Here is a 115,343-nt window from a genome sequence, read left to right as displayed (position 1 = left end):
GCCAACCGCATCCAGTGGATCGCCGGCATCATCAACGGCACCACCAACTTCATCCTGTCGGAGATGCGCGACAAGGGCCTGGACTTCGACACCGTGCTGAAGGAAGCGCAGCGGCTGGGCTATGCCGAGGCCGACCCGACCTTCGACATCGAGGGCATCGACGCCGCGCACAAGGTCACGCTGATGAGCTCGATTGCCTTCGGCATGCCGGTGCAGTTCGACAAGGCGCACGTGGAAGGCATCACGCGCCTGTCGTCGGTCGACATCCGCTACGCCGAGGAACTGGGCTACCGCATCAAGCTGCTGGGCCTGACGCGCCGGCGCGAGGATGGCATCGAGCTGCGCGTGCATCCGACACTGGTGCCCGCCTCGCGGCTGATCGCCAATGTCGAGGGCGCGATGAATGCCGTGCTGGTGCAGGGCGATGCGGTGGGCGCGACGCTGTACTATGGCAAGGGCGCCGGCGCGGAGCCGACCGCCTCGGCGGTGATCGCCGATCTGGTCGATGTCACCCGGCTGCACACCGCCGATCCCGAGCATCGCGTGCCGCATCTGGCGTTCCAGCCGGACGAGCTGTCCAGCGTGCCGGTGCTTCCCATCGAGGACGTCACCAGCAGCTACTACCTGCGCATGCGCGTCTCCGACGAGACCGGCGTGCTGGCCGACATCACGCGTATCCTCGCCGATGCCGGCATCTCGATCGATGCGATGCTGCAGAAGGAGTCGCGCGACGACGAACCGCAGACCGACATCATCATGCTGACGCACCTGGCGCGCGAGCGGCAGGTCAACGCCGCCATCGCCCGCATCGAGGCGCTGCCGACCGTGCTGTCCGGCGTCACGCGCCTGCGCATGGAAGAACTGAACTGATCCGTCCGAGTTGAAGTCATTCCGATGAAATACCAGTCCACGCGCGGCCACGAGATGCCGCAGTCGTTTTCCGAGATCCTGCTGGGCGGGCTGGCACCGGACGGCGGCCTGTTCATGCCGGCGCGCTATCCGCAGGTGACCGCCGACGAGCTGGAGTCGTGGCGCGCGCTGTCGTATGCCGACCTGGCGTTCGAGGTGCTCAGCCGCTTCTGCGACGACATTCCCGCCGAGGACCTGCGCGCACTGACGCGCAAGACCTACACCCCGGCCGTATATTGCAACGCCCGCACCGGCGACAACACCGCCGACATCACGCCGCTGCGCAAGCTGGGCGAGGAGGGCGGCGCGCCGCTGTATCTGCTGGGGCTGTCCAATGGGCCGACGCTGGCCTTCAAGGACATGGCCATGCAGCTGCTGGGCAACCTGTTCGAGTACGCGCTGGCGCGGGAAGGGCAGGAGCTGAACATCCTCGGCGCGACCTCGGGCGATACCGGCAGCGCCGCCGAGTACGCGATGCGAGGCAAGCGCGGCATCCGCGTCTTCATGCTGAGCCCGCACCTGAAGATGAGCGCGTTCCAGACGGCGCAGATGTTCAGCCTGCAGGACCCGAACATCTTCAACCTGGCGGTTGAAGGGGTGTTCGACGACTGCCAGGACATCGTCAAGGCGGTGTCCAGCGACCTGGAGTTCAAGGCGCGGCAGAAGATCGGCACGGTCAATTCGATCAACTGGGCGCGCGTGGTCGCGCAGGTGGTGTACTACTTCAAGGGCTGGCTGCTGGCCACCGACCCGGCCAACGGTGGTGCAGGCCGCGGCGGCAGGGTCTCGTTCTGCGTGCCGTCGGGCAATTTCGGCAACGTCTGCGCCGGCCATATCGCGCGCATGATGGGCCTGCCGATCGACAAGCTGGTGGTCGCCACCAACGAGAACGACGTGCTGGACGAGTTCTTCCGCACTGGCGTCTACCGCGTGCGCAAGTCGGCGGAGACGTACCACACCTCCAGCCCCAGCATGGATATCTCGAAGGCCTCGAACTTCGAGCGCTTCATCTTCGATCTGCTGGCGCACGATGCGGGCAAGCTGGCGCAGCTGTTCCGCGATGTCGATGCGAAGGGCGGCTTCGATCTGCGCGGCACGCCGGAATTCGACCGCATTCGCGAGTTCGGCTTCGTCTCGGGCCGCAGCACCCATTCGGACCGCATCGCCACCATTCGCGACCTGTCCTCGCGCTATGGCGTGACCATCGACACCCACACCGCGGACGGTGTCAAGGTGGCCCGCGAGTACCTGGAACCGGGCACGCCGATGGTGGTGCTGGAAACCGCGCTGCCGGCCAAGTTCGCCGACACCATCCGTGAGGCGCTGGGCCACGAGCCGGAGCGTCCCGCCAGCTTCGAGGGCATCGAGTCGCTGCCGCAGCGTTTCGAGGTGGTGCACGCGGACGTGCAGCAGATCAAGGACTTCATCGTCCGCCATACCGGGCTGTAAGCGCGCCGGCGCCGCCCGCCGGCCGAGCGCCAGGACTGCGGCGCGGCTGGCGGCGGCTGACTACAATTCCGGTATGCCCTTCAATTCGCCGCCGCACTCGCCAGCGGCGGTGCCCATGGACACGATCGTACGATGGACACTCGCCCCCCGATGCTGACGCTGGCCCAGGCGCTGGAGCGCCTGCTGGCCGGCGCGCAGCCGCTTGCCCGCTCTCCGCTCGATTGCGAGCGCATCGACACGCTGCAGGCCAACGGCCGCGTGCTGGCGCAGCCGGTCAGCAGCAGCCTGGATGTGCCGCCGGCGGACAACACCTCGATGGACGGCTACGCGGTGCGGTGCGCCGACATCGGCCAGGCTGGCACCCGGCTGCGGGTCGCGCAGCGGATTCCGGCCGGCCATGTCGGCGTGCCGCTGCAGCCGGGCACGGCGGCGCGCATCTTCACCGGCGGGCTGATTCCGCCAGGCGCGGATGCGGTCGTCATGCAGGAGCAATGCGAGGCGGATGGCGACGACGTGGTGGTGCGCCATGTGCCGCAACCGGGCGAGTGGATTCGCCGCGCCGGCGAGGATATCGTCGCCGGCAGCGAGATCCTGCCGGCCGGCACGCGGCTGACGCCCCAGGCCCTCGGCCTGGCGGCCTCGGTGGGCCAGGCGACGCTGGAGGTGGTGCGTCGCGCCCGCGTGGCGGTCTTCTTCACCGGCGACGAGCTGGCGATGCCCGGCGAAGTACTCAAGCCCGGGGCGATCTACAACTCGAACCGCTTCACCCTGCGGGGGCTGCTGGAGGACCTGGGCTGCGAGGTCACCGATTTCGGCATCGTGCCGGACAGCCTGGGCGCCACCCGCGAAACGCTGCGGCTGGCCGCGCAGGAGCACGACCTGATCCTGACCTCGGGCGGCGTGTCGGTCGGCGAGGAGGACCATATCAAGCCGGCGGTGGAAGCCGAAGGGCGGCTGGACATGTGGCAGATCGCCATCAAGCCGGGCAAGCCGCTGGCCTTCGGCCATGTGGCGCGGGCACAGGGGGCGGGCGAAGCGGCCTTCCTCGGGCTGCCCGGCAATCCGGTTTCCAGCTTCGTCACCTTCCTGCTGCTGGTGCGGCCGTTCCTGCTGCGCCTGCAGGGCGTGCAGGCGGTACTGCCGCGGCGTGTGCCGATGCGCGCGGATTTCGCGTTGCCGCGCGGCGACCGCCGCAACGAGTTCCTGCGCGCCAGGATCAACGACGCGGGCGGCCTGGACCTGTTCCCCAACCAGAGTTCGGGGGTGCTGACCTCCACGGTGTGGGGCGACGGCCTGGTCGATAATCCGCCCAACCAGGCGATCCGCGCCGGCGATACCGTGCAGTTCCTGCCGTTCGCCGCGCTGATGCAGTAAGCGGGACAGAAAGGAGCATCATGCAGATCGAATTGCGCTTCTTCGCCAGCGTGCGCGAGCAGGTCGGCGTCGCCGAACAGTCGGTGCAGTTGCCGGCCGGGATCACCACCGTGGGCGGCGTGCGGCAATGGCTGCGCGAGCGTGGTGGGGCCTGGGAGCAGGCGCTGGCGCAGGGCAGGGCGCTGCGCATGGCGGTGGACCACGCCGTCGCCGCCGAGGACACGGCGTTGCGGGACGGCTGCGAGGTCGCCTTCTTCCCGCCGGTGACCGGGGGTTGAGATGAGCGTACGGGTGCAACGCGAGGACTTCGACCTCGGCGCCGAGGTCGCGGCGCTGCGCGCGGGCAAGGCGGCGATCGGCGCCGTGGCGGCCTTCGTCGGCACGGTTCGGGACGTCAACGATGGCTCGCCGGTCCGGGCGATGGAGCTGGAGCACTATCCGGGCATGACCGAGAAGGCGCTGGCCCGCATCGAGGAAGACGCACGGGCGCGCTGGGCGCTGCAGGGCGTCACCATCATCCATCGGGTCGGCCCGCTGCTGCCGCAGGACCAGATCGTGCTGGTGGCGGTCGCATCGGCGCATCGCGGCAATGCCTTCGCCGCCTGCGAATTCATCATGGACTACCTGAAATCCGAGGCGCCGTTCTGGAAGAAGGAATCGACGCCGGAAGGCGAGCGCTGGGTCGATGCGCGGGTCAGCGACGAGGCGGCGCTGGCGCGCTGGGGCCTGCGCTCGGGCAACTCGGCAGCGGGCGAGGGCAGCGAGCCTTGAGCGCGCTGGGGTTTGCCGCGGTCGGCATCGGCGCGGCCTGCGGCGCCTGGCTGCGCTGGCTGTTCTCGTTGCTGTGGAACGCCGCCAATCCGGCGCTTCCCTACGGCACCCTGGCCGCCAATCTGCTGGGCGGCCTGCTGATCGGCATCGCCATCGGCTTCTTCGATACCCATGCATCGCTGCCGCCGGCGTGGCGGCTGCTGGTGGTCACCGGCTTCCTGGGCGGGCTGACCACGTTCTCGACCTTCTCCGGTGAACTGGCCGCCAATCTGCTGGCGGGGGACTACGGTAGCGCGGCGTTGCATCTGCTATTGCACCTGGGCGGATCGCTGCTGCTGACCTTCGCGGGGCTCTGGGGTTACCGGGCGCTCGCCTGAACGCACGGCCCGAATCCGGCCGCTCCCCTTGCGATGTGAAGCGGGGGCCAGTTCTTGTCGCAAAGATCAGTTCCTTTCGCGATTGGCATCCTGGTGCCGGCTTTGTCGGCATCCGTCCTCTTGCGTCCCTTTCCCTTCCGTTCGTCTCTTCCTACCATGAAGTGCCGGCCACGGCAGCCATCGCGTCAAGAGGGCCGGCGGGAGGAGAGAACATGGGAGAGGCAAACCACAAGGCAATGTGGACGAGGCGGCGTCTTCTGTTGCCGCTGGCCGGGCTGCTCCTGGTCACGCCAGGTTGCGACTGGGAGGGCGAGGACGAGTTCTGGCACGGCGAGAACCATCGCAAGCCCGACTGGCTGACCAACGTGTCGGTACAGCGCTATGCGGGCGATGACGACCTGCTGACCGCGGGCCTGGGCAAGGACGGCCTGGCATCGAGCACGGCCCCGCTTCCGCGCGACCTGAACGCGCCGACCGCCCGGGAGCTGCGCCGGTACGCCATCTACAGCAACTACCGGGCGCTGGTGGATGTCAGCGCGGGAGGAGGGTATGGCACCCTCTATGGGCCGAATGTCGATGCCAATGGCAATGTGACCGACTCGCAGGGTCGCATCCCGGGCGTCGAGTATCTTGGCTATGCCGACGACGGCAGCGGGCGCGAGAACGTCACCATGATGGTGCAGATACCGGACAGCTTCAATCCGGACCGGCCTTGCCTGATTACCGCCACTTCCTCCGGATCGCGCGGCGTCTACGGCGGCATCCCGACCGCCGAATGGGGCCTGAAGCGGGGCTGCGCGGTGGCCTATACCGACAAGGGCACCGGCGCCGCGCCGCACGACCTGGACAACGACACCGTACCCCTGATCGATGGCACCCGGACGTCGCGCAGAAGTGCCGGCGATCGCGCCCAGTTCGCCGCGCCGCTGGACAATGCCGCGCGCGAGGCGTTCGTCGCTGCGGCGCCGCACCGCTACGCCTTCAAGCACGCGCATTCGCAGCGCAACCCGGAAAAGGACTGGGGCCGCTACACCTTGCAGGCCATCGAGTTCGGCATCTGGGCGATCAACGAGCAGGTGTGGGAGCAGCGCCAGAGGCGGCTGGGCCGCGACGACGTGCTGGTGATCGCCTCCAGCCTGTCCAACGGCGGCGGCGCGGCCATTGCCGCCGCGGAGGCGGACACCGAGGGGTGGATCGATGGCGTGGCCGTCGCCGAGCCAAACCTGAACCTGCCGCCCGACACCGGCATCACGGTCCGGCGCGGCGGTGCGGCGGTGCCGGCCAGCGGCCGCACGCTGTACGACTACACCACCGTGGCCAACCTGCTGCAGCTTTGCGCCGCGCTGGACCCCGACCAGGCGAACGCCCCGTTCGCCAGCTACTACGCCACCCTGGGCAGCATCCCGGCCAACCGCTGTGCCGCGCTGGCGGCCGCAGGCACGATCACTGGCGCCACCACCGCACAGCGCGCCGCCAGCGCGCAGGCCGCGCTGCGCGACTATGGCTGGGAGCCCGAAGCCGCAGCCCTGCACGCCTCGCTGGGCTTCTTCGAGGTCGCCAATGCCGTCGCCGTCACCTTTGCCAATTCCCTGGCGCGCGCCAGCGTCGCGGACCGGCTGTGCGGCTTCAGCTTCAGCGGCGTGGGCGCCGGACAGGCGCCGGCACCCGCGCCCGGCGTGCAGCTGGCCAATATGTTCGCCGTCGGCAACGGCATCCCGCCGTCGGCCGACGTGCAGCTGATCAACGACCGCGACCCGCGCGGGCCGCGCCGCGACCTGTTCTCGCGCTCGCCCGACAGCCTGGTGGACGACGCCAACGCGGCTGGGGCCTATTGCCTGCGTGGGCTGCTGACGGGGCAGGGCGCCGAGGCCGCGGCGCTGCAGGCCGGGCAGCGCGACACCCTGCGCACCGGCAACCTGCGCGGCAAGCCGACGCTGATCGTCCATGGTCGTGACGACGCGCTGCTGCCGGTCAACCACACCTCGCGGCCGTACCTGGCGCTCAATCGCCAGCGCGAGGGACAGGGCAGCCGGCTGTCCTATATCGAGGTCACCAATGCCCAGCACTTCGATGCCTTCAACCAGCTGGTGCCGGGCTACGACACCCGGTATGTGCCGCTGCATCTGTATCTGAACCGGGCGCTGGACGCGATGTACGCGCATTTGCGCGACGGCGCGCCCTTGCCGCCGTCGCAGGTGGTGCGCACCGTGCCCCGCGGGGGGCTGCCAGCGCAAGCGCCGGCGATCACGGCGGCCAACGTGCCGGCTTTCAGCAACAGCCCCGGCAGTGCCGACCGCATTACCGTGGAAGGCAATACCGTGCGGGTGCCAGATTGAGCGCCGCGCCTTGAAATGTCATTGGCGGGCCCTATCTTCCCGATAACCGAACGCGGCCGGTCGCCATGACCGGCCCGCCACCAGAATCCGAGAGAGGGCTTTCCGATGCGTCTAGACAAACTGACGACCCGATTCCAGGAAGCACTGGCCGACGCCCAGACCCTGGCGATCGGCAATGACAACCAGTACATCGAGCCGCAGCATGTGGTGCGCGCGCTGCTGTCGCAGGACGACGGCTCCGCACGCGGTCTGCTGTCGCGCGCCGGCGTCAACGTGAACGGGCTCGCCAATGCAATGGACGCGGCCATCAAGCGGCTGCCGCAAGTGCAGGGCTCCAGCCAGGTCCAGATCGGTCGCGATCTGGCCGGGCTGTTCAACGCCACCGAGAAGGAGGCGATCAAGCGCGGCGACCAGTTCATCGCCAGCGAGCTGTTCCTGCTCGCCGTGGCCGACGACAAGGGCGACACCGGCCGCATTGCCCGCGAGCATGGCCTGACCCGCAAGTCGCTGGAGTCCGCCATCGAGGCTGTCCGTGGCGGCGAGTCGGTCAACAGCGCCGACGCCGAGGCCCAGCGCGAGGCGCTGAAGAAGTACACCATCGACCTGACCGAGCGCGCCCGTATCGGCAAGCTGGACCCGGTGATCGGCCGCGACGATGAAATCCGCCGGGCCATCCAGATCCTGCAGCGCCGCACCAAGAACAATCCGGTGCTGATCGGCGAGCCGGGCGTGGGCAAGACCGCCATCGTCGAAGGGCTGGCGCAGCGTATCGTCAACGGCGAGGTGCCCGAGTCGCTGAAGAACAAGCGCGTGCTGGTGCTGGACATGGCGGGGCTGCTGGCCGGCGCCAAGTACCGCGGCGAGTTCGAGGAGCGGCTCAAGGCCGTGCTGTCCGACATCGCCAAGGACGAGGGCCAGACCATCGTCTTCATCGACGAGATCCACACCATGGTCGGCGCCGGCAAGGCGGAAGGCGCGATCGACGCGGGCAACATGCTCAAGCCCGCGCTGGCGCGCGGCGAGCTGCACTGCATCGGCGCCACCACGCTGGACGAGTACCGCAAGTACATCGAGAAGGACGCTGCCCTGGAGCGCCGCTTCCAGAAGGTGCTGGTCGACGAGCCCAGCGTCGAGGCCACCATCGCCATCCTGCGCGGTCTGCAGGAAAAGTACGAGCTGCACCACGGGGTCGAGATCACCGACCCGGCCATCGTCGCGGCGGCGGAGCTGTCGCACCGCTATATCACCGACCGCTTCCTGCCCGACAAGGCGATCGACCTGATCGACGAGGCGGCGGCGCGCATCAAGATGGAAATCGACTCCAAGCCGGAGGAGATGGACCGCCTGGAGCGCCGCACCATCCAGCTGAAGATCGAGCGCGAGGCGGTGCGCAAGGAAACCGACGAGGCGTCGCGCAAGCGGCTGGAACTGATCGAGCAGGAAATCGAGCGGCTGGAAAAGGAGTACGCCGACCTCGATGAAATCTGGAAGGCGGAGAAGGGCGCCGCGCAGGGTGCCGCCGCGCTGAAGGAAGAGATCGACAAGGTTCGCCTGGAGATCGCCCGCCTGCAGCGCGAAGGCAAGCTGGACAAGGTGGCCGAGCTGCAATACGGCCGCCTGCCGGAACTCGAAGGCAAGCTGCGCGCGGCGACGGATGCGGAAGCCAGCGAGCAGAAGCAGCCGAACCGGCTGCTGCGCACGCAAGTGGGCGCCGAGGAGATCGCCGAGGTGGTCAGCCGCGCGACAGGCATCCCCGTGTCGAAGATGATGCAGGGCGAGCGCGAGAAGTTGATCGCGATGGAGGACCATCTGCACAGGCGCGTGGTCGGCCAGGATGAGGCCGTGCGGCTGGTAGCCGATGCGATCCGGCGCTCCCGCGCCGGTCTGGCCGACGAGAACAAGCCTTACGGCTCGTTCCTGTTCCTGGGCCCTACTGGGGTAGGCAAGACCGAGCTGTGCAAGGCGCTGGCCGAGTTCCTGTTCGATTCGCAGGAGCACCTGATCCGCATCGACATGAGCGAATTCATGGAGAAGCACAGCGTCTCGCGGCTGATCGGCGCGCCGCCGGGCTATGTCGGCTACGAGGAAGGCGGCTACCTGACCGAGGCGGTGCGGCGCAAGCCGTATAGCGTGGTGCTGCTCGACGAAGTCGAGAAGGCGCACCCGGACGTCTTCAATGTGCTGCTGCAGGTGCTGGACGATGGCCGCCTGACCGATGGCCAGGGCCGTACCGTGGACTTCAAGAACACGGTGATCGTGATGACATCGAACCTTGGTTCGCAGATCATCCAGTCGATGGCCGGCGAGCCGCACGAAGCCGTCAAGGGCGCGGTGTGGCAGGAGGTCAAGACGCAGTTCCGTCCGGAGTTCCTGAACCGGATCGACGAGGTGGTGGTGTTCCACTCGCTGGACCAGCAGCATATCGAATCGATCGCCCGCATCCAGCTGGACCGGCTGCAGGCGCGGCTGGCACGGATGGACATGACGCTCGAAGTCACCGAGGCGGCGCTGGAGCGGATTGCCAGCGCCGGATACGATCCGGTGTTCGGCGCGCGGCCGCTGAAGCGTGCGATCCAGCAGCAGATCGAGAACCCGGTCGCGCGTCTGATCCTGGAGGGCAAGTTCGCCGCCAAGGACATCGTGCCGGTGGACTTCCGCGAAGGAGAGTTCACCTTCGGGCGGGTGGTGCACTGAGGGGTGCCTCAGCGGTATCAGCGGAAGCGACAACGCCGGGCGAATGCCCGGCGTTTTTTTTCCGGTGAAGCGGATCGGACCGCAGCAGTCAACACTGCGACTGCTGGCGGGCGCTACGGTGTGGCGCCCTGCGACGAATCCTCTGCGCTCGCCGTAGACCGCTGCGGTGGAGCGCCGGCCGCTGGCGGCCCTTCGCAGTGCAGGTGCAGCTTGCCGTCGACGCGGAAGACATAGCCCTCTGGCATGGCGTCGCAGCGATAGTGCTTGCCCTTGAAAAAGTCGCCTATGCCCGGGAACCGCATGCGGCGCACAGACTCGACCTCGGCCTGTAGCATCGCGGTCAACTGTTCGGTTTCCCACCTGCGCACAAGGTCGCGCATGGAGCCATATTGCGAGTTTGCCAGCCGCGCTCGCAGGACGTCGCCCTGGAGGCCGCTGCTGGCAGGCCCCTTGACCCTGTTCTGGTTCGACAGGCGAAGCGCCCCGCACTTGCCGGGACTCTGAAAGACCGCTTTGAACACCGAAGGGTCTTCGGCCTGGACTATCTCCTTGAAGTTGCCATGGCAGAAGAAGGGGTCATCCATCATCTTGCGCAAATCAGCCGGGTGTGTCGTCCCCGCCCCCATGCTCATGGAGGCGATTGCACTATGCAGGTAGAAAGGGTCGCCGTCGGTGCCCGTTGGCCTGGATTCGCGTTCCGCGAGAATGCTGTGGATTCGCTCTTCCAATATGATTGCGCGCGGTACGGGATGGCGGTTGGCGGCACGGGTTAGAATCGCGCCGTCGTCAAGCCGGAAGAGGCTCAGTACCGCCTGGAGCCAGGAACGGCTGGGCTCGCTAATCCGGACCTTGCCCCCGTCGCCGGGCATCTCCACGACAAACTGCCGCACGCCGGCGGTGAACCCTCCCGCCCCTACGAGGGCACCCACGCCGCCAGGCCTGCGCAGAAGCGTCTTCGCTTCACCAACCGAGGCGAATTCGGGTTTCCAGCCGGCTTTGCCGGACTCAGTGGTGTCTTCCGGCTGTGAGGCGGCGACAACCTTGGTCTCGCTGACCGCCGCATTGACCTTCGCCAGCCTTGCGTCGTCGTTGGCAGGGTTGGCCGCATCGATGTTCATCAGCGCGACGACCTGCACCGCACCGGGGTCCGGTGTCTTCTGTATCCAATAGCAGCCGCTGGGCAGGCGGATATTGGTGCCTCTGGCTAGCTGCCTGTTCCCCTCGTCGGACGACAAGAATTTTCGTAGCGGAGCGATATCGGCGAAGGAGGTCGTGGTTTGGGTAGGCATGACATCAGGTCGGAGCAGCGTGGGGTAACGACGGTACGGTCCAGAGAGCTGCACACTGTAATGTCAGGCTCAGTGGCTGGCTTTTCGATTTCAGAGGCGGCTATCGTTGGTGCATCCAAAGGGGCGGGTTTGATCTCGGTCAAGGCAATAACGCGCGTGCAGCCGTACCATCGACCCGGTCATGAAGATGCGGGGGCGCTCTTCATGACTTGTCTACCCGTTTCCGCCATGGAAACTTGTGCCCGTGCCATGCAAATGGCGCGGGCTTTTTCTTTTGCCCGCACAGGATCCCCGGGGGCAACGGGGGCTTATGCGAAAAACCTGCTTGCATCGGCGAAACGATTCGTTCCGTGTCGTGGCGGGCCTCGGTAGTCTCACTCCGTCCCGATGCGCCGCCTGACGGTGCCGCGTATCGGCGCTTTCTACCGACGGAGCCACCGATGATTCGCAAGCAGGCCATTGCGGCCGCCATCCTGCTGTTTGCCACCACGCTGGGCGCCGCCCAGGCCCAGACCACGCTGCTCAACGTGTCGTACGACCCAACCCGGGAGCTGTACGTGGACGTCAATGCCGCCTTCGCCAAGGCGTGGAAGGCCCGGGGTGGCGACAACGTGACCATCCGCCAGTCGCATGGCGGCTCGGGCAAGCAGGCCCGCTCGGTGATCGACGGTCTGGAGGCCGATGTGGTCACGCTCGCGCTGGGCTACGACATCGATGCGATCGCGGAAAGGGGGCTGATCAAGCCGGACTGGCAGAAGCGCCTGCCACACAACGCGGCGCCCTATACCTCGACCATCGTCTTCCTGGTCCGCAAGGGCAACCCCAAGGGCATCCGCGACTGGAACGATCTGGTGCGGCCGGGCGTGAAGGTGATCACCCCGAACCCGAAGACCTCTGGCGGCGCACGCTGGAATTACCTTGCGGCCTGGGGCTACGCGTTGCGCCAGCCGGGCGGCAGCGATGCCACTGCCCGCGATTTCGTCGGCAAGTTGCTGAAGAACGTGCCGGTGCTCGATTCCGGCGCGCGCGGCGCGACCACGACCTTCGTCGAGCGTGGCATCGGCGATGTGCTGATCGCCTGGGAAAACGAGGCGCTGCTGGCCATCAAGGAGCTCGGACCGGACAAGTTCGATATTGTCGCGCCGTCGCTGTCGATCCTGGCCGAGCCGCCCGTCGCCGTGGTCGACAAGGTGGTGGACAAGCGCGGCACCCGCAAGGCGGCGGAGGCCTATCTGCAGTTCCTCTATACCGACGAGGGCCAGGAACTGGCGGCGCGCAACTATTACCGTCCGGTGTCGGACAAGGTGGCGGCCAAGTACGCCGCCAGCTTCCCCAAGGTCAACCTGTTCACCATCGACGCGGTGTTCGGGGGCTGGCAAAAGGCGCAGAAGACGCACTTCGCCGACGGCGGTACCTTCGATCAGGTCTATCAACCTGGCCGGCATTGACGGTCACCTGCCGCCCGCGGCTGCCGCCGGGCAGGAGCGCAACATGACAAGAACCGATACCACGGCGGCGTCCTCCAGCCGAGGGCCGGGTCCGCTCGGCGCGCCGTTGCCCGCTTCCCAGGCCGAGCCTGCCTTGCACATTCCCCCGGGGCTTGCCGTGCTGACGGCGCCCGGTCTGCATGGCAGCGGTCCGGATCATTGGCAGACGCGCTGGGAACGCCGCTTTCCGGATTGGCAGCGTGTCGAGCAGCGCGACTGGGCATGCCCCAGCCTCCATACCTGGGCCGGCAAGCTGGGCGAGGCGGTGGCGCGGTGCCGGCAACATGCCCCCGCTGGGGTACTGGTGGTGGCGCACAGCTTCGGTTGCCTGGCGCTGCTGCGGCAGGCGGCCGAGGATGCCTCCGGCATTGCCGGCGCCTTGCTGGTGGCGCCGGCAGACCCGGACCGCTTCGGCGTGGCCCCGTTGCTGCCGGCATGCCGCTTGCCGTTCCCGACGCTGCTGGTGGCCAGCCGCAACGATCCCTGGATGGCGCAGCGCAGGGCGTTCAGCTGGGGGACCGTGTGGGGCAGCGAATTGCACGATGCGGGCTATGCCGGCCACATTAATGCCGACTCGTCGCTGGGGGACTGGCCCGAGGGTCTGGCATTGCTGGCCGGGCTGACGCAGCGCGTCGAGGGCGCCGGGCTCGCTGCCGCAGGCGGCGCGGACGGCGGGCCCGATGCCGGCGTCTGGACAGCCGGCATCGAGCCGCGCAGCGGCGCCTCATATATCTGAGGCGACTAAAGACATGCGGAAATATTCGTTCTGCATATAAGGACCGCTCTGCACAATGGGTGTTTGAGCCCGCCGGGGGGCAGCGAACGTCGCGCTGCCCGCCGCCGCATTCTGTTTTTCCGCCCGCCGCCACGGCGAGAGAGCCCGTCCGACCATGACATCCTCTGCTTCATTGAGGCCCGCCCCGGCAGCCGCGTCCGCCGCTGCCAGCGCGGCGGGCACCCTGGCCGCCGCGCATCCCGGCACTGCCGCGCGTGAAGGCCTGCAGTGGCCACGCCGCCCGGGCAGCGGCCGGCGCGCGACCGTGCTGCCGGGCTTCGGCCTGACCCTTGGCTTCACGCTGCTGTACCTGACCCTGATCGTGCTGCTGCCGTTGTCGGCGGCGTTCCTGAAGGCGTTCACGCTGAGCTGGGCCGATTTCTGGGCAGCCGTGACGCAACCGCGCGTGCTGGCCGCCTATCGGCTCAGCTTTGGCGCTTCGCTGATCGCCGCGCTGATCAATACAGGGTTCGGCCTGGTCGTGGCCTGGGTGCTGGTGCGCTACCGCTTTCCCGGCCGGCGCCTGCTGGACGCGCTGGTCGATCTGCCGTTCGCGTTGCCCACGGCGGTCGCCGGCATCGCGCTGACCGCGCTGTTCTCCGCCAACGGCTGGTTCGGCCAATGGCTGGAGCCGCTGGGATTGCGCGTCGCCTTCACGCCGTTGGGCGTGGTGGTGGCGCTGACCTTCATCGGCCTGCCGTTCGTGGTGCGCACGGTGCAGCCGGTGCTGGAGGAAGCCGAGCGCGAGCTGGAGGAGGCGGCTGCCACGCTGGGCGCCACCCCCTGGCAGACCGCGCGCCGGGTGATCCTGCCCGCGATCCTGCCGGCGCTGCTGACCGGGTTTGCGCTGGCCTTTGCCCGCGCCACGGGCGAGTACGGTTCGGTGGTCTTCATCAGCGGCAACATGCCGATGGTGTCCGAGATCGCGCCGCTGATGATCTATACCAAGCTCGAGCAGTACGACTATGCCGGCGCCACCGCCGTGGCGGTGGTGATGCTGACCGTCTCCTTCGCGCTGCTGCTGCTGATCAACGCGCTGCAGGGATGGTCGCGGCGGCGCCAGGGGGAGGGGGGCGGCACGCCCGCCGACCGGGCCGCCGACGGTCCCTCGCTCGATTCCCTGCCGGTGGAGCGTTGACATGGGCGCGACCGTTGCCATCTCCGCCGCTTCGCCGACATCGCGTGCGACCGCATCGCCCGCGCTGGCGGGTCCGCCCTGGGTCCGCTACCTGCTGATCGGCATCGCCACGCTGTTCCTCGGGGTATTCCTGCTGGTGCCGCTGGTGTCGGTGTTTCACCAGGCCCTGGCCAAGGGCGTCGACACATACTGGCAATCGCTGACCGACCCGGACGCGTTGGCGGCGATCCGGCTGACGCTGACCGTCGCCGCCATTGCCGTGCCGCTGAACCTGGTGTTCGGCGTGGCAGCGGCCTGGGCCATCGCGCGCTTCGAGTTTCCCGGCAAGAGCCTGCTGATCACGCTGATCGACCTGCCGTTCTCGGTGTCGCCGGTGATCTCCGGCCTGGTCTACGTGCTGCTGTTCGGCGCGCAGGGCTGGTTCGGCCCCTGGCTCGCGGAGCACGATATCCGCATCCTGTTCGCCGTGCCGGGCATCGTGCTGGCGACCATCTTCGTCACCTTTCCCTTCGTGGCCCGCGAGCTGATTCCGCTGATGCAGGCGCAGGGCAATGACGAGGAGGAAGCGGCGATCGTGCTCGGCGCATCCGGCTGGCAGACCTTCTGGCGGGTGACGCTGCCCAACATCCGCTGGGGCCTGCTGTACGGGGTGATCCTGTGCAACGCACGGGCGATGGGCGAGTTCGGCGCGGTATCGGTGGTGTCGGGGCATATCCGTGGCATGACCAACACCATGCCGCTGCATGTCGAGATTCTCTACAACGAATACAACTTCGCCGCCGCGTTTGCCGTGGCATCGCTGCTGGCGCTGCTGGCCCTCGTCACGCTTGCGTTGAAGACCTGGGTCGAGTACCGGCTGCATGCCGGCGCGACGCAGCAGATCGAGGCGGAGCCGCAGCATTCGCAGCCCGCATGGCAAGGAAGAACAGCATGAGCATTCAGGTCCATCAACTGCACAAGCGCTTCGGCAACTATGTGGCGCTCGACGACATCCATCTGGATTTTGGCCGCGGCGAGCTGACCGCATTGCTCGGGCCTTCCGGTTGCGGCAAGACGACGCTGTTGCGGATCATCGCCGGGCTGGAGCGGCCGGACAGCGGCAAGGTGCTGCTGGACGGCGAGGACGCCAGCGCGGTGCCGGTACGCGAGCGGGGCGTCGGCTTCGTCTTCCAGCACTACGCGTTGTTCCGCCACCTGACGGTGTTCGAGAACATCGCATTCGGCCTGCGGGTCCGGGACAAGGCGCAGCGCCCGGACGCCGCCAGTATCCGGGCGCGCGTGCAGGAGCTGCTGGCAATGGTGCAGCTCGACGGGCTGGGCCAGCGCTATCCGGGCCAACTGTCGGGCGGGCAGCGCCAGCGGGTCGCGCTGGCGCGGGCCCTGGCGGTGCAGCCGCGCGTGCTGTTGCTGGACGAACCGTTCGGCGCGCTCGATGCGCAGGTACGCAAGGAGCTGCGGCGCTGGTTGCGCAAGCTGCATGACGACCTGCACATCACCAGCGTGTTCGTCACCCATGACCAGGAGGAAGCGCTGGAGGTGGCCGACCGCATCGTGCTGATGCACCGCGGCCGGGTCCAGCAGGAGGGGTCCCCGGCGCAGGTCTACGGCCGGCCGGAGACGCCCTTCGTCTATGGTTTCCTTGGCAATGTCAATCGTCTGCACGGGGAGCTTGCCGGCGACGGTGCACTGCTGCGAACCGGTTCGGCGCTGCTGAACGTGCCGGGCGGCCCGGCTGACGCCGCGGTCCGCTCCGGCAAGGCGGTCGCCTTTGTCCGGCCGCACGAGTTCGAGGTGGAGCGGGCCGCGGCAGGCAGCGACGGCATCGCCGCCACGCTGCGCCGGGCGCTGGCGCTGGGGCCGGTCGCGCAACTGGAACTCGAGCGGGAGGACAACAGCGAGCTGATCGAGGTGGCGGTGCCGCTGGAGCGCTTCGAGCGCGAGAACTATCGCGAAGGGGAACGGCTGCGGGCCCGGCCGCGCGCGATGCGCGTGTTTCCTGCCGCCAGCGGAGCGACCTCATGAACTTCCAGCAATTGCGTTCCATTCGCGAGGCGGTGCGCCGCCAGTTCAACCTGACCGAGGTGGCCAACGCGCTGTACACCTCGCAGCCCGGCGTGTCGCGCCAGATCCGCGAGCTGGAGGAGGAACTGGGCGTGGAGATCTTCGAGCGCTATGGCAAGCGGCTGACCGGCTTGACCCCGCCGGGACGGGAGATCGTGCGGATCGTCGAGCGGCTGCTGCTCGAAGCCGAGAATCTGAAGCAGGCGGGCGACGAGTTCGCCGGCCGGCATACCGGCCGCCTGACCGTCGCGACCACCCATACCCAGGCCCGCTACGCCTTGCCGCGCGTGGTGACCGCCTTCCGCCGCAGCTACCCGCATGTCACGCTGGCGCTGCAGGAAGCGTCGCCCGCGCATATCGTCGAACTGCTGCTCAGCGGGCAGGCCGACATCGGCATCGCCACCGAGGCGCTGGCCAGCGAGCCGGCCCTGACCGCCTTCGATGCCTATAGCTGGCAGCACGTGCTGGTCGTCGCACCGCAGCATCCATTGACGCTGGTACCGCAGCCGACGCTGGAGGACGTGGCCGGCTTTCCGCTGATCACCTACGACGCCGGCTTTACCGGACGGCGACGGATCGACGCCGCCTTCGCCGACGCGGGCCTGCACCCCGAGATCGTGCTGACGGCGCTCGATGCCGACGTCATCAAGACCTATGCCGAACTGGACCTGGGCGTCGGCATCATCGCGTCGATGGCCTACGACGAACGCAAGGACAGCGGGCTCGTGCGCATCGATGCCGGGCATCTGTTCCAGTCCAACACCACCAGTGTTGCAGTGCGGCGCGGCGCCTATCTGCGCGGCTACGCGCAGTCCTTCATCCAGCTGTTCGCGCCGCACCTGTCGCCGCAGGCCGTCAGCAGCGTGCTGTCCGAAGCGAACGGGGCGGTGGCGCTGGCGGACTGACGCCCGCAGCGCCGCCCGCGGACGCGAGGGATCCGTCCGCGACCGCCAGGCGAAGCTGGCGGTATCCGGCGCACGGTTCGTCGCATGGCGCTGGTCCCGCCGCACCGGCGCCGCTACAGTGCCGGCAAGGGTACGACGCCTGTCCGTGCCTGCCACCGGAGGACGACCGATGCCATCCCCGTCTCTGCTGACCCGGCAGTGGCGCGACTATGCCGCCAGCCACCGCCATCCGCTCAACCTGCTGATCCACCTCGTTGCCGTGCCGCTGTTCCTGGCGGGCACCGTGCTGGCGCTCTACGGGCTGGTCCGTCTATCGCTGCCGGCGCTGGCGCTTGGCCTGGTCGCGGCGGGCATGTCGCTCGCCTTGCAGGCCCGCGGCCATCGGCTGGAGGCGCTGCGCCCCGTGCCGTTCGACGGTCCGCGCGATGCGGCCGTCCGGCTGCTGGCCGAACAGTGGATCACCTTCCCGCGCTATCTGCTCAGCGGCAACTGGTGGGCCGCGCTGCGGCGGCATCGCGATGCAGCAAGCCGCGAGGTTTGCCCGGTGGCCCGGCACGACTAGAATGGGCCGGAAGTCCCGCCTCGCGGCGCGCCCCGGCCAGTCCGGCCGGTTGCCAGCGGGCGGGTGGAGGCGAGATGAAATCCCCACACTGTCCCTTTACCCTGGCCATTCCGTCCCGGCAGACGCTCTGGGCGCGCGACCTGCTGTTCGTGCTGGTGATGAACACGGTCATCGCGCTGAGCCTGAAATACGGCTTCGACCATGGCGGCTCGCTGTGGCACAACTTCGTCTATAGCCAGCTGATCGGCCTGTCGATCTGGGCGCTGATCGACGTGCCGCGCGTGCTGATCTGGCGCGAGGAGAAGCCGGCCACCTGGCCCTTCGTGATGCTGGCCGTGGCAGCGGTTCCGCTTGGCGTGCTGTTCGGCAGCTGGGCGACGCGCGAGGTGCTCGCGCTGCCGCCGAAGTCGATGGAAGAGGCCAACAGCATGCTGCGCATGTGCCTGGTGGTCGGGATGCTGGGCGCCTCCAGCATGATCTACTTCTACTGGTCGCGCGAGCGGCTGACCTCCCTGCAGCGGCAGGCCGCGCTGGACGCGCTGCAGCGCGAGGAGGCCGAGAAGCAACTGGTGCGGGCGCAGCTGATGGCATTGCAGGCGCAGATCGAGCCGCACTTCCTGTTCAATTCGCTGGCCCATCTGGACGGCCTGATTGCCACCGACCCGCCAGCGGCGCGGCGGCTGCTGCAGGGGCTGATCGGCTTCCTGCGGCGCTCGCTGGCCCATACCCGGGCGGAGCAGTGCACCCTGGAGCAGGAATTCGCGCTGCTGCGCAGCTATCTCGATATCCAGGTGCTGCGCTTCGGCTCGCGGCTGTCCTACCGCTTCGAGCTGCCGCCCGGCCTGGCCAACGCCGAGATTCCGCCGATGCTGATCCAGCCGCTGGTCGAGAACGCGGTGCGGCACGGCATCGAGCCGGCGGTGCAGGGCGGGCACATCAGTGTCGTCGCACGCGAGCATGGGGCGTCCGCGGTGCAGGTGGTGATCGCCGACACCGGCGTCGGGTTCGGCCAGGATGCCGGCATGGGCGCAGACTCTGGCTCGGGACTCGGGCTGACCCATGTACGGGAACGCCTGGCGCGGCTGTTCGGCGCGGCAGCCGGGATGCAGATCGAAGAGAACAGCCCGCACGGGGTCGTGATCCGGCTGACGCTGCCGATCACGCATCGGGCCGCGCCCGGCGAGCCGGCCTGCCGCGGCCTGAATGAGCCGGTTCGCGCGCCGAGGGGGGATGCCATCCCCGTGCCGGCCGCGGTGCCCAACGCGGCCCGCGCCGCCACCGGCGCCACCGCCATGCCGGGTCCCACGGCGTCTTCCACCTTCCGCCAACGTCACCACCCATGACCGCTGCCAATACTGCCCCGACCGTGCTGATCGCCGACGACGAACCGCTGCTGGCGCGGGTGCTGCAGGCCGAGCTCGGCGCGTTGTGGCCAGAGGCGCAGACCATCGCGACCGTGCATGACGGCATGGCGGCGGTGGAGGCGGTACGGCAGCATCGGCCCGGCATCGCCTTCCTCGATATCCGCATGCCGGGGCTGAGCGGCATGGAGGTGGCGCGCGAGCTTCGCGCGATGCCGTCGCCGCCGCTGGTGGTGTTCGTCACCGCCTACGACCAGTTTGCCGTCGAGGCCTTCGAGCAGGCGGCGGTCGACTATGTTCTCAAGCCGATCCAGCGCGAACGCCTGGAAGGCACGGTGCAGCGGCTCAAGGCCAGGCTTGCCACCCAGGCCCCTTCCGCCGACAACGCGGCGGCCCGGCTCGAGCGCATCGCGCAGCTGCTGGAGCGGCTGGCGGGTCTGGAGGGCGTGGACGCCAACCCGCCCAGGGCGGGTAACGGGCAGTACCTGCGCTTCATCAAGGCGCTGGTCGGGCAGGAGGTGCGCATCATTCCGGTGGACGAGGTCATCTACCTGGAAGCGACCGACAAGTACGTCAATGTCGTCTCCGCCAACGGGGAGGCGCTGATCCGCACCAGCCTGCGGGAACTGACGCAGCGGCTGGATCCGGATCGCTTCTGGCAGATTCATCGCGGCACCGTGGTCAATATCGACTGCGTGGCAAGCGCGGTCAACCATTCCCTCGGCCGGCTCGCCTTGAAGCTGCGCAATCGCCCCGAAACGCTGCCGGTCGCGCGCCAGTACGCGCATCTGTTCAAGCAGATGTAGACCCCGCAGCCATCCTCTCCCTGTCTGCGCGTCTCGGCAGTCGGCCAGGGCGCGCCGGTTCCCTTGTTCTATGATCGTGGTCACGGCGGCTCGCCAGCAGCGCTGCGCCGTCGCGCCCGGGCGTTGCCCGAACCTGTACGAACATCAAGGAGACCGATGACCATGAACTTTGCCACCGCCGATCTGTGCGATGCCCACGAGGACCAACTGGCCGCCGGCACGCTGCGTGTCCTGACAACCACCGGCTGGCAGGCGCTGGGCAAGGCCACGCGCTTCGCGGGACCCGCCGCCACGCTGAAGGTGTTCGAGGACAACAGCCTGGTCCGCGCGACGCTGGAGACGGCCGGCGACGGCCGGGTGCTGGTGGTCGACGGCGGCGGCTCGATGCGCTGTGCGCTGGTGGGCGGCAACCTGGGCTTGCTGGCCGAGAAGAACGGCTGGGCGGGCATCGTCGTCAACGGTTGCGTGCGCGACACGCTCGAGCTGAATGACTGCGGCATCGGCGTGCGGGCGCTGGGCCTGCACCCGCGCAGGAGCCAGCGGCGCAATGCCGGCGAGCGTGACGTTGCGCTGCAGATGCCGGGCGCGCTGGTCCGTCCGGGCGACTGGATCTATGCCGACGAGGACGGCGTACTGGTGTCGGATACGGGCCTGGCTGCGGGCTGATTGCGACCTGATTGCGCCCTGATTGCGCCCTGATTCACCGGCGACGGACACGACGTGGCAGCGTCGTCGCCGCTTTTCCCTTGCCATGCCGCCAACCGCGCTTTTTTCATGATGCGGAATGGGGTTTTGATTTGCAAAAATCCAGCGGTGCGGAGCACAACCGGCATTTCTCATGATGGAAAAGTGCGTCCCGTATGGCGAAAACGAACCGACAAGCCGTTGAATACAAAGGATAAAAAATAGGAGGCCTTTCCCGCTTTCGCACTTGTTGCGACGCAGGGTCACTCTCTAGACTCTTATATAAGACATAGGACTGAAGCGTGTCCTGGCAGCGGCCGAAGCCGGAAATGCCCGGGTCCTGCTCAGCGCGCACAGTCCGGCGCAACCCGCGGTTTCGCCGTCGCCGATTCCGGTATCGACACCATCTAGAGAGAGGAGAGTGAAATGTCCCGTGAACTTCAAGCACAGCAACTCCAGCAGGACTGGGAAACCAACCCGCGCTGGAAGGGCATCCGCCGCGACTATCGTCCGGAGGACGTGGTCCGGCTGCGTGGCTCGGTGCAGATCGAACATACGCTCGCGCGCCGTGGTGCCGAGAAGCTGTGGAACCTGCTCAATACCGAACCCTTCGTCAACACGCTCGGCGCGCTGACCGGCAACCAGGCGATGCAGCAGGTCAAGGCCGGCCTGAAGGCCATCTACCTGTCCGGCTGGCAGGTCGCGGGCGACGCCAACCTGGCCGGCGAGATGTATCCGGACCAGTCGCTGTATCCGGTCAATTCGGTGCCGCAGGTGGTCAAGCGCATCAACAACACCTTCCAGCGCGCCGACCAGATCCAGTGGAGCGAAGGCAAGGGCGACATCGACTTCTTCGCGCCCATCGTGGCCGATGCGGAAGCGGGTTTCGGCGGCGTGCTCAATGCCTTCGAGCTGATGAAGGCGATGATCGAGGCGGGCGCCGCCGGCGTGCACTTCGAGGATCAGCTGGCCGCGGTGAAGAAGTGCGGCCATATGGGCGGCAAGGTGCTGGTGCCCACCCGCGAGGCGGTCGCCAAGCTGACTGCCGCGCGTCTTGCCGCGGACGTCTCGGGCGTGCCCACGCTGGTGATCGCGCGCACCGATGCCGAAGCGGCCGACCTGCTGACCTCGGACATCGACGATCGCGACAAGCCGTTCTGCACCGGTGAGCGCACCGTGGAAGGCTTCTTCCGCACCAGGCCCGGTATCGAGCAGGCGATCGCCCGCGCGCTGGCCTATGCCGAGGTCGCCGATCTGGTCTGGTGCGAAACCGGCAAGCCGGACCTCGAATTCGCCAAGCGCTTCGCCGAGGCCGTGCACGCGAAGTTCCCGGGCAAGCTGCTGGCCTACAACTGCTCGCCGTCGTTCAACTGGAAGAAGAACCTGGACGACGCCACCATCGCCAAGTTCCAGAAGGAGCTGGGCGCGATGGGCTACAAGTTCCAGTTCATCACGCTGGCCGGCTTCCACTCGCTGAACTACTCGATGTTCAACCTGGCCCACGGCTATGCCCGCAACCAGATGAGCGCATTCGTGGAACTGCAGGAAGCCGAGTTCAAGGCGGCGGAGAAGGGCTTCACCGCGGTCAAGCACCAGCGCGAGGTGGGCACCGGCTACTTCGATGCGGTGACGCAGACCATCGAGGGCGGCCTGTCGTCGACCACCGCGCTGAAGGGCTCGACCGAGGACGAGCAGTTCTTCGACAAGAAGGTCGCCTGAGCCGGAATGACTGCGGGTTTTCTCCCCTCGCCCGCGTGCGGGAGAGGGGCCGGGGGAGAGGGCAGGCGAGCGGTAGCATGCGCGCCGCAGGCAAGACCAACCCCTCTCCCCGGCCCTCTCCCCTTGAAACGGAGAGGGGGAACACCGGCTGCAATGGACACACCGTTGGTTTGCTCGCTCGCCGGCTTGCGAGAGAGGGGCAACACCAGGAGCAATGGAAACACCGCGGGTTTTCTCCCCTCGCCTGCGTGCGGGAGAGGGGCCGGGGGAGAGGGCACTCAGCGCCAGACGATCACCGGAATATCGGTGTGCGTCAGCACCTTCTGCGTCTCGCTGCCCAGCAGCAGCCCGGACAGCCCCCGCCGCCCGTGCGACGCCATGAAAATGACGTCGCAGCCGTGGCGCTCGGCGGCGTCGATGATGCCCAGGTAAGGCACCGAGAAGGTGGACATGTCGGCGTCGCACGGCACGCTCGCTGCTTCCGCGGCGGCCTGGACTTCCTTCAGATAGATGCGCGCCTGGCTCTCGATCCGTTCGCGGAACGCCTGCGGCGGTTCGACGACGATTTCGCTGAACGGCGTGTACGGATACTCCTCGAGGCAGACATAGGCCGTGATGCGCGCGCCAATGGCTTTCGCCAGTTCAATGCCGCCGTTGATCGCCTTGCGGGAGAGCTCCGAACCGTCGGTGGGAAGCAGGATATGTTGAAACATGGCCAATCTCCTTGCAGTGGTACAAAGGCAGGCATGCCGGACGCTGGTGCAGCGCCTGCGACAGTTTTCATTGTAGGCAGGGCGGTGCCAGCTGCATTGTCCTGGGTCAATCGGCGGCCGGTGCCAGCAGCGCCGGTGCATCGGCCGCTGCCCGGCGGCGGTCATCGCCAGACCGTGACAGACCTCCGCGCCGCCAGTAGGACGGGTTGCCGAAGGTGTTCTTCAGATGATCGATGAAGAGGCGCACGCGCAGCGGCAGATGCTTGCGCTGGGGGAACACGGCGTGAATGCCGATCGGCGGCGCTTCGAAGGCGTCCAGCACGGTCACCAGCGTGCCGTTGGCGATCTCCTGGCCGATCTCCCACCACGAGCGCCACGCCAGGCCATGTCCCTGCAGGCACCAGGCGTGCAATACCGCGCCATCGGTGCATTCCATATTGCCGCCGACCTTGACCGTCAGCGGCTTGCCGTCCTGCTGGAAGACCCAGCCCCGTTGCACGTTCGTGCTGGCGCCGAAGGCGAGGCAATTGTGCCGCGACAGCTCGTCAGGTGTAGCTGGCGTGCCATGGCGGGCGAGGTAGTCGGGCGAGGCCACCACCACCCGGCGGTTCTCCGCCAGCCGGATCGATACCAGGCTCGAATCGGGCAGATCGCCCAGCCGGATGGCGCAGTCGAAGCCTTCGTTGACCAGGTCGACCAGCCGGTCGGACAGGTCCAGCGTCAGGCTGACGTCGGGGTGCGATTCGATGAACAGCGGCACGAGCGGCGCAACGTGCCGGCGGCCGAAGCCGGCTGGCGCGGTGACACGCAGATGGCCGCTCGCCTTGACGCCGCCCGCCGATACGCTGGCTTCCGCGTTCTGCAGGTCGTTCAGGATGCGCTGACAGTCTTCGAGAAAGGCCGCGCCTTCGAAGGTCAGCGTCAGCTTGCGCGTGGTGCGCACCAGCAGCTTGACTCCCAGCCGCTCCTCGAGCGCGTCGATGCGCCGCCCGATGATGGCTGGCGCCACGCCTTCGGCACTCGCGGCCGCCGACAGGCTGCCGCGAGTGGCGACCGAGACGAAGGTGGAAAGCTGCTTGAAGTGATCCAGGGGAGAACCTCGCTGCCAGTCGCACGTCGACGTTCGACGAGTTTGGTTATGGATTCGGTTGTTTCGTGCATAGATTAGGGTGGGAAAAGTAAAAGATCAAGTGACCGGCACTCGCTTTGCCTTGCGGGGTGCGGTGCCTACAATGCGTGCAATACCGCAGCGGATGAGCACGCCGTCCGCCTTCCCGATCTCGCCCGGAAACCTGCATGCCGACCTTGCGCGCCGTCGTCTTCGATGCCTATGGCACCCTGTTCGACGTCTTTTCGGTAACCGCGCGCGCCGAGCAACTGTTTCCGGGCAGGGGCGAGGCACTGGCGCAGCTGTGGCGCGAACGGCAGATCGACTACAGCCGGCTGTGCACGCTGGCGGACCCCGCCGGCTCGCGCTACCGGCCGTTCTGGGAGATCACGGTGGACGCGCTGCGTTATGCGGCGGAGCGGCTGGGCCTGGCCCTGACCGAGGCGCGCGAGGCCCAGCTGCTGAAGGAGTACGCCTGCCTGTCGGCGTTTCCCGAGAACCTGCCCGCGCTGCGGCGGCTGCGCGCGGCCGGCATGCCGCTGGGCATCCTGTCCAACGGCAATCCGCAGATGCTGGATATCTCGGTCAAGAGCGCCGGCATGCAGGGGTTGTTCGACCATGTGCTGTCGGTCGACGCGGTGCGGCAGTACAAGACCGCGCCGGCGGCCTATGCGCTCGGACCGGCCGCGTTCGGCGTGCCGGCGGCGCAGATTCTGTTCGTGTCGTCGAACGGGTGGGACGCGTGCGGCGCGGCCTGGTTCGGCTACACGGCTTTCTGGATCAATCGTGCCGGACATCCGGCTGAACGGCTCGGCGTCGAGCCGGCTGGCACCGGGCACGATATGAACGACCTGCTGGACTTCATGCGCACGCACGGCGTGGCGGCATGAGCGACGGCAGGCATTCCCGATACCAGGCAACTGGAATTTCATCGACTACAGGAGAACATAGATGGCCATCACGCTGCCCGCGGGCATGAAGATTACCGGCGAGATCCTGCCGGCCTACGAAGACATCCTGACGCCCGAAGCGCTGGCCCTGGTCGACAAGCTGCATCGCGCGTTCGAACCGCGCCGCCAGCAGCTGCTCGCCGCCCGCGCCGAGCGGGCCAGGCGGCTGGACGCCGGCGAGCGGCCGGACTTCCTCGCCGAGACGCGCGAGATCCGCGAAGGCGACTGGAAGATCGCGCCGATCCCGAAGGCGCTGGAGTGCCGCCGGGTGGAGATCACCGGCCCGGTCGAGGCCAAGATGGTCATCAACGCGTTCAATTCGGGCGCGGACAGCTACATGACCGACTTCGAGGACTCGAACACGCCGAACTGGCACAACCAGATGCAGGGCCAGGTCAACCTGAAGGCCGCGGTGCGCCGCACGCTGACGCTGGAAGCCAAGGGCAAGACCTACAAGCTGAATGACAAGATCGCCACGCTGCAGGTACGCCCGCGCGGCTGGCATCTGGACGAGAAGCACGTGACCATCGATGGTCAGCGCGTGTCGGGCGGCATCTTCGACTTCGCGCTGTTCCTGTTCCACAACGCCAAGGAACAGGTCGCGCGCGGCGCCGGTCCGTTCTTCTATCTGCCGAAGATGGAGAGCCATCTCGAAGCGCGGCTGTGGAACGACATCTTCGTGATGGCACAGAACGAGATCGGCCTGCCGCAGGGCACCATCAAGGCCACCGTGCTGATCGAAACCATCCTCGCCGCGTTCGAGATGGAAGAGATCCTGTACGAGTTGCGCGAGCACAGCGCCGGCCTGAACGCCGGCCGCTGGGACTACATCTTCTCGTGCATCAAGAAGTTCAAGACCGACAAGAACTTCTGCCTGGCCGACCGCGCCAAGGTGACGATGACCGCGCCGTTCATGCGCGCGTATGCGCTGCTGCTGCTCAAGACCTGCCACAAGCGCGGCGCGCCCGCGATCGGCGGCATGAGCGCGCTGATTCCGATCAAGAACGATCCGGAGAAGAACGAGATCGCCATGCAGGGCATCATCGGCGACAAGCGCCGCGATGCCACCGATGGCTATGACGGCGGCTGGGTGGCGCACCCGGGCCTGGTCGAGCCGGCGATGAAGGAATTCGTCGCGGTGCTGGGCGACAAGCCGAATCAGTTCGACAAGCAGCGGCCGGACGTCAACGTCACCGCGGCCGATCTGCTGAACTTCCAGCCCGAGACGCCGATCACCGAAGGCGGCCTGCGCATGAACATCAACGTCGGCATCCACTACCTGGGTGCGTGGCTGGCCGGCAACGGCTGCGTGCCGATCCACAACCTGATGGAAGATGCGGCCACCGCGGAAATCTCGCGCTCGCAGGTCTGGCAGTGGATCCGCTCGCCCAAGGGCGTGCTGGAGGACGGCCGCAAGGTCACCGCCGAGATGGTGCGCGAGCTGATTCCGCAGGAGCTGGCCAAGGTCAAGGAAGTGGTCGGTGGCGACACCCGCAGCTACGACCGCGCGGCGCAGATCTTCGAGGAGATGTCGACGTCGGAGTCGTTCGCCGAATTCCTGACGCTGCCGCTGTACGAAGAAGTTTGAGGCAGGTTCGAGGGAGGCGGCGCCGCTCGCTGGCCCTCTCCCCCGGCCCCTCTCCCACGCGTGGGAGAGGGGGGGCAAACCGGCAGCATGTCATCTGCCCTCGGTCTGCTCCCCTCTCCCGCTTGCGGGAGAGGCGGGGGAGATGGCATTCGGGCGCCGGCCATCCCGTCCGCGCTTCATGCATGCAAAGCCCAGTGCCGCTCGCGGCCTGGGCTTTTTTTCGTCCCTTCGCCAGGCGGCCGGGTGCGACCGCTGTCAGTCGCGTTCATAATGGCAACTCGGCACCATGGAGAATGAAGTTGCGCTTCGAGCATCTAGTTGAAATCAACGATCCCTTCCGCAGCGACCTGGACACCCTGACGCCGGACCAGCTCTGGCAAGGGCTGGTGTTGCGCGGCCTGTCGCCCGAACTGTTCGTGCTCGGCCTGGACAAGTGCGAGATCACCGCGCGCGGCGAAGGCTGGGTCGAGCGGGTGCTGCAATTCGGTCAGGCGACGGTGCGCGACCGTGTCGTATTCGAGGCGCGCCGTTCGGTGCGCTACGAGACCGCGCCGACAGCCGAGCATGCCGGCGGCACCCTGACCATGACCATCGAGACACCGGGCGAGGGCGCCTTGCTGGTCCGCTTCACCTACGAGACCACCATGCCGGCGGTGGACGCCTCGGGCGACCAGCGCTACGCCGAGATCGTCAAGTCCGCCTATCACGAGTCCGATCTCGATACCGTGCGCAAGATCCGCGAACTGGCCAATATCGGGCGACTCGGGTGAACGCGCCGCAGGGGTCCGGCCCCGGCGAGCGCCGGGGCCCGCCTACCCGCGCCTGGCTGCGACAGCGCTACGGCGAGCGCGCCCGCTGGTTGGTGCTGTTCACGCTGATGATCGGCACGATGTCGTCGATCGTCTCCTCGACCATCGTCAACGTCGCGGTGCCCGATCTGAGCCGGCATTTCGCCCTCGGTCAGGAGCGCGCGCAATGGGTCGCGGCCAGCTTCATGATCGCGATGACGCTGTCGATGCTGCTGACGCCGTGGCTGCTCAACCGCTACGGGCTGCGGCGCACCTTCCTCGGCGCGGCGGTGCTGCTCGGTACCGGCGGGCTGATCGGCGGCTTCTCGCCGACCTATGGCGTGATGATCGCCATGCGCGTGGCCGAGGGCATCGCCGCGGGCATCATGCAGCCGCTGCCCAATATCCTGATCCTGCGCGTGTTCGAGGAACGCGAGCAGGGCAGGGCGATGGGCCTGTTCGGCTTCGGCGTGGTGCTGGCGCCCGCGCTGGGGCCCAGCCTTGGCGGCTTCCTCGTCGAAGCCTTTGGCTGGCGCTCGATCTTCTTCGTGGTGGTGCCGCTGACCATGCTGTCGTGGTTGATGGCGCGGCGTTTCATGGCGGTGGACTCGGCAATGATGGGCGAGCGCAAGCCGCTGGACTGGCAGGGACTGACGCTGGCCGGCGTCGCCACGGTGCTGCTGCTCAACGGCCTGGTACAGATGCGCAACGACGTGGCGGGCGGCCTGATGCTGGCGCTGGGCGGCGTCGTGCTGCTGCTCGGCTTTGTTCTCTGGCAACTGCGCGCGACCGATCCCCTGATGAACATGCGGCTGTACAGCTACCGGCAGTTTGCCGCCGGGGCGGTGGTGGCCTTCATCTACGGCGCGGGACTGTTCGGCTCGACCTACCTGCTGCCGGTCTATATGCAGATGGCGCTGCAGTACAGCCCGTCGCGCGCCGGCATGGTGCTGTTCCCCGCCGGCGTCGCGCTCGCCGTGACGATCGCGATGGCGGGCCGGCTGACCAATCGCATCGCGCCATACCGGATGGTCTCGACCGGACTCGCGCTGCTGGCCGCGTCGTTCCTGCTGATGGCGTTCGGCTCGATGGCGACGCCTTACCTGGTGCTGGTCGCCATCGCCGTGCTGGGCCGGATCGGCCTGGGCTGCATCCTGCCGTCGTTGTCGCTCGGCGCGATGCGCGGGGTCGATTTCTCGTTGATCGCGCAGGGCTCCAGCGTGATCAACTTCGTGCGCCAGCTGGGTGGCGCGATCGGCGTCAGTCTGGCGGGGGTCGGGCTGCAGTGGCGGATGGAGGCGCATGGCGTCACGCCTGCGGCCACCGTCGGCGAGCTTGCCAGCGAAGCGGCGGCGCGCATCCGCGCCTTCGACGAGACCTTCCTGGCGGTCGGGCTGGTCACCGCGACGGCGATCTTCGCCGCCTGGCGGATCCGCCCGCGGTCGGCGCCGGGAATCGCCAGCGGCCAGGCCGACGATGCAGATGCGGCACAGACGCCGGTGGAGCCGGCCCGGGCAGCGGGCCCCGAGCAGGACCGCGGAGGCGGAGCGGGGCGCTAGCGCGCCGCTTGTCGGTCGATTATTCCGCGCTGCCGGCCCGCAGCTCCTCCACCAGCGCGATGTACTTCTCCATCGCTTCCTGCTGGCTGACGCCGCGCAGCGTCTCCCACGCCTCGAACTTGAAGCGGCCGACCATATCGGCCATGCCCGGCTTGTCGCCATGCGCATCGCCCTCGGTGCCCTGCTTGTAGAGCGCGTACAGGCGCAGCAGCATCATGTTGCCGGGCCGCTCGGGCAGCTGCTTGACGTCGTTCTGGGCCTGCTCGAAGCGTTGCTGCAGATCGCTCATGATGTCTCCTGTAGGGTGTTCGGTGTCGGGCGGTCGATGATAGCGCCGGCGCCGCGCACGGGCGCCGAAAAAAACCGAGGACCGCTTCGGTCGCGCCGCTCCCGGCTACAATCGCGGAATGTCCTGGATTCTTGCCGTCGAAACATCGACCGAGTGGTGCTCGGTCGCCCTCGGCCGCGTCACGCCCGCGCCTGACGTGCCCGATCTGTTCCGCCACGAGCGCACCGGACCGCGCTCGTCCTCGCGCCTGCTGCCGGCCGCTGGCGAATTGCTGGCGCAAGCCGGCATCGCGCTGTCCGATTGCGCGGCGATCGCCTTCGGCGCCGGTCCCGGCTCCTTCACCGGACTGCGCACCGCCTGCGGCGTGGCGCAGGGGCTGGCCTTCGGCGCCGGCTTGCCGGTGATCCCGGTCAATTCGCTGCTCGCCTGCGCCGAGCGCGCGCGCAGCCTGCATCCCCAGGCGGCGGTGCGCCAACGTCCCGCGCAGGTGCTGGTCGCGCTCGATGCACGGATGGACGAGGTCTATACCGGCTTGTTCCAGTGGGACGACATCGGCGCCGAGTGGCAGGCGCAGGGGCCGATGGCGGTGATGCCTCCCGAAGCGGTATCCACGCCCGGGCAACCCTTCTGGCTGGCCGGCAACGGGGCCGACGTCCATGGCGAGCGCCTCGCGCCCGTGGCCAGTGCCGACCGTCTGGTGACGGACGCCATGCCGCATGCCGGCGCGGTTCTCGCACTGGCGCGGCGGGCACTGGCTCGCGGCGACACCGTCGATCCCGCGGATGCGGCACCGCTGTACCTGCGCGACAAGGTGGCGCAGACCGTCGCCGAGCGGCAGGCAGCGGCCGCCAGCCGTGCCTCGCTGGCTGCGGCCGGAGAGCACCGATGAGCACGGCATTGGACGGCAGCCAGGGCCAGGCGCCGGCCAATGGGGCCGCCGCAGCGCCCGCCGGTGAAAGGCCGGCGCTGCCGCCCGGCGGCCGGCTGGAGCGGATGAGCGCACGCGATCTGGACGAGGTGGTGCAGATCGAGCAGCGCGCCTATACCCATCCCTGGAGCCGCGGTAATTTCGAGAACTCGCTGAAGGCCGGCCATATCGGGCTGACGCTGCGCGATGCGGCCGGGCTGCTGAACAGCTACGCGATCCTGATGCCGGTGGTCGACGAGATGCACCTGCTGAATCTGACCGTTGCACCGCAATTGCAGCGCAAGGGGCTCGGCCGCCTGATGCTGGGCCTGGCGCTGGCGGTGTCGCGCGAGCACCGGCTTCCGGACATGCTGCTGGAGGTGCGGCCCTCCAACACCGCGGCACTCGCGCTGTACCACGCCGCCGGCTTCGTCGAGATCGGCCGGCGCCGCGGCTACTACCCGGCGGATGACGGCGGGCGGGAAGATGCGCTGGTGCTGCGCCGTGACGCAGGGACGCACGCCGCCCTGGCGGGAGAGACGGCATGAACCGCCGCGCACTGTTTCTCGAAGCGCTGGGAATCTCGACCGAATGGGCGCCGCGCCGTGCCGCTGCTGTCGTCCCCGCCGATCCTGCCGATGCCGGCTCCAGTCTCGCGGGCGTGCCGCAGGGGGAAGCGGCCGCCGACGCCGGCGCAGTGGCGCAGTCCCCGTCCGGACAGGGCGGCATGCCCACGGCGGAGGCCGGGGTGGCCACCGCGCCGGTCCCTGGGCCGGTGTCCCCCCCGGTCGCCGAAACCGCAGTCCTCGAGATGCCGTTCGAGCTGCTCGCCAACAGTGCCGGCAATGTGGCCGAGCTGGACTGGAACGCGCTGCGTGAACGGGTCGCCGGCTGCCCTGCCTGCCGCCTGTGCGAGACCCGCACCCAGACGGTGTTCGGCGTGGGCGACCCCCAGGCCGAGTGGATGCTGGTCGGCGAGGCGCCAGGCGAGAACGAGGATCTGCAGGGCGAGCCCTTCGTCGGGCAGGCGGGCAAGCTGCTCGACAACATGCTGCGCGCGCTCGACCTGTCGCGCGAGCGCAATGTCTTCATCGCCAACGTGCTGAAGTGCCGCCCGCCGGGCAACCGCAATCCCGAGCCGGACGAGGTCGGGCAGTGCGAGCCGTACCTGCGCCGCCAGATCGCGCTGATCCGTCCGCGGCTGATCGTCGTGCTGGGGCGCTTTGCCGCGCAAACCCTGCTGCGCACCGACACGCCGATCGGCAAGCTGCGCGGCACGGTGCACCGCTACGAAGGGATACCCGTCGTGGTGACCTACCATCCGGCCTATCTGTTGCGCGCGCCCGCCGACAAGGCGCGTGCCTGGGAAGACCTGTGCCTGGCGCGCGAGGTCCATCGCGATGCGGGAGCCGCCCACTGAGGCCGCTGCCGCCGGCGCAACCACGGCGCAGCCGCTGTGGCGCGCCGCCACGTCGGCGCGCGTCCGGGACCTGGCGTGGTGCACGATGTCGCCGCCCTTGCTGCGCCAGCTGCCCGCCGCGCTGAGCGAGGGCAACCCGGTCACCATGGGTTGCTGGCCCGCGGGGGCGCTGGGCGACTGGAGCCGATGGCTGGCACAGGCGGACCCGGAAGCGCTGCCGCCCACCATCGAGGAGCTGTCGGCAGCGCCCGACGCCGCCCCTTTCCACGGACTACCCGCCGCGCGCCGCAGCCTTCGGCTGGGCCGTCATGCCGAGCGCCTGCTGCAGTTCGCGCTGGAGCACGCTGGCGGGCTGGAACTGCTTGCCGTCAATCTGCCCATTCGCCGCCCGACGGCGCACGGGGTGCAGACCCTCGGCGAGCTGGATTTCGTCTGGCGCGAGCGGCCCCACGGTGCACCCCCGGGGCCGCTGGTCCACTGGGAGATGGCGACCAAGTTCTACCTGCTGGTGCCGCCCGACAACGGCGCAGCGGACCTGCAATCGTTCGTCGGCCCCAACCTGGTGGACCGGCTGGGCGACAAGCTCGCCCATATCGTGCAGCGCCAGCTGCCGCTGTCGGGCAGCCCGGAGGCGCAGGCGCTGCTCGGTGCACCGGTCGGGCGGTCGGAAATCTATTTGCTGGGCTGGCTGTTCTACCCGGACGGCGTCATGCCGCCGGGGCTGGATGCGCTCGGCTTGCACCCGGCGCATCTTCGCGGCTGGTGGTCGACGCTGGAGAACTGGGCGCGGCGGGCCGGAGCGGCAGGGGCGCAGGGTGGCGGCGCCCCGGTGCGCTGGCACCGGCTCTCGCGGGCGCGCTGGCTGTCGCAGGCGCTGGCGCCGGAAGCCGAAACGGAATCGTTCGCGTCGCTGCACGCCGCGTTGGCTGCGCGCTTCGCCGAGCCACAGCCGGAACTGGCATGGCGGCGCGAGTCGCCGGTGATGATCTGCGAGATGGAGCCGGCAGGGCCCGACGCTCCCGGATGGTGGTGCGAGCGCTCCCGTGGTTTCGTGGTGCCGCCGGGATGGGAGGAGAGGGCACGCGAGCGCGCCGCGCAACCGAACGCGGACCGCCCGCGGCGCTAACGAGCGCCGACCGTCCGTCCGGCGCCGGCGCGGGTGCGGACGGCGCGCATCGGCGCACCCACCGCGCCGTCAGTGATGCTTGTCCTCGCCGATCATTGCCAGCGAGTTGTGCACCCTTATGTTATAGCGGTTGCGCCGCATCACCAGCAGCATGGTGCCGCAGACGAACATGCCGAAGGCGACGATGACGATGCCGATCGGCACATTCAGCTTGATCAGCAGGGCGTACAGGCACAGCATCAGCAGCACCGAGACATTCTCGTTGAAGTTCTGCACGGCGATGGAGTGCCCCGCGGACAGCAGCACATGGCCGCGGTGTTGCAGCAGCGCGTTCATCGGCACGACGAAGTAGCCCGCCATGCCACCCACCAGCATCAGGAACAGATAGGCGATCGCCATGTACAGCGGCATCCGCAGGCCGGCGAACGTCAGCGTGACATCGGGCATCGCATCGCGCGTGTAGAAGGCCATCAGCATCACCAGCGCGCCCATGGCGACGCCGCACGGCAGCACCGACAGCGAGCGGCGCAGCGGAATGCGCATCGCCGCCAGCACCGCGCCGATCGCCACGCCGACGGCGACCACCGCCTGCAGCAAGGCACCCTGGGACAGATTCAGGCCGAGCGACTTCTCCGCCCACTTCAGCACGATGAACTGCAGCGTGGCGCCGGCGCCCCAGAACAGCGTCGTCACCGCCAGCGAGATCTGGCCGAGCTTGTCCTTCCACAGCGCGGTGAAGCAGTCGGCGAACTCGGCGATCAGCTTGATCGGGTTCTTTTCCTGCTGCGGATAGCGCGCCCCGGTGTCGGGGATGAACAGGTTGAACAACGCGGCGATCACGTAGAACACCATGATCACCACCATCGCCGCTTCGGCCGGCGTATCGATGCCGGTCTCGATCCATGGCAGGTCGACGCTGAGCATGAGCGACGAGATCTTTACCGAAATCAGCGCGCCGCCCACCACGGTGCCCAGGATGATCGAGCCGACCGTCAGCCCTTCGATCCAGCCGTTGGCGGCCACCAGCCGTTCGGCCGGCAACAGCTCGGTCAGGATGCCGTACTTGGCCGGCGAGTAGGCCGCCGCGCCGAAGCCGACGATGCCGTAGGCCAGCAGCGGGTGCAGCCCGAACATCATGATCGAGCAGCCGACGATCTTGATCGTGTTGGTGATGAACATCACCTTGCCCTTGGGCATGGAGTCGGCGAAGGCGCCGACGAAGGCGGCGAGCACCACATAGGACAGCACGAAGAACAGCTTGAGCAGCGGGGTCATCCACTGCGGGGAGTGCAGTTCGGCGAGAAGGGCGATGGCGGCGATGAGCAGAGCGTTGTCGGCCAGCGACGAGAAGAACTGCGCGGCCATGATGGTGTAGAAACCCTTCTTCATACCTTTGACTTCGACTCCATCGCGGTTTCCTTGCGCAAGTTGCGGGTTCGCCCCTGCCGGGGTCGGCAGGGTGCGAACCTGGGAAATGGGGTTGGCCATGACAGGCAGTTCGGGCGCGGACGTCCTGGCACGGAACACCCGCGGCCGGAATGGCCGCAGGTGCACGGTCCGGGGACGCAGCGCCTGCGGCCTCCGGCATTGTGTGTGCCGCATCGGAACGTACCGGACAGAACCCGTCATATTGCATCACTTTTGAAACATGGCCGGAACGTCCGGCTTTATATCACGAAAGTCTTGCAATTCCGAAGATGTGAAGACCCGGTTTTTGACTGCGATACGCCTCCCGGATTCCCATCTTCCTCGAACCAATATGGTCAAATAGCGGTCTATGCGTTGTTCCGCACGCGATCGTGCGCCGGCGCCGCCGTTCGTCGCCCCGCCACGGGGCTTCCTCCTCCCACCCGATAGCCATGCCACGCCCGATCCACGCCGTCATTCATCAACCCGCACTTGCGAACAATCTGGAGGTCGTGCGTCGACGAGCGCCCGCTTCGCGGGTGTGGGCGGTGGTCAAGGCCAATGCCTATGGCCATGGTCTGAAGCGGGCGTTCGGCGGGCTGCGCGGTACCGACGGCTTCGGACTGCTGGACCTGCAGGAGGCGGTGACGCTGCGCGAGCTGGGCTGGCAGGGCCCGATCCTGCTGCTCGAGGGCTTCTTCCAGCCGCAGGACGTGGCGCTGCTGGAAGAATACCGGCTGACCACGGCGATCCACTGCGAGGAGCAGCTGCGCATGCTCGAAGTGGCGCGGCCCAAGGGACCGATCGCGATCCAGCTCAAGCTCAATACCGGCATGAACCGGCTCGGTTTCCGTCCCGAGGAGTATCGCGCGGCCTGGGAGCGGGCCCGCACGCTGGCGTGTATTGGCAGCATCGTGCATATGACGCATTTTTCCGATGCCGACGGTCCGCGCGGCATCGACCACCAGCTGGACGCGTTCGAGCAGGCGACGGCCAATCTGCCGGGCGAGGCCAGCCTGTCCAACTCCGCGGCCACCCTGTGGCATCCGCGGGCGCACCGTGCCTGGGTACGCCCGGGCATCGCCCTGTACGGCGCTTCGCCCAGCGGCGTCCATGCCGATATCGCGGACCTGGGCCTGATGCCGGCGATGTCGCTGCACAGCGAACTGCTGGCGGTGCAGGACCTGCAGCCGGGCGACAGCGTTGGCTATGGCTCGCTGTTCACCGCGGAGCAGCCGATGCGGATCGGCATCGTCGCCTGCGGTTATGCGGACGGCTATCCCCGCCATGCACGGGGCTGGGGCGAGCATCGCGCGCCGGTGCTGGTGGACGGTGTGCGCACCCATCTGGTCGGGCGCGTGTCGATGGACATGCTGTGCGTCGACCTGACGCCGTGCCCGCGCGCCCGCGCCGGCACGCCGGTCACGTTGTGGGGGCATGACCTGCCCATCGACGACGTGGCGGCGGCCAGCGATACCGTCGGCTACGAGCTGATGTGCGCGCTGGCGCCCCGGGTGCCGGTCAGCGTGGCGACGTTGACCGCGGCCGAAGCCGAAGGCTAGGCCAGTTCCGCCTCTGCGCCGCCGAGGGACCGCCGCAGCGAGCCGGTCCTTTTCGTTTCCGTCTCTTTTCTGTCTCCTTTCTCTCTCCTTTCTCTATCCCCGCCGTGGCGGGGTCAGGAACGCCGTTGGCCAAGACCAAGACCATCCATACCTGCACCGAATGCGGCGGCACCACGCCCCGTTGGCAGGGACAGTGCCCGCATTGCCAGCAGTGGAACACGCTGGTCGAGACCGTACCGGAGGCGCCGTCGGCGCGCCGCTTCCAGCCGCTGGCCGCTTCGGCCACCGTGCGCCGCCTGTCGGAGATCGAGGCGGCCGACGTGCCGCGCTTCTCGAGCGGGATCGACGAGTTCGACCGCGTGCTGGGCGGCGGGCTGGTGGCCGGCGGGGTGGTGCTGATCGGCGGCGACCCGGGCATCGGCAAATCCACGCTGCTGCTGCAGGCGCTGGCCAATCTGGCCACCACGCGGCAGGTGCTCTATGTCAGCGGCGAGGAATCGGGCGCGCAGATCGCGCTGCGCGCGCAGCGGCTGGGCATCGAGAGCCCGAGCCTGGGTTTGCTGGCCGAGATCCAGCTGGAGAAGATCCAGGCGACGCTGGAGGCGGACAAGCCCGACGTCGCGGTGATCGACTCGATCCAGACCTTGTATTCGGAAGCGCTAAGTTCGGCCCCGGGCTCGGTGGCGCAGGTACGCGAATGCGCGGCGCAGCTGACCCGCATTGCCAAGAGCAGCGGCACCACCATCATCCTGGTCGGCCACGTGACCAAGGAGGGGAGCCTGGCCGGCCCGCGCGTGCTCGAGCATATCGTCGATACCGTGCTGTACTTCGAAGGCGATACCCACTCGTCGCATCGGCTGATCCGCGCCTTCAAGAACCGCTTCGGCGCGGTCAACGAGCTCGGCGTGTTCGCCATGACCGAGCGCGGCCTGCGCGGCATCAGCAACCCGTCGGCGTTGTTCCTGTCGCAGCACGAGGAGACCGTGGCGGGCTCCTGCGTGCTGGTGACGCAGGAGGGCTCGCGGCCGCTGCTGGTCGAGATCCAGGCGCTGGTCGATACCGCGCATGTGCCCAACCCGCGCCGGCTTGCCGTCGGGCTGGAGCAGAACCGGCTGGCGCTGCTGCTCGCCGTGCTGCACCGGCATGCCGGCGTCGCCTGCTTCGATCAGGACGTGTTCCTCAACGCGGTGGGCGGGGTCAAGATTACCGAGCCGGCCGCCGACCTGGCGGTGCTGCTGTCGATCCACTCGTCGATGCGCAACAAGCCATTGCCGCGCGGTCTGGTGGTGTTCGGCGAAGTGGGCCTGGCCGGCGAGATCCGGCCCAGCCCGCGCGGCCAGGACCGCTTGCGCGAAGCCGCCAAGCTCGGCTTTACGCAGGCGGTGATTCCGCGCGCCAACGCGCCCAAGCAGCCGATCGACGGGCTGGAGGTGATCGCCGTCGAACGGATCGAGCAGGCCATCGACCGGGTGCGCCAGCTCGACTAGCGGCCCGCGTCGGTTCGGCGTCCTTCAGTCGTACAGCAGGCCCTCGGCGAATGCGGCGAGCAGCCCGGCCAGCAACACCACCGCCGACACCAGCAGCCACTGCTGGGTGCGGCGGTATTCATGGACCAGATCGTCCTCGACGCGCAGCGAACGGAACAGCGCCACCGACTGCAAGGCGGCGGCGACCGCGACCGAGACTTCCACGGTCCATGCCAGCGCGTTCCACGGGCCCGGGCTTTCGAAGCTCCAGTAGCGCCAGAACGCCAGCGTGAAGGCCAGCAGCACCGAGATCGCGGTGATGCAGCCCTGGCGGTAGCCGACCGGCACGACGGCCGGCGGGGCAGGGGATGGGTCGGCTGAAGGCGGTGAGGCCGGCGTGCCCGCGGCCGCCGGGGAGGGCGTCGCATGGTGGATTGGCGCCGTCGGCGGCGAAGGCATGTCGGACTGCGCGCCGTGCCAGTTGGCGGCGGCTGGGCCAGCGGGGGCGGCCGCGGGCCGCATCGGGCTGGCAAGGCGGGCACGCTGTGGCGTGCGAAGAGCGCGCGGTCCGCGCAGGGTGGCGGACGATTTCATCGGGGGCATGTCGACAACGAGCGGCGCAGGCCAGCCGGGCATTGCGCCCGAGTTGGCCGCCATCGGAACGGCTGTACAGGAAGAGGATGCAGGCATTGTTGGCGAGCCGCGGCCCGGTCGCAATGCCGCCGACCGATTCTGCGTCAATTGGACGCAATGGGCCGCACTTGCAGTTGCAAGGCGCAGGCCTCCCAGGCCACTCGCAAGCCTCTGTCGAATGAAATACCCGGGACGCCAATCCGGGCTGGGCCGGCTCTGGGCAAAATCTGTAAGATTGCGGCTTGTTCTTGCGGCGTGCGGATTGCGCCGGTTGACTGACTCTTTTGCCCCAGCTAAAACCTCTCGCCTCACATGCAAGCGAACTCCCGAGCCTATTTCCTGCTGATTGCCGTCATCTCGTTCGGTCTGGTCGGCTATGCGCTGTACCTGCAGCATGCCGAGGGCTACCAGCCATGTCCGCTCTGCGTCATGCAGCGCTTCGCCTTCGTCGGTATCGGACTGTTCGCGCTGCTTGGCGCGCTGGGGCAGGGAACGCGCACCCTGTGGCAGGGGCTGGCGATGCTGTCGGGGATCGCCGGCATTGCGGTGGCGGGCTATCACGTGTCGCTGCTGCTGAACCCCAAGGCGAGCTGCGGCATCGATCCGCTGGAGAACTGGGTCAACGCGCTGCCGACTGCAAGGCTGCTGCCGCAACTGTTCTATTCGGATGGCCTGTGCACGGCGCCGCTGCCGCCCGTGCTGGGTATTTCCATTCCGGGCTGGTCCCTCATCTGGCTGGTGCTGCTGACTGGCGCGCTGGCGGTGGGACTGATTCGCCGCGAGCGCAACTATCGCTGAGACGGCCAGCCCCCGAACGCGGTCCGCCTGTGCGGACCGGCAGGAGAGTTCCGTGTTTGGCTGGTTTGAAAAACGGGTTCACAGCTACCCCGAGGGCGTTCCGGAGACGCCTCCGGTCGGGTGGTTGCGCTTCATCATCGCCTGCACCCGCGGGCTGCGCCGCTATCTGCTGGTGCTGGTGCTGTGCACCGCGGCCATCGGCATCTTCGAGGCGGTGCTGTTCAGCATGCTCGGCCGCCTGGTGGACTGGCTCGGCGCGATCGAGCCCGCGCAGCTGTGGACGGCCTATGGCGGCCGGCTGATGCTGCTGGGCGGCATCGTGCTGGCCAGCATCGCCGTGGTCACGGTCTGGTCGATGCTCAAGTTCCAGACGCTGCACGGCAACTTCCCGATGCGGCTGCGCTGGAATTTCCACCGGCTGATGCTCAGCCAGAGCATGAGCTTCTTCCAGGACGAGTTCGCCGGCCGCGTCACCACCAAGGTCATGCAGACCGCGCTCGCCGTGCGCGACTCGGTGATGATCGTGTCGGACATCCTGGTCTATATCGGCATCTACCTGATCTCGGCGGCGGTGGTGCTGGCCACCTTCGACCTCCTGCTGCTGGTGCCATTCCTGATCTGGCTGACGATGTACGTGGGCGCGTCCTGGTACTTCATCCCGCGGCTGGCCAGGGCAGCGGCGCATCAGGCCGATGCCCGCTCGGTGATGACCGGACGCATTACCGACGCCTACACCAATATCGCCACGGTCAAGCTGTTCTCGCATTCACGGCGCGAGGCCAGCTACGTGCGCGCCGCGATGCAGGAGTTCATGCGCCCAGTGTATGCGCAGGGGCGGCTGGTCAGCGGGTTCGAGATCACCAATCATGCGCTGATCATGATGCTGATCGTGGCGACTTCCGGCCTGGCGCTGTGGCTCTGGTCCCATGGGCATATCGGCATTGGCGCGGTCGCCGCCGCCACCGCGATGGCGATGCGCTTCAACGGCATTTCGCAATGGGCGATGTGGGAGATCGCCGAGCTGTTCGAGCATATCGGGACCGTGCGCGATGGCGTCTCGACGCTGGCTCGCCCGCACACCGTGGTGGACCGCCCGGGCGCGGTGCCGCTGCGGGTCGGGCGCGGCGAAATCCGGTTCGAGCGCGTTGGCTTTTCCTATGGCGCGGAGCGTGCGGTACTGCAGGACTTTTCGCTGACCATCCGTCCCGGCGAGAAGGTCGGGCTGGTGGGCCGCTCGGGCGCCGGCAAATCGACGCTGGTCAACCTGCTGCTGCGCTTCTACGACGTCGAATCGGGACGCATCCTGATCGACGGCCAGGACATCGCCGCGGTCACCCAGGACAGCCTGCGCGCGCAGATCGGCATGGTGACCCAGGACACCTCGCTGCTGCACCGCTCGGTGCGCGACAACCTGACCTACGGTCGTCCGGATGCCACCGACGCGGCAATGATGACGGCGGCCCAACGCGCCGAGGCGCACGACTTCATCCTGGCACTGAGCGACCGCGACGGCCGCCGGGGCTATGAGGCCCATGTCGGCGAGCGCGGCGTCAAGCTGTCGGGCGGGCAGCGCCAGCGGATCGCGATCGCGCGGGTGATGCTCAAGGATGCGCCGATCCTGTTGCTGGACGAGGCCACCAGCGCGCTGGACAGCGAGGTCGAAGTGGCGATCCAGCAAAGCCTGTACCGGCTGATGGAAGGCAAGACCGTGGTGGCAATCGCCCACCGGCTGTCGACGCTGGCGGCGATGGACCGCATCCTCGTGCTCGACCAGGGCCGCATCGTCGAGGAGGGGACGCACCGCGAGCTGCTCGCGCGTGGCGGCCTGTACAACCGGCTATGGCAGCACCAGAGCGGCGGTTTTCTCGCGCAGGAGGCGATCCAGGGATAAGCGGCAGGCGGCCTGCCGCCTCGGGGCGCCGCGGGCGCTACACCAGCTGCTCGATCTGCTCCTGCAAGCCCAGCCAGCGCTCCTCCAGCTCGCCCAGCTCGCCTTCCACCTCGCCCTGACGCTTGAGCGTCTCCAGCAGCGCCGCCTTGCTGGCTTCCGAATAGCTGGCCTCGTCGGCAAGGAACGCATCGATCTGCTGCTTGGCCTGCTGCAGCACGGCCATGCGCTTTTCCACCTGTTCCAGTTCCTTCGCCAGCGGCTTGCGCAGTTGCGCCAGCCGCTGACGCTCGTCCGCTTCGGCGCGGCGCTGGTCCCGTCGGTTCTGCGCGGACCCGGCGACATCGGGCGCCTGGCCCCCGTCGCCGGCGCCGCCGCCCTTGGCGGCCGTGGCCGAGGCACGCTTGGCGGCGGCCTGCTGCAGCAACCAGTCGCGGTAGTCGTCCAGATCGCCGTCGAAGGGCGATAGCGTGCCGCCCGCGACCAGCAGGAACTGGTCGGTGGTCGCGCGCAGCAAATGGCGGTCGTGCGACACCAGGATCAGCGTGCCGTCGAACTGGGCGAGCGCCATGGTCAGCGCCTCGCGCGTGTCCAGGTCCAGGTGGTTGGTCGGTTCGTCCAGCAGCAGCAGGTTCGGCTTCTGCCAGACGATCAGCGCCAGCGCCAGGCGCGCCTTTTCGCCGCCGGAGAACGGCTTGATCGGCGAGGTCGCCATGTCGCCGCGGAAGTTGAAGCTGCCAAGGAAATCGCGCAGCTCCTGCTCGCGGGTGTCGGGCGCCAGGCGCGCCAGGTGCTGCAGCGGCGAGTCGTGGTCGCGCAGCGTCTCCAGCTGGTGCTGGGCGAAGTAGCCGATCTGCAGGCCCTTGCCGTGCCGCATGGTCCCGGACAGCGGCGGCTGGGTGCCGGCCAGCGTCTTGACCAGCGTCGATTTGCCCTGGCCATTGGCGCCGAGCAGGCCGATGCGCTGGCCGTTCTGGATCGACATCGTCAGCCGGTGCAGGATCGTCACCGCAGGCTCGCCCTCATAGCCGCAATCGACGCCCTCGAGCACCATCATCGGATTGGGTGCCGAGTCCGGTTCGCGAAATTCGAAGGAGAAGCCCGCGGCCGCATGCACCGGCGCGAGCCGCTCCATCTTCTCCAGCGCCTTGACCCGGCTCTGCGCCTGGCGAGCCTTGGTCGCCTTGGCCTTGAAGCGGGTGATGAACGACTCGAGGTGGGCGATCTGCTTCTGCTGGCGCGCGTACGCGGCCTGCTGCTGCGCCATCTGCTGCAGCCGCAGCGTCTCGAACAGCGTGTAGTTGCCGCCGTAGCGGCGCAACTGCTGCTGCTCGATATGAACGGTCACGTTGCAGACGGCGTCGAGAAACTCGCGGTCGTGCGAGATCATCACCAGCGTGCCGGCATAGCGCGCCAGCCAGTCTTCCAGCCAGACGATGGCGTCCAGGTCCAGGTGATTGGTCGGCTCGTCCAGCAGCAGCAGGTCGGACGGGCACATCAGCGCTTGCGCCAGGTTCAGGCGCATGCGCCAGCCGCCGGAGAACGAGGCGACCGGCTGGCCGATCTGCGGCAGGGTGAAGCCCAGCCCCAGCAGTAGCGCTTCGGCGCGCGACGCCGCGGTGTAGCCGTCGGCATCGGCGTAGGCGGTGTGCGCCTCGGCCTCGGCATTGCCGTCGCCGCTGGCCTGCGCGCTGGCGATGCGCTGCTCGATGGCGCGCAGCTGCGTGTCGCCATCGATCACATAGTCCAGCGCGCTGCGCGTGACCGCCGGCGTCTCCTGGGCGACGTGGGCGACGCGCCACGAAGGCGGGATTGCCACCTCGCCGCCATCCGCGTGCAGTTCGCCGCGCAGCAGCGCGAACAGCGTCGATTTGCCGCTGCCGTTCGCCCCGACCAGCCCGACGCGCTCGCCGGGGTTCAGCGTCACGCTGGCATGGTCGAACAGCACCTTGGTGCCGCGCTGGAGAACAAGCTGGTCGATTCGGATCACGGGGGACCTGGAGGGATGCGAGAGGGGTTATTCGAGGGGCGGGGAACGGGGCCGCCGCAGGGCAACGCGCATTCTACCGCCGTCCGGTGGATTGCCGGGCGCGGCGATGGCGGACAGCGATAGCCAGTGCCGATGCTGGCGCAAGCGGCGCGAATGGCATTTAATGCCAGCATCGACCCCGGCAGCCGGAGATACCGATGCGCCTGCGTGATTGCTTTTCGCGAACCTATGCACAAGCCCGCGACCGCTTTTCCGAGGCGGCCCGCGCCGCCGGCCTCGCGACCGTGCCCTTCGCCCACCCCACCCATCGCGGCGTGCAGGACGAGGAGCTGGCGATGGACGTGGTCTGGGCCGGCCCGCGGGAGGCGAGCCAGATGGTGCTGCTGACCAGCGGCGTGCATGGCGCCGAGGGGTTCTGCGGCGCCGGCGCCCAGGTCGCCATCCTGGACGATGCGCTGCTGCTGCAGGACTGCGCCGATGCCGGGGTGGGGCTGCTGCTGGTTCACGCCGTCAACCCCTACGGCTTTTCCTGGCTGCGCCGGGTCAATGAAGACAATGTGGACCTGAACCGCAATTTCATGGATTTCACCGCGGCATTGCCTTACAACGCGGGCTACGCCGAACTGGCGCCGCTGCTGCTGCCCGACGCCTGGCCGCCCTCGGAGGAAGTGGAGACGGCGCTGTCCAATGCGGTGGCCGCGCGCGGCATGCGGTGGTATCAGGCGGCGATCAGCGCCGGGCAGTATCACGATCCCGCCGGCATGTTCTATGGCGGCCGGGTGGCCAGCTGGAGCAACTACACGCTGCGGCGCATCCTGGCGCGCTATGGCGCCGGCCGGGCCAGCCTGCGCTGGATCGACCTGCATACCGGCCTGGGCCCGTGGGGCTACGGCGAGCGCATCCATATGGGCCCCGGCGATGCCGACGCGCTGGCGCGCACGCGGGCGGTCTGGGGCGAGGAGGTGACGTCGATGGAGGATGGCACCTCGGTGTCCGCGCCGCTGCACGGACTGGTGTGGCATGCGGTGCCCGATACCCTTGCCGGCATCGATTACGCCGGCATCGCGCTCGAATTCGGCACGCTGCCGATGCCCGACGTGCTGCGCGCCCTGCGCGGCGATCACTGGCTGCACCGCCACCCGGATGCGGACAACACCCAGCGTGCGCTGATCCGCGACGCGATGTGGCAGGCGTTCTACGGCGATGCCGACGACTGGCGCGAAAACGTGGTCGAGCAGACCAAGGCCGCGGTGCGCGCGGCGATCGCCGGCGCCTTTCCTGCCGGCGGCGGGGCTCAGCCGGGCAGGGCGTCGTAGGTCAGCAGGAAGACCTGCGCGTCGCCGGCGCTGACCGGCAGCCAGACGATGGCCAGGTCGGGAAAGGCCGCTTCGACGTTGGCGAACTCGTTGCCAATCTCGACCACCAGGATGCCGCCGGGGTTGAGCCGGGCCTTGGCGCCGGCCACGATACGCCGCACCACGTCCATGCCATCGTCGCCACCGGCCAGCGCCATGCGCGGTTCGGCCAGGTATTCCGGCGGCAGCGCCTGCATCGCCTGTTCGTTGACGTAGGGCGGGTTGGTCAGGATCACGTCGTAGCGCGCATCGGCCGGCAACGGCGCGTAGAGATCGCCCTGCAGCAGCCGGATGCGGTCGTCCAGTCCATAGTCGGCGACGTTGCGGCGCGCCACCTCCAGCGCATCGGCCGAAAGTTCGACCGCATCGATCGTGGCCGACGGCCAGGCGTGCGCGGCGAGGATCGGCAGGCAGCCCGAACCGGTACACAGCTCCAGCACCGGACCGACTTGGTCCGGATCGCCGATCCACGGCTCCAGCCCTTCCTGCAGCAGCTCGCCGATGAAGCTGCGCGGCACGATCACGCGCTCGTCCACATAGAAGCGCATGCCATGCATGTACGCCTCCCGGGTGATATAGGCGGCCGGCACCCGGTCCTCCACGCGCCGGCGGATCACCTCCAGCACCGCGTCGATTTCCTCGGGCAGCAGGCGGGCATCGAGGAAGGGATCGAGCGTGTCCAGCGGCAGGTGCAGGGTATGCAGGACCAGGTAGACCGCCTCGTCATAGGCATTGTCGCTGCCATGGCCGAACGACAGCCCGGCCTGCTGGAAACGCGACACGGCAAGGCGCAGCAGGTCGCGCACGGTCTGAAGGGGAGTGGTGGTGGGCATGGCGGTCGCGTATCGAAGGTGGAAGCGGTGGTGGATGCAGCAGCCGCCTTCAGGCGATCAGCCGCTCCAGCACGCCGCGGTAGATGTCCTTCAGCGGATCGATGAAACGCACTTCCACGTGCTCGTCGATCTTGTGGATGGTCGCATTGGGCGGGCCAAACTCGATCACCTGCGGGCAGATGCGGGCGATGAAACGGCCGTCCGAGGTGCCGCCGGTGGTGGACAGCTCGGTCTGTACGCCGGTCCGCGCGGCAATCGACGCGGCCAGCGCTTCGGACAGCTCGCCGCGCGGCGTCAGGAACGGTTCCCCGCCGAGCGTCCACTCGATGCCGTAGTCCAGGCCATGGCGGTCGAGGATGGCATGGACGCGGGACTTGAGTTGCTCCGGCGTGCTGGCCGTGGAGAAGCGGAAGTTGAAGTCGATGGTGACGTGGCCCGGAATCACGTTGGTCGCGCCGGTGCCGGCATGGATGTTCGACATCTGCCAGCTGGTCGGCGGGAAGTATTCGTTGCCGTCATCCCAGCGCTCGGCCACCAGTTCCGCCGTCGCCGGCGATGCCAGGTGGATCGGGTTGCGGGCCAGGTGCGGGTAGGCGATATGGCCCTGCACGCCGCGCACGGTCAGCCGCCCGGACAGCGAGCCGCGCCGGCCGTTCTTGACCATGTCGCCCAGCGTGTCCACCGAGGTCGGCTCGCCGACGATGCAGTAGTCCAGGCGCTCGCCGCGCGCCTGCAGCGCCTCGACCACCTTGACGGTGCCGTCATGCGCCGGGCCTTCCTCGTCGCTGGTGATCAGCAGCGCGATCGAGCCGGCGTGATCCGGGTTGGCCTGCACGAATTCCTCGGCGGCCACCACGAAGGCGGCGATCGAGGTTTTCATGTCGGCGGCGCCCCGGCCGAACAGCTTGCCGTCCCGGTGGGTAGGCTCGAACGGATCGGATTGCCATTGCTCGCGCGGACCGGTCGGCACCACGTCGGTATGGCCGGCGAAGGTCAGCAGCTTGCCCGCGGCGCCGAGCTTGCCGCGCCGCACGGCCCACAGGTTGGTGACCTGGAACGATTCGGGCCCGCTGACCAGCGATTCGCAGACGAAACCCAGGCGCGTCAGGCGCTCCTGCAGCACGGCCTGGCAACCGGCATCCACGGGCGTGACCGACTGCCGCCGGATCAGGTCTTCGGTGAGCGCAAGGGTGGCCGAGTTGGCGGAGGGGGCCGGGGAGGGCTGGGTCATGGCTTCAGGTAGTACGGGTGAGCGGCCCTGCTGGCCGGGATTGCGGGAAGTGAGAAAGGGGTCAGGCCGCGGCGAAGCGCTCGGCGTACTGCTCGGCATGGAAGCCGACGGCAACCTTGCCCTCGTGCTCCAGCACCGGCCGCTTGATCAGCGACGGGCTTTGCTGCATCAGCGCGATGGCGCCGGCGACCTCGTCGGCACGCGCCTTGTCCGCATCGGACAGTGCGCGCCACGTCGTGCCCTTGCGGTTGAGCAGCACGGTCAGCGGCACCTGCTCCAGCCAGCCGCGCAGCAGCGCCTCGCTGACGCCCTGCTTCTTGAAATCGTGGAAATCGTAGCCGATGCCCTGGCCTTCGAGCCAGGTGCGGGCCTTCTTGACGGTATCGCAGTTGGGGATGCCGTAGAGTCGGACAGTCATGGTGTGTTGCAGGGTTCCGGGCGCAGGGGGTCAGCGCAGCAGCAGGTTGACGGCGATTACCAGCGCGGGCACGGCAATGCCGACACCGGCCATCGCCACCGCGGTCATCAGGCGCAGGCGGCGATCCAGCCGCGCGGCCTCCTTGCGCAGCGCCTCGATGGTAATGGCGTGCTGCTCGGCCAGCATCTTGACCGCCTCGGCCTGCTGCATCGCCGCCGCTTCCAGTTCCGCGACGCGGCGTGCCAGCTCCTCGGGGGGCGTGGCCGGCGCGGCAGAGTCGGCATCGGCCGGCTCGCCATCCTTGCGCTTGTTCTTCTTGAAGCGCTCGATGGTCTTGTTGGCCTGCTCGAGAATGGTGGGCAACAGGGAAAGCACGGTACTGACAGTGGCTGGGTCGAGGGCCATGAATCGCTTGCGTAGGGAAGGCACGGGGTTCCTCACAGGCCGCGCCCGCGGTGTTCCTTGACTGGAGCACCGCAGGCGAGCCGGGGCGGCGTCCGCAGGGCGCCGGACGCCCGTTGCATCAGTCGCCGCGCAGCAGGTCGTTCAGGCTGGTCTTGGCGCGGGTTTGCGCATCGACCTTCTTGACGATCACGGCGCAGTACAGGCTGTACTTGCCGTCCTTCGACGGCAGGTTGCCGGCGACCACCACCGAACCCGCCGGCACGCGGCCGTAGTGGATCTCGCCGGTCTCGCGATCGTAGATCTTGGTCGACTGGCCCAGGTACACCCCCATCGAGATCACCGAGTTCTCCTCGACGATCACGCCCTCGACGACTTCCGAGCGCGCGCCGATGAAGCAGTTGTCCTCGATGATCACCGGGTTGGCCTGCAGCGGCTCCAGCACGCCACCGATGCCGACACCGCCGGACAGGTGGACGTTCTTGCCGATCTGCGCGCACGAACCGACGGTGGCCCAGGTATCGACCATGGTGCCTTCGTCGACGTAGGCGCCGATATTGACGTACGAGGGCATCAGCACCGCGTTGCGGGCGATGAAGGAGCCGCGGCGTGCCACGGCGGGCGGCACTACGCGGAAGCCGGCCCTGGCGAAGTCGTCGGCGCTCCAGTCGGCGAACTTGGTCGGCACCTTGTCATAGAACTGCGCGAAGCCGCCGGCCGCCATCGGCGCATTGTCCTCCAGGCGGAACGACAGCAGCACGGCCTTCTTGACCCACTGGTTGACGACCCAGTCCGAACCCTGCTTCTCCGCCACGCGCAGCGTGCCGGCGTCGAGCTGGCCGATCACGTTGGCCACGGCTTCGCGGATATCGTTGGGCGCCGACTTCGGCGACAGGCTGGTGCGATCTTCCCAGGCTTGGTCGATCAGGGCTTGCAGAGCTTGCGTCATAACGGTTGGTGCGCGTGATTCGCGTCTCGGTTTGAGGTGGATTGGATGGGTGGATGCAGCGCTGGCGGCGCCGGGCTTGCTCAGGCGCCGCCGGGCAGCGACTGGCAGAACTGCACGATCCGCGCGGCGCCTTCCAGGCACTCCTCGGGCGTGGCGACCAGCGCCATGCGGATCCGGTTCGCGCCGGGGTTGATGCCGCCGGCCTCGCGGGCCAGATAGCTGCCGGGCAGCACCGTCAGGTGCTGCTGCGCATAGAGCCGCGCGGCGAACTCGGTATCGGACAGGCCGGTGCGCGACACGTCCGCCCACAGGTAGAACCCGGCGTCGGGCAGCGCGACATCCAGCACCTGCGCCAGCATCGGCGTGACCTGGGCGAACTTTGCCACATAGGCGGCGCGGTTCTCCCGCACATGTTGCTCGTCGCTCCAGGCGGCAATGCTGGCCGTCTGCACCGGCGGGCTCATGGCGCCGCCATGGTAGGTGCGATACAGCAGGAAACGGCGCAGCAGGGCGGCGTCGCCGGCGACGAAGCCGGAGCGCAGGCCCGGCACGTTGGAGCGCTTGGACAGGCTGGAAAACACCACCAGCCGGTCGAAGCCCCGGCCGAGGCGGTGCGCGGCTTCCAGCGCGCCCAGCGGCGGGCGGCTCTCGTCGAAGTAGATCTCCGAGTAGCACTCGTCGGAGGCGATCACGAAGCCGTGCCGGTCCGACAGATCGAACAGGTGCTTCCAGTCCTCCAGCGACAGTACGGCGCCGGTCGGGTTGCCCGGCGTGCAGACGTACAGCAGCTGCACGCGCGGCCACAGCGCCGGGTCGATGCGGTCGAAGGCCGGCGCGAAGTTGCGGGCCGGGTCGCTGTTGGCGAACAGCGGCCGGGCGCCGGCCAGCAGCGCCGCGCCTTCATAGATCTGGTAGAACGGGTTGGGGCAGACCACCAGGGCGTCGGGCCGGGCGCCGTCGATCACGGTCTGGGCGAAGGCGAACAGCGCCTCGCGCGAGCCGTTGACCGGCAGCACCTCGGTGGCCGGGTCGACTCGCGGCAGCCCGTAGCGCCGCTCCAGCCAGGCGGCGATGCAGCGCCGCAGCGCCTCGCTGCCGGCGGTGGCCGGGTAGGCCGCCAGACCGTCCAGCGAGCCGGCCAGCGCCTCCCGGATGAACGGGGGCGTCGGATGCTTGGGCTCGCCGATGCCGAAACTGATCTCGCGCAGACCGCTGCCCGGCCTGGCGTCGGCAGGAATCCCGGCGAACAGCGCCTTCAGTTTCTCGAAGGGGTAGGGCTGGAGCAGATCGAGGCGCGGATTCATTGGGAGATCGGCAGGTGGACGCAGGGGTGGACTGGCTGGCAGAAGAACGATAGCGGGCATGGAAGGCCGATGACGAGCCCGGTCGCATGGGACCCTGGCCGGTGTCACGGCAGCAACCCGCCATTATAGTGGATGCAGCCGGCAACACCTCCTTGCGGGCGCGATCACGGCCGGGCGTGGGCTGGCGCGCGTTTCGCGCGTGCCGCAAGGGGGCTGGCGGGGCTGGGCGGCGTCACACCGATGGTATGATTAGCGCGAACTTTGCAGGCGCGGCGTGGCGAGCCCGGCACCTCGAAACCGAGGCCGGCGCAGGGCCGCGGCGCGCCTGTTGCCTTGGGGCGCCGCGCGCGCCTCTGCTGACGGATTCCGACCATTCACGACCACCGTGCGACTGTCTTCGATCAAGCTGGCGGGCTTCAAGTCCTTCGTCGATCCCACCAATTTCCAAGTGCCCGGCCAACTGGTCGGCATCGTCGGTCCCAATGGCTGCGGCAAATCCAACATCATCGATGCGGTGCGCTGGGTACTGGGTGAGTCCCGGGCCTCGGAGCTGCGCGGCGAATCGATGCAGGACGTCATCTTCAATGGCTCGACCGCGCGCAAGGCAGCCGGGCGGGCCAGCGTCGAACTGGTGTTCGACAACGCCGAAGGGCGCGCCGCCGGCCAGTGGAGCCAGTACGCCGAGATCGCCGTCAAGCGCGTGCTGACGCGGGACGGCACCTCGTCCTACTACATCAACAACCAGCCGGTGCGCCGGCGCGACATCCAGGACATCTTCCTGGGCACGGGTCTCGGCCCGCGCGCGTACGCCATCATCGGCCAGGGCATGATTTCGCGCATCATCGAGGCCAAGCCCGACGACATGCGCATCTTCCTCGAGGAAGCGGCCGGCGTGTCGAAGTACAAGGAACGCCGGCGCGAAACCGAGAACCGGCTGTCGGACACGCGCGAGAACCTGACCCGCGTCGAAGACATCCTGCGCGAACTCGGCGCCAACCTGGAAAAGCTGGAAGGGCAGGCCGAAGTGGCGCAGCGCTTCAAGGCGCTGCAGGCCGAGGGCGAGGAGAAGCAGCATCTGCTGTGGCTGCTGCGCAAGCGCGAGGCGCTCGCCGAGCAGGAGCGCCACAAGCGCGCCATCGATCAGGCCCAGGTCGATCTCGAGGCGCAGACCGCGCAGCTGCGTCACGTCGAGGCGGAACTGGAAACGCTGCGCGCCGCCCACTACGCCGCCTCGGACGGCATGCACGCCGCGCAGGGCGCGCTGTACGAGGCCAACGCCGAGGTCAGCAAGCTCGAAGCCGAGATCCGCTTCGTGGTCGAGTCGCGCAATCGCGCGCAGGCGCAGATCGCCGCGCTGACTGCGCAGCGCGAGCAGTGGCAGGGCAAGGCCACCCAGGCCGAGGACGAACTGGCCGCCGCGGAGGAAGAACTGGCGCTGGCCGAGGGCCGCACGGTGCAGGCGCAGGAAGCGCTGGAGCAGCACAGCGACATGCTGCCCACGCTGGAAGCGCAGTGGCGCGAGGCGCAGGCGCTGCTGAACGACCAGCGCGCCAGCATCATGCAGGCCGAGCAGGCGCTGAAGCTGGAGGCGGCGCAACAGCGCAACGCCGACCAGATGCTGCAGCAACTGGAGCAGCGCCGTGAACGGCTGAAGGGCGAGGAGCAGGGGCTGGACCGGCCGGACGAAATCCGGCTCGAGGAACTGCGCGCCGAACTGGCCGAGCAGGAAGCCGTGCTGGAGGAAGCCCAGGCGGCGCTGGCCGACGCCGAGGAGCGGCTGCCGCGACTGGATGCCGAGCGGCGCGAGGCCCAGCAGCGCGTGCAGAGCGAAGCCGCGGCAATCGCCTCGCTCGAGGCGCGCCTGGCCGCGTTGCGCCAGCTGCAGGAAAACGTGCAGAGCGAAGGCAAGGTGCAGCCGTGGCTGGACAAGCATGGCCTGGCCGCGCTGCCGCGGCTCTGGAAAAAGCTGCATATCGAGCCGGGCTGGGAAAACGCGCTTGAAGCGGTGCTGCGCGAAAAACTGGCGGCGCTCGAAGTGTCCAACCTGGACTGGATCCAGGGCCTGCTCGCCGATGCGCCGCCGGCCAAGCTGGCCTTCTTCGCGCCACCGTCGGCCGGCCTGCCGCGCGACCCCGCGCCGGGGCTGCAGCCGCTGATGCGCCTGGTCCGGGTCACCGAGCCGGGCCTGCGCGCCGTGCTGAAGGACTGGCTGGCCGGCGTCTACACCGCCGCCGACATGGCGCAGGCGCTGGCGGGACGCGCCTCGCTGCCGGATGGCGCCACCTTCGTCGTGGCCGATGGCCATCTGATCGACCGCCATTCGATCCATCTCTACGCCGCCGACTCCGAACAGGCCGGCATGCTGGCGCGCGAGCAGGAAATCGAGAACCTGCAGAAGCAGTCGCGGGCCCAGCTGCTGCTGGCCGACGAGGCGCGCAGCCTGGCCAGCCGGGCCGATGCCGCCTACACGCAGGCCAGCCAGTCGCTGACGGAGGCACGCGGGCGCAGCGAGCAGGCCACGCGCCGGGTGCATGCGCTGCAGATGGACGTGCTGAAGCTGTCGCAGGCGATGGACCGGTATTCGGCACGCAGCGGCCAGATCCGCGAAGAACTGGAAGAGATCGCCGCGCAGATCGAGGAGCAGCGCGCGATCAAGGCCGAGTCCGAAGCGAGCTTCGAGCAGCACGACGCCGCGCTGGCGGAGCAGCAGGCCGCGCACGAGGACCAGCAGGTGGCCTTCGAGGCGCTGGATGCGAAGCTGACGTCGGCCCGCCAGCAGCTGCGCGAACTGGAGCGCGCCGCGCAGGAAGCGGTGTTTGCCGAGCGCAACCTCGCCAGCCGGATCGAGGAGCTGCGCCGCAATATCCAGGTCGCGGGCGATCAGGCCGAGCGCATCGCCGAATCGCTGGAGAACGCGCGCGCCGAACTGGAGACGATCAACGAGCAGACCGCGCACACCGGGCTGCAGGACGCGCTGGAAATCCGCGCGCAGAAGGAAGAGGCGCTGTCGGCCGCGCGCATCGAGCTTGACGCGCTGTCGGCGCAACTGCGCCAGCTGGACGAGCAGCGCCTCGGTGCAGAGCGCAGCCTGCAGCCGCTGCGCGACCGCATCACCGAATACCAGCTGAAGGAGCAGGCCGCGCGCCTTGCCCAGGAGCAGTTCGCCGAGCAGCTGAGCGCCGCACAGGTCGACGAGGAGGCGCTGGCGCCCAAGCTGAACGCGGATCTCAAGCCGTCGTACCTGCAAGGCGAGGTGACGCGCCTGAACAACGCGATCAACGCGCTGGGGCCGGTCAATATGGCCGCGCTGGAGGAACTGGCCTCGGCGCGCGAGCGCAAGACGTTCCTCGATGCACAGTCGGCGGACCTGAACGACGCCATCCAGACGCTGGAAGACGCGATCCACAAGATCGACCAGGAAACCCGCGCGCTGCTGCAGGGCACCTTCGACCAGGTCAACCATCATTTCGGCGAGCTGTTCCCCGCGCTGTTCGGCGGTGGCCAGGCGCGCCTGATCATGACCGGCGAGGAAATCCTCGATGCCGGCGTGCAGGTGATGGCGCAGCCGCCGGGCAAGAAGAATTCGACGATCCACTTGCTGTCGGGCGGCGAGAAGGCGCTGACGGCAATCGCGCTGGTGTTCGCCATGTTCCAGCTCAATCCGGCACCGTTCTGCCTGCTGGACGAGGTGGACGCGCCGCTGGACGACGCCAATACCGAACGCTACGCCAACATGGTCGCACGCATGTCCGACAAGACCCAGTTCGTCTTTATCTCGCACAACAAGATCGCCATGGAGATGGCGCACCAGCTGATCGGCGTGACGATGCAGGAGCAGGGCGTCTCGCGCATCGTGGCGGTCGATATGGACGCCGCGGTTTCGATGGCGGAGGCAGCCTGACGATGGACCTCCAGACCGCCCTCGTCATTGCCGGCATTGTTCTGCTGCTGCTGGTCGTGGCCTACAACCAGTGGCAGATCCGCAAGTCGCGCCGCCCGCGCGCGTTGCAGCCCGACGATGACATTCCGCCGATGCGCGAGCCGGTGGTCGGCGACACGGTGAAGCCGGAAGTCAGCGCCAGGCTGCACGACACGCCGCCGCCCCACAATATCGAGCGCAAGGAGCCGACCCTGCCGGTGCCGCCGCTGCCCAGCGGCGACGATCCGGTGCGCGCCGCCGCCGAGGCGGGCGCCGCCAGCTTCGCGCCTGACGAGGCGCTGGCCGGCGAGGCCGCCGACGGCGTCGTGCAGGCGCGTCATGGCGCCGCCACGCCGTCTGCCCAGGAAGCGGCAGGACATGCGCGTGGGAACCCGGACGCCACCCCCGATGCGGCCGATGCGGCCACGGCGGGGGGCGGCGCAACCGACCGGACCGGCGGCGCCCTGGAAACGGCCGCTGCCGACGTGACGCGTCAACCGACGAGCGCCGCCGCGGCGGCGCCGGCGAGCGTCCCTGCGGCGGCACCCACGGTCGCGGCTGCGCCGGCACCCCAGGCCCCCGACACCATTGCCGACGGCCAGCCGCGGCCGGCCACCATCGATCCGCTGATCGATTGCATCGTGCCGCTGCATCTGGAGCGCAAGGCGTCCGGCGACCGCATCCTGCCGCTGACCGGACGGCTGCGCCGCGCCGGTACCAAGCAGGTGCATCTGGAAGGGCTGCACGAAGCGTCGAACGCCTGGGAGCCGGTCACCGCCGGTCACCAGTACGAGGACCTGCAGGTCGCCGTGCAGCTGGCCAATCGCTCCGGCCCGCTCAACGCGCTCGAGTTCTCCGAATTCGTCAATGCCGTCGAGGCGCTGGCCGAGGCGCTGGACGCCTCGGTCGAACTGCCCGACATGACGGAGACCGTCGGCAATGCGCGCGAGCTCGACAACTTCGCGGCCGCCAGCGATGTGCAGCTCGGCGTCAACGTGATTTCCGACGGCGCGCCGTGGTCGGCGGCCTATGTGCAGAGCATTGCCACCCAGGACGGCCTGGTGCTGTCGCGCGATGGCACGCGGTTCACGCGCTACCACGCCGGCCCCGACGGCGTGCAGCGTCCGCTGTTCACCCTGCAGTTCGGCGACACCAACTTCCTGCGTGACGACCTGACGGTGAAGGCCGGGCAGCAGATCACGCTGCTGCTCGACGTCGCGGTGGCCGCGCAGTCGGTGCGGCCCTTCAAGACCATGTGCGAGTACGGCAACAGCCTGGCCGAGCGGATGGGCGCGCAACTGGTCGACGACAACCTGCGTCCGCTCACCGAGTCCTCGTTCGTCGCCATCTTCCAGCAACTGCAGGCGCTCTACGACAAGCTCGAGGCACGCGGCATGCCCGCCGGGTCGCCGGTGGCGCTGCGGCTGTTCAGCAACTGAAGGCGGTTTCGATGTCTGCCAAGAAGACCGTGGGGGCCGCCGGCGAGGCGGCCCGGCCCGACAATTCCGCCGAGAAACCGGACGATCCGGTGGCGCGCGTGGACTGGCTGCGCGAGCAGATCGAGCACCACAACTACCAGTATTACGTACTGGACGCGCCCAGCATTCCCGACGCCGATTACGACGCGCTGTTCCGGGAGCTGCAGGCGCTCGAGCGCGACCATCCGGAGCTGCTGACGCCCGAATCGCCGACCCAGCGGGTGGGCGGGCAGCCGTTGTCCGCCTTCGCCACGGTGCGTCACCGCATGCCGATGCTGTCGTTGAACAACGGCTTCGACGATGACGACGTGATCGGCTTCGACCGGCGCTGCCGGCAGGGCCTCGGGCGCGGCGCGGCCAGCGAGGGACCGGACGATCTGTTTTCCGCCGCCGACGCGGTCGAATACGCCTGCGAACTGAAGTTCGACGGTCTCGCGATGTCGCTGCGCTACGAAGGCGGCCGGCTGGTGCAGGCCGCCACGCGCGGCGACGGCGAGACCGGCGAGGATGTCACCGCCAATGTGCGCACCATCAAGGCGATTCCGCTGAAGCTGAAGGCGGGCGCGCCGGAGGTGATCGAGGTGCGCGGCGAGGTCTTCATGTTCCGCCGGGACTTCGACAGGCTCAATGCGCGGCAGGCCGAGGCCGGCGAAAAGACCTTCGTCAATCCGCGCAACGCGGCCGCGGGCAGCCTGCGGCAGCTCGATCCGCGCATCACCGCGCGCCGTCCGCTGTCGTTCTTCGCCTATGGCATCGGCGAACTGGTTGGTGCCGAGCGGCCCGCCACCCATGCCAGCGTGCTGGACTGGTTCGCGCGGCTGGGGCTGCCGGTCTGCAAGGAGCGCGACGTGGTACACGGCGCCCGGGGACTGCTGGACTTCTACCGTGCCGTCGGCGCGAGGCGCGACAGCCTGCCGTACGACATCGACGGCGTCGTCTACAAGGTCAACGCACTGGCCGAGCAGGAGCGGCTGGGATTCGTCTCGCGCGCGCCGCGCTTTGCGCTCGCGCACAAGTTTCCCGCGCAGGAGATGACTACCGTGGTGGAGGACATCGAGGTGCAGGTTGGGCGCACCGGTGCCATCACCCCGGTGGCGCGCCTGGCGCCGGTCTTCGTCGGCGGCGTGACTGTGACCAACGCGACCTTGCACAACGAGGACGAGGTCCGCCGCAAGGACGTGCATATTGGCGACACCGTGATCGTGCGCCGTGCGGGCGACGTGATTCCGGAAGTGGTCGCAGTGGTTCCCGAACGGCGCCCCGCGCACGCGCGCGCCTTCGTCATGCCAACCGCCTGCCCGGTCTGTGGCTCGCATATCGAACGGCTGGAGGGCGAAGCCGTGGCGCGCTGCACGGGTGGGCTGATCTGCGCCGCGCAGCGCAAGCAGGCGCTGCTGCATTTTGCCCAGCGCCGGGCGATGGACATCGAGGGCCTGGGCGAGAAGGTGGTCGACCAGCTGGTGGAGCAGGGCATCGTGCGCACGCCGGCCGATCTGTACAAGCTCGGCGTGGCCAAGCTTGCCGCGCTGGAGCGGATGGCGGACAAGTCGGCGGCCAACCTGGTCGCCGCGATCGATGCGTCGCGCCAGACCACGCTGGCCCGCTTCATCTACGCGCTTGGCATCCGCCACGTCGGCGAGGCCACCGCGCGCGATCTCGCCCGGCACTTCGGCTCGCTCGACGCGCTGCTGGCGGCGGACGAGGCCGCGCTGCTGCAGGTCAACGACGTCGGTCCGGTGGTGGCGCAATCGATCGCCAGTTTCCTCGCCGAGGCCCATAACGTCGAGAGCATCGAGCAGCTGCGCGCCGCCGGCGTGCACTGGCCCGAGAGCGAGCCGGCCGCCGATGCGCAGGCGGCCGACGACGCGCCGCTGGCCGGCAAGACCTTCGTGCTGACCGGCACCTTGCCGACCATGTCGCGCGAGGAGGCCAAGGAACGGCTGGAAGCGGCGGGCGCCAAGGTGGCCGGCTCGGTATCGAAGAAGACCGACTACGTGGTCGCCGGCGAGGAGGCGGGCAGCAAGCTGGACAAGGCCCTGGCACTGGGTGTGCCGGTGCTCGACGAGGCAGCCATGCGGGCGATGCTGCCGGGGGATTGACCAGGCGCAGCCGTGCGACGGGAATCGCAAGCCGCCCGCAAGGGCGGCTTTTCGTTTTTCAGCGCTTGCTTGCCAGGAAAGCCGCGGCGCAGCGGCGGCCCATGGGGAAGCGCCGCGTCGCCAAATATGCTCTGGCTTCCATCCTCAACCAGGAGATGACCATGGGTTATGACGTCGCTTCCTCTTCCTCCAACCCGCAGCTCCGCAAGGGGCGTTGGGATGCACTGGAGAAGGAGCTGCTGCCGTTCGCCAGCCGCATCACCAATCGCCCGGACGAAACCCACGATACGTTCCTGTCCTTCGGCGGGAGCGGGAAAGTGCACGTGGTCTGGCGCCGGGAGCGCATTCACCCGACGTGGGCGCAGCAGCTGTACAAGCGCATCGTCTGCCGGCTCAACCGCAACCGCTACGAGGGCTGCGTCCGCCAGGTCCCTTGCATTCGGGTCACCATGCCGAAGGAGACCTCGCGAAGCTGGCAGCAACGGCTCGTCCGCCGGCTATGGGACAGCTTCAAGCTGTCCAAGCGCCAGGCCATTGGCCGGCGCCTGTTCGAGTCCCGCGAAGCGGCCGTGGAGCGACGCTTGCGCGAGCATGTGGCGCAGGCGATGGCAGGGCAGCGGCGGCGCTACGTCGGTGTGCCGGGCGTGCTGTAGTCGCGGGACCGGCCATGATCGTGCTGAAGAACGGCATGCTGTTGCTGACGCCACGGCCCGGCAGCGGCCAGGCCGCGGCGCGCATCCGTGAACGCGAAATCGGGGAGCAAATCGACGACTGGCAGGCGGTTCAGGCGGGACTCGCTGCGCTCGATGAGCGCATCGCCCTCGCTGGCGATCGATGCCAGAGATGCCGATTCACGCTGCAGCGCATGCAGTTCCGGCTCGAGTGGACGCCATGCGGCCAGCTGAGCTGGGGCAGGCATCTGCTGGCCAGGCTGCGCTGCCTGCTGCTGCGTCATCATGGCCGGCTCGTCCTGCGCGTGGCGGGTGAGGAGGGCCGAGGCCCGCCGCCGAGAGACGCGGCCGCCCGTGCGTGCATCCGCAAGGTGATTCGGGCTGCGGCACGCGTGCGACGCCGGCGCCAGTTCCCGCGGACGGGCACGCCGGAGCCGCCTGGCCTGCATTGCCCGGACGTCGAAAGGGTGTTCGGTGAGCCCGCACGGCAACCGTACTGGCGGTGGCTGCGGTTGCACCGCGCGCGGGCCTGAACCGCCCGGGCGGCCGGCGTTGGGGGCACCAGCGGGAAGGGCGGACGCGTCGCTATAATGGCCGCCATGGCATGCCGGCAAGCCGTGCCGGCATGCCGCTCAAGGAAAGCCCATGATTCGCGACATTCTCAAGATGGGCGACCCGCGTCTGCTGCAGGTTGCCCGGCCCGTCGAACGCTTCAATACGCCGGAGCTGCGCACGCTGATCGAGGACATGTTCGACACGATGGAGCATGCCAATGGTGCCGGGCTGGCTGCACCGCAGATCGGCGTGGACCTCCAGGTGGTGATCTTCGGTTTCGAGCGCAACCCCCGCTACCCGCACGCACCCCAGGTGCCCAAGACGGTGCTGATCAACCCCGAATTGACTCCGCTGTCCGACGAGATGGAGGACGGCTGGGAGGGCTGCCTGTCGGTGCCGGGGCTGCGCGGCATGGTGCCGCGCCACACCAGCCTGCGCTACAGCGGCCATGACCTGATGGGCCAGCGTATCGAACGCGTCGCCGAGGGGTTCCACGCGCGCGTCGTGCAGCATGAGTGCGACCACTTGCGCGGCATCCTTTACCCGATGCGGGTCAAGGATTTCTCCCGCTTCGGCTTTACCGACGTGCTGTTTCCCGATCTGGACCCGCAGTCGGACGACTGATGGGCGGTAACGACCAGCCCGGGCATCGGCGCCCGGGCCGGATCGACTGCGTCAGAACTTCTCGAACGGACCGAGGAAGCGCCACTGGCCGACCGGGAGGTCGCCCAGCACGATGCGGCCCATGCGCACGCGCTTCAGGCCGACCACCTTCAGGCCCACCTGTTCGCACATCCGGCGGATCTGGCGCTTCTTGCCTTCGCGCAGCACGAAGCGCAACTGCTCTTCGTTCTGCCAGCTGACCTTGGCCGGCTTCAGCGCCTCGCCGTCCAGCGACAGGCCGTGGCGCAGCAGTTCGAGCCGCTCGGCGGGGAAGACCGCCGAGATGTTGCGCTCCACTGGGCCGCCCGGTGCATCCTCCCAGACCACCCGCACCAGGTACTCCTTCTCGACGCCCGAATCTTCGCCGATCAGATGGCGCGCGATACGGCCGTCCTGCGTCAGCACCAGCAGACCCGTCGAATCGATATCGAGACGCCCGGCGGGGGCCAGGCCCTTGTGCTGCCAAGGCGCGAAGCGCTTGCGGGTCGGGTCCTGCTCCCACTGGTTCTCGGCCTTGAACAACGCCGCGGCCGGCTGATAGCCTTCCTCGGCCTGGCCGGAGACATAGCCGACCGGCTTGTGCAGCAGCACCGTGACCCGCTCGCCCTGCTCGGAGCGGGCCGCCTGCAGGATCTCGATTGTGGCGTCGGGCCGCACGCGCGTGCCGAGTTCGGTGACGGGTTTGCCATCGACCAGCACCCAGCCGCGCGGAATCCACTCGTCCGCTTCTCGCCGCGAGCAAAGGCCGAGTTCGGACATCCGCTTGGACAGCCGGACCATGCCGTCATCGGCGCCACCGGCGCCATGTTCCTGCGTCATGCGCGCGCCTGCCGCATGCGTGCCGGAGGGGGGACGCGCCGGACTGCGAACGCCGCCTGCGTCGTGGCCGGAGCCACTCTTCGGCGAGCGACCCATGCCCTCGCCGAAGGTGGCGCGAGCCGGACGCACCTCGCCGCGCGCGCGTGGCGGACGTTGTTGCTGTCCGCTGCGCTGGGGGGCACCGTCGTCGAACCGGCGCGGCCGATCGCCGCCGCGCGGCGCATCGTCACCGAAGCGGCGGGGGCGGTCGCCGCCGCGGGGCGCATCCTCACCGAAGCGGCGTGGCCGGTCGCCGCCGCGGGGAGCGCCATCATTGAAGCGGCGTGGCCGGTCGCCACCCCGTGGTGCGTCGCCATCGAATCGACGCGGCCGGTCGCCGCCGCGGGGAGCGCCATCATTGAATCGGCGTGGCCGGTCGCCACCCCGTGGTGCGTCGCCATCGAATCGACGCGGCCGGTCGCCGCCACGCGGTGCGTCGCCATCGAATCGACGCGGGCGGTCGGCGCCACGCGGTGCGTCGCCATCGAATCGACGCGGCCGATCGCCGCCACGCGGTGCGTCGCCATCGAATCGACGCGGGCGGTCGGCGCCTCGTGGCGCGTCGTCACCGAATCGGCGAGGCCGGTCGCCGCCTCGTGGCGCGTCGCCGTCGAACCGGCGTGGGCGGTCGCCGCCCCGCGGCGCATCCTTGTCGAAGCGGCGGGGACGATCGCCACCGCGCATGTCATCTCCGGTCCGGCGTGGCCGATCCCCGCCGCGAGGCCCATCCTCGCCGAAGCGGCGCGGCCGATCGCCGCCGCGCGGCGCGTCGTCACCGAAGCGTCGCGGCCGATCTCCGCCGCGCGGGGAATCGTTGCCGGCCGCCGGCGCCGGGCGGCCGCCGCGCAGGGAAGGGCCGGCACCGGCGTTGCGTGCCGGCTTGCCGGCGACGTGGTCGCGCTGCAGTACCGCCTTGACCCGTTCGGCGACGGTCTGCACCTGCCTGCGATTGAGGTCCGACACGCGCAGCGGCCGGCCGGATTTGCGCGCGGGAGCGCCGCCGCCGGCGGGCTTGAGTCCGAGGGTCTTGCGCTTGGGGGAAGAGTCTTGCGTCATCTGTTTTGAGTCGGGGCGCCGATATCAGATATCGAGCACCGCGAGCAGGTCCTGTTCCAGCTGGATTTCGAGCCGATTGTCGGCCGCCAGGCGGCTGCCGTCGACCACGAACATGTCCTCGACACGTTCGCCCAGCGTATTGATGCGAGCGGTATGAACCGATACGCGATGCCGGCCCAGCACACGCGCGATGGCGTACAGCAGGCCGGTGCGGTCATTGGCCGACAGCGACAGCAGGAAATACTGGCCGCGCTCGTCGGGCCGCAGGTCCACGCGCGGCTTGATCGGGAAGCTGCGCGACTGGCGCGACAACCGGCCCGGGGAAGGTTCCGGCAGCGGCGCCTGCTGCAGCAGCCGCTCGCATAGCTCGTGTTCGACCAGCGCGATGATGTCGCGATAGTTGACGCGGGCGCCGGTCGGGTTGTTCGGATCGATCACCTGGAAGGTATCGAGTGCGTAGCCATGCCTGGTGGTGTGGATCTTGGCTTCCTGGATCGAGAAGCTCTTGCGTTCGAAGTACCCGCAGATGCGGGCAAACAGGTCCGGCTGATCCTTGGCGTAGACCGCCACCTGCAGCCCTTCGCCCGCCGGAGAGATCCGCGCCTTGACGACCGGCCGTGCACTGTCGACCTGGTCGGCCAGGTGCCGCGACAGCCAGGCGATATCGCGCGCGTCGTGGCGCAGGAAGAAGGCGACATCCAGCCGGTCCCACAGCGCCTGCGCCCGCGCGGGGTCGAAGGCCTGCAGCCGCAGCCCGGCGATGGTCTCCTCGCGCCGCTGCGCCCATAGCGAATGCGGATCGACGCGCGCGCCGCCGAGCACGCGCAGCGTGATGCGGTACAGGTCCTCGAGCAGCTTGCCCTTCCAGGCATTCCACACCTTGGGGCTGGTGCCGCGGATATCGGCCACCGTCAACAGATAGAGCGCGGTCAGGTAGCGCTCGCTGCCGACTACCTTCGCGAAGGCGTTGATCACGTCGGGATCGGTGATGTCCTGCTTCTGCGCGACCTGGCTCATGGTCAGGTGGTGCTCGACCAGCCAGGCGATCAGTTCGGTGTCCTCGCGCGCGATGCCATGCTGGCGGCAGAAGCGCCGCGCGTCGCCGGTGCCCAGCTTCGAGTGGTCGCCGCCTCGTCCCTTGGCGATGTCGTGGAACAGCGCCGCCAGCCACAGCACCCACGGCTTGTCGAAGTTCGCCATCAGCTGGCTGCAGAAGGGGAACTCGTGCGTGTGCTCGACGATGGCGAAGCGCCGCATGTTGCGCACCACCATCAGGATGTGCTGGTCCACCGTATAGACGTGGAACAGGTCGTGCTGCATCTGCCCGACGATGCGGCGGAAGTTGACCAGATAGCGGCCCAGCACGCTGGTCTGGTTCATCAGGCGCAGCGCGTGGGTAATGCCCTGCGGTTCCTGGATGATCGCGAGAAACTGCTGGCGGTTGACCGGATCGCTGCGCCAGCGGGCGTCCATCAGGTTGCGTGCGTTATACAGCCCCCGCAGCGTGCGCGGCGACAGTCCCTTGACGCCGGGAGTGCGTTCGTACACCAGGAAGGTTTCGAGAATCGCGTGCGGGCATTGCTCGTACAGATCGTCGCTGGTGATCTCCAGCATGCCCTGGCGCTCGACGAAGCGCGCATTGATCTGGCGCGTCACCTGCGACTCGCTCGGGAACAGCATCGCCTCGATGTTCAGCAGCAGCACGCTGTTCAACTGGGTCACCGCCTTGGCGGCCCAGTAATAGCGCCGCATCAGCTGTTCGCTGGCGCGCTTGTTGTTGTTCTGCCGGTAGCCGAAGGCCTCGGCCAGCGCCGTCTGCAGGTCGAACACCAGCACGTCCTGACGGCGCCCCGCCAGCAGGTGCAGCCGGGCGCGGATGGTCTTGAGCAGGCGCTCGTTGCGCGCCAGCTCCAGCGCCTCACGCTCGGTCAGCAGCCCTTTCTCGCGCAACTCCTTCCAGCTGGCGCCATAGCCTGCGGCGCGCGTCATCCACAGGATCACCTGCAGGTCGCGCAGCCCGCCCGGGCTCTCCTTGCAGTTCGGCTCCAGCGCGTACGGCGTGTCCTGATACTTGGCATGGCGCTGGCGCATCTCCAGCAGCTTGGCCTGGAAGAAGCCGCGCGGATCCAGTTCGGCGAGATAGCGCGCGCGCATGTCGTCGAACAGTGCCCGGTTGCCGGTCAGCAGGCGCGCTTCCAGCAATGCGGTGCGGATGGTGACGTCCTGCCGCGCCTCGCGCAGGCAGTCCTCGGTGGTGCGCACCGACGAGCCGATTTCGAGCCCGAGGTCCCAGCACAGGCCGATGAATCTCTCCAGCCGCTCGACAGTGTCCCGCTCCGGCGCGGCCGGCAGCAGCAACAGCACGTCCACATCCGAGTGCGGAAACAGTTCGCCGCGCCCGTAGCCGCCCACCGCCACCAGCGCGGAGTCGGCAGGCAGGCCGAGGCCATGCCAGCATTCGACCAGGGCGGTATCCACCGCCTGCCCGGTGCGGGCGAGCAGCGAGGCGACCGCGCCGCCGGCCGTGAAGGCTTCGCACAGCGATTGCTTGGTCGCCTTGAGCCGGTCGCGGACGCGGCTGGCCAGCAGCAGTTCCGGGGAGGTGTCGATGGCGGGGGAGGGCAGGGCGGGCATGGCGGTGCCTGGGTCTGGGCGAGGGTACGACCGAAGGTGGGTGCGGGCGTGGTTCCACGAGGGGACCGGGCCGCCTGCACAAACGACAGGGGCGCCGTCTGGCGCCCCGTCTCGTCAGGCCGGAACCGTGTCGGTGATGAACGCGGGCGGCGCCTGCGTGCCGGCCGATACCGTCAGCACTTCGTATCCGGTGTCGGTCACCAGCACCGTATGCTCCCACTGCGCCGACAGGCTGCGGTCGCGCGTCTTGACGGTCCAGTGGTCGGGCATGGTGCGGATGTCGCGCTTGCCGGCATTGATCATCGGCTCGATCGTGAAGATCATGCCCGCCTGCAGTTCCATGCCGGTGCCGGGCCTGCCGTAGTGCAGGATCTGCGGGTCCTCGTGAAAGTTCTTGCCGATGCCGTGGCCGCAGTATTCGCGCACCACGCTGTAGCCGGCCGCTTCCGCATGCTGCTGGATCACGTGGCCGATGTCCCCGAGCCGTGCGCCGGGGCGCACCTGGGCGATGCCCTTCCACATGCACTCGAAGGTCACTTGCGCCAGTCGCCTGGCGAGAATCGAACCTTCGCCGACGATGAACATCCGGCTGGTGTCGCCGTAATAGCCTTCCTTGGTAATGACGGTGATGTCCAGGTTTACCGCATCGCCGTTCTTCAGCACCCGGTCGCCCGGAATGCCGTGGCAGATCACGTCGTTGACCGAGGTGCAGATCGCGCCCGGGAAGGGCGGGTAGCCCGGAGGGGCATAATTCAGCGGCGCCGGCACCGTGCCTTGCACGTCGCGCATGTAGGCATGGCACAGCCGGTCCAGTTCGCCGGTGGTCACGCCCGGTTTGACGAAGGGCGTGATGTAGTCGAGGACTTCGGAAGCCAGGCGGCAGGCGACACGCATCTGCGCGATGTCTTCTGGGGTCTTGATATGGGTGCTCATGCTGTAATGCGGAGTGACGGGCGGCCGCAGCCGCGCGTGCAGATTGCAAAACGGGATTATCGCATTATCGGGCGGTGCTGGCATCCTGCGCTCCCTTCCAGAAGCGGTGTGTTGTTCACAAGTTGGGCGCAGACGCACCCGCTGGGCGGCTGGCAGGCGACTTGCGGGAGGTGACTTGAGTCTCCGATCGGATGTTGCTACAATCGCGGGCTCACCTGGAACCGTCGGCAATGGTGCCGGCGGCGCTGGTGGGGCGGTGCCGCGACTCGTTTGCCGCGGCACCGCTGAATCGCAAGTCCGTCCATCCGGGGTGTTCCCTTGCGGGAATGTCTGGGCGGGCTTAAGACCCAACCCTCGTGGAGAATTCAGATGTCCATCACCATGCGTGAAATGCTGGAAGCCGGTTGCCACTTTGGCCACCAGACCCGCTTCTGGAACCCGAAGATGGCACCGTACATTTTCGGCCATCGCAACAAGATTCACATCATCAACCTGGAAAAGACGCTGCCGATGTTCCAGGACGCACTGAAGTACGTGCGTCAGCTGGCAGCGAACCGCGGCACCATCCTGTTCGTCGGCACCAAGCGCCAGTCGCGCGAGATCCTGGCCGAGGAAGCAGGCCGTGCCGGCATGCCCTACGTCGACGCCCGCTGGCTCGGCGGCATGCTGACCAACTTCAAGACGGTCAAGATCTCGATCAAGCGCCTGAAGGACATGGAAGCCGCCAAGGAAGCCGGCGCGCTGGAAACCATGAGCAAGAAGGAAGCGCTGATGTTCGAGCGCGAGATGGAAAAGCTGGAAAAGTCCATCGGCGGCATCAAGGACATGGGCGGCATTCCGGACGCCATCTTCGTGGTCGACGTCGGCTATCACAAGATTGCCGTGACCGAAGCCAACAAGCTGGGCATCCCCGTGATCGGCGTGGTCGATACCAACCACACCCCGGACGGCATCGACTACGTGATCCCGGGTAACGACGACTCGAGCAAGGCCGTGGCGCTGTACGTGCGCGGCGTTGCCGACGCGATCCTGGAAGGCCGCGCCAACGCGGTGCAGGACGTGGTGGAAGCCGCTCGCGGCGACGACTTCGTCGAAGTCGAAGAGGCCTGAGGCCCCGCGGCCAGAGGACCCCGACGCCAGACGCAATCACATGGCACGAGCCGGCCGGTCTGACCGGCGCGGCACCAGGGCCGGGGTCCTGGCCAACAGAAGGGGGCGACATCGTGCGCCCCCTTTTTTTGAATCGTTGTCATCCGCGGCCGGCATCATGGCGGCGGGTGACGGTAGGCACCACTCGGACTGCCGTGGGCGCGCATCGGACCGCGATGTCGCGCTGACGGCGGCGTGAACCAACAAGGAGTGACAAATGGCGGCTATTACCGCAAGCATGGTTGCTGAACTGCGCGCAAAGACCGACGCGCCCATGATGGAGTGCAAGAAGGCCCTGACCGAAGCCGACGGCGACCTGGCCAAGGCCGAGGAACTGCTGCGCGTCAAGCTGGGCAGCAAGGCCAGCAAGGCGGCCTCGCGCGTGACCGCCGAAGGCGTGGTTGCCACCTTCATCGACGGCACCACCGGTGCGCTGGTCGAGCTGAACTGCGAAACCGACTTCGTGTCGAAGAACGACGACTTCCTGGCCTTCTCCGCCAAGGTCGCCGAGCTGGTCGCCAAGGAAAGCCCGGCTGACGTGGCTGCGCTGTCGGCGCTGCCGCTGGACGGCAAGACCGTGGACGAAGTGCGCTCGGCGCTGATCGGCAAGATCGGCGAGAACATGACGATCCGCCGTTTCGTCCGTTACGCCAACGGCGGCAAGCTGGCCTCGTACCTGCACGGCACGCGTATCGGCGTGATGGTCGAGTTCGACGGCGACGACGTTGCCGCCAAGGACGTCGCCATGCACATCGCCGCGATGAAGCCGGTGTCGCTGTCGGCCGCCGACGTGCCGGCCGAGCTGATTGCCAAGGAGCGCAGCATCGCCGAGCAGAAGGCCGCCGAGTCGGGCAAGCCGGCCGAGATCGTCGCGAAGATGGTCGAGGGTTCGGTGCAGAAGTACCTGAAGGAAGTCTCGCTGCTGAACCAGACGTTCGTGAAGAACGACAAGCAGACCGTCGAGCAGATGCTGAAGGCCGCCAACACCACCGTCAAGGGTTTCACCCTGTACGTGGTCGGCGAAGGCATCGAGAAGCGTCAGGACGACTTCGCTGCCGAAGTGGCGGCTCAGGTCGCCGCTGCGCAAAAGGGCTGATCGCCTGGCGGGAGGCTGGCGCACGAAAGTGCCGGATGGCCCGCCGTATAATCCCGAGGGGCACCGCAAGGTGCCCCTTGGCGCAAGTAGAGACAGGGATGCGTGTGGCGCTGCCGTTCGCATGCCTGCGAAAGCCCGCTTTCGCCGTCGTCCGCCAGCACCGGCACTCCCCGGCGGCTCCAGCGCGGGCGACGGGGAAAGCCGGCTTGGCCCCGGCAGCGCCGCTGCCCGGGGCGAGGCCGGGATTGAAATCTCGAACCAGCCCGAGGGTGAATATGCCAGCCTACAAGCGTGTCCTTCTGAAACTGTCCGGTGAAGCCCTGATGGGCGACGATGCCTTCGGCATCAACCGGTCCACCATCGAGGGCATGGTCAACGACATCGCCGAGATCGTCCGGCTCGGCGTGCAGGTGGCGGTAGTCATCGGCGGCGGCAATATCTTCCGCGGTGTCGCGGGCGGCGCCGCTGGCATGGACCGCGCCACCGCCGACTACATGGGCATGCTGGCCACCATGATGAACGCGCTGGCGTTGCAGGACGCCATGCGCCACGCCAATATCGAGGGCCGGGTCCAGTCGGCGCTGCGCATGGACCAGGTGGTGGAGCCCTACATCCGCCCCCGCGCCATCCGCCAGCTCGAAGAGGGCAAGGTCGTGATCTTCGCCGCCGGCACCGGCAACCCGTTCTTCACCACCGACACCGCCGCCGCACTGCGCGGCTCGGAAATCGGTGCCGAGGTGGTGCTCAAGGCCACCAAGGTCGACGGCGTCTATACCGCCGATCCCAAGAAGGATCCGAGCGCGACGCGCTACTCGACCATCAGCTTCGACGAGGCGATTTCGCGCAACCTGCAGGTGATGGACGCGACCGCCTTCGCGCTGTGCCGGGACCAGAAGCTGCCCATCCGCGTGTTCTCCATCGTCAAGCCTGGCGCGCTCAAGCGGGTGATCCTGGGCGAGGACGAAGGTACGCTGGTACACGTTTGAAGCGCCGGCCGCGGCTCGCGACGGTAGCGGGCCCGCTGGCACAAGGTAGAATGATCCGTTTTTCGGCCCCGCGTGACGGGGTCATCGCATTCAGCATTCCGGAGGTTATGATGAGCGTCGCCGACATCAAGAAGAGCGCCGAGCAGAAGATGCAGAAGACGATCGAAGCGTTCAAGGCCGATCTGGCCAAGATCCGCACCGGTCGCGCGCATACCGGCCTGCTCGACCACATTCAGGTCGATTACTATGGTTCGATGGTGCCGATCAGCCAGGTGGCCAACATTGGCCTGGGCGATGCCCGCACCATCACCGTGCAGCCGTGGGAAAAGAAGATGGTCGGCGCCGTCGAGAAGGCGATCCGCGATTCGGACCTGGGTCTGAACCCGGCGACGATGGGCGAAGTCATCCGCGTGCCGATGCCCCCGCTGACCGAGGAGCGCCGCAAGGAGCTGATCAAGGTGGTCAAGGGCGAGGCGGAAGGCGCCAAGGTTGCGGTGCGGAATCTGCGCCGCGACGCGAACGAGCAGTTCAAGAAACTGGTCAAGGACAAGAGCATTTCCGAGGACGACGAGCGCCGCGGCCAGGATGAGGTGCAGAAGCTGACCGACAAATATGTCGCCGAGATCGACAAGCTGGTCGCCGACAAGGACAAGGAGATCATGACGGTCTGAGGCCATTGCGGCCGCCCGCCTGATGGCGGCCGCGACGGCACTACCGTCTCCAACATCATGCACATCAGTTCCACACTCGCCATCCCCGAAACTGGCTACGTTCCCAACCACGTCGCAATCATCATGGACGGCAACGGGCGCTGGGCCACGCAACGGCATCTGCCCCGGGTCGCCGGCCATAGCCGCGGACTGGACGCCGTGCGCGCGGTGGTCGAGGCGTGCGCGGTGCGTGGTGTCCGCTACCTGACGCTGTTCGCCTTCAGTTCGGAGAACTGGCGGCGTCCGGCCGACGAGGTGTCTTTCCTGATGCGGCTGTTCATGATGTCGCTGCGCCGGGAAGTCGTGAAGATGCACGCCAACAATATCCGGCTGAAGGTGGTCGGCGACCTTGGCCGCTTCAGCCCTCGCATCCAGCAGCTGATCGCCGACGCCGAGCGGCGCACGGCGGCCAATACCGGCCTGACGGTGACCATCGCCGCCAACTATGGCGGCCGCTGGGATCTGCTGCAGGCGGTGCAGAAAATGCTGCTGCGCGCGCCGATGATCGATCCGTCGACCATCGACGAGGCCGCGCTGGCGCCGCATCTGGCGATGGCCTATGCGCCCGAGCCGGACCTCTTCATCCGTACCGGGGGCGAGCAGCGCATCAGCAATTTCCTGCTGTGGCAGCTCGCCTATACCGAACTGTATTTCACCGACGTGTTCTGGCCCGACTTCGATGCCGCCGAGCTGGACAAGGCGTTTTCGTCGTACCGTCAGCGCGAGCGCCGCTTCGGCCGGACCAGTGCCCAGGTGGTCGCGCCCAATGGGCTGTCGGGCACGGCCTGATCGGCTTGCCCGGATGTTGCTTCCCCCGCGTTCCTTCCAACCGCCAACTGACAGGACCCGTAGCGCATGCTTCTGACCCGAGTGATTACCGCACTGTGCCTGTTGCTGCTGATCCTGCCGATCCTGTTCCTGGCGCCACCGGTGGCGCTGGCCGGACTGATGGCGGTGATCGTCGCGCTGGCCGGTTGGGAATTCGGGCGGCTGCTTGGCCTGCGCGGCATTGCACCGTTGCTGTATGCGCTGGCCTGCGTGATCGCGCTGATCCTGTGGCATGACCTGCCGAGCCGCCACGCCATCCTGTGGCTGCTGCAGGCCTCGGTGGCGGCATGGATCGTCGCCGCCTTGCTGCTGGCGCGCGGCGTGCGCAAGACCACGCCGCTGTTCGCGCTGATTGCCGGCGTGCTCGGTCTGCTGGTGCTTCCCGCGTTTGCCCACGCCGCGATGGTGCTGCGCGGGCTCGGCGTCGGCGTGCTGCTGTCGGCCGCCGCACTGGTCTGGGCCGCCGACGTCGGCGCCTATTTCGTCGGCAAGGCAGTGGGGCGGCGCAAGCTGGCGCCGTCGATCAGCCCCGGCAAGTCCTGGGAGGGCGCCATCGGTGGCTGGGCGCTGGCGCTGGCCGTGGCGCTCGGGCTGGCGGTGACCACCGCGCTGTCGCCGACCTGGTTCAGCCGGATCGCCGACCACGCGGGGCTGCTGACCCTGGTGGCGCTGACCACGCTGATGGTGGTTGCCAGTGTGGTCGGCGACCTGTTCGAGTCGCTGCTCAAGCGCCAGGCCGGCAAGAAGGACAGCAGCCGCCTGCTGCCCGGACACGGCGGCGTGCTGGACCGTATCGACGCGCTGCTACCGGTGCTGCCGCTGGCGGCGCTGTTCGCGCTATATCTTTGAACTGACCTTGCCGTCCGCTGATTTCCAGACGCCGTCTTCCATGCGTCGCATCACCGTCCTCGGTGCCACCGGGTCCATCGGCGAAAGCACGCTGGACGTGGTTCGCCGCCATCCGGACCGCTATGCCATCCATGCGTTGACGGCGCATCGTCAGGTCGACAAGCTGGCTGCGCAGTGCATCGAGTTCCGGCCGGCGCGGACCGTGGTCGCCGATGCCGGCGCGGCAGCCGAACTGCGCGGGAAGCTGGCTGCCGCAGGCATCGCCACCGACGTGCTGCACGGCGAAGCCGCGCTCGAGGCAGTGGCAACCGACGCCGAAGCCGATACCGTGATGGCCGCCATCGTCGGCGCGGCGGGGCTGCGCCCGACCCTGGCCGCCGCGCGTGCGGGCAAGCGCGTGCTGCTGGCCAACAAGGAAGCGCTGGTGATGTCCGGGGCGATCTTCATGGATGCGGTGCGCGAGCACGGCGCCACGCTGCTGCCCATCGACAGCGAGCACAACGCGATCTTCCAGTGCCTGCCCAACGACGATCCGCGCTACGGCGCCGGCGTTTCCCGGGTGGTGCTGACCGCTTCCGGCGGGCCGTTTCGCACCCGCGACCCGGCCACCTTGCACGACATCACGCCCGACCAGGCATGCGCGCATCCCAACTGGGTGATGGGCCGCAAGATCTCCGTCGATTCGGCGACGATGATGAACAAGGGCCTCGAAGTCATCGAGGCGCACTGGCTGTTCGCGGCGCCGGCCGACCGCATCGAGGTCCTGATCCACCCGCAGAGCATCGTGCATTCGATGGTCGCCTACGCCGACGGCTCGGTGCTGGCGCAGCTGGGCAACCCGGACATGCGCACCCCCATCGCCTACGGCCTTGCGTGGCCGGAGCGGGTCGACGCCGGCGTCTCCGCGCTGGACCTTGCCCTGGCCGGCACGCTGACCTTCGAAACGCCCGATCTGACGCGTTTTCCCTGCCTGGCGCTGGCCTTCGATGCCTTGCGCGCCGGCGGCATCGCGCCGGCGGTGCTCAATGCCGCCAACGAAGTCGCAGTCGAGCGCTTCCTGCAGGGCGCCATTCGCTTCACCGATATCGCCGGCATCGTCGCGCGCGTGCTGGAGCGCAGCCCGGCGCAGCCCGCCGATTCGCTGGATACCGTACTGGAAGCCGACCGGCACGCGCGCCAGCTGGCCACGGCACTGGTCTCCGGTGGCGCCGGCCGTCCGGCCGCCTCGCAGGGATTGCCCCAGGGCGCGCACATACCAGGCTGAGCCCGTACCGATGCAAACCCTCCTCGCCTTCATCGTCGCCCTTGGCATCCTGATCTACGTGCACGAGATGGGCCATTACCTCGCCGCACGGGCGTGCGGCGTCAAGGTACTGCGTTTTTCCATCGGTTTCGGCCGTCCGCTGCTGCGCTGGGTGTCGCGGCATCCGGATCGTACCGAGTGGACCATCGCGGCGATCCCGCTGGGCGGCTACGTCAAGATGCTGGACGAGCGCGATCCCGAACGCGATCCGGCGGTCGACGCCCGCGATCTGCATCGTTCGTTCAATCGCCAGCCGGTCGGCAAGCGCTTTGTCATCGTCGCCGCCGGTCCGATCGCCAATTTCCTGCTGGCGGTGGTGCTGTATTTCGTACTGTTCGCCGGTGGCATGCAGGAGCCCGCGCCGGTGCTGGCCGCGCCGGCTGCCGGCAGCGTGGCGGCGACGGCCGGCGTGCGCGAGGGCGACCGCGTGCTGTCGCTGCAGGCCGAGGGCGAGACGGAAGCCGAACCCGTGCGCTCCTGGAACGACCTGCGCATGGCGGTGATCGAGCAGGGCTTCGGCGATGCCAGCGCGGTGCTCAACGTGCGGGGCGTCGATGGGCGCGAGCGCGCGCTGACGCTGCCGCGCCTGCCGGAAACCGGCGACGATCCGCGCGCCGATCCGCTCGCGACGCTCGGCCTTGCGCTCAAGGGCGGGCCGGTGTCGATCCGCGAGGTGCTGCCCGGGTCCGCGGCCGAGCAGGCCGGGCTGCGCGCGGGGGATCGCGTGCTGGCATGGCAGGGCGAGCCCGTATCGCAGGCATCGCAGCTGATCCGGCTGGTGCGCGCGAGCCCCGATGCACAGGTGACGATGGAGATCGAACGCGACGGCCAGCGGCTGTCGGTACCGGTCCGTGTCCAGGCCGATGCGGCGCAGGCCGGCGCCAGCGCGAGTGCGGCGGGTGGGGGCCTTGGGGCTGCAGTGGGCAACGGCAAGCTGGGCGCGGCCCTGACGCAGGCCGTGGAGATGGAAACCGTGCGCGACACGCCGGTGCGGGCGTTGTTGCGGGCGGGCGCGCAGGTATGGGATACCAGCGTGCTGTCGCTGCGCCTGCTGGGGCGGATGCTGATCGGCCAGGCCTCGCTCGAGAACCTGAGCGGACCGCTGACGGTGGCCGACTATGCCGGCAAGGCGGCGGGCCTCGGATGGCAGCCTTTCATCAGCTTTCTGGCGCTTGTCAGCGTGAGCCTGGGGGTGCTGAATTTGTTACCCGTTCCGGTATTGGACGGGGGGCATTTGCTGTATTATTGCGTTGAATTTTTGACCGGCCGGCCCGTTCCAGACCACTGGCAGGCCGTCCTGCAGAAGGTCGGCATCGCCTGCATCTTGCTCTTGACTTCGCTCGCCTTGTTCAATGACGTCAGCCGCCTCTTCCTGGCGCGCAGCTAGAATCCGGCGCGCGGGGCGAGGCGATCATGGTGCCGGCACCGCGGTGCCGCGACCCGTCGCCAGGTCCCGCCTTCGCGAAGCATCAGAGCCAAATCCTGCATGGAATCAACGAGGGGATCAAGATTGATCAGACATAAGCGCATCTCGCTTGGCGTGCTGGCGAGTGCCATCATCGCGGCCTGGACGCCTGCAGCCCAGGCCGCGGATCCATTTGTGGTCCGGGATATCCGGGTGGAAGGCCTGCAACGGGTCGAACCCGGTACGGTGTTCGGCTACCTCCCTGTAAAGGTAGGCGAGACCTTCACCGACGACAAGGGCGCCGACGCGATTCGCGCGCTCTATAACACCGGCTTCTTCAAGGACGTGCAGATCCGCGCCGAGGACGGTGTGCTGGTCGTGCAGGTGGAGGAGCGCCCGGGCATCTCGCAGCTCGAGTTCGTCGGCATCAAGGAGTTCGACAAGGACACCCTGCGCCGTTCGCTGCGAGCCGTCGGCGTGGCCGAAGCGCGTTACTACGACCGCGCGCTGATCGACAAGGCCGAGCAGGAACTGAAGCGGCAGTACGTCTCGCGCGGCTACTATGCCGCCGAGGTGCAGACCACGGTGACGCCGGTTGACCGCAACCGCGTCTCGGTCGTTTTCAACGTCGACGAAGGCCCGATCGCCAAGATCCGCCAGATCAATATCGTCGGCAACAAGGCGTTCAAGGAAAGCACGCTGCGTGACGAGATGCAATTGTCGACGCCCAACTGGCTTTCCTGGTACACCAAGAACGACCTGTATTCCAAGCAGAAGCTGACCGCCGACCTGGAGTCGCTGCGCTCCTTCTACCTGAACCGCGGTTACCTCGAGTTCGCCATCGAATCGACCCAGGTGTCGATCACGCCGGACAAGAAGGACATCTACCTGACGCTGAACATCAAGGAAGGCGAACAGTACAAGGTGTCCGACATCCGGCTGGCTGGCGAACTGCTGGGCAAGCAGGAGGAGATGGAGAAGCTGCTGACGCTGAAGAAGGGCGAGGTCTTCTCGTCCGAGAAGCTGACGCAGAGCACCAAGGCCATCACCGACCTGATGGGGACCTACGGCTACGCCTTCACCACCATCAATCCGCAGCCGCAGATCAACCGCGAGACGCGTGAAGTCGCGCTGACGCTGATGGTCGATCCGGGTCGCCGCGTCTACGTGCGCCGCGTCAATGTGGTCGGCAACAGCAAGACGCGCGACGAGGTGGTGCGCCGCGAGATGCGGCAGATGGAAAGCTCGTGGTTCGACAGCGAGAAGCTGCAGCAGTCGCAGGCGCGGATCAACCGGACCGGCTACTTCACCGATACCAATATCACCACCGAGGACGTGCCGGGCGCGCCCGACCAGGTGGACGTGAACGTCAACGTCACCGAGAAGCCGACCGGGCAGATCAGCCTGGGCATGGGCTTCTCGTCGACCGACAAGCTGGTGCTGCAGGCCGGCCTGCGGCAGGACAACGTGTTCGGCTCCGGCACCAGCCTGGGCCTGGACGTCAACACCGCCAAGTCGTTCCGTACCATCGCGCTGACGCAGTACGATCCGTACTTCACCGTGGACGGCATCAGCCGCTCGACCGATATCTACTATCGGACGTCGCGCCCGCTGTACTACATCGGCGATACCAACTACCGCATCGTCTCGACCGGCGGCAGCTTCAAGTTCGGCGTGCCGTTCTCGGAGAACGACACGGTGTTCTTCGGTATCGGCTACGAGCGTACCGAGCTGACCGTGACCGACCAGACGCCGATCCAGTACCAGAACTGGGTCCGCGAGAACGGCGACGTCACCAACAACTTCCCGTTCACGGTGGGTTGGGCGCGCGACCGCCGCGACAGCGCACTGATCCCGACCAAGGGCCCGTACACCCAGGCCAACCTGGAAGTGGGTCTGCCGGGCATCGGCGACACGTCGTACTACCGCGCCACCGTGCAGCAGCAGTACTACTACCCGATCTCCAAGGCATTCACGCTGGCGTTGAACGGCGAAATCGCCTATGGTCGCGGCTTCGGCGGCAAGGACTACCCGGTCTTCAAGTACTTCTACGCCGGCGGTATCGGCTCGGTCCGGGGCTACCAGACCAGCTCGCTGGGTCCGAAGGACCAGTATGGCCGTGCCCAGGGCGGCGCCTCGAAGATGATCGGTAACGTCGAGTTCATCTTCCCGCTGCCGGGCTCCGGCGTGGACCGTACGCTGCGCCTGTTTACGTTCTTTGACTTCGGTAACGTGTACCAGGAAGGCGAGACCCCGACCTTCAGCGACCTGAAGTACTCCACCGGTCTCGGCATGTCGTGGCTGTCGCCGATCGGCCCGCTGAAGGTCAGCGTGGGCTTCCCGCTGAAGCAGGAAGAGGGCGATCGTACCCAGCGCTTCCAGTTCCAGATCGGTACCGCGTTCTGATAAAGGATCGATTGATGAAAACCCCATCCCGCATCATCCAGACCCTGCTCGTCGCCGCGGGGACGGCCGGGGCCCTGGCCACCGCCACGCCCGCGCTCGCCCAGGAAGCGCGCATCGCGGCGGTGAATTCGGAGCGCATCCTGCGCGATTCCCAGCCGGCCAAGCAGGCGCAGGTCAAGCTGGAGCAGGAGTTCTCCCGCCGCGATCGCGAGCTGCAGGACATGGCCCAGAAGATCAAGGGCCTGGCCGACCGGCTCGACAAGGACACCGCCGTGCTGGCCGATGCCGACCGCCAGCGCCGCCAGCGCGAACTGGCCGACCTGGACCGCGAGTTCCAGCGCAAGCAGCGCGAGTTCCGCGAGGACCTGAACCAGCGCCGCAACGAGGAGCTGGCTCAGGTGCTGGAGCGCGCCAACCGCGTGATCCGGCAGCTGGCCGAGCAGCGCAAGTACGACCTGATCGTGCAGGAAGCGGTCTACGTCAACCCCCGCATCGACATTACCGACGATGTGATGAAGGCTCTGAACGCGGGCGGCAAGTAAGCCGCTGCGCGTCCCGTCTTTCAAGGAAGTACCGCGATGAACGCACCCACACTGGGTCAGCTCGCCACGGATACCGGCGCGCAGGTTGTGGGTGAGCCCACCCTGACCATCAGCGGTCTGGCACCGCTGGACCAAGCCGGGGAAGGGCAGCTGGCTTTCCTCTCCAATCCGCTGTACCTGGCGCAGGCGCTGGCATCCCGCGCGGCGGCGATCGTCGTGTCGCCCCGCGACCTGGAGCGCATTCGCGAGCAGGGGCATGCCGAGGGCCGCAACTGGCTGGTCGCGCGCGACCCCTATGTCTGCTTCGCCAGGATCGCGCAGCAGTTCGACCGTGCCGCCAACACGGACCACCGCACCGGCATCGATCCGCGCGCCAGCGTGTCGCCGGACGCGACAGTGCCCGCCTCCTGCTACATCGGCCCCAACGTGGTAATCGAGGCCGGCGCCCGCCTGGGCGAGCGCGTCCGCGTGCTGGCCAACGGCTATATCGGCGCGGGCGCGCAGGTTGGCGACGATACGCTGATCCATGCCAACGTCAGCATCTATCATGGTTGTGTGCTGGGCCAGCGCTGCATCGTCCATAGCGGCGCGGTGATCGGCGCCGACGGGTTCGGCTTCGCGCCGGACCGGCGTGCGGATGGCGTCGAGTACGTCAAGATCCCACAGACCGGCCGGGCCGTGCTGGGCAACGATGTCGAGATCGGCGCCAATACCGCGGTGGATCGCGGTGCCATGGGCGATACCGTGATCGAGGACGGCTGCAAGCTGGACAATCAGGTGCAGATCGCGCACAACGTCCGGGTCGGCGCCCATACCGTCATCGCTGGCTGTGCGGCCGTTGCGGGGAGCACGAAGATCGGCCGGTTCTGCATGATCGGCGGCTCGGCCAATTTCGCGGGCCACCTGACCATCGCCGACGGCACCATCGTGTCGGGCGGGACTTCGATCACCAAGTCGATTGCCCAGCCCGGCCGGCACTTCACCAGCGTATTTCCGTTCCTGCCGCATGCGGAATGGGAACGCAATGCCGCCATCGTGCGCGGCTTGTCCAAATTGCGCGAGCGCGTGCAGCAGCTGGAGAAGCGGCTGCGCGGCCAGGGCACGGACACAACGACACAGAATACCGAAGAGAAATCATCATGACCGCCGCAGATATCGACATCCGCAAGATCCTCCAGCTGTTGCCGCACCGCTACCCGATCCTGCTGGTGGACCGCGTGCTGGAGTTCGAGCCGCAGCAACGCATCAAGACCCTGAAGAACGTCACCATCAACGAGCCGTATTTCCAGGGCCATTTCCCTGGCTCGCCGGTGATGCCCGGCGTGATGATCCTGGAGGCGCTGGCCCAGTCCGCCGGCCTGCTGACCTTCGGCGCCGACATGGAACGCAAGGAAGGGGCGCTGTATTACTTCGTCGGCATCGACGGTGCACGCTTCAAGCAGGTCGTCTACCCGGGCGACCAGCTGCACATGAATGTGTCGGTCGAGCGCTATATTCGAGGTATCTGGAAATTCAAGGCCTTCGCCACGGTCGAAGACAAGGTGGCGTGCGAGGCCGAGCTGATGTGTACCGTCAAGCAGGCCGACGCCTGAACCCGAGGGGCGCGCGGCTTTCGCCCGCGCCATCGACACGCTTTCTAGGACAGCAGGCATGACGCTAATTCATCCCACCGCCCTGATCGACCCGAAGGCCGAACTGGCGGCCGACGTGCGCGTTGGCCCGTACTCCATCGTCGGACCCAATGTCCGCATCGGCAGCGGCACCGTGATCGGCTCGCACTGCACGCTGGAAGGGCATACCACCGTCGGCGCCGACAACCATATCGGCCCGTATGCGTCGGTGGGCGGTGCGCCGCAGGACATGAAGTACCGCGACGAGCCGACCCGGCTAGTGATCGGCGACCGCAACCGCATCCGCGAATTCACCACCATCCATACCGGCACCGTGCAGGACGAGGGCCTGACCAGCATCGGCAACGATAACTGGATCATGGCCTACGTGCATATCGCGCACGATTGCCGTGTCGGCAACCACACCGTGTTCTCCAGCAACGCGCAGATCGCCGGCCATGTGCAGGTGGGCGACTGGGCGATCCTTGGGGGCATGAGCGGGGTGCACCAGTTCGTCCGGATCGGCGACCATGCGATGCTGGGCGGCGCGTCGGCGCTGGTGCAGGACGTGCCGCCGTATGTGATCGCGGCCAGCGACAAGAACGGCAACAAGGCCACGCCGCACGGCATCAACGTGGAAGGGCTGCGCCGGCGCGGCTTCGATGCCGGGCAGATCGCCGCGCTGCGGCAGGCCTACAAGCTGCTCTACAAGTCGGACCTGAGCTTCGACGAGGCGCAGACCGAGATCGGGCACCTGCTGGCGCAGGCGGACGCCGGGACCGGCAAGCCGCTGCGGGCCTTCCTCGACTTCATCGCCGCCACCCAGCGCGGCATCGTCCGCTGAGGGTCGCGGGCGTGATGTCCGCCGTGCCGATTCCACCGCAACGGATCGCCGCCGCCGCGCAGGCCCGCCTGGAACTGCGCGGCGAGATTGCCATGGTCGCTGGCGAGGCCTCGGGCGACCTGCTCGCCTCGATGCTGCTTGGCGGGCTGCAGGCGCGTCTTGGCGGCGACGTTCGCTATGCCGGCATCGGTGGGCGCCGCATGATGGAGAAGGGCTTCGTCTCGCACTGGCCGATGGAAACGCTGTCGGTCAATGGCTATGTCGAAGTCATCGGTTCGCTGCGCGAAATCCTGGCCACGCGCCGGCAGATCCGCGACCGGCTGCTGGCCGAGCGACCGCTGTGCTTCATCGGCATCGATGCACCGGATTTCAACTTCGGGCTCGAGGTCCCGCTGCGGCGCGCCGGTATCCCGGTGGTCCATTTCGTCAGTCCGTCGATCTGGGCCTGGCGCGGCGGGCGCATCCGCACCATCGCCAAGGCGGTGGACCATATCCTGTGTCTGTTCCCGTTCGAGCCGGAGATCTACGCCAAGGCCGGCATTCCGGCGACGTATGTCGGCCATCCGCTGGCCGACGTGATCCCGATGGTGCCCGATGTGCAAGGTGCGCGGGCCCAACTCGGCCTGCCGGCAGGGCGGCGCGTGGTGGCGGTGCTGCCCGGCAGCCGACAGTCGGAGGTGCGCAACCTGGGCGCGACCTTCTTCGCGGCGATGGCGCGGATGCATGCCATGGACGCGACGCTGGCCTTCGTGCTGCCGGCCGCCAGTGCGCCGCTGCGCGCGATCGTGGAAGAGCATGCGCGGCAGTATCCGCAGCTGGACGTGACCATCGTCGATGGTCAGTCCCACCAGGCGATGGAAGCGGCCGACGTGGTGCTGCTGGCGAGCGGCACGGCCACGCTGGAGGCAGCGCTGTACAAGAAGCCGATGGTGATCTCGTACAAGGTGCCCTGGTTGACCGCGCAGATCATGAAGCGGCAGGGGTATTTGCCCTATGTCGGCCTGCCCAATATCCTGTCGGGCCGCTTCGTCGTGCCCGAGCTGCTGCAGGACGACGCCACGCCGGAGGCGCTGGCGCGCGAGACGCTGCTGCAACTGAACGACCAGACCAACGCGGCCTTCCTGTACGAGCATTTCACGCAGATGCACCACACCTTGCGCCGCAATACGGCCGACATTGCCGCGGACGTGGTGGTGAGTCTGTTGCGCGGGCGGAGTGCGGCATGACCGCGCGCAAGGGCCGCAAGCGCGCCGAAGCCATCGACGTGCAGCTCGGGCTGTCGCTCGCCCCGGATGCCGCGGCGGTACGCCGGCTGTGCGGCGTCGACGAAGCGGGGCGCGGACCGCTGGCTGGCCCGGTGTTCGCCGCTGCCGTGGTCCTCGATCCGGCCCGGCCCATCGAGGGCCTGGCCGACTCGAAGATCCTCACTGCGCGCCGGCGCGAGGCCCTGTTCGACGACATCCGCGAGCGGGCGCTGGGCTGGCATATCGCCTTCGCCAGCGTCGAGGAAATCGACACGCTGAATATCCTGCACGCCACCATGCTGGCGATGCAGCGCGCCGTGCGGGGGCTGGCCGCAACCGGCGTCACGCCCGACCTGGTGCAGATCGACGGCAACCGCTGCCCTGAGGTGCCGTTTCCCGTCGAGGCGGTGGTGAAGGGCGACGCAACGGTACAGGCCATCTCCGCCGCGTCGATCCTGGCCAAGGTCGCAAGGGATCGCGAGCTGTTGACCTTGCATGCGGCCTATCCCGAGTACGGCTTCGACGCCCATGTGGGCTACGGCACGCCGCAGCATCTGGAGGCGCTGAGCCGGTTCGGCGCCACGCCGCATCATCGCCGCTCCTTTGCCCCGGTTCGCGAGGCATTGATCCGCAGCGGCGCGCTGCCGCAGTCGCTTGCCGGCATGCTGCCGCAGCCCGAGGCCGCTGACGTCGAAGCCGCTGGCGTGGAAGCCGCGGCCGTCGACCACGCAATCGACGACATGGTGCGCGCCTTCGATGCCGCCGGTCCGGCGCTCACCTGAATTTCGCCAGGGGTCTCTCGTGAAACACGTCACCTCGCGCGACAACGCGCTGTTCAAGCATTTGAAGGCGCTGACCGGCTCCACCCACCAGCGCCGCAAGGCCGGCCAGTCGGTGCTGGACGGCGTGCATCTGGCCGAGGCCTATCTGTCCGCCATGGGCCAGCCGGCCAGTTGCGTGGTCTCCGAGCGGCATTACGACCATGCGGAAGTCGCCGCGCTGCTCGCCCGCGTCGATTCCGACCGGGTGGTGGTACTGGCCGACGCGCTGTTCACCCAGATCAGCGGCGTGGTCAACGGCATCGACCTGATGCTGGTGATCGACACGCCCGCGGGCCATCTGCCGTCCAGCATCGATAGCGACTGCGTCATTCTCGATGGCGTGCAGGATGCCGGCAATGTCGGCTCCATCCTGCGCAGCGCGGCGGCCGCCGGCATCCAGCATGCGTTCCTGGCCACCGGCTGCGCGTTCGCCTGGTCGACCAAGACCCTGCGCGCCGGCATGGGGGCGAATTTCCACCTGAACATCGTCGAGCATTGCACCGTGGACATGCTGGCACCGCGGCTGGCGGTGCCGCTGCTGGCCACCTCGTCGCACGCCGACGCCACGCTGTTCGATACCGACCTGCGCGGGCCGGTCGGCTGGGTGGTCGGAAATGAAGGCGCGGGCGTGGGGCCGGAATGGATGGCGCTGGTGTCGCGCACGGTCGGCATTCCGCAACCGGGCGGGCTGGAATCGCTCAACGTCGCCGCGGCGACGGCGGTCTGCCTGTTCGAGGCGGTGCGGCAGCGGCGGGGGTAGATTTGCGCCCCTCTCCCACTTGTGGGAGAGGGGCGGGGGAGAGGGCAGCGGGCGATGCGGACCGCCAAGGTGGGTCAAGTGCCTCTTACCCTCTCCCCCGGCCCCTCTCTCCCGCAGGGCGGGAGAGGGGCGCAAGCGGCGGCGTCCGAGGGGCGGGAGAGGGGAGCAGACCATCGGCGATCAGTAATTGTCCCGATCCACCTTGATTTCCTGCAGGATCGTCGTGGCGATCTCCTCGATTGACTTGTGCGTCGATGACAGCCACTTGATGCCCTCTCGCCGCATCATGATTTCCGCCTCGTTGACCTCGTAGCGGCAATTCTCCAGCGCCGCGTACTTGCTGCCCGGCCGCCGCTCGTTGCGGATTTCGGAGAGCCGCTGCGGGTCGATCGACAGGCCGAAGATCTTCGGCTTGTAGGCGTACAGTGCGGTCGGCAGCTTGCCGCGCTCGAAATCGTCGGGGATCAGCGGGTAATTGGCCGCCTTCAGCCCGTATTGCATCGCCAGGTACAGGCTGGTGGGGGTCTTGCCGCTGCGCGACACGCCGACCAGGATCACGTCCGCTTCTTCCAGGTTCTTGTGCGACTGGCCATCGTCATGCGCCAGCGAGAAGTTGATCGCCTCGATCCGGTTCTTGTACGCCTCGGTATCGGCGTTCTGGTGGAACCGGCCGATCGCATGGGTCGACTTCAGCCCCAGTTCCTTTTCGAGCGGCTCGATGAAGGTCTGGAACATGTCGAGGATCATGCCCTTGGCCCGGCGCAGCGCCTTGTTCGATTCGGCATTGACCAGGGTCGTGAAGACGATCGGCGGTACCCCCTCGGCCTGGAAAGCCTCGTTGATCTTGCTGACCGCCATGTGCGCCTTCTCTGGCGTGTCGATGAAGGGCATCCGCACCTTGCGAAAGCGCATCTCGAACTGGGCAAGAATGGAATGGCTGAAGGTCTCGGCCGTGATCCCGGTGCCGTCGGAGACGATGAAAACGGTGCGCACGGGGGGCTTGTCGGTTCGCGATGCGGCGGGGGAATCCATGCTGAAACGATTATTTGGTAGGCACCGCACGCGAAAGTGCGGTGCGGCACGGTAGAATAGCGGCGATCTTTTGGCTAAGCAATTGCGCTTCGCAGCAGGGCCGCCTTTCCCTGCGAGGCTGGATTGTCGACAATCCAGCGCCGCTTCGATTGCCAGATTCGGTCGGCAGGAAAGGCCTTCCCGATCTCCGTTCCCGGAGTGCTTAGCCAAGCGATCCCGTCGGTAGCAGAACTCCAATCATATTCCGGCGAGGGGCGACAGGTTTCCTACTTCGTTTTGAGGGTGTTATGACCAACCTGGCCAATGACGGCGCCTATGTGCTGCCGTTCGAGCAGCTGCGCATGTCCGATGTGGAAGTGGTGGGAGGCAAGAATTCGTCCCTGGGCGAAATGATCTCCCAGCTGGCCGAGGCGGGCGTCCGGGTTCCGGGCGGCTTTGCCACCACGGCGCTGGCCTTCCGCGACTTCCTCGCTCACAACAACCTGACCCAGCGCATCTCCGATCGCCTGAAGTCGCTTGACGTCGATGACGTCAAGGCGCTGGCCGAAGCCGGTGCCGAAATTCGCGGCTGGGTTGCCAGCGCGCCGTTCCAGCCCCGCCTGGAACAGGAGATTCGCGACCACTACGCCCGTGTGTCCGCGCGCGAAGGCGCCGAAGCGTCGTTCGCGGTGCGCTCGTCCGCCACGGCAGAGGATCTGCCCGACGCCTCGTTCGCCGGCCAGCAGGAGTCCTACCTGAACGTCAGCGGCATCGACGACGTGCTGGACAAGATCAAGCACGTGTTCGCCTCGCTGTACAACGACCGCGCCATCTCGTATCGCGTCCACAAGGGCTTCGCCCACGATGTGGTCGCGCTGTCGGCCGGCGTGCAGCGCATGGTCCGTTCCGACCTCGCCGCCTCCGGCGTGATGTTCACCATCGACACCGAGTCGGGCTTCCCCGACGTGGTCTTCATCACGTCCAGCTACGGCCTGGGCGAGACCGTGGTGCAGGGCGCGGTGAATCCCGACGAGTTCTATGTCTTCAAGCCGATGCTGGAAGCCGGCAACTATCCCATCATCCGCCGCTCGATCGGTTCGAAGCTGATCAAGATGGAGTTCACCGCCCCGGGCGAGCAGGGCCGCGTCAAGACGGTGGACGTGCCGACCGAGCTGCGCAACCGCTACTCGATCACCGATGACGACGTCAGCGAGCTGGCCCGCTACGCGATGATCATCGAGAAGCACTATGGCCGCCCGATGGATATCGAGTGGGGCAAGGACGGCAAGGACGGCAAGATCTACATCCTGCAGGCACGCCCGGAGACCGTGAAGAGCCAGGCTGCCGGCAAGGTCGAGCAGCGCTTCAAGCTCAAGGGGACCTCCGCCGTGCTGGCCACCGGCCGTGCCATCGGCCAGAAGATCGGCACCGGCCCGGTCCGCGTGATCAACGACCCGAGCGAGATGGAGCGGGTGCAGCCGGGCGACGTGCTGGTCGCCGACATGACCGACCCGAACTGGGAGCCGGTGATGAAGCGCGCCTCGGCCATCGTCACCAACCGTGGCGGCCGGACCTGCCATGCGGCGATCATCGCGCGCGAGCTTGGCGTGCCGGCCGTGGTCGGCTGCGGCGACGCCACCGACGTGCTCAAGGACGGCACGCTGGTCACGGTGTCCTGCGCCGAAGGCGACGAGGGCCGGATCTACGACGGCCTGCTGGAGACCGAGGTCACCGAGGTGCAGCGCGGCGAGATGCCGCAGATCGACGTCAAGATCATGATGAACGTCGGCAATCCGCAGCTGGCCTTCGATTTCGCGCAGATTCCGAACGGCGGCGTGGGCCTGGCGCGTCTGGAATTCATCATCAACAACAACATCGGCGTTCACCCGAAGGCCATCCTCGACTACCCGCAGGTCGATGCCGACCTGAAGAAGGCGGTCGAGAGCGTGGCCCGCGGCCATGCCAGCCCGCGCGCGTTTTATGTCGACAAGCTGGCCGAAGGCGTGGCGACGATCGCCGCCGCGTTCTATCCGAAGCCCGTGATCGTGCGCCTGTCGGACTTCAAGTCGAACGAGTACAAGAAGCTGATCGGCGGTTCGCGCTACGAGCCGGACGAGGAAAACCCGATGCTCGGTTTCCGCGGCGCATCGCGCTACATCGCCGAGGACTTCGCCGAAGCCTTCGAGATGGAGTGCAAGGCGATGAAGCGGGTCCGCGACGAGATGGGGCTGACCAACGTCGAGATCATGGTGCCGTTCGTGCGCACGCTGGGCCAGGCCGAGAAGGTGGTCGATCTGCTCGGCAAGCACGGACTGAAGCGCGGCGAGAACGGCCTGCGCCTGATCATGATGTGCGAGGTGCCGTCCAACGCGATCCTGGCAGAGGAGTTCCTGCAGTACTTCGACGGCTTCTCGATCGGCTCGAACGACCTGACGCAGCTGACCCTGGGCCTGGACCGCGACTCCGGCATGGAGCTGCTGGCCAAGGACTTCGACGAGCGCGATCCGGCGGTGCGCTTCATGCTCTCGCGCGCGATCTCGACGGCGCTGCGGCTGAACAAGTATGTCGGTATCTGTGGACAGGGCCCGTCCGATCATCCGGACTTCGCTGCCTGGCTGGCCAAGGAGGGGATCTCGTCGATCTCGCTGAACCCGGATTCGGTGGTGGATACCTGGCGTCAACTGGCGTCCTGATGCCCACCGTCTGAGCCGGCATGGGCGGCGCACGCATTGCCGTGTGCGCCGCCCATCGATGGACGACCGGACCCCGCTGCAAGGCGGGGTTTTTCATGTTTACCGACAACGAGGAGAGGCAACGGATGGCGAACTACCATCTCTGGTTTGGCCTGGCGGTCCTGCTGGTCATCGCGGAACTGGCCAGCCTGACGCTGTATCTGCTGGTGGTGGCGCTCGGCGCGCTGGCGGCGGGCACGGTGGCATGGCTGGGCTGGGGGCTGGCCGCCCAGCTGTTCGTGGCGGCGGCCGTGTCGCTGGCCGGCTTTGTCGTGCTGCGCCGCTCGCGCTATGGGCGCACGCGCAAGGGCGCCGCGGCGAGCGATCCGAACGTCAATCTCGATATCGGCCAGAGCGTCGAGGTGCCGGCGTGGGACGCGGGCGGGCGCGCCCGCGTCTCCTATCGCGGCGCGCAGTGGAACGTCGAGCTGGGGCAGGGCGCGGCCGCCTTGCCGGGCCGCCACCGTATCGTCGAAGTGCGCGGCAACACGCTGATTGTCATCCCGCTGTAGCATGCTGTCGGCCGGCCGGCGCCGCGCGTGGCGTGCCTCGGCCGGACCATCCTGTTTCATCGTCACCGGAGTCGTTATGCTGGATATCTTCGGCAGCGTGCTGCCCATGCTGGTCCTGATCGCCGTCATCGTGCTGCTGGCGCAGAGCTTCAAGATCGTGCCGCAGCAGCACGCATGGGTGCTCGAGCGCCTGGGCAAGTACCGCGCCACCCTGACGCCAGGGCTGAACGTCGTGCTGCCCTTCATCGATCGCGTCGCCTACAAGCACGTCCTCAAGGAGATCCCGCTGGATGTGCCCAGCCAGGTCTGCATCACGCGCGACAATACGCAGCTACAGGTCGATGGCGTGCTGTACTTCCAGGTTACCGACCCGATGAAGGCGTCGTACGGGTCGAGCAACTTCGTGGTGGCGATCACCCAGCTGGCGCAGACCACGCTGCGCTCGGTGATCGGCAAGATGGAGCTGGACAAGACCTTCGAGGAGCGCGAGTTCATCAACGCCAGCATCGTCAACGCGCTGGACGAGGCGGCATCGAACTGGGGCGTCAAGGTGTTGCGCTACGAGATCAAGGACCTGACCCCGCCCAATGAAATCCTGCGGGCGATGCAGGCGCAGATCACCGCCGAGCGGGAAAAGCGCGCGCTGATCGCCGCCTCGGAAGGGCGCCGTCAGGAACAGATCAACCTGGCCTCGGGCGCGCGCGAAGCGGCCATCCAGAAGTCGGAGGGCGAGAAGCAGGCGGCGATCAACAACGCCCAGGGCGAGGCGGCGGCAATCCTCGCCGTGGCCGAAGCCAACGCGCAGGCGATCGAGAAGATCGGCCGCGCCATCCGTGGCGAGGGCGGGGTGGAAGCGGTCAACCTGAAGGTGGCCGAGGAATACGTCAACGCCTTCGGCAACCTGGCCAAGACGGGCAACACGCTGATCGTGCCGGGCAACCTGGGCGACATGAGCACGATGGTCGCATCGGCCCTGCAGATCGTGAAGGGGCAGAAGGCGGGGTAGAAGGGGGGTGAGTAGCATTCATCGGCCGGGTCCGCGATGCGCATCCGGCCGCGCCATCATTCCTTGCCGCCGCTCTTGATCAGCCGCGCCTTCTCGCGCTGCCAGTCCCGCGCCTTCTCGGTCTCGCGCTTGTCGAACTGCTTCTTGCCCTTGGCCAGGCCGATCTCGCATTTGACGCGGCCGCGCGTGTAATGCAGGTTCAGCGGCACCAGCGTATAACCGCGCTGCTCGACCTTGCCGATCAGCTTCTTGATCTCGTCGGCCTTGAGCAGCAGCTTGCGGGTGCGCACCGGGTCCGGCTTGACATGGGTGGAGGCGCTCTCCAGCGGGCTGATGTGCGCGCCGATCAGGTACAGCTCGGCATCGCGGATCACCACATAGCCCTCCTTGATCTGTACCCGCGAGGCACGGATCGCCTTGACCTCCCACCCTTCGAGCACGATCCCTGCTTCATATCGTTCCTCGATGAAGTAGTCAAAGAAGGCCTTCTTGTTGTCTGCGATGGTCATGCGTGATCAGGTGGGGAACGGGCGGGCCGGAGGGCGGGCGCTAGGCCCGGGCGTGCCGTGACGGCAAAGCCTCGGCTAAAATCCCGATTCTAGCAAACAGACCGGCGCCGTCGACCCTGCGCGGCAAGGCAGGCAGGGGCAGGCGGCAGCCAGGAACCGTCGACTCATGGCAGACGTTCACAAAACCGTGCTGTTGGGCTATTCGGCCGAGCAGATGTACGACCTGGTCACGCGCGTTGAAGACTATCCCAAGTTCCTGCCCTGGTGCGGCGGCGTGGAGATCTTCGAACAGACCGAGACCCTGCTCGATGCCAAGGTCCATATCAATTTCAGCGGCATCAAGCAATATTTTCATACCCGCAATGTCCAGCAGCGGCCGACCCATATCGACATGAATTTCGCCGATGGTCCGTTCAAGGTCTTTACCGGGTACTGGAATTTCATTCCCTTGCGCGCCGACGCCTGCAAGATCGAGTTCCACCTGCATTACGAGTTTTCCAGCATCCTGCTGGAAAAGGTCATCGGGCCGGTCTTCAACATGATCGCCAATACCTTTGTCGATGCCTTCGTCAAGCGGGCCGACGTCGTCTATGCGGCCAGCTGAGCAGGGTGGCGCCCGGGTCCACGCGACGGTCTGCTATGCGCTGCCCGGCGAGGCGTTTCTACGGCAGGTGGAGGTCGATGCCGGCGCCACCATCGGCGCGGCGCTGACCGCTTCGGGACTGCTACAGGCGCATCCCGAGGTCGATCCGGCCAGCGCCCGCGTGGGCATCTTCGGCAAGCTCAAGACGCTGGATACCGTGGTGCGCGAGGGCGACCGCATCGAAGTCTACCGGCCGCTGCAGGCCGATCCGAAGACGGCCCGGCGGCGCCGGGTGCAGCGCACGCGGGAGGCCGGCACCCGGGAAGGCCAGAAGTGGATGCGCGGCGGGGGAGATACGGTCTGAGCCGGGCCGGGACCGGGCCCGTGGCAGGCGTGCCGCTTCAGCTCGCGTGCGCCGGTTGACCGGTCTGGCCCTGGCCAGGCGAGTCGCCGCCGGCGTGCATCCGCACCGACCACGCCACCCCGACCATCAGCAGCGCGATCGCGGCGATTTCCAGCGGACGCGGCCAGCGGCCGTCGTAGACAAAGCCATAGGCCAGCGCGAACAGCGTCTCGAACACGATCATCTGCCCGGACAGCGTCAGCGGCAGACGGCGGCTGGCGATGTTCCACAGGTTGTTGCCGATCAGCGAGGCACCCAGTGCGACGGCGGCGTTGACCCACAGGAACCACTGCCAGTCGCGGTGGGTGTCGGCCAGGATCGCATCGCCGAACAGCAGCCAGCCGATCACCGCCAGCACCAGCGACACCGCGCCGGTGGACAGTCCGTACAGCGCCGACCACTCGTTGCCGCTGTATTGCGGATTGCGCTGCAGATAGCGCGCGTTGTCCACCGCGTACAGACTCCAGCACAGCAGTGCGCCGGCGGCGCAGATCACGCCGGCGATCTTGTGCCAGACCGGGCGCAGCACGGGGTCGGCTGCCGCGCCATGGACGCTGCCGCCACCCGAGAACAGGTCGATGTTGATACAGGCGATGCCCAACGCCACCACCAGCAGCGGCAGCGCAAGGCGCTTGAGCGGCACCGCGCCGTGATCCCGGCGCCCCAGCAGCGTCACGGAGATTGGCAGGATGCCGATGATCAGGGAGGTCGGGCCGACGCCTGCCAGTTGCACGCCAAAGGCCAGCAGGACGTAATAGAGCAGGTTGCCCGTCATGGCCTGGCGCAGCAGGGCAATGCAGTCCGCGCGCCGCAGCTTGCGGGCGATGCGGCGCATCAGTGGCGCCGCTGCAATCGCCGCGACGATCCCGTAGGCCAGGTAGCGGCCGATTGCCAGCTCCCAGGGCGAGAAGGCGGGCAGCAGTTTCGGGGCGATGAACACCATGCCCCACAGGGCGCCTGCCAGCAGGCCGCAGAGGACTCCAATTCCCATCGACGAGATCCGTTACCCGAGGGCGGTTTCAGTCACGACGGCGCCCCCGTTTCGAAAAAGCCTCAAAGCATAGCATTGCCAATCCGTGCCAGCGTCAAAATGCGGGCATTCCTGTATAATTCGGTTTTGCGCCTAGAGGAATCGCTATGCGTCTTGTCCAGAAAGCACTCACGTTCGATGATGTGCTGCTCGTGCCGGCTTATTCCGCCGTGCTGCCCCGGGATGTCTCCCTCCGCACCCGCCTGACCCGTTCCATCGACCTGAACATTCCGCTGGTATCCGCCGCGATGGATACGGTCACGGAAGCCCGCCTGGCGATCGCCATGGCGCAGGCCGGCGGCATCGGCATCGTTCACAAGAATCTGAAGCCTGCCGAGCAGGCCCGCGAAGTGGCCCGGGTCAAGCGCTACGAATCGGGCGTGCTGCGCGATCCGATCACGATCTCGCCGGACATGAAGGTCCGCGACGTCATCGCGCTGTCGCAGCAGCATGGCATTTCCGGCTTCCCGGTGCTGGAAGGCAAGACGGTGGTCGGCATCATCACCAACCGCGACCTGCGCTTCGAGGAAGAACTGGATGCACCGGTGCGCGCCAAGATGACCCCGCGCGAGAAGCTGGTGACCGTCGCGGAAGGTGCAAGCCTGAACGAAGCCAAGCGCCTGATGAACCGGCACCGCCTGGAGCGTGTGCTGGTGGTCGACGACGCGTTCGAGCTGCGCGGCCTGATTACCGTCAAGGACATCCAGAAGGCCGTCGAGAACCCGCTGGCGAGCAAGGACGATCGCGGCCAGCTGCGCGTGGGCGCGGCGGTCGGCGTCGGTCCCGAGAACGACGAGCGCGTGGAGCTGCTGGTCAAGGCCGGCGTGGACGTGATCGTGGTCGATACCGCCCACGGCCACAGCCAGGGCGTGCTCGACCGCGTGCGCTGGGTCAAGGACAACTTCCCGCAGGTGCAGGTGATTGGCGGCAATATCGCCACCGGCGCGGCCGCGCTGGCGCTGGTCGAGAATGGCGCCGACGGCGTCAAGGTCGGCATCGGGCCGGGTTCGATCTGCACCACGCGGATCGTCGCCGGCGTCGGCGTGCCGCAGATCACCGCCGTGTCGAACGTGGCCGAGGCCCTGAAGGGCACCGGCGTGCCGCTGATCGCCGATGGCGGCGTGCGGTATTCGGGCGACATCGCCAAGGCGCTGGCCGCTGGCGCGCACGCCGTGATGATGGGCGGCATGTTCTCCGGCACCGAAGAAGCGCCGGGCGAAGTGTTCCTCTATCAGGGCCGCTCGTTCAAGAGCTATCGCGGCATGGGTTCGGTGGGCGCGATGAAGGACGGCGCCGCCGACCGCTACTTCCAGGAAGACAACAGCGCCAACGTCGACAAGCTGGTACCGGAAGGCATCGAAGGCCGGGTCCCTTACAAGGGGTCGGTGATGGCCATCATCCACCAGCTGACCGGTGGCGTGCGGGCCTCGATGGGCTACTGCGGCAGCAGCTCGATCGCCGATTGGCACGAGAACGCGCAGTTCGTCCAGATCACCGCCGCCGGCATGCGCGAGTCGCATGTCCACGACGTGCAGATCACCAAGGAAGCGCCGAACTACCACATCGACTGATGGCAGCGCCGCGCGCGGTGTGCCCCGGCACCCGCGCAGCGGATGACGCCCGCCGGCAACGCGGCTGCACCCGTCCTGGACGGTGCAGCCGCGCATCGCATCCGGGCCCCACGCCCTGACGAGATTCGAGGAGTTTCGATGAAGGTCCTGCTCAGAGCCGTACTGTTCTTCGATGCGCTGTTCGACCTGATGCTTGGCATCGTGCTGCTGATCTCGCCGTTCGCGACCTTCTATGCGGCGCTGCAGCTGCCGCAGCCGCAGCCCGCGTTGTATGGGCAGCTGCTGGGCGTTGGCATGATCGGTTTCGCCGCACTGATGGGCCGGGCCGCCTTCCAGGGCGCGCTGACCGTACCGGTCGCGCGCACGGTAGGGTGGGTCAATCTCGTCAGCGCGCTGCTGATCGGCGGTTGGCTGATGTTCTTCCAGCTGCCGGTGCAGGGCGCCGGACGGATCTGGCTGCCGCTGCTGGCCGTCATGCTCGGTTTCTTCGCCGTGCTGCAATTGCCGCTGGCCGCGCGCGTGCGCAATCGGGAGCGCGAGGAACGATTGCGGCAGGAAATGCAGGCGGCACAGGCGCCGGGCACGGCCAGCCCGCTTGCCGGCATGGGGTCTGCCGCCGACCACCCCGCGTCCGCCACCACCGACTACCCGGACACCACGGCGACGAACCGCGGCTTCGGCCGCAACGGCACCACGGCCGGTCCTTCGACGCCATCGTCCACCGTATCACCAGAAATCCGGCGCGAGCCGGTCATCACGCCGCCGCCGGGCTATGGCCCCGGTACCGAAGTGGTGCCCGACGACCAACGCACCGACAAGCCTTCACCCCATCATGCACGACAAAATCCTTATTCTTGATTTCGGCTCGCAGGTAACGCAGCTGATCGCACGCCGTGTGCGCGAGGCCCACGTCTATTGCGAGATCCATCCGAACGACGTCTCGGACGAGTTCGTGCGGGAGTTCAATCCCAAGGGGATCATCCTGTCGGGCAGCCACGCCAGCACCTACGAAGACCACCAGCTGCGCGCGCCGCAGGCGGTGTGGGACCTGGGTGTGCCGGTGCTGGGCATCTGCTACGGCATGCAGACCATGGCAGTGCAGCTGGGCGGCAAGGTGGAGTGGAGCGACCAGCGCGAGTTCGGCTACGCCGAAGTGCGCGCGCATGGCCATACCAACCTGCTCAAGGACGTCGAGGACTTCGTCACCCCCGAAGGCCACGGCATGCTCAAGGTCTGGATGAGCCACGGTGACAAGGTTACCGCGCTGCCGCCGGGCTTCAAGCTGATGGCTTCCACCCCGAGCTGCCCGATCGCAGGCATGGCCGACGAAGCGCGCGGCTACTACGGCGTGCAGTTCCACCCGGAAGTCACCCACACCGTGCGCGGCCGCGAAATGCTCGAGCGCTTCGTGCTGAAGATCGCCGGCGCCAAGCCGGACTGGGTGATGCGCGACCATATCGCCGAGGCCGTGGAGAAGATCCGTGAGCAGGTTGGCGACGAGGAAGTGATCCTGGGCCTCTCCGGCGGGGTCGACTCGTCCGTGGCCGCGGCGCTGATCCATCGCGCCATCGGCGACCAGCTGACCTGCGTCTTCGTCGATCACGGCCTGCTGCGCCTGAACGAAGGCAAGATGGTGATGGAGATGTTCGCGGGCCGCCTGCATGCCAAGGTCGTGCATATCGACGCCTCCGAACAGTTCCTCGGCCACCTGGCCGGCGTCACCGATCCCGAGCAGAAGCGCAAGATCATCGGCCGCGAATTCGTCGAAGTGTTCCAGGCCGAGGCGAAGAAGCTCACGCGTGCCAAGTGGCTGGCGCAGGGCACCATCTACCCGGACGTGGTGGAATCGGGCGGCACCAAGACCAAGAAGGCCACCACCATCAAGAGCCACCACAACGTCGGCGGCCTGCCCGAGACGCTGGGCCTGAAGCTGCTGGAGCCGCTGCGCGACCTGTTCAAGGACGAAGTGCGCGAACTCGGCGTCGAGCTCGGCCTGCCGCCCGAAATGGTCTACCGCCATCCGTTCCCCGGCCCCGGCCTGGGCGTGCGCATCCTCGGCGAGCTCAAGCGCGAATACGCCGACCTGCTGCGCCGCGCCGACGCGATCTTCATCGAGGAACTGCGCGGCACCATCGCCACGGCGCAGGACGCCGCTGCCGGCATCTGTACCGAAGAGCAGGTCGGCAAGAGCTGGTACGACCTGACCAGCCAGGCCTTCGCCGTGTTCCTGCCGGTCAAGTCGGTCGGCGTGATGGGCGACGGGCGCACCTACGACTACGTCGTCGCGCTGCGCGCCGTGCAGACCACCGATTTCATGACCGCGCATTGGGCGCATCTGCCGTACGCGCTGCTGGGCCGGACGTCTAACCGAATCATCAACGAGGTTCGGGGGATCAATCGGGTGGTGTACGACGTGTCGGGGAAACCGCCGGCGACGATCGAGTGGGAGTGATCCCGCGTCCTGCAAAGGGCGCGCTGCCTCATGCAAAAAGCCCGCACTGCGGGCTTTTTGCTTTTCGGTCTGGCTGCATCCAGGACATCACGCCCCGAATGCGCCGTCGATCGTGTGCATCGCCCCCGTGACGAAGCTTGCCTCTGGCCCTGTCAGCCACGCCACCATGGCAGCCACCTCTTCCGGACGCCCGTGCCGCTTGATGGCCATGAAGCTGTGCATCAAGTCCTTGTTCGGGCCGTCGGCCGGATTGGCATCCGTGTCGATCGGCCCCGGCTGCACCACATTGATGGTAATCCCGCGCGGGCCGAAGTCGCGCGCTAGTCCGCGCGCCATCCCTTGCAGGGCAGACTTGCTCAACGCGTAGGCCGCGCCTCCCGCAAAGGGCATGCGGTCGCCGTTGACCGAGCCGATCACGATGATCCGGCCGCCTTCGGGCATTGCCCGGGCGGCCTCTACCGATGCATGGTAGGGCGCGTGGACATTGATCCGGATAAGCCGGTCCACCGCGTTGGGGTCCAGTTCCAGGGCATCGCCGAACAGGCCGATCCCCGCGTTCACCACCAGCACGTCCAGCGGCCCGCTCTCGCGCACCCTCGCGATCACCGCGTCGCGGTCCGCACTGTCGGTCTGAACCGCGGTGCTGCCCGTCTCCTTGGCCAACTGCTGCGCCGCGTCCACAGACCCAGCATAGGTGAAGGTGACGTTCGCACCGTCGGCGGTGAACCGCCGCACGATCGCCGCTCCAATGCCCCGGCTGCCGCCAAGCACCAGCACTGACTTTCCTTGAAACTGACTCATGTGGAACTCCTTGTTTATGTAGTGATTGATACTAAAATACGGTTCTACACGAGTCAAGGTTTTATATAGTGACGACTACAAAAAATACTCGCCCTCGCGGCCGGCCCCGCCGCTTCGATCCCGAGCAGGCGGTGGCCACGGCCCAGCGCCTCTTCCATGCCCACGGCTACGACGCGGTCAGCGTTGCCGATGTCACCGATGCGGTTGGCATCAATCCACCGAGCTTCTACGCCGCCTTCGGCAACAAGGGCGGCCTGTACCGGCGCGTGCTCGACCGCTACGCCAGTCATGGGGCCATCCCGCTGGCCGAGCTGCTTCGTCCGGACCGGCCGGTGGCGCAAGCGCTTGCCGGCCTGCTGGAGCAGGCGGCGCAACACTACGCCGCCGATCCCGCGGCCGCGGGTTGTCTCGTGCTGGAGGGCACCCGGTGCCATGACGATGAGGCGCGCGAGGCCGCGCGGGGCTTCCACCTGGCGGCGGAAGAGGCGATTCGCCGCTATATCGCGGCGCGGTACCCGCAGGAGGCCGAGCGGGTGACGGATTTCGTCAGCACCACCATGGTGGGGCTATCCGCCAAGGCGCGCGAAGGGCAGGGACTCGACCGGCTCCTCGCCACCGCCCGCCTCGCGGGGCTGGCGATCGCGCAGGCGCTCCCGGAGGAAGGCCGGAAGTAAGGACTGCGAGGGCCGCCCTGGCCTTCGTCTGCTGCTTCCCGGCCGGGCAGTGCCCGCGCTTAACGGCTGGCGCTCAACACGTCCGTGGCCTTGTGATCCTCGTCCACCCCTTCCATCAGGATCACGTCGCCCAGCGAGTTCTGCGTGCGCAAGGGCAGGATCGCCTGATAGGCGGCCGATCCGTACCAGTCGCGCGCATGCTGCAGGGTGGGGAAACGGACCACGATCAGATCTTCCCGCCAGCTGCCTTCCACGATGGTCCTTGGTCCGCCATGGATGATGAAGCGACCCTCGAAGGGCGCCAGCGTATCGTCGATCCGTTCGAGGTACTCGCGAATGGCCGGGCCAACGTCGACATCGGTCAGGCGGGCAATGGCGTAGGCGGTCATGGGTGTTGTCTCCTTCAGTGTGGATGCGCTTGTTCCCTTTATACGGAATGGCGCGTCGCTGAGCGAATACGTCCGAGGTAATACCGTCGCTGAGCGAATACGTCCGAGGTAATACCGTCGCTGTGGCGCGTGCGTTCTCGCCGCTGGGGAGACGGAGTGGGCGGTTTTCACTGGATGGGCGATCTTCAGCAAGCGTTGGAATAGGCCGGTTAGTGAAAACGCCGGTGCGGGAAGGCAGCCCTGGCTGGACCGCTTGCGCTGCCTGTTTCAGAACCGGATCACTCGCCTCCTTGGGCATCATGCGGATTCCGACTGCCGATTGCGCGGTTGTCAATTGACAACCAATCCACACCCGCCCATACTTGGAAATGCTCATGACACGGTCTTCCCATCCGAACAAGGAAATCGAGGAGGCCTTGCGATTCGGGAGCGGCGGGGTTGGCGTGTCGAAGTTCGGGGCAGCCACGCATGGGGCCGCATCTATTGCCCGTACAACGACCGTCTGTGTCGCTGCGGCGAGTGCTGCATCACGAGCGTCTGGAGTACTCCGAGGAACCCGGAGAGCCACGCCAGGGCGTTGCGGCGCGTGGTGGAGCACTGTTCGATGCATCGCCATTGGCACGGCGTCGAGGGCAACAGTCAGGACTAGCGACATGGAATACACCTTTACGCTGAGGTATCAGCTGTCCGATAGCAATCGCAACATTGACGAGACGGTGGAGCGTCTGGCGGCGGCGGGTTGTGATGATGCTCTGGTAGGGACCGGGCTGCCGGGACGCCTTGCACTGCAGTTCCAGCGCGAGGCAGAGAGTGCTGACGCTGCGCTGGGAAGCGCATTGGCTGACGTTCGTGCCGCGATCCCTGACTCGAGGCTGATCGAGATCGGGCCCGATTACGCAGGGCTGACCGATGTCGCGAATTTCGTCGGCATGTCGCGGCAAAACGTCCGCAAACTGATGCTGAGTCACCATGCGACGTTTCCCCCGCCAGTTCACGAAGGCAGCGCGTCCATATGGCATCTGGCGGAGGTACTGGCATGGTTGCAAAGCCGCGGATATGCCGTGGCCGAGGAGCTTCTGGAGGTCGCGCGCCTCGCCATGCGACTGAATGTGGAACAAGAGCAGCGCCGAGTCGGCTCGGAACTGCCGACGGAGCTGCAGGGGCTTGCGAGTTGACGCCGCGGACTTGTCGCTGTGCGCGACGATGCGGTGTGCGACAGATACCGAGCGCTCGGCGGAACTGGCGGTGCAGACGGAGGGCGTTCGGAAGCTAGATCGCTCTGTCGCGCACGGGCGTGCCTTGCACCCGCATCAGAATACGCCCAGCGCCAGCCCCGCAGCGAGTCCCTCGCCCAGCTCGGCGCAGCGGGCCAGGTCCTGCGCCGGGATCCGCTTGGTGGCGAGGATCTGCTCGGGCGTCTGTGCGTGCGTGCAGACGATCAGCCCCGGGGCCACCGGGTTCAGGCGCCAGCCCGTGGCGATCCGCTCGACCTGCCGCAAGGCGTTCTGTCCGTCGCTGCCGGCGCAGATCATGGTGGCGTAAGGCCGGCCGTTCAGGCGGTCCAGCGCGGGGTAGTAACACCGGTCGAAGAAGTCCTTCATGATGCCGGCGATCGCGGCCAGATTCTCTGGCGTCGCGAACAGATAGCCGTCCGCGGCCAGCACGTCATCCGGGCCTGTGTCCGCGGCGCGCTTGACGATGACCTCGACGCCTTGCTGCCCGCGCGCAGCATCCGCGGCCGCCTCGGCCATCTGCCGGGTCCCGTCGGTCATGGTGTGGTAGACGATCAGCAGGGTCTTCATCGGACTGCGGGGGCAAGGGCGCCGGGGAGGGCCACTGTAGCACGCGTGACCGCCACGAAGCCGGGGCCGTTGGCGGTCAGGCGTGCGTCCCGTCTTGCCCCGCGTTGGCGATGGCTTCCTCAAGGCGGTCCTCCGGCAACGGCAGCGAGAACAGGTAGCCCTGCAGCTCGTGGCAGCCGGCGGCAACGAGGGCTTGCATCTGCTCCTGCGTCTCGACACCTTCCGCGGTGATGGTCAATCCCATCGCGCGGCCCAGTCCGACGACGGAGTCGATGATGGCCGGCGCGTCGGCACAGGCGCCCAGGCTCTGCGTGAACGAGCGGTCGATCTTGATCTTGTCGACGCGGAATCGCTGCAGGTAGTGCAGGCTCGAATAGCCGGTGCCGAAATCGTCCAGCGCGATCTTGAAGCCAGCCTGGCGCAGTTCCGCGAGGCAGGTGTGGGCGCGCTGGTCGTCCTCGAGCAGCACGCCTTCGGTAATTTCGAGTTCGATCTGCGCGGGGTCGCACTGCTCCTCCCGCGCGATGGCGATCAGCCGCTGCGCCAGCGTGGCGTTACGGAACTGTACCGGCGACACGTTGACCGCCATGAACAGCTGCGGCCAGCGCCGCGCCGTGCGGCAGGCCTGGCGGAACACCCACTCCCCGAGCGGGACGATCAAGCCGGTTTCCTCGGCGATCGGGATGAACTCGTCGGGACGAATGGTGCCGCGGCGCTGATGCTGCCAGCGGACCAGCGCTTCAAGGCCGACAACCTTGCGCGAGGCGCCGTCGACCTGGGGCTGGAAATGCACCGCAAGGCCTTGCTGATGCTCCAGTGCCGCGCGCAGGTCGGTGGAGATGTCGTTGCGCATCCGCACCGTGTCGTCCATCGATTGTTCGAAGCGTCGCCAGGTGTCGCGGCCGGCGGCCTTGGCCGCGTACAGCGCGATATCGGCCTTGCGCATCAGCTCGCCGCGCTCGGCGCCATCGTCCGGGGCCAGTGCGTAGCCGATCGTCGCCGATGGGGAGATCGGATTGCCCAGCAGCACGCAGGGGCGCCGGATAGCGGCCTGGATGGCGTCGCAGCGCGCATCCGCATCGGCGCTGCTCTCCACGCCCGCCAGGACGATCATGAATTCGTCGCCGCCGACCCGCGCCACCGTGTCGGCGTCGCGCATCTGGTTGGCAAGGCGAGTGGCGATTTCCCGGATCAGGATGTCGCCGGCATGGTGCCCCATGGTGTCGTTGACATGCTTGAAGCGATCCAGGTCCAGCAGCAGCAGGGCGATCCGGCCGCTCTCGCGCTGCACCTGCGCCAGCGCCTGCCCCAGCCGATCGTCGAAGAGGGCGCGGTTGGGCAGGCCGGTCAACACGTCATGAAAGGCAAGGTGCTGGGCCTGTGCCTCGCTCGCGCGAAGTTCGCGCAGGATGCGCACGGCGCCGCACAAGGAGCGCCACAGCCGCCGCGCCATCAGGCCGAAAATCAGCGTGACGACCGCGAGCATGCCCAGTGCCGTGGGGATCAGGGCGCGTTGCATCTCGCTGCCCGGGCGGTCTGCCCGCCAGACGAGCCGGCCCAGCGGCTCGCCGGAGGGGGCATGCAGCGTCAGGGCGGCTTCGGTCGGGGCGAGGGCGTCCTCGGGATCGGCCAGGCGCAGGTCCGCGAGATTGGTGCGAGCGCCGAGTTCACGCAGATAGCCGGCATCGAGGAAGATCACGCTGACGATTGAAAAAAATTCTCGCTCGGTTGAAAACTCTGCTGCAGAGGTCACATCGAGCCGAGGAATGCGTGCCGCGGCAACGAACGCGGGGCGGCCCAGCAACGATTGCATGGTTTCCACTTGCGCCGTGGCCGGGACCACGTTGCCGTCGGCAGCGCCGCCCGCGGAGGGGCCCGCCTGCCGGCCAAGCATGGTGGATTCGCGCTTCAACGCATCGAGCAGCGGCGCCAGGCCTTGCTCGACGGCGGCGAAAGCGTCTGGCCCCTGCCGCAGGCCGTCCTGGCTGACGTAGCGGCCCGCGTCCCGGGGACCGAGCACATAGGTCGCGTCGTGCCCGAACATCTCGTGCAGCCACCCGCCGATGTTCTCGTCGAGAAACGCCAGGTCCGGCCGCGGGGCGGCCAGGACCTCGGCGAGCGGACGCCATAGCGCCACACTGCGTTGCTGGGTGGCGAGGTGGGCGAGCGTGTCGCTCAATGCGACTTCAAGCAGATGGTGCTGCTGTTCCATCGAGGCCGCGTCGCTGCGGGCGGCGGCCCAATGGATGGCGTAGAGACCGCCGATGCCCGTCATGGCGAGCACAAGCAGCAGAGGCAGGATGACCTGAAGCAGAAAACGCCGGTGAAGCCCGCCGGCAGCGGTGATATCGCGCAACATGAAGAACTGACCCCTTTGCTTCCGACGGCGCCCTGCGCGATATGGGCTCTTTGGCGCTCTGGCGCGGGCCCTGACGGCGTCGTCGAATCTGGCGCCCGACTGGCGCCCGCAAGGCAGGCAGCATCTTCCATGCCAGAGTCGTCCCGGGTGCGATTGGAGCGGCTCTGCTATACTGCCCGGTTCTTCGCGCGCCGCCTTTGCGCGCGCCGCCTTTCCTTGTACGAGGAGGGCCGGCGCCTTGTCCGCTCCTGCCTTGCGCCTTGGCTGTCGCTGCATGGAGCGCGGCGGCCCCACTCGCCGACCGGCGCGCCGCAATCATCCAGAAGCCCGCCGGGGCGAGTGCCGGCACAAACAGCGCATGACATACGCCGTCAAGGAAATCTTCTATACGTTGCAGGGCGAAGGGGCCAATGCCGGCCGCGCCGCTGTCTTCTGCCGCTTTGCCGGCTGCAACCTGTGGACGGGCCGGGAAGAGGATCGCGAGAAGGCGGTGTGCCGCTTCTGCGATACCGATTTCGTTGGCACCGACGGCACGCTGGGCGGCAAGTACCGCAGCGCGGACGAGCTTGCCGACATGGTGGCGGCGCAATGGCCGCGCTCCGCGCAGGAACGCCGTGACTTCCCGGGCCTGGTGGTCTGTACCGGCGGCGAGCCGCTGCTGCAGCTGGACGCGCCGCTGATCGACGCGCTGCATGCACGCGGCTTCGAGATCGCGATCGAGACCAATGGCACCATCCCCGTGCCGGAGGGGATCGACTGGGTTTGTGTCAGCCCCAAGATGGGCGCCGAGCTGGTGGTGCGCCGCGGGGATGAACTGAAGGTGGTGATTCCGCAGCCGGGCCAGGACTTCGCCGCCTACGAGACGCTGGACTTTCACCACTACCTGGTACAGCCGATGGACGGCCCGCTGGCACGCGAGAACATGGCCCGGGCCGTCGACTTCTGTCAGCAGCATCCGCGCTGGCGCCTGTCGTTGCAAACTCACAAGATGCTGGGGATCCGGTAATCGCACCGGTCGTTATGAACAAGCAAGTGTCGATCACTCGCCGGCTGGAATTCGATGCCGGTCACCGTATTCCGAACCATGGCGGCCACTGCCGCAATGTGCACGGCCACCGTTATCGTCTGGAGCTAACGCTGTCGGGCGAGGTGCTGCACCGCGAGGGCGCGCCGGACGACGGCATGATCCTCGACTTCGGCGACGTTAAGACCTTGGCCAACCGCCATCTGGTCGAGCTGTGGGACCACGCCTTTCTGGTCTACCGCGGCGACACCGCGCTGGTCGAGTTCCTCGCCAGCATGGAAGGGCACAAGACCGTCGTGCTCGATGCCATCCCGACCGTCGAGAACCTGGCGCAGATCGCCTTCGACATGCTGGCGCCGGTATTTCGCGACAGTTTCGGCCACCAGCTGCGACTGAGCCGGCTGGTGCTGTTCGAGACGCCGAACTGCTGGGCCGAAGTGTCGGCGTCCGCCTCGACGCCCGCCCAGGACTGACGACGCCTTATGCAGACGCCGCCACGCGATCCTGCACCGGATGCGGCAGACGCCCCGGACGCCCCTGACACGCCGCAAGACGATCTGCCGCTTGCCGGCGGCAGCGCCGCTTTCGCGGTGGCACAGGGCAGCGCCGAGGACGAGCGCGACTTGCGCTTCATGCGCGAGGCGATGGGGCAGGCTAGGCTGGCGGAGGCGGCAGGAGAGGTGCCCGTCGGCGCGGTGGTGGTGTGGAACGGCGAGATCATCGCGCGCGGGCATAATCTGCCGATCCGCTCGGTCGATCCTTCTGCCCACGCGGAGATGCAGGCGCTGCGCGCGGCCGCCCAAGTGATCGGCAACTACCGGATGCCGGAGTGCGAGCTGTACGTAACGCTGGAGCCGTGCGTCATGTGTAGCGGCGCAATCCTGCACGCCCGGCTGCGGCATGTCGTGTACGGGGCCGCAGACCCGAAGACCGGCGCTGCGGGCAGCGTGCTGGACCTGTTCGCCGAAGCCCGGCTGAACCATCAGACCGCCGTGCGCGGCGGCGTGCTGGCGCCCGAGTGCGGCCAGTTGCTGCGCGACTTCTTCGCTGCGCGGCGCCGCGCGCGCAAACCGACTCCTGGAGAATCCTGCCCGACATGTCCGCCCACACCCAAGTCCGACTGATCGCCTGCTCCGGCTACGCGCCAGATGCCGACACCGTCAACCGGGGCCTGGCCTGGCTGGACAGCCACGGCTATGGGGTGGACAACCCCGACATCCTGCGGCGCCGCCACCTGCGTTTCGGCGGCACCGATGACCAGCGTCTGGCGGACCTGCATGCGATCGGCACGGACCAGGCGTGCGCCCGCACGATCACGCTGGCGGTGCGCGGCGGCTATGGCGCCAGCCGGCTGCTGGGGCGAATCGACTTCGAACGGATCGCCGGTCAGGCGAGGGCAAGCCGCACGCCGATTGTCGGGCACAGCGACTTCACTGCCTTCCAGCTGGCATATCTTGCCCGTGCGGGCGGGATCAGCTTCGCGGGCCCGATGCTGCTGGCCGACTTCGGCGCCCCGCAGGTCGACGACTTCATGTGGCGCCATTTCGAAGGGGTGCTGCGCCACGAGGAATACCCGATCGCCGTGGAAGCGCCTCAGCCGGCCGGTGTCCCGTTTTCCGGGGACCTGCAGGGCACGCTGTGGGGCGGCAATCTGGCCATGATCTGCAGCCTGCTGGGCACGCCGTATTTTCCGCGGATCGAGGGCGGCATCCTGTTCGTCGAAGACGTCAACGAACCGCCATATCGGGTCGAGCGCCTGCTGCTGCAGCTGGAGCAGGCGGGCGTGCTGGCGCAGCAGAAGGCGCTGCTGCTGGGCGACCTCTCCGCCTATCGCGTCACCGACTACGACAATGGCTACGACATGGACACAGTGGTGGGCTATCTGCAGCAGCGGCTGCAGATTCCGGTGTTGACCGGGCTGCCGTTCGGCCACTGTGCGCGCAAGCTGACGTTGCCGGTGGGTGGGCAGTGCACATTGCGCTGCACGCAGCATGGCTATGACTTGCGGCTATCCGGCCACCCGGTGCTGGCTAGCGCCTGAGCGCCCGCCCCCATAGCCGCGGCTGCGCCAGGACACCGGCCCCCGGGGTGCCCGTCATCGCTGCGGGTGGTAAAATACGCGATTCTCTTCCGTCCACCGGACAGCGCGGCGATGCATGCAAACCGCCGCGTTCGCCCGAGCGGCATGGCGCGCCGCCCGCGCTGCTTCCTGCGACATCGCAGGCAAGGAAGCAGCCATGGCGGTCCCGCGCAGCGGCGCCTGACGCGCCTGGCTTGACAACGACGCATCCTCGCCGCGCCCCGCGCGGCACCACCGCCATTCGACAAGGTTCTTCGACGTGCTATCTACCGCAAACATCACCATGCAGTTCGGCCCCAAGCCGCTGTTCGAGAATATCTCGGTCAAGTTCGGCGAGGGCAACCGCTACGGCCTGATCGGCGCGAACGGCTGCGGCAAGTCCACCTTCATGAAGATCCTGGGCGGCGACCTGGAGCCGTCGTCCGGCAACGTGATGCTGGAGCCCGGCGTGCGCCTGGGCAAGCTGCGCCAGGATCAGTTCGCCTATGAAGACATGCGCGTGCTGGACGTGGTGATGATGGGCCACGTCGAGATGTGGGCCGCGGCCCAGGAGCGCGACGCCATCTACGCGAACCTGGAAGCGACCGACGAGGACTACATGAAGGCCGCCGAGCTGGAGGCCAAGTATGCCGAGTACGACGGCTATACCGCGGAAGCGCGCGCCGGCGAACTGCTGCTGGGCGTCGGCATCCCGACCGACCAGCACCAGGGGCCGATGAGCGCCATCGCTCCCGGCTGGAAGCTGCGCGTGCTGCTGGCGCAGGCACTGTTCTCGAACCCGGACGTGCTGCTGCTGGACGAGCCGACCAACAACCTGGACATCAACACGATCCGCTGGCTGGAGACCGTGCTCAACGAGCGCAACTCCACCATGATCATCATTTCCCACGATCGCCACTTCCTGAACTCCGTCTGCACGCACATGGCGGACATGGACTACGGCACGCTGAAGGTCTACCCGGGCAACTACGACGACTACATGGAAGCGTCGATGCAGGCCCGCGAGCGTCAGCTGGCCGCCAACGCCCGTGCCAAGGAGCGGATTTCCGAGCTGCAGGACTTCGTGCGCCGCTTCTCGGCCAACAAGTCCAAGGCCCGCCAGGCGACCTCGCGCCTGAAGCAGATCGACAAGATCAAGGTCGAGGACTTCAAGCCGTCGTCGCGCCAGAATCCGTTCATCCGCTTCGAGTTCGAGAAGAAGCTGCACAACCTGGCCGTCACCGCCGATTCCATCAGCAAGACCTATGACCGCCGCATCCTGAACAACCTGACGCTGTCGATCCAGGCCGGCGAGCGGGTGGCCATCATCGGCGAGAACGGCGCCGGCAAGACCACGCTGCTGCGTTGCCTGCTGGACGGCGCGGTGCAGACCGGCGTGCAGCGCGGCATCGAGGTCGACCACGGCACGGTCAAGTGGGCGGAGAACGCCAACGTTGGCTACATGCCGCAGGACACCTACGAGGAGTTCACCGACGAGCGCGACCTGATGGACTGGATGAGCCAGTGGACGCAGGCCGGCGACGACGACCAGTCGCTGCGCGGCACGCTCGGCCGGCTGCTGTTCTCGGCCGACGACATCAAGAAGTCGGTCAAGGTGCTGTCCGGCGGCGAGAAGGGCCGGATGATCTGGGGCAAGCTGATGCTGGGCCGGCACAACGTGCTGGCGCTGGACGAGCCGACCAACCACATGGACATGGAGTCGATCGAGTCGCTGCAGATCGCGCTGGACAAGTTCACCGGCACGCTGATCTTCGTCTCGCATGACCGCGAGTTCGTCAGCGGCCTTGCCACCCGCATCATCGAGATCCGTACCGATGGCACGGTGACGGATTACCTGGGCACCTACGACGAGTATCTGCAGTCGCAGGGCATCGACGGGTAAGCGGTCCGGCGCGTTGCCCGACATCGACCCGCAGACCGCGGCACGCCAGCCAGGCGCGCCGCGGTTTTTTTTTCGCCATGCCCTCCCGGCCGGAGCGCCTGCGCAAGTCCGATTGCCCGCCGCCGCACCCTGGGCGCTGCCGCTGGCGAAAATCCCCGCGCATTCGGGCCTACAATAGGGACCGCAACAACAACACCGAAAACGGGCAATCAGCCACCGCAGCGGACCCGGAGATCGCAGCGAACCGGCCGCCAGCGGCAAAAAAACCGCTCACCGAGGAACCGCTATGCAACAACGAGACAAGCTGTTTATCAACGGCAAATGGATTGCGCCGCACGGCGCGGGTTCGATCGACGTCATCCAGTCGAGCACCGAAGCGGTGATGGGACGGATTCCAGAAGGCAGTCCGCGCGATGCCGAGGATGCCATCCAGGCGGCACGGGCCGCCTTCGATGGCTGGGCCGCGACGCCGCCAGCAGAGCGCGCGCAATACCTGCGCAAGATCGCCGACGGGCTGAAGGCGCGCACCGAGGAGCTGGCGCAACTGATCGCGACGGAAGTCGGCATGCCGATCAAGCTGGCGCGCGCCATCCAGGTAGGCGGGCCGGTGTTCAACTGGAACGAGACGGCCCGGCTGCTGGAGTCGTTTTCCTTCGAGGAGCGCGTGGGCAACTCCCTGGTGCTGCGCGAGCCAGTCGGGGTGGTCGGGGCCATCACGCCGTGGAACTACCCGCTGAACCAGATCACGCTGAAGGTCGCGCCCGCGCTCGCCGCCGGTTGCACGGTGGTTCTGAAGCCGTCCGAAGTGGCGCCGCTCAATGCCTTCGTGCTGGCCGAGGTGATCGAGGCCGCCGGCCTGCCTCCGGGCGTCTTCAACCTGGTCACCGGCTACGGGCCGGTGGTCGGCGAAGTGCTGGCCAGCCACCGGGAAGTGGACATGGTCTCCTTCACCGGCTCGACTCGTGCCGGCAAGCGTGTGGCGGAACTGGCCACCCAGACGGTCAAGCGCGTGGCGCTCGAGCTGGGCGGCAAGTCCGCCTCGGTGATCCTGGACGACGCCGATCTGCCGGCGGCGGTGAAGGGCACCATCAGCGCCTGCTTCCTCAACTCCGGGCAGACCTGCTCGGCGCATACCCGCATGCTGGTGCCGCGCTCGCGCTATGACGAGGTCAAGGAGATCGCGGCCAGGGTGGTGGCCGGCTTCACCGTCGGCGACCCTCTGCAGGAGGGCACCAAGCTCGGACCGCTGGTGTCGGCCGCGCAGAAGGACCGGGTCATGGGCTACATCCAGCGGGGGCTGAACGAAGGGGCGGAGCTGGTCGCGGGCGGGCCGGAAGCGCCGGATGGCCTGAGCAAGGGCTTCTATGTGCGGCCGACCGTGCTGGGCAACGTCGATCCGCGCGCGACGGTCGCGCAGGAAGAGATTTTCGGACCGGTGCTGTCGGTGATCTGCTACGACACCGAGGAAGACGCCATCCGCATCGCCAACGACAGCATCTACGGTCTGGGCGGCGGCGTCTGGTCAGGCGACGAGGCCCGCGCGCTGAAGGTGGCGCGGCGGATTCGCACCGGACAGATCGACATCAACGGCGGACCGTTCAACATGACGGCGCCGTTTGGCGGCTACAAGCAGTCCGGCACCGGGCGCGAGGGCGGCAAGTACGGGCTGGAGGAGTTCCTGGAGTACAAGTCGCTGCAGCTGAAGAAGCCGGCCGCCTGATCGCGCAATCCTTTGCGATCGCTTTCCGTGGCACGCCAGCGTGGGTGCCATGGTGCGTCGAATGCCCGGCTGGTCCGGGCATTTTCATGACAACAAACCGGGCGGCCACGGGATCGCGCCGGGAGGAGAAGACAGATGCGTTGGCTCAAGCGGCTTGCCTGGGTGGTGGTCATCAGCACCGGTGTCGCGCTGACCGCCGCGGTGGCGGCCTGGTTGTGGTACCGGCAGGCGTCCCGGCCCGTGGTCGACGGCGAGCTGACGGTGCAGGGTCCGCGCGCGCCGATCACCATCTCCCGCGATGCCAACGGCGTGCCCGACATTGGCGCGCAGGATCCGCTGGACGCCTATTTCGGCCTGGGCTTCGTCCACGCGCAGGACCGGCTGTGGCAGATGCAGATGAACAAGCGCATCGCCGCCGGACGGCTGGCCGAGGCGCTGGGACCGAAAGCGCTCGACACCGACCGTTTCCTGCGCACGCTGGGCGTGCGGCGCAACGCCGAGGCCATCCTTGCCAACAGCCCCCCCGAGGTGCGCGCGGCGCTGCAGGCCTACGCCGACGGCGTCAACGCCGGTATCGCGCAGCGTCGGGGACCGCTGCCGCCCGAGTTCCTGCTGCTCGGGCTGGAGCCGGAGCCGTGGGAACCGGTCGATACCCTGGCCTGGCAGACGATGATGGCCTGGGACCTGGGCGGCAACTGGACCCAGGAGGTACTGCGGATGCGGCTGGCGCAGACGCTGCCGCTGTCACGCATCAACGAGCTGCTGGCGCCGTATCCTGGCGAGGCGCCGCTGCGCACGCTGGACTACACGGAGCTGTACCGCCAGCTTGCCCCGCTTGCTACCGCGATGGCGCGGGTGGATGCGCTGGCGCCGTCCGGCTATGTCGAGGGCATGGGCTCGAACAACTGGGTAGTCTCGGGCGCGCACACCCGCTCCGGCAAGCCGATGCTGGCCAACGATCCGCACCTGGGTTTGCAGGCGCCGGCGCTGTGGTATTTCGCGCGGATGCATGCGCCGGGGCTGGATGCGACCGGCGCCACGCTGCCCGGCATGCCGCTGGTGGTGCTCGGGCATACGCCCCGCTTTGCCTGGGGCTTCACCAACACCGCGCCGGACGTGCAGGACCTGTTCATCGAGCGTCTGCGGCCGGGCAAGCCCGAGCAGTACCAGACCCCGCAGGGCTGGGCGGACTTCGCCGTGCGGCAGGAGGTGATCAAGGTCAAGGATGGGGACGACGTGACGCTGCGGGTGCGCGAATCGCGCCACGGCCCGGTGATCTCCGATGTGGCGGAGCCAGCCGCGGAAGCTGCCTCGCCGCTCGGGGCCCAATACGTGATCGCGTTCCAGTGGACCGCGCTGCAGCCGGACGACCGCACGCTGCAGGCGGGGCTGCGCTTGAACCGCGCCACCTGCTGGCAGGAAGTCCGCGAAGCGCTGCGCGACTTTCATGCGCCGCAGCAGAACATCGTCTATGCCGATGTCGACGGCAATATCGCCTTCATCGCGCCAGGGCGCGTCCCGTTGCGCGCGGCCGCCAACGATATCAAGGGGCTGGCGCCCGCGCCAGGTTGGGACGCCCGCTACGACTGGCAGGGGTTCATTCCCTTCGATCAACTGCCGCAGCAGGTCAATCCTCCCAGCGGCATGGTGGTGACGGCGAACCAGAAGATCGTCGGCGACGACTACCGCTACTTCCTGACCAGCGAATGGACCGTGCCGTATCGGCACGACCGGATTCGCACGCTGCTGGACGCGCGGCGCGACCACACCGCCGACACCTTCGCGGCGATCCAGAACGACGTGCTGTCGCTGGCCGTGCGCGATGCACTGCCGCTGTTGCTGGGCGCCCCGATCGCCAGCGACGCCAGCATCCCGGCGAGCGAGCGCGAACTGCTGGCCGCGCTCGCGAAGTGGGACGGCACCATGGCGCCGGAGCGGCCCGAGCCGCTGATCGTGACGGCATGGCTGCGTGAGCTGTCGCGGCTGCTGTTCGAGGACAAGGTCGGCGAGGGCGTGTTCCTGCGCATGTGGGAGCAGCGCAATGTCCAGCAACCGATGTTGAACGTGCTGCGCAGCCCGCGCCAGCTTGGCGGCTTCTGGTGCGACGACAGCCGCACGGCGCTGCCGGAGGACTGCAACGGCGCCATCGCGACTGCGTGGCGCCGCGCCTATGCCGATCTGCAGCGCCGCTATGGCGACGATCCGCAGCGCTGGCGCTGGGGACAGGCGCATGCCGCGCGCTCCGAGCATCGGCCCTTCGGCAAGGTGCCGTCGCTGGCCGGCTTCTTCAACGTGCGGGTGCCGACCGGTGGAGATACCTATACCGTCAATGTCGGCCGCCACAACCTGCGCGACGAGGCCGCGCCTTTCGAAAGCGTGCACGCGGCGAGCCTGCGGGCCATCTACGACCTCGCCGATCCCGCGGCGGCGCGCTTCATCGCCTCGACCGGGCAGTCGGGCAACGTCATGTCGCCGCACTATCGCGATTGGGCGCAGCGCTGGGCCGAGGGCAAGTATGTGACGGTGCCGCAGGGCGGCGGGGCGGGCGGCACGCTGATTCTGCGCCCGGGTCCGGCGGCGCAGTAAGGGAGAGGATCGATCGAGAGAGCGGTTCCTGCAGCGCGCGGCGGCTCATCTCCTGTGAAATCGCCGGGCGGTCCCTTCCCGGGTAATGCGCTCCCAGACCGCCTGTTTTTCCTCGCCAGACAGGAACACCCAGTTGCTGACCTCGTAGGCAGTGCGGCCGCAGCCCTGGCAGACCTCGTCGAACAGCGTCGAGCAGATGCCGATGCACGGGCTGTCGGGCCGGTCGAACAGGTTCGTGTCCTGGCCGGCGGCGCTATCCGGGTTTGCCGGCGCGGATGCGGCGGGCACATCGCCGCCGGTCCGGGATTCGGTGTGCAGGTCGTCCGGTCCCGATGCTGGGCCAGCGGTGGAGGAGGGCGGTAGCGTCATCGTGGCAAGGCAGTGAGGGCACGATTATACGGGCGCTGCCGGATGCTGCCGCTCCGCCAGTTGTCCCGGCCATTACGTCTTCGGTAATTGGGGGGCGCCGCCGACCCGGGTAGGCTCGCCATCATTCACCAGATCGCACCTAGCAAGGAGACAGACCGATGTTTTCGACCTCAGCAGTGCAGACCGATGCCCAGCCTGTGCCGGAGCGCCTGCGCGCCCTGATCGAGGCAATCCTGATGCAATCTCCTGTCGCGCGCTCGCTGGGCGTCATGCTCGACAGCCTCGCGCCGGAGCACGTCGAGTTGCGGCTGCCGTTCAACGCCAACAACGTCACCATGGGCAATACCGTCCATGGCGGCGTGATCGCGACCCTGATCGATATCGCCGGTGCGGCCGCTGCCGCCTCCGGTGCCGACGTGGACGAACTGAAGGGCGGGGCGACCAGTTCGCTGTCGATCCAGTATCTGGCTCCCGCTCAGGGGGCCGATCTCCGTGCGGTCGCGGCCGTGCTCAGGCGGGGACGCCGGCAGGTGGTGACCGAAGTGACGGTCTACGCCGAGTCCGACGATAGCGGCACGGTGGTGGCAAAGGCGCTGATGAGCAGCGCCTTGTTCTAAAACGCAATTAACCGCCAGTTGACTTTTCAACCACTGAAAAACGGGACGGGCGCATGCGCCCGTCCCCTCGGCGTCAGATCACGTACAGATCGACGTATTCGTGCACCGGCATCGCTTCCAGCGCGGCCTGGTCCAGCGACACGTCGAGGATCGCCTGCTGCTGCTTGGCCGGGAAACGGCGAGCCAGGTTGGTCTTGAACTTCTGCACCAGCAGCGGAATACCGTCGTCACGGCGGCGCTTGTGTCCGATCGGGTATTCGACCACCACCTCGGGCAGCACAGTGCCATCGTTCAGTTCGACGGTCAGCGCATTGGCGATCGAGCGTTTTTCCGGGTCGTGATAGTCGGCGGTGAACTGCGGGTCCTCGACGCAGACGATCTTCTCGCGCAGCGCATCGATGCGCGGATCTTCCGCGACCTTGTCCTCGTAGTCCTCGGCGGTCAGGCGGCCGTACAGCAGCGGCACCGCCACCATGTACTGGATGCAGTGGTCGCGGTCCGCCGGATTGGCCAGCGGCCCCTTCTTGTCGATGATGCGGATGCAGGCCTCATGGGTACGGATCGTGACCCGCTTGATGTCCGCCGCGGTGCGCCGGGCCCCGGCCAGCTGGTCATGCAGCTGCATCGCGGCTTCGACCGCGGTCTGCGAATGGAACTCGGCAGGGAAGGAGATCTTGAACAGCACGTTCTCCATCACATAGGAGCCATAGGGCCGCTGGAAGCGGAACGGCTTGCCGTCGAACAGCACGTCGTAGAAGCCCCAGGTCTTGGTGCTCAGCACCGAGGGGTAGCCCATCTCGCCGGTCTTGGCGATCAGCGCCAGCCGCACGGCCCGGCTGGTGGCGTCGCCCGCAGCCCAGCTCTTGCGGCTGCCGGTATTGGGGGCATGGCGATAGGTGCGCAGGCTCTGGCCATCGACCCACGCCAGCGATACCGCATTGATGATCTCGTCGCGCGAGAGGCCCAGCATTTGCGCCACCACCGCGGTCGACGCCACCTTGACCAGCACGACGTGATCGAGGCCGACCTTGTTGAACGAGTTCTCCAGCGCGATGCAGCCCTGGATCTCGTGCGCCTTGATCATCGCGGTCAGCACGTCCTTCATCACCAGCGGCTTGCGGCCGGCGGCGACATTGTTGCGCGACAGCCAGTCGGCCGTGGCAAGAATGCCGCCGAGGTTGTCGGACGGGTGGCCCCATTCCGCTGCCAGCCAGGTATCGTTGAAATCCAGCCAGCGGATCATCGCGCCGATATTGAATGCCGCCTGCACCGGATCGAGCTGGAACTGCGTGCCGGGCACCTTGGCGCCGTTCGGCACGACCGTGCCCGGCACGATCGGTCCCATCAGCTTGGTACAGGCCGGGTAGGACAGCGCTTCGAGGCCGCAGCCGAGCGTGTCGATCAGGCAGTTGCGCGCCGTATCGTAGGCCAGCGGACTCTTGATCTGGTACTTCGTCACGTAGTCGACGATATCGACCAGCACCTGATCGGGTTCGGGACGGATGTTGGAAATGGCTTGGCTCATGAAAGGTCTGCTGTAAAGATGCCGCCGGGCGCGTACCCGGCGGCGGGGAAACGAAAGCACGAGAGGACAGCGCAAGGGCTCGCCACAAGGGTCGCCCGAGGCGATCAGCTGCGATCCTGGATCGGCACGAAGGGCAGGTTCTCCGGGCCGACATAGTTCGCGCTCGGCCGGATGATCTTGTTGTCGATGCGCTGCTCGATGATGTGTGCGGCCCAGCCCGACGTGCGCGAGATGACGAACAGCGGCGTGAACATCGCGGTTGGCACGCCCATCATGTGATAGCTGACGGCGCTGTACCAGTCCAGGTTCGGGAACATCTTCTTGATGTCCCACATCGTCGTCTCGAGACGCTCGGCGATGTCGAACATCTTCATCGAACCGGCGTCCTGCGACAGCCGGCGGGCGACCTCCTTGATCACCTGGTTGCGCGGGTCGCCGGTGGTGTAGACCGGATGACCGAAGCCGATCACCACTTCCTTGTTCTCCACGCGGCGCGTGATGTCGGCCTGCGCTTCGTCGGGCGAGTCGTAGCGCTTCTGGATCTCGAAGGCGACTTCGTTGGCGCCGCCGTGCTTGGGACCGCGCAGCGCGCCAATGGCGCCGCAGACCGCCGAATACATGTCCGAACCGGTGCCGGCGACCACGCGCGCCGCGAAGGTCGAGGCATTGAACTCGTGCTCGGCGTACAGGTTCAGCGAGGTGTGCATCGCGCGCTCCCACAGTGCGCTCGGTGCCCGGCCATGCAGCAGGTGCAGGAAATGCCCGCCGATCGAATCGTCGTCCGTCTCGACCTCGATGCGCCTGCCGTTGTGGCTGTAGTGATACCAGTACAGCAGCATCGAGCCGAGCGATGCCATCAGCCGGTCGGCGATATCCCGTGCGCCAGGCGCGTTATGGTCGTCCTTCTCGGGCAGCACGGTGCCCAGCACCGAGACGCCGGTGCGCATGACATCCATCGGGTGGGCGGAGGCCGGCACCCATTCCAGCGCCGCCTTCACGTTGGCCGGCAGGCCGCGCAGCGCGCGCAGCTTGGCCTTGTAGGCGTCCAGCTCGGCTTGCGTCGGCAGCTTGCCGTGCACCAGCAGATGCGCGATCTCCTCGAACTGGCAGGTCTCCGCGACATCGAGGATGTCGTAGCCGCGGTAGTGCAGGTCGTTGCCGCTACGGCCGACCGTGCACAGCGCGGTATTGCCTGCCGGCACGCCCGACAGCGCCACGGACTTCTTGGGCTTCGGCGCAGCAGGCGCCTGGGTGTTCTCTGACATGTTGTCTCCTTGTCGCACGCTTTTCCATCAGGTGGCGACCCGGCGAGCCGGGCTGCCCGACTGCTATGCCTTTGTCCTGGCTTGCGCGAACAGCGCATCCAGTTTTTGTTCGTATGCATGGTAGCCGATGCTGTCATAAAGCTCGGCACGAGTCTGCATGGTGTCCACCACGTTCTGCTGGGTGCCGTCGCGCCGGATCGCGGCATAGACGTTCTCCGCCGCCTTGTTCATCGCGCGGAAGGCCGACAGCGGATACAGGATCATGCCGACCCCGGCGCCCGCCAGTTCGTCGCGAGTAAACAGCGGCGTCGCGCCGAACTCGGTGATGTTGGCGAGGATGGGTACCTTGACCGCTTCGGCGAAGCGCCGGTACATCGCCAGGTCGGTCATCGCCTCGGGGAAGATCGCGTCGGCGCCGGCCTCGACGCACGCCACCGCGCGTTCGATGGCCTTGTCCAGCCCTTCGACCGCCAGCGCATCGGTGCGGGCCATGATGACGAAGTTCGCATCGGTGCGAGCGTCGACCGCGGCCTTGATCCGGTCGACCATCTCGTCCTGCGAGACGATCTCCTTGTTGGGCCGGTGGCCGCAGCGCTTGGCGCCCACCTGGTCCTCGATATGCATGGCGGCGGCGCCGAACTTGATCAGCGAGCGCGTGGTCCTGGCCACGTTGAAGGCCGACGCGCCAAAGCCGGTATCGACGTCGACCAGCAGCGGCACATCGCAGACGTCGGTGATGCGGCGAATGTCCGTCAGCACGTCGTCGAGATTCGAGATGCCGAGGTCAGGCAGGCCGAGCGAGCCCGCGGCGACGCCGCCACCGGACAGGTAGATCGCTCGGTAACCGGCGCGCCTGGCCAGCAGGGCATGGTTCGCGTTGATGGTGCCGACGATCTGCAACGGCTGCTCGTCCTGCAGCGCCTGTCGAAAGCGGGCGCCAGCGGAGCGGGCAAGATCGTTCTCGGTGTAGCTCATGAATGTCTCCGTGGGGCGGTCGTGGTCGACGCATTGGCGCAATCGCTGTGCCAGCGGTTCGCGGCGGCGTCCGCTCATGGCGCGGAGCGCTGCTTTCCTGCAAAAACAGCGGGTTACGGCGTCGCGGCAGTAAAAGGCGCGGCGGATTCCGTCGGAAATGAATTTCACACCGGAAATGCATTTCAATCTTGAAATGGATCGCGCACGGGACCAGAATGGGGGCCTGTCTCTGCTGCGAGTGCTCCATGTCCAGTTCCTTGCCGATTGCGCCGCTTCGCCACGCCCCAGATACCGGACCCGTTGCGCAGGCGGGAGCGGCTCCCGTCGGCGGTACTGCGACGGGAAGCTCGCTGGATGGCGACGCGCGTCCGCGCATCTGGGCGATCGGCATCAGCCGGCTGTCCCGCGCGTTTTCCGACCTGATTCCGCCGTTGTCGGACCGCGCGGACTTCCGCATCGTCGGCAAGGGATATGAGGCGGCAGCCCGGGCGATTGCGCGAGAAGTGGGAGAAGGGCGGCTTGATGCGGTGGTGGCCGCCGGCTCGAACGGCGCCTACCTGCGCCAGCACGTACAGGTACCGGTGGTGCTGGTCAAGGTGACCGGCTTTGACGTGATGAGTGCGCTGGCCACTGCCCGGCGCATCTCCCCGCGGGTCGCGCTGGTCACCCATGCCGCCACCTATCCCGAGGTGGACGAGTTCATTCGCGCCTTCGGTCTGCCGGTGCCGACCTTCCTGTACCAGACCGCGGACGATGCGGCGGAGCGGGTCAGGACGCTGAGGGAGGAGGGCATCCGCGCCGTGGTCGGCCCCGGGCTGGTAACGGAACTCGCGGAGCAGCATGGCCTGGCGGGCGTCTTTCTATATTCCGGCAATTCGGTGCGGGTGGCGCTGGAAGACGCCATCGAGGCAGCGCGCCTGCAGCGCGTGGAGTCCGGCCGGCGTCAGTATGTCAACGCGATCGTGGCCCACCTCAATGAAGGGATTGCGGCGGTGGACGGCCAAGGGCGCATCCAGTCGTATAACCCGGCGATGGAGCGCTACCTTGGCGTGCCGGCATCGCAGGCCGTCGGCCGGATGCTCGACGAACTCGCCGGCGACCTGTCGCTGAGCGACGTGTTGCGCTCTGGCCGCGAGGAGCGCGAGGCCATCCACAAGATCGGCGGGCGCATGGTGGTCGTCAATCGTATTCCAATCGTCACCGAAAGCGGGCCGGCGGGCGCGGTGCTGACGGTGCAGGACGCCAGTGCGATCCAGCGCGTGGATCGCCGGCTGCGCTCGCGGGGCCGAGGCCGCAATCCCGCCGTGCGGTATTCCCTGGACGACCTTGCCGGAGAGTCGCCGCCGATGCAGCGTCTTCGTGCGCTGGCGCGCCGCTATGCCGCGGTCGACTCCACCGTGCTGGTCACCGGGGAAAGCGGAACCGGCAAGGAAGTGCTGGCGCAGGGCTTGCACGAAGCCAGTCCGCGCAGGGGCGGTCCCTTCGTCGCGGTCAATTGCGCCGCATTCCCGGAAGCGCTGCTCGAGAGCGAGCTGTTCGGCTACGAGGAGGGAGCCTTCACCGGTGCGCGACGCGGGGGCAAGGCCGGGTTGATCGAGTCGGCCCACAACGGCACGCTGTTCCTGGACGAGATCGGCGACATGCCGGCAGCCCTGCAGACCCGGCTGCTGCGGGTGTTGCAGGAGAAGCAGGTGCTGCCGATCGGCGCGATCGATGCCGTGCCGGTCAATGTCCGCGTCGTTGCGGCTACCCATCGAGACCTGGCGGCGCTCGTGCGCGAGGGCGCTTTCCGCGAGGATCTCTATTACCGCCTGAACATCCTGCGCATCGCCATGCCGCCGTTGCGCGAACGCGCCGAGGATCTGCCTGCGCTGGCGGAGCTGCTGTACCGGCGGGCACAGCGGCGCCTGGGCATCGAGCCGGCCGAGCCGCTGCCGCCCGCGCTGGTAGCGCGGCTGCAGGGCTATCGCTGGCCCGGAAATATTCGGGAGCTGGAGAACGTCACGGAGCGAGTCGCCGTGCTGCTTGCCGGGAGGCGGGCGGGCGAGGACCGCGACGTGCCGGAGGAGGAACTGCGCGTTGGCGTGCCGGAGCTTTTTCCCAGTGAACCGCTGGCAATGGGGCGAAAAGGCGGAAAAGGCCAGTTGGAAGACGCCGCTGCCCGCCCCCAATTGCTGTCCCAGGTGGCGCGCGCATCCCAGGCGGAACATATCCGCCAGGTACTGGACCAATGCGGAGGGGACCGCGTGACCGCCTGCCAATTGCTGGGGATCAGTCCGACGACGCTGTGGCGCCGGCTGAGAGAGAGCACCTAGGTGATGAGGGCCAGCGACCCTTGGTTCACATTCGTGGCGCGCCCACAAAAAGATGACAGGGGTATTGCGTTTCCCGTTTGGCTCCCTTAATATTCGCCCCCTCGCTGCTGAACACGCAGCGGGGTCAGCGGAAAGGGAGGCGCAAAGCGGCTCCTGCAGGTGTGCAGAAGAAGGACCGCACCTGCCGCGCAACGAGCGATGCTCTGAAAAAAGTTGCGCGAAATGGTTGACGAGAAGCGAAAACGTCTGCATAATCTCATTTCTCTGCTGCTGACGCAGCAACGCAAGACGGCAGGCAGCACGACGTGCTGCGCGGCTCGAAGCGACAGGCTCTTTAACAACACGAACAAC

At 67.6% G+C, this 115,343-nt stretch carries 100 protein-coding genes and 1 pseudogene (1 of these 101 running past the window's edge); 74 read left to right on the top strand and 27 right to left on the bottom strand.

The annotated features are described in order from the left end of the window. The 8 genes from K6V06_RS13665 to clpB all read left to right on the top strand — a co-directional run. On the top strand, positions 1-870 hold the 3' portion of the coding sequence (locus tag K6V06_RS13665; protein WP_222244234.1) for a homoserine dehydrogenase. 441 nt of this gene lie to the left of the window's left edge; only the last 870 of its 1,311 coding nucleotides appear in the window; its start codon lies beyond the left edge, outside the window; it ends in the stop codon at positions 868-870. Positions 871-894: 24 nt separating this feature from the next. Further along, complete coding sequence (gene thrC, locus K6V06_RS13660) at positions 895-2,358, top strand: threonine synthase (RefSeq protein WP_222244232.1); 1,464 nt, start codon at positions 895-897, stop codon at positions 2,356-2,358. A 150-nt stretch (positions 2,359-2,508) separates the two neighbouring features. Further along, on the top strand, positions 2,509-3,732 hold the full coding sequence (gene glp / locus K6V06_RS13655; RefSeq protein WP_222244323.1) for a gephyrin-like molybdotransferase Glp: 1,224 nt from the start codon (positions 2,509-2,511) through the stop codon (positions 3,730-3,732). Positions 3,733-3,752: 20 nt separating this feature from the next. Next, positions 3,753-4,010 carry a molybdopterin converting factor subunit 1 gene (gene moaD, locus K6V06_RS13650; RefSeq protein ID WP_222244230.1) on the top strand — a complete coding sequence of 86 codons (258 nt, stop codon included), beginning with the start codon at positions 3,753-3,755 and terminating at the stop codon, positions 4,008-4,010. A gap of 1 nt (position 4,011) precedes the next feature. Further along, positions 4,012-4,503: a molybdopterin synthase catalytic subunit MoaE gene (moaE, locus tag K6V06_RS13645; protein ID WP_222244227.1), complete on the top strand. Its 492-nt coding sequence runs from the start codon at positions 4,012-4,014 to the stop codon at positions 4,501-4,503. After that, a complete protein-coding gene (gene crcB, locus K6V06_RS13640) occupies positions 4,500-4,880 on the top strand; it encodes a fluoride efflux transporter CrcB (protein WP_222244225.1) in 381 nt (126 codons plus the stop codon). Before moaE ends, crcB begins: the two co-directional genes overlap by 4 nt. 212 nt (positions 4,881-5,092) lie before the next feature. Next, positions 5,093-7,216 carry a D-(-)-3-hydroxybutyrate oligomer hydrolase gene (locus tag K6V06_RS13635; protein WP_222244223.1) on the top strand — a complete coding sequence of 708 codons (2,124 nt, stop codon included), beginning with the start codon at positions 5,093-5,095 and terminating at the stop codon, positions 7,214-7,216. A gap of 105 nt (positions 7,217-7,321) precedes the next feature. Further along, positions 7,322-9,910, top strand: coding sequence for an ATP-dependent chaperone ClpB (clpB, locus tag K6V06_RS13630; protein ID WP_222244221.1), 2,589 nt, complete (start codon positions 7,322-7,324; stop codon positions 9,908-9,910). Positions 9,911-10,023: 113 nt separating this feature from the next. Here the strand turns inward: clpB and K6V06_RS13625 are convergent, their stop codons facing one another. Continuing rightward, on the bottom strand, positions 10,024-11,199 hold the full coding sequence (locus tag K6V06_RS13625; protein WP_222244219.1) for a hypothetical protein: 1,176 nt from the start codon (positions 11,197-11,199) through the stop codon (positions 10,024-10,026). Between the two features lie 440 nt (positions 11,200-11,639). On the opposite strand from K6V06_RS13625, the gene K6V06_RS13620 reads away from it, so the two are divergent. The 11 genes from K6V06_RS13620 to aceA all read left to right on the top strand — a co-directional run bounded on the left by K6V06_RS13620 (position 11,640) and on the right by aceA (position 22,697). Next, entirely contained in the window at positions 11,640-12,647 is a 1,008-nt protein-coding gene (locus K6V06_RS13620) for a sulfate ABC transporter substrate-binding protein (protein ID WP_222244217.1), read from the top strand. A gap of 43 nt (positions 12,648-12,690) precedes the next feature. Then, positions 12,691-13,422 (top strand): alpha/beta hydrolase, encoded by a 732-nt coding sequence (locus K6V06_RS13615; RefSeq protein ID WP_222244215.1) that lies wholly within the window; start codon positions 12,691-12,693, stop codon positions 13,420-13,422. Positions 13,423-13,576: 154 nt separating this feature from the next. Beyond that, the gene (gene cysT, locus K6V06_RS13610; RefSeq protein WP_222244213.1) at positions 13,577-14,599 is read left to right on the top strand and encodes a sulfate ABC transporter permease subunit CysT; all 1,023 of its coding nucleotides are present in this window, start codon (positions 13,577-13,579) and stop codon (positions 14,597-14,599) included. 1 nt (position 14,600) lies between these two features. Beyond that, the gene (gene cysW / locus K6V06_RS13605) at positions 14,601-15,533 is read left to right on the top strand and encodes a sulfate ABC transporter permease subunit CysW (RefSeq protein WP_222244211.1); all 933 of its coding nucleotides are present in this window, start codon (positions 14,601-14,603) and stop codon (positions 15,531-15,533) included. Next, on the top strand, positions 15,530-16,621 hold the full coding sequence (locus K6V06_RS13600) for a sulfate/molybdate ABC transporter ATP-binding protein (RefSeq protein WP_222244209.1): 1,092 nt from the start codon (positions 15,530-15,532) through the stop codon (positions 16,619-16,621). Before cysW ends, K6V06_RS13600 begins: the two co-directional genes overlap by 4 nt. Next, positions 16,618-17,565 (top strand): CysB family HTH-type transcriptional regulator, encoded by a 948-nt coding sequence (locus tag K6V06_RS13595; protein WP_222244207.1) that lies wholly within the window; start codon positions 16,618-16,620, stop codon positions 17,563-17,565. The genes K6V06_RS13600 and K6V06_RS13595 overlap by 4 nt, the downstream gene beginning before the upstream one ends. 169 nt (positions 17,566-17,734) lie before the next feature. Continuing rightward, positions 17,735-18,127 (top strand): Mpo1-like protein, encoded by a 393-nt coding sequence (locus tag K6V06_RS13590; RefSeq protein ID WP_222244206.1) that lies wholly within the window; start codon positions 17,735-17,737, stop codon positions 18,125-18,127. A 74-nt stretch (positions 18,128-18,201) separates the two neighbouring features. Beyond that, the gene (locus K6V06_RS13585) at positions 18,202-19,470 is read left to right on the top strand and encodes a sensor histidine kinase (protein ID WP_222244205.1); all 1,269 of its coding nucleotides are present in this window, start codon (positions 18,202-18,204) and stop codon (positions 19,468-19,470) included. Then, on the top strand, positions 19,467-20,294 hold the full coding sequence (locus tag K6V06_RS13580) for a LytTR family DNA-binding domain-containing protein (RefSeq protein WP_222244204.1): 828 nt from the start codon (positions 19,467-19,469) through the stop codon (positions 20,292-20,294). The genes K6V06_RS13585 and K6V06_RS13580 overlap by 4 nt, the downstream gene beginning before the upstream one ends. Before the next feature lie 162 nt (positions 20,295-20,456). Then, complete coding sequence (gene rraA / locus K6V06_RS13575) at positions 20,457-20,960, top strand: ribonuclease E activity regulator RraA (protein ID WP_222244203.1); 504 nt, start codon at positions 20,457-20,459, stop codon at positions 20,958-20,960. Between the two features lie 444 nt (positions 20,961-21,404). After that, positions 21,405-22,697, top strand: coding sequence for an isocitrate lyase (gene aceA, locus K6V06_RS13570; RefSeq protein ID WP_222244202.1), 1,293 nt, complete (start codon positions 21,405-21,407; stop codon positions 22,695-22,697). Between the two features lie 278 nt (positions 22,698-22,975). Here aceA and K6V06_RS13565 read toward each other — a convergent pair whose 3' ends face one another. Both K6V06_RS13565 and K6V06_RS13560 read right to left on the bottom strand, forming a co-directional pair. Next, positions 22,976-23,410: a universal stress protein gene (locus K6V06_RS13565; protein ID WP_222244201.1), complete on the bottom strand. Its 435-nt coding sequence runs from the start codon at positions 23,408-23,410 to the stop codon at positions 22,976-22,978. A 106-nt stretch (positions 23,411-23,516) separates the two neighbouring features. Then, positions 23,517-24,500 (bottom strand): LysR family transcriptional regulator, encoded by a 984-nt coding sequence (locus K6V06_RS13560; RefSeq protein ID WP_255581843.1) that lies wholly within the window; start codon positions 24,498-24,500, stop codon positions 23,517-23,519. A 206-nt stretch (positions 24,501-24,706) separates the two neighbouring features. Between K6V06_RS13560 and K6V06_RS13555 the strand changes: the two genes are divergently transcribed. The 4 genes from K6V06_RS13555 to K6V06_RS13540 all read left to right on the top strand — a co-directional run bounded on the left by K6V06_RS13555 (position 24,707) and on the right by K6V06_RS13540 (position 29,403). Next, positions 24,707-25,408 (top strand): haloacid dehalogenase type II, encoded by a 702-nt coding sequence (locus tag K6V06_RS13555; protein WP_222244200.1) that lies wholly within the window; start codon positions 24,707-24,709, stop codon positions 25,406-25,408. 61 nt (positions 25,409-25,469) lie between these two features. Next, positions 25,470-27,056, top strand: a complete 1,587-nt coding sequence (gene aceB / locus K6V06_RS13550) for a malate synthase A (RefSeq protein ID WP_222244198.1) — start codon at positions 25,470-25,472, stop codon at positions 27,054-27,056. 299 nt (positions 27,057-27,355) lie between these two features. Further along, positions 27,356-27,826: an SRPBCC family protein gene (locus K6V06_RS13545; protein WP_222244322.1), complete on the top strand. Its 471-nt coding sequence runs from the start codon at positions 27,356-27,358 to the stop codon at positions 27,824-27,826. Continuing rightward, positions 27,823-29,403 (top strand): DHA2 family efflux MFS transporter permease subunit, encoded by a 1,581-nt coding sequence (locus K6V06_RS13540; RefSeq protein WP_222244196.1) that lies wholly within the window; start codon positions 27,823-27,825, stop codon positions 29,401-29,403. Before K6V06_RS13545 ends, K6V06_RS13540 begins: the two co-directional genes overlap by 4 nt. Positions 29,404-29,422: 19 nt before the next feature. Here the strand turns inward: K6V06_RS13540 and K6V06_RS13535 are convergent, their stop codons facing one another. Further along, entirely contained in the window at positions 29,423-29,692 is a 270-nt protein-coding gene (locus K6V06_RS13535; protein WP_222244194.1) for an acyl-CoA-binding protein, read from the bottom strand. Positions 29,693-29,810: 118 nt separating this feature from the next. Between K6V06_RS13535 and tsaB the strand changes: the two genes are divergently transcribed. The 4 genes from tsaB to K6V06_RS13515 are packed head-to-tail and all read left to right on the top strand — an operon-like array spanning position 29,811 to position 33,145. Continuing rightward, positions 29,811-30,581 carry a tRNA (adenosine(37)-N6)-threonylcarbamoyltransferase complex dimerization subunit type 1 TsaB gene (gene tsaB, locus K6V06_RS13530; protein WP_222244192.1) on the top strand — a complete coding sequence of 257 codons (771 nt, stop codon included), beginning with the start codon at positions 29,811-29,813 and terminating at the stop codon, positions 30,579-30,581. Beyond that, the gene (gene rimI, locus K6V06_RS13525) at positions 30,578-31,147 is read left to right on the top strand and encodes a ribosomal protein S18-alanine N-acetyltransferase (RefSeq protein ID WP_222244189.1); all 570 of its coding nucleotides are present in this window, start codon (positions 30,578-30,580) and stop codon (positions 31,145-31,147) included. The genes tsaB and rimI overlap by 4 nt, the downstream gene beginning before the upstream one ends. After that, positions 31,144-32,019, top strand: a complete 876-nt coding sequence (locus tag K6V06_RS13520; RefSeq protein WP_222244187.1) for a uracil-DNA glycosylase family protein — start codon at positions 31,144-31,146, stop codon at positions 32,017-32,019. Before rimI ends, K6V06_RS13520 begins: the two co-directional genes overlap by 4 nt. After that, entirely contained in the window at positions 32,000-33,145 is a 1,146-nt protein-coding gene (locus K6V06_RS13515; protein WP_222244185.1) for a DUF1853 family protein, read from the top strand. The genes K6V06_RS13520 and K6V06_RS13515 overlap by 20 nt, the downstream gene beginning before the upstream one ends. Positions 33,146-33,214: 69 nt before the next feature. On the opposite strand, the gene lplT is transcribed toward K6V06_RS13515, so the two are convergent. Next, positions 33,215-34,534: a lysophospholipid transporter LplT gene (gene lplT, locus K6V06_RS13510; protein WP_222244183.1), complete on the bottom strand. Its 1,320-nt coding sequence runs from the start codon at positions 34,532-34,534 to the stop codon at positions 33,215-33,217. A gap of 470 nt (positions 34,535-35,004) precedes the next feature. Between lplT and alr the strand changes: the two genes are divergently transcribed. Both alr and radA read left to right on the top strand, forming a co-directional pair. After that, positions 35,005-36,114 carry an alanine racemase gene (alr, locus tag K6V06_RS13505; RefSeq protein WP_222244181.1) on the top strand — a complete coding sequence of 370 codons (1,110 nt, stop codon included), beginning with the start codon at positions 35,005-35,007 and terminating at the stop codon, positions 36,112-36,114. Positions 36,115-36,239: 125 nt separating this feature from the next. Then, a complete protein-coding gene (gene radA / locus K6V06_RS13500; protein WP_222244179.1) occupies positions 36,240-37,601 on the top strand; it encodes a DNA repair protein RadA in 1,362 nt (453 codons plus the stop codon). Between the two features lie 24 nt (positions 37,602-37,625). Here radA and K6V06_RS13495 read toward each other — a convergent pair whose 3' ends face one another. Beyond that, positions 37,626-38,039 carry a hypothetical protein gene (locus tag K6V06_RS13495; RefSeq protein WP_255581833.1) on the bottom strand — a complete coding sequence of 138 codons (414 nt, stop codon included), beginning with the start codon at positions 38,037-38,039 and terminating at the stop codon, positions 37,626-37,628. Between the two features lie 486 nt (positions 38,040-38,525). Here K6V06_RS13495 and K6V06_RS13490 point away from each other — a divergent pair, with 486 nt between their 5' ends. Both K6V06_RS13490 and K6V06_RS13485 read left to right on the top strand, forming a co-directional pair. Beyond that, the gene (locus K6V06_RS13490) at positions 38,526-39,011 is read left to right on the top strand and encodes a disulfide bond formation protein B (RefSeq protein ID WP_222244177.1); all 486 of its coding nucleotides are present in this window, start codon (positions 38,526-38,528) and stop codon (positions 39,009-39,011) included. 52 nt (positions 39,012-39,063) lie between these two features. Further along, complete coding sequence (locus K6V06_RS13485) at positions 39,064-40,902, top strand: ABC transporter ATP-binding protein (RefSeq protein WP_222244174.1); 1,839 nt, start codon at positions 39,064-39,066, stop codon at positions 40,900-40,902. Between the two features lie 37 nt (positions 40,903-40,939). On the opposite strand, the gene K6V06_RS13480 is transcribed toward K6V06_RS13485, so the two are convergent. After that, positions 40,940-42,889 carry an ATP-binding cassette domain-containing protein gene (locus K6V06_RS13480; RefSeq protein ID WP_222244172.1) on the bottom strand — a complete coding sequence of 650 codons (1,950 nt, stop codon included), beginning with the start codon at positions 42,887-42,889 and terminating at the stop codon, positions 40,940-40,942. Positions 42,890-43,086: 197 nt separating this feature from the next. Between K6V06_RS13480 and K6V06_RS13475 the strand changes: the two genes are divergently transcribed. Continuing rightward, complete coding sequence (locus K6V06_RS13475; RefSeq protein WP_222244170.1) at positions 43,087-44,205, top strand: M14 family metallopeptidase; 1,119 nt, start codon at positions 43,087-43,089, stop codon at positions 44,203-44,205. On the opposite strand, the gene prmB is transcribed toward K6V06_RS13475, so the two are convergent. The 6 genes from prmB to dapC all read right to left on the bottom strand — a co-directional run bounded on the left by prmB (position 44,184) and on the right by dapC (position 49,381). Beyond that, the gene (prmB, locus tag K6V06_RS13470; RefSeq protein ID WP_222244168.1) at positions 44,184-45,077 is read right to left on the bottom strand and encodes a 50S ribosomal protein L3 N(5)-glutamine methyltransferase; all 894 of its coding nucleotides are present in this window, start codon (positions 45,075-45,077) and stop codon (positions 44,184-44,186) included. The genes K6V06_RS13475 and prmB overlap by 22 nt on opposite strands. 49 nt (positions 45,078-45,126) lie before the next feature. Beyond that, positions 45,127-46,308 carry a succinyl-diaminopimelate desuccinylase gene (gene dapE / locus K6V06_RS13465; RefSeq protein ID WP_222244166.1) on the bottom strand — a complete coding sequence of 394 codons (1,182 nt, stop codon included), beginning with the start codon at positions 46,306-46,308 and terminating at the stop codon, positions 45,127-45,129. A 61-nt stretch (positions 46,309-46,369) separates the two neighbouring features. Further along, positions 46,370-46,726, bottom strand: a complete 357-nt coding sequence (locus tag K6V06_RS13460; RefSeq protein ID WP_222244164.1) for an ArsC family reductase — start codon at positions 46,724-46,726, stop codon at positions 46,370-46,372. A gap of 30 nt (positions 46,727-46,756) precedes the next feature. Next, positions 46,757-47,131, bottom strand: coding sequence for a hypothetical protein (locus K6V06_RS13455; protein WP_222244161.1), 375 nt, complete (start codon positions 47,129-47,131; stop codon positions 46,757-46,759). Positions 47,132-47,249: 118 nt separating this feature from the next. Continuing rightward, a complete protein-coding gene (gene dapD / locus K6V06_RS13450; protein WP_222244159.1) occupies positions 47,250-48,077 on the bottom strand; it encodes a 2,3,4,5-tetrahydropyridine-2,6-dicarboxylate N-succinyltransferase in 828 nt (275 codons plus the stop codon). Positions 48,078-48,157: 80 nt separating this feature from the next. Further along, the gene (gene dapC, locus K6V06_RS13445) at positions 48,158-49,381 is read right to left on the bottom strand and encodes a succinyldiaminopimelate transaminase (RefSeq protein WP_222244157.1); all 1,224 of its coding nucleotides are present in this window, start codon (positions 49,379-49,381) and stop codon (positions 48,158-48,160) included. 385 nt (positions 49,382-49,766) lie between these two features. On the opposite strand from dapC, the gene smc reads away from it, so the two are divergent. From smc to def, 6 genes are all read left to right on the top strand, one after another. Further along, positions 49,767-53,282 (top strand): chromosome segregation protein SMC, encoded by a 3,516-nt coding sequence (gene smc, locus K6V06_RS13440; protein WP_222244155.1) that lies wholly within the window; start codon positions 49,767-49,769, stop codon positions 53,280-53,282. Positions 53,283-53,284: 2 nt separating this feature from the next. Next, positions 53,285-54,739 carry a cell division protein ZipA C-terminal FtsZ-binding domain-containing protein gene (locus tag K6V06_RS13435; protein ID WP_222244153.1) on the top strand — a complete coding sequence of 485 codons (1,455 nt, stop codon included), beginning with the start codon at positions 53,285-53,287 and terminating at the stop codon, positions 54,737-54,739. A gap of 11 nt (positions 54,740-54,750) precedes the next feature. Continuing rightward, positions 54,751-56,877 (top strand): NAD-dependent DNA ligase LigA, encoded by a 2,127-nt coding sequence (gene ligA / locus K6V06_RS13430; RefSeq protein ID WP_222244151.1) that lies wholly within the window; start codon positions 54,751-54,753, stop codon positions 56,875-56,877. A 161-nt stretch (positions 56,878-57,038) separates the two neighbouring features. Continuing rightward, entirely contained in the window at positions 57,039-57,530 is a 492-nt protein-coding gene (locus tag K6V06_RS13425) for a hypothetical protein (RefSeq protein ID WP_222244149.1), read from the top strand. A 14-nt stretch (positions 57,531-57,544) separates the two neighbouring features. Further along, positions 57,545-58,081 (top strand): hypothetical protein, encoded by a 537-nt coding sequence (locus K6V06_RS13420; protein ID WP_222244147.1) that lies wholly within the window; start codon positions 57,545-57,547, stop codon positions 58,079-58,081. A gap of 112 nt (positions 58,082-58,193) precedes the next feature. Further along, complete coding sequence (gene def, locus K6V06_RS13415; RefSeq protein WP_222244145.1) at positions 58,194-58,727, top strand: peptide deformylase; 534 nt, start codon at positions 58,194-58,196, stop codon at positions 58,725-58,727. 51 nt (positions 58,728-58,778) lie between these two features. On the opposite strand, the gene K6V06_RS13410 is transcribed toward def, so the two are convergent. The 3 genes from K6V06_RS13410 to map form a co-directional block, all read right to left on the bottom strand. Further along, positions 58,779-60,680 carry a pseudouridine synthase gene (locus K6V06_RS13410; protein WP_222244143.1) on the bottom strand — a complete coding sequence of 634 codons (1,902 nt, stop codon included), beginning with the start codon at positions 60,678-60,680 and terminating at the stop codon, positions 58,779-58,781. A 24-nt stretch (positions 60,681-60,704) separates the two neighbouring features. Continuing rightward, a complete protein-coding gene (locus K6V06_RS13405; protein ID WP_222244140.1) occupies positions 60,705-63,314 on the bottom strand; it encodes a [protein-PII] uridylyltransferase in 2,610 nt (869 codons plus the stop codon). Positions 63,315-63,428: 114 nt separating this feature from the next. Beyond that, positions 63,429-64,247: a type I methionyl aminopeptidase gene (map, locus tag K6V06_RS13400; protein ID WP_222244138.1), complete on the bottom strand. Its 819-nt coding sequence runs from the start codon at positions 64,245-64,247 to the stop codon at positions 63,429-63,431. Between the two features lie 369 nt (positions 64,248-64,616). Here map and rpsB point away from each other — a divergent pair, with 369 nt between their 5' ends. The 16 genes from rpsB (at position 64,617) to K6V06_RS13320 (ending at position 80,800) form a co-directional block, all read left to right on the top strand. After that, the gene (gene rpsB, locus K6V06_RS13395) at positions 64,617-65,357 is read left to right on the top strand and encodes a 30S ribosomal protein S2 (RefSeq protein ID WP_222244136.1); all 741 of its coding nucleotides are present in this window, start codon (positions 64,617-64,619) and stop codon (positions 65,355-65,357) included. Between the two features lie 256 nt (positions 65,358-65,613). Further along, positions 65,614-66,492 carry a translation elongation factor Ts gene (gene tsf / locus K6V06_RS13390; protein ID WP_222244134.1) on the top strand — a complete coding sequence of 293 codons (879 nt, stop codon included), beginning with the start codon at positions 65,614-65,616 and terminating at the stop codon, positions 66,490-66,492. A 275-nt stretch (positions 66,493-66,767) separates the two neighbouring features. After that, positions 66,768-67,478, top strand: a complete 711-nt coding sequence (gene pyrH, locus K6V06_RS13385) for a UMP kinase (RefSeq protein ID WP_222244132.1) — start codon at positions 66,768-66,770, stop codon at positions 67,476-67,478. A 110-nt stretch (positions 67,479-67,588) separates the two neighbouring features. Then, positions 67,589-68,149, top strand: coding sequence for a ribosome recycling factor (frr, locus tag K6V06_RS13380; RefSeq protein ID WP_222244130.1), 561 nt, complete (start codon positions 67,589-67,591; stop codon positions 68,147-68,149). Between the two features lie 57 nt (positions 68,150-68,206). Beyond that, positions 68,207-68,977: a polyprenyl diphosphate synthase gene (gene uppS / locus K6V06_RS13375; protein WP_222244128.1), complete on the top strand. Its 771-nt coding sequence runs from the start codon at positions 68,207-68,209 to the stop codon at positions 68,975-68,977. 66 nt (positions 68,978-69,043) lie between these two features. Then, a complete protein-coding gene (locus K6V06_RS13370; protein WP_222244126.1) occupies positions 69,044-69,865 on the top strand; it encodes a phosphatidate cytidylyltransferase in 822 nt (273 codons plus the stop codon). A gap of 40 nt (positions 69,866-69,905) precedes the next feature. Then, a complete protein-coding gene (ispC, locus tag K6V06_RS13365; protein WP_222244125.1) occupies positions 69,906-71,129 on the top strand; it encodes a 1-deoxy-D-xylulose-5-phosphate reductoisomerase in 1,224 nt (407 codons plus the stop codon). 10 nt (positions 71,130-71,139) lie between these two features. Next, positions 71,140-72,555 (top strand): RIP metalloprotease RseP, encoded by a 1,416-nt coding sequence (gene rseP / locus K6V06_RS13360; protein ID WP_222244124.1) that lies wholly within the window; start codon positions 71,140-71,142, stop codon positions 72,553-72,555. A 99-nt stretch (positions 72,556-72,654) separates the two neighbouring features. After that, positions 72,655-74,979 (top strand): outer membrane protein assembly factor BamA, encoded by a 2,325-nt coding sequence (gene bamA, locus K6V06_RS13355; RefSeq protein WP_222244123.1) that lies wholly within the window; start codon positions 72,655-72,657, stop codon positions 74,977-74,979. A 14-nt stretch (positions 74,980-74,993) separates the two neighbouring features. Next, on the top strand, positions 74,994-75,521 hold the full coding sequence (locus tag K6V06_RS13350) for an OmpH family outer membrane protein (RefSeq protein ID WP_222244122.1): 528 nt from the start codon (positions 74,994-74,996) through the stop codon (positions 75,519-75,521). 36 nt (positions 75,522-75,557) lie between these two features. Next, positions 75,558-76,664 (top strand): UDP-3-O-(3-hydroxymyristoyl)glucosamine N-acyltransferase, encoded by a 1,107-nt coding sequence (gene lpxD, locus K6V06_RS13345; protein WP_222244121.1) that lies wholly within the window; start codon positions 75,558-75,560, stop codon positions 76,662-76,664. Then, the gene (fabZ, locus tag K6V06_RS13340; protein WP_222244120.1) at positions 76,661-77,113 is read left to right on the top strand and encodes a 3-hydroxyacyl-ACP dehydratase FabZ; all 453 of its coding nucleotides are present in this window, start codon (positions 76,661-76,663) and stop codon (positions 77,111-77,113) included. Before lpxD ends, fabZ begins: the two co-directional genes overlap by 4 nt. A 58-nt stretch (positions 77,114-77,171) precedes the next feature. Further along, the gene (lpxA, locus tag K6V06_RS13335; RefSeq protein ID WP_222244119.1) at positions 77,172-77,975 is read left to right on the top strand and encodes an acyl-ACP--UDP-N-acetylglucosamine O-acyltransferase; all 804 of its coding nucleotides are present in this window, start codon (positions 77,172-77,174) and stop codon (positions 77,973-77,975) included. A 92-nt stretch (positions 77,976-78,067) separates the two neighbouring features. Further along, positions 78,068-79,201, top strand: coding sequence for a lipid-A-disaccharide synthase (gene lpxB, locus K6V06_RS13330; RefSeq protein WP_255581840.1), 1,134 nt, complete (start codon positions 78,068-78,070; stop codon positions 79,199-79,201). Further along, positions 79,198-80,001: a ribonuclease HII gene (gene rnhB / locus K6V06_RS13325; protein ID WP_222244116.1), complete on the top strand. Its 804-nt coding sequence runs from the start codon at positions 79,198-79,200 to the stop codon at positions 79,999-80,001. The genes lpxB and rnhB overlap by 4 nt, the downstream gene beginning before the upstream one ends. A 19-nt stretch (positions 80,002-80,020) precedes the next feature. Continuing rightward, a complete protein-coding gene (locus tag K6V06_RS13320; protein ID WP_222244114.1) occupies positions 80,021-80,800 on the top strand; it encodes an RNA methyltransferase in 780 nt (259 codons plus the stop codon). 180 nt (positions 80,801-80,980) lie between these two features. Here the strand turns inward: K6V06_RS13320 and K6V06_RS13315 are convergent, their stop codons facing one another. Then, positions 80,981-81,832: a pyruvate, water dikinase regulatory protein gene (locus tag K6V06_RS13315; RefSeq protein ID WP_222244112.1), complete on the bottom strand. Its 852-nt coding sequence runs from the start codon at positions 81,830-81,832 to the stop codon at positions 80,981-80,983. Between the two features lie 287 nt (positions 81,833-82,119). Here K6V06_RS13315 and ppsA point away from each other — a divergent pair, with 287 nt between their 5' ends. From ppsA to K6V06_RS13300, 3 genes are all read left to right on the top strand, one after another. Next, entirely contained in the window at positions 82,120-84,504 is a 2,385-nt protein-coding gene (ppsA, locus tag K6V06_RS13310) for a phosphoenolpyruvate synthase (protein ID WP_222244110.1), read from the top strand. A gap of 125 nt (positions 84,505-84,629) precedes the next feature. Further along, positions 84,630-85,055, top strand: a complete 426-nt coding sequence (locus K6V06_RS13305; protein ID WP_222244108.1) for an NfeD family protein — start codon at positions 84,630-84,632, stop codon at positions 85,053-85,055. A gap of 76 nt (positions 85,056-85,131) precedes the next feature. Continuing rightward, the gene (locus K6V06_RS13300) at positions 85,132-86,061 is read left to right on the top strand and encodes an SPFH domain-containing protein (RefSeq protein ID WP_222244106.1); all 930 of its coding nucleotides are present in this window, start codon (positions 85,132-85,134) and stop codon (positions 86,059-86,061) included. Between the two features lie 56 nt (positions 86,062-86,117). Here K6V06_RS13300 and smpB read toward each other — a convergent pair whose 3' ends face one another. After that, on the bottom strand, positions 86,118-86,570 hold the full coding sequence (gene smpB, locus K6V06_RS13295) for an SsrA-binding protein SmpB (RefSeq protein ID WP_222244104.1): 453 nt from the start codon (positions 86,568-86,570) through the stop codon (positions 86,118-86,120). A gap of 166 nt (positions 86,571-86,736) precedes the next feature. Here smpB and K6V06_RS13290 point away from each other — a divergent pair, with 166 nt between their 5' ends. Together K6V06_RS13290 and K6V06_RS13285 are read left to right on the top strand one after the other, a co-directional pair. Further along, entirely contained in the window at positions 86,737-87,174 is a 438-nt protein-coding gene (locus K6V06_RS13290; RefSeq protein WP_222244102.1) for a type II toxin-antitoxin system RatA family toxin, read from the top strand. After that, positions 87,161-87,517: an RnfH family protein gene (locus K6V06_RS13285; RefSeq protein ID WP_222244100.1), complete on the top strand. Its 357-nt coding sequence runs from the start codon at positions 87,161-87,163 to the stop codon at positions 87,515-87,517. The genes K6V06_RS13290 and K6V06_RS13285 overlap by 14 nt, the downstream gene beginning before the upstream one ends. Before the next feature lie 37 nt (positions 87,518-87,554). On the opposite strand, the gene K6V06_RS13280 is transcribed toward K6V06_RS13285, so the two are convergent. Next, on the bottom strand, positions 87,555-88,547 hold the full coding sequence (locus K6V06_RS13280; protein WP_222244098.1) for a DMT family transporter: 993 nt from the start codon (positions 88,545-88,547) through the stop codon (positions 87,555-87,557). A 146-nt stretch (positions 88,548-88,693) separates the two neighbouring features. Between K6V06_RS13280 and guaB the strand changes: the two genes are divergently transcribed. The 3 genes from guaB (at position 88,694) to guaA (ending at position 92,609) form a co-directional block, all read left to right on the top strand. Next, a complete protein-coding gene (guaB, locus tag K6V06_RS13275; protein ID WP_222244096.1) occupies positions 88,694-90,157 on the top strand; it encodes an IMP dehydrogenase in 1,464 nt (487 codons plus the stop codon). Between the two features lie 138 nt (positions 90,158-90,295). Then, a complete protein-coding gene (locus K6V06_RS13270) occupies positions 90,296-91,015 on the top strand; it encodes a hypothetical protein (RefSeq protein ID WP_222244094.1) in 720 nt (239 codons plus the stop codon). Then, positions 90,990-92,609: a glutamine-hydrolyzing GMP synthase gene (gene guaA, locus K6V06_RS13265; protein WP_222244092.1), complete on the top strand. Its 1,620-nt coding sequence runs from the start codon at positions 90,990-90,992 to the stop codon at positions 92,607-92,609. The genes K6V06_RS13270 and guaA overlap by 26 nt, the downstream gene beginning before the upstream one ends. Positions 92,610-92,696: 87 nt before the next feature. On the opposite strand, the gene bdcA is transcribed toward guaA, so the two are convergent. Next, positions 92,697-93,410 carry an SDR family oxidoreductase gene (gene bdcA, locus K6V06_RS13260; RefSeq protein WP_222244090.1) on the bottom strand — a complete coding sequence of 238 codons (714 nt, stop codon included), beginning with the start codon at positions 93,408-93,410 and terminating at the stop codon, positions 92,697-92,699. A 68-nt stretch (positions 93,411-93,478) separates the two neighbouring features. On the opposite strand from bdcA, the gene K6V06_RS13255 reads away from it, so the two are divergent. Further along, complete coding sequence (locus tag K6V06_RS13255; RefSeq protein WP_222244088.1) at positions 93,479-94,084, top strand: TetR/AcrR family transcriptional regulator; 606 nt, start codon at positions 93,479-93,481, stop codon at positions 94,082-94,084. Between the two features lie 59 nt (positions 94,085-94,143). Here the strand turns inward: K6V06_RS13255 and K6V06_RS13250 are convergent, their stop codons facing one another. After that, positions 94,144-94,473 carry a DUF1330 domain-containing protein gene (locus K6V06_RS13250; protein WP_222244086.1) on the bottom strand — a complete coding sequence of 110 codons (330 nt, stop codon included), beginning with the start codon at positions 94,471-94,473 and terminating at the stop codon, positions 94,144-94,146. A 374-nt stretch (positions 94,474-94,847) separates the two neighbouring features. On the opposite strand from K6V06_RS13250, the pseudogene K6V06_RS20735 reads away from it, so the two are divergent. After that, positions 94,848-95,122: pseudogene (locus K6V06_RS20735) on the top strand (hypothetical protein). A 4-nt stretch (positions 95,123-95,126) separates the two neighbouring features. After that, positions 95,127-95,648 carry an AlpA family transcriptional regulator gene (locus K6V06_RS13245; RefSeq protein WP_222244084.1) on the top strand — a complete coding sequence of 174 codons (522 nt, stop codon included), beginning with the start codon at positions 95,127-95,129 and terminating at the stop codon, positions 95,646-95,648. Between the two features lie 135 nt (positions 95,649-95,783). Here K6V06_RS13245 and K6V06_RS13240 read toward each other — a convergent pair whose 3' ends face one another. Both K6V06_RS13240 and K6V06_RS13235 read right to left on the bottom strand, forming a co-directional pair. Beyond that, positions 95,784-96,275, bottom strand: a complete 492-nt coding sequence (locus K6V06_RS13240) for an NAD(P)H-dependent oxidoreductase (RefSeq protein ID WP_222244082.1) — start codon at positions 96,273-96,275, stop codon at positions 95,784-95,786. 76 nt (positions 96,276-96,351) lie between these two features. Beyond that, positions 96,352-98,634 (bottom strand): bifunctional diguanylate cyclase/phosphodiesterase, encoded by a 2,283-nt coding sequence (locus K6V06_RS13235; protein WP_222244080.1) that lies wholly within the window; start codon positions 98,632-98,634, stop codon positions 96,352-96,354. A gap of 358 nt (positions 98,635-98,992) precedes the next feature. On the opposite strand from K6V06_RS13235, the gene queE reads away from it, so the two are divergent. From queE to K6V06_RS13200, 7 genes are all read left to right on the top strand, one after another. After that, positions 98,993-99,640 (top strand): 7-carboxy-7-deazaguanine synthase, encoded by a 648-nt coding sequence (gene queE, locus K6V06_RS13230; protein ID WP_222244078.1) that lies wholly within the window; start codon positions 98,993-98,995, stop codon positions 99,638-99,640. Positions 99,641-99,654: 14 nt separating this feature from the next. Further along, positions 99,655-100,131, top strand: a complete 477-nt coding sequence (locus tag K6V06_RS13225; RefSeq protein WP_222244076.1) for a 6-carboxytetrahydropterin synthase — start codon at positions 99,655-99,657, stop codon at positions 100,129-100,131. A 9-nt stretch (positions 100,132-100,140) separates the two neighbouring features. Then, positions 100,141-100,782, top strand: a complete 642-nt coding sequence (gene tadA / locus K6V06_RS13220; protein WP_222244074.1) for a tRNA adenosine(34) deaminase TadA — start codon at positions 100,141-100,143, stop codon at positions 100,780-100,782. Further along, positions 100,755-101,699 carry a muramoyltetrapeptide carboxypeptidase gene (ldcA, locus tag K6V06_RS13215; RefSeq protein WP_222244072.1) on the top strand — a complete coding sequence of 315 codons (945 nt, stop codon included), beginning with the start codon at positions 100,755-100,757 and terminating at the stop codon, positions 101,697-101,699. Before tadA ends, ldcA begins: the two co-directional genes overlap by 28 nt. A gap of 298 nt (positions 101,700-101,997) precedes the next feature. After that, positions 101,998-103,620 (top strand): ABC-F family ATPase, encoded by a 1,623-nt coding sequence (locus K6V06_RS13210; RefSeq protein ID WP_222244070.1) that lies wholly within the window; start codon positions 101,998-102,000, stop codon positions 103,618-103,620. 286 nt (positions 103,621-103,906) lie between these two features. Next, on the top strand, positions 103,907-105,340 hold the full coding sequence (locus tag K6V06_RS13205; protein WP_222244068.1) for an aldehyde dehydrogenase family protein: 1,434 nt from the start codon (positions 103,907-103,909) through the stop codon (positions 105,338-105,340). A gap of 135 nt (positions 105,341-105,475) precedes the next feature. Further along, on the top strand, positions 105,476-107,926 hold the full coding sequence (locus K6V06_RS13200) for a penicillin acylase family protein (RefSeq protein ID WP_222244066.1): 2,451 nt from the start codon (positions 105,476-105,478) through the stop codon (positions 107,924-107,926). 45 nt (positions 107,927-107,971) lie between these two features. Here K6V06_RS13200 and K6V06_RS13195 read toward each other — a convergent pair whose 3' ends face one another. Further along, positions 107,972-108,214, bottom strand: coding sequence for a DUF1289 domain-containing protein (locus tag K6V06_RS13195; RefSeq protein WP_222244320.1), 243 nt, complete (start codon positions 108,212-108,214; stop codon positions 107,972-107,974). A gap of 239 nt (positions 108,215-108,453) precedes the next feature. On the opposite strand from K6V06_RS13195, the gene K6V06_RS13190 reads away from it, so the two are divergent. Further along, positions 108,454-108,912, top strand: a complete 459-nt coding sequence (locus K6V06_RS13190) for a PaaI family thioesterase (RefSeq protein WP_222244064.1) — start codon at positions 108,454-108,456, stop codon at positions 108,910-108,912. Between the two features lie 73 nt (positions 108,913-108,985). Here K6V06_RS13190 and K6V06_RS13185 read toward each other — a convergent pair whose 3' ends face one another. The 3 genes from K6V06_RS13185 to prpB all read right to left on the bottom strand — a co-directional run bounded on the left by K6V06_RS13185 (position 108,986) and on the right by prpB (position 112,677). Beyond that, the gene (locus K6V06_RS13185; RefSeq protein WP_222244063.1) at positions 108,986-110,437 is read right to left on the bottom strand and encodes a bifunctional 2-methylcitrate dehydratase/aconitate hydratase; all 1,452 of its coding nucleotides are present in this window, start codon (positions 110,435-110,437) and stop codon (positions 108,986-108,988) included. Positions 110,438-110,541: 104 nt separating this feature from the next. After that, positions 110,542-111,702: a 2-methylcitrate synthase gene (gene prpC / locus K6V06_RS13180; RefSeq protein ID WP_222244062.1), complete on the bottom strand. Its 1,161-nt coding sequence runs from the start codon at positions 111,700-111,702 to the stop codon at positions 110,542-110,544. 63 nt (positions 111,703-111,765) lie between these two features. Continuing rightward, positions 111,766-112,677 (bottom strand): methylisocitrate lyase, encoded by a 912-nt coding sequence (prpB, locus tag K6V06_RS13175; protein ID WP_222244061.1) that lies wholly within the window; start codon positions 112,675-112,677, stop codon positions 111,766-111,768. Positions 112,678-113,060: 383 nt separating this feature from the next. Here prpB and prpR point away from each other — a divergent pair, with 383 nt between their 5' ends. Beyond that, entirely contained in the window at positions 113,061-114,992 is a 1,932-nt protein-coding gene (prpR, locus tag K6V06_RS13170; protein ID WP_370637468.1) for a propionate catabolism operon regulatory protein PrpR, read from the top strand. The last annotated feature ends 351 nt before the right edge of the window (positions 114,993-115,343 follow it).

It is taken from the genome of Cupriavidus sp. AU9028, assembly GCF_019795295.1.
Taxonomy (GTDB): domain Bacteria; phylum Pseudomonadota; class Gammaproteobacteria; order Burkholderiales; family Burkholderiaceae; genus Cupriavidus.
Note: the sequence above shows the minus strand (reverse complement) of the source record. Positions and strands in the feature narration are given on the sequence as shown.

Coding starts and splice junctions, on each gene's coding strand:
- thrC (WP_222244232.1), top strand. CDS start 895: ATGAAATACCAGTCCACGCGCGGCCACGAGATGCCGCAGTCGTTTTCC.
- glp (WP_222244323.1), top strand. CDS start 2,509: ATGCTGACGCTGGCCCAGGCGCTGGAGCGCCTGCTGGCCGGCGCGCAG.
- moaD (WP_222244230.1), top strand. CDS start 3,753: ATGCAGATCGAATTGCGCTTCTTCGCCAGCGTGCGCGAGCAGGTCGGC.
- moaE (WP_222244227.1), top strand. CDS start 4,012: ATGAGCGTACGGGTGCAACGCGAGGACTTCGACCTCGGCGCCGAGGTC.
- K6V06_RS13635 (WP_222244223.1), top strand. CDS start 5,093: ATGGGAGAGGCAAACCACAAGGCAATGTGGACGAGGCGGCGTCTTCTG.
- clpB (WP_222244221.1), top strand. CDS start 7,322: ATGCGTCTAGACAAACTGACGACCCGATTCCAGGAAGCACTGGCCGAC.
- K6V06_RS13625 (WP_222244219.1), bottom strand. CDS start 11,199: ATGCCTACCCAAACCACGACCTCCTTCGCCGATATCGCTCCGCTACGA.
- K6V06_RS13620 (WP_222244217.1), top strand. CDS start 11,640: ATGATTCGCAAGCAGGCCATTGCGGCCGCCATCCTGCTGTTTGCCACC.
- K6V06_RS13615 (WP_222244215.1), top strand. CDS start 12,691: ATGACAAGAACCGATACCACGGCGGCGTCCTCCAGCCGAGGGCCGGGT.
- cysT (WP_222244213.1), top strand. CDS start 13,577: ATGACATCCTCTGCTTCATTGAGGCCCGCCCCGGCAGCCGCGTCCGCC.
- cysW (WP_222244211.1), top strand. CDS start 14,601: ATGGGCGCGACCGTTGCCATCTCCGCCGCTTCGCCGACATCGCGTGCG.
- K6V06_RS13600 (WP_222244209.1), top strand. CDS start 15,530: ATGAGCATTCAGGTCCATCAACTGCACAAGCGCTTCGGCAACTATGTG.
- K6V06_RS13595 (WP_222244207.1), top strand. CDS start 16,618: ATGAACTTCCAGCAATTGCGTTCCATTCGCGAGGCGGTGCGCCGCCAG.
- K6V06_RS13590 (WP_222244206.1), top strand. CDS start 17,735: ATGCCATCCCCGTCTCTGCTGACCCGGCAGTGGCGCGACTATGCCGCC.
- K6V06_RS13585 (WP_222244205.1), top strand. CDS start 18,202: ATGAAATCCCCACACTGTCCCTTTACCCTGGCCATTCCGTCCCGGCAG.
- K6V06_RS13580 (WP_222244204.1), top strand. CDS start 19,467: ATGACCGCTGCCAATACTGCCCCGACCGTGCTGATCGCCGACGACGAA.
- rraA (WP_222244203.1), top strand. CDS start 20,457: ATGAACTTTGCCACCGCCGATCTGTGCGATGCCCACGAGGACCAACTG.
- aceA (WP_222244202.1), top strand. CDS start 21,405: ATGTCCCGTGAACTTCAAGCACAGCAACTCCAGCAGGACTGGGAAACC.
- K6V06_RS13565 (WP_222244201.1), bottom strand. CDS start 23,410: ATGTTTCAACATATCCTGCTTCCCACCGACGGTTCGGAGCTCTCCCGC.
- K6V06_RS13555 (WP_222244200.1), top strand. CDS start 24,707: ATGCCGACCTTGCGCGCCGTCGTCTTCGATGCCTATGGCACCCTGTTC.
- aceB (WP_222244198.1), top strand. CDS start 25,470: ATGGCCATCACGCTGCCCGCGGGCATGAAGATTACCGGCGAGATCCTG.
- K6V06_RS13535 (WP_222244194.1), bottom strand. CDS start 29,692: ATGAGCGATCTGCAGCAACGCTTCGAGCAGGCCCAGAACGACGTCAAG.
- tsaB (WP_222244192.1), top strand. CDS start 29,811: ATGTCCTGGATTCTTGCCGTCGAAACATCGACCGAGTGGTGCTCGGTC.
- rimI (WP_222244189.1), top strand. CDS start 30,578: ATGAGCACGGCATTGGACGGCAGCCAGGGCCAGGCGCCGGCCAATGGG.
- K6V06_RS13520 (WP_222244187.1), top strand. CDS start 31,144: ATGAACCGCCGCGCACTGTTTCTCGAAGCGCTGGGAATCTCGACCGAA.
- K6V06_RS13515 (WP_222244185.1), top strand. CDS start 32,000: ATGCGGGAGCCGCCCACTGAGGCCGCTGCCGCCGGCGCAACCACGGCG.
- lplT (WP_222244183.1), bottom strand. CDS start 34,534: ATGAAGAAGGGTTTCTACACCATCATGGCCGCGCAGTTCTTCTCGTCG.
- alr (WP_222244181.1), top strand. CDS start 35,005: ATGCCACGCCCGATCCACGCCGTCATTCATCAACCCGCACTTGCGAAC.
- K6V06_RS13495 (WP_255581833.1), bottom strand. CDS start 38,039: ATGCCTTCGCCGCCGACGGCGCCAATCCACCATGCGACGCCCTCCCCG.
- K6V06_RS13490 (WP_222244177.1), top strand. CDS start 38,526: ATGCAAGCGAACTCCCGAGCCTATTTCCTGCTGATTGCCGTCATCTCG.
- K6V06_RS13475 (WP_222244170.1), top strand. CDS start 43,087: ATGCGCCTGCGTGATTGCTTTTCGCGAACCTATGCACAAGCCCGCGAC.
- prmB (WP_222244168.1), bottom strand. CDS start 45,077: ATGCCCACCACCACTCCCCTTCAGACCGTGCGCGACCTGCTGCGCCTT.
- dapE (WP_222244166.1), bottom strand. CDS start 46,308: ATGACCCAGCCCTCCCCGGCCCCCTCCGCCAACTCGGCCACCCTTGCG.
- K6V06_RS13460 (WP_222244164.1), bottom strand. CDS start 46,726: ATGACTGTCCGACTCTACGGCATCCCCAACTGCGATACCGTCAAGAAG.
- K6V06_RS13455 (WP_222244161.1), bottom strand. CDS start 47,131: ATGGCCCTCGACCCAGCCACTGTCAGTACCGTGCTTTCCCTGTTGCCC.
- dapD (WP_222244159.1), bottom strand. CDS start 48,077: ATGACGCAAGCTCTGCAAGCCCTGATCGACCAAGCCTGGGAAGATCGC.
- dapC (WP_222244157.1), bottom strand. CDS start 49,381: ATGAATCCGCGCCTCGATCTGCTCCAGCCCTACCCCTTCGAGAAACTG.
- K6V06_RS13435 (WP_222244153.1), top strand. CDS start 53,285: ATGGACCTCCAGACCGCCCTCGTCATTGCCGGCATTGTTCTGCTGCTG.
- ligA (WP_222244151.1), top strand. CDS start 54,751: ATGTCTGCCAAGAAGACCGTGGGGGCCGCCGGCGAGGCGGCCCGGCCC.
- K6V06_RS13425 (WP_222244149.1), top strand. CDS start 57,039: ATGGGTTATGACGTCGCTTCCTCTTCCTCCAACCCGCAGCTCCGCAAG.
- K6V06_RS13420 (WP_222244147.1), top strand. CDS start 57,545: ATGATCGTGCTGAAGAACGGCATGCTGTTGCTGACGCCACGGCCCGGC.
- def (WP_222244145.1), top strand. CDS start 58,194: ATGATTCGCGACATTCTCAAGATGGGCGACCCGCGTCTGCTGCAGGTT.
- K6V06_RS13410 (WP_222244143.1), bottom strand. CDS start 60,680: ATGACGCAAGACTCTTCCCCCAAGCGCAAGACCCTCGGACTCAAGCCC.
- K6V06_RS13405 (WP_222244140.1), bottom strand. CDS start 63,314: ATGCCCGCCCTGCCCTCCCCCGCCATCGACACCTCCCCGGAACTGCTG.
- map (WP_222244138.1), bottom strand. CDS start 64,247: ATGAGCACCCATATCAAGACCCCAGAAGACATCGCGCAGATGCGTGTC.
- rpsB (WP_222244136.1), top strand. CDS start 64,617: ATGTCCATCACCATGCGTGAAATGCTGGAAGCCGGTTGCCACTTTGGC.
- tsf (WP_222244134.1), top strand. CDS start 65,614: ATGGCGGCTATTACCGCAAGCATGGTTGCTGAACTGCGCGCAAAGACC.
- pyrH (WP_222244132.1), top strand. CDS start 66,768: ATGCCAGCCTACAAGCGTGTCCTTCTGAAACTGTCCGGTGAAGCCCTG.
- frr (WP_222244130.1), top strand. CDS start 67,589: ATGAGCGTCGCCGACATCAAGAAGAGCGCCGAGCAGAAGATGCAGAAG.
- uppS (WP_222244128.1), top strand. CDS start 68,207: ATGCACATCAGTTCCACACTCGCCATCCCCGAAACTGGCTACGTTCCC.
- K6V06_RS13370 (WP_222244126.1), top strand. CDS start 69,044: ATGCTTCTGACCCGAGTGATTACCGCACTGTGCCTGTTGCTGCTGATC.
- ispC (WP_222244125.1), top strand. CDS start 69,906: ATGCGTCGCATCACCGTCCTCGGTGCCACCGGGTCCATCGGCGAAAGC.
- rseP (WP_222244124.1), top strand. CDS start 71,140: ATGCAAACCCTCCTCGCCTTCATCGTCGCCCTTGGCATCCTGATCTAC.
- bamA (WP_222244123.1), top strand. CDS start 72,655: ATGGAATCAACGAGGGGATCAAGATTGATCAGACATAAGCGCATCTCG.
- K6V06_RS13350 (WP_222244122.1), top strand. CDS start 74,994: ATGAAAACCCCATCCCGCATCATCCAGACCCTGCTCGTCGCCGCGGGG.
- lpxD (WP_222244121.1), top strand. CDS start 75,558: ATGAACGCACCCACACTGGGTCAGCTCGCCACGGATACCGGCGCGCAG.
- fabZ (WP_222244120.1), top strand. CDS start 76,661: ATGACCGCCGCAGATATCGACATCCGCAAGATCCTCCAGCTGTTGCCG.
- lpxA (WP_222244119.1), top strand. CDS start 77,172: ATGACGCTAATTCATCCCACCGCCCTGATCGACCCGAAGGCCGAACTG.
- lpxB (WP_255581840.1), top strand. CDS start 78,068: ATGGTCGCTGGCGAGGCCTCGGGCGACCTGCTCGCCTCGATGCTGCTT.
- rnhB (WP_222244116.1), top strand. CDS start 79,198: ATGACCGCGCGCAAGGGCCGCAAGCGCGCCGAAGCCATCGACGTGCAG.
- K6V06_RS13315 (WP_222244112.1), bottom strand. CDS start 81,832: ATGGATTCCCCCGCCGCATCGCGAACCGACAAGCCCCCCGTGCGCACC.
- ppsA (WP_222244110.1), top strand. CDS start 82,120: ATGACCAACCTGGCCAATGACGGCGCCTATGTGCTGCCGTTCGAGCAG.
- K6V06_RS13305 (WP_222244108.1), top strand. CDS start 84,630: ATGGCGAACTACCATCTCTGGTTTGGCCTGGCGGTCCTGCTGGTCATC.
- K6V06_RS13300 (WP_222244106.1), top strand. CDS start 85,132: ATGCTGGATATCTTCGGCAGCGTGCTGCCCATGCTGGTCCTGATCGCC.
- smpB (WP_222244104.1), bottom strand. CDS start 86,570: ATGACCATCGCAGACAACAAGAAGGCCTTCTTTGACTACTTCATCGAG.
- K6V06_RS13290 (WP_222244102.1), top strand. CDS start 86,737: ATGGCAGACGTTCACAAAACCGTGCTGTTGGGCTATTCGGCCGAGCAG.
- K6V06_RS13285 (WP_222244100.1), top strand. CDS start 87,161: ATGCGGCCAGCTGAGCAGGGTGGCGCCCGGGTCCACGCGACGGTCTGC.
- K6V06_RS13280 (WP_222244098.1), bottom strand. CDS start 88,547: ATGGGAATTGGAGTCCTCTGCGGCCTGCTGGCAGGCGCCCTGTGGGGC.
- guaB (WP_222244096.1), top strand. CDS start 88,694: ATGCGTCTTGTCCAGAAAGCACTCACGTTCGATGATGTGCTGCTCGTG.
- K6V06_RS13270 (WP_222244094.1), top strand. CDS start 90,296: ATGAAGGTCCTGCTCAGAGCCGTACTGTTCTTCGATGCGCTGTTCGAC.
- guaA (WP_222244092.1), top strand. CDS start 90,990: ATGCACGACAAAATCCTTATTCTTGATTTCGGCTCGCAGGTAACGCAG.
- bdcA (WP_222244090.1), bottom strand. CDS start 93,410: ATGAGTCAGTTTCAAGGAAAGTCAGTGCTGGTGCTTGGCGGCAGCCGG.
- K6V06_RS13250 (WP_222244086.1), bottom strand. CDS start 94,473: ATGACCGCCTACGCCATTGCCCGCCTGACCGATGTCGACGTTGGCCCG.
- K6V06_RS13245 (WP_222244084.1), top strand. CDS start 95,127: ATGGAATACACCTTTACGCTGAGGTATCAGCTGTCCGATAGCAATCGC.
- K6V06_RS13240 (WP_222244082.1), bottom strand. CDS start 96,275: ATGAAGACCCTGCTGATCGTCTACCACACCATGACCGACGGGACCCGG.
- K6V06_RS13235 (WP_222244080.1), bottom strand. CDS start 98,634: ATGTTGCGCGATATCACCGCTGCCGGCGGGCTTCACCGGCGTTTTCTG.
- queE (WP_222244078.1), top strand. CDS start 98,993: ATGACATACGCCGTCAAGGAAATCTTCTATACGTTGCAGGGCGAAGGG.
- K6V06_RS13225 (WP_222244076.1), top strand. CDS start 99,655: ATGAACAAGCAAGTGTCGATCACTCGCCGGCTGGAATTCGATGCCGGT.
- tadA (WP_222244074.1), top strand. CDS start 100,141: ATGCAGACGCCGCCACGCGATCCTGCACCGGATGCGGCAGACGCCCCG.
- ldcA (WP_222244072.1), top strand. CDS start 100,755: ATGTCCGCCCACACCCAAGTCCGACTGATCGCCTGCTCCGGCTACGCG.
- K6V06_RS13205 (WP_222244068.1), top strand. CDS start 103,907: ATGCAACAACGAGACAAGCTGTTTATCAACGGCAAATGGATTGCGCCG.
- K6V06_RS13200 (WP_222244066.1), top strand. CDS start 105,476: ATGCGTTGGCTCAAGCGGCTTGCCTGGGTGGTGGTCATCAGCACCGGT.
- K6V06_RS13190 (WP_222244064.1), top strand. CDS start 108,454: ATGTTTTCGACCTCAGCAGTGCAGACCGATGCCCAGCCTGTGCCGGAG.
- K6V06_RS13185 (WP_222244063.1), bottom strand. CDS start 110,437: ATGAGCCAAGCCATTTCCAACATCCGTCCCGAACCCGATCAGGTGCTG.
- prpC (WP_222244062.1), bottom strand. CDS start 111,702: ATGTCAGAGAACACCCAGGCGCCTGCTGCGCCGAAGCCCAAGAAGTCC.
- prpB (WP_222244061.1), bottom strand. CDS start 112,677: ATGAGCTACACCGAGAACGATCTTGCCCGCTCCGCTGGCGCCCGCTTT.